120 protein-coding genes and 1 riboswitch (2 of these 121 running past the window's edge) are annotated in these 115,343 nt (G+C 40.3%); of the genes, 70 read left to right on the top strand and 50 right to left on the bottom strand.

The features are described 5' to 3' along the window. Together FN831_RS13235 and FN831_RS27710 are read right to left on the bottom strand one after the other, a co-directional pair. Positions 1–554, bottom strand: partial view of a recombinase family protein gene (locus FN831_RS13235; protein WP_142528839.1) — the beginning only. Its footprint begins 1,006 nt before the window's first position; the window shows 554 of its 1,560 coding nt (coding positions 1–554); it begins with the start codon at positions 552–554; its stop codon lies off the left edge, out of view. Positions 555–603: 49 nt separating this feature from the next. Continuing rightward, positions 604–768, bottom strand: coding sequence for a hypothetical protein (locus FN831_RS27710; RefSeq protein ID WP_185960473.1), 165 nt, complete (start codon positions 766–768; stop codon positions 604–606). Positions 769–1,020: 252 nt separating this feature from the next. Here FN831_RS27710 and FN831_RS13230 point away from each other — a divergent pair, with 252 nt between their 5' ends. Both FN831_RS13230 and FN831_RS13225 read left to right on the top strand, forming a co-directional pair. Then, entirely contained in the window at positions 1,021–1,284 is a 264-nt protein-coding gene (locus FN831_RS13230; protein WP_142528654.1) for a hypothetical protein, read from the top strand. Between the two features lie 193 nt (positions 1,285–1,477). Next, entirely contained in the window at positions 1,478–1,654 is a 177-nt protein-coding gene (locus FN831_RS13225) for a DUF3606 domain-containing protein (protein ID WP_142528653.1), read from the top strand. Between the two features lie 200 nt (positions 1,655–1,854). Here FN831_RS13225 and FN831_RS13220 read toward each other — a convergent pair whose 3' ends face one another. The 8 genes from FN831_RS13220 to FN831_RS13185 form a co-directional block, all read right to left on the bottom strand. Continuing rightward, positions 1,855–2,922: a PAS domain-containing sensor histidine kinase gene (locus FN831_RS13220; protein ID WP_142528652.1), complete on the bottom strand. Its 1,068-nt coding sequence runs from the start codon at positions 2,920–2,922 to the stop codon at positions 1,855–1,857. A gap of 1,509 nt (positions 2,923–4,431) precedes the next feature. Continuing rightward, positions 4,432–5,004, bottom strand: a complete 573-nt coding sequence (locus FN831_RS13215; protein WP_142528651.1) for a TetR/AcrR family transcriptional regulator — start codon at positions 5,002–5,004, stop codon at positions 4,432–4,434. A gap of 80 nt (positions 5,005–5,084) precedes the next feature. Next, a complete protein-coding gene (locus FN831_RS13210; protein WP_142528650.1) occupies positions 5,085–6,086 on the bottom strand; it encodes a saccharopine dehydrogenase family protein in 1,002 nt (333 codons plus the stop codon). A 3-nt stretch (positions 6,087–6,089) separates the two neighbouring features. Then, positions 6,090–6,416, bottom strand: a complete 327-nt coding sequence (locus tag FN831_RS13205) for a nucleoside triphosphate pyrophosphohydrolase family protein (protein WP_142528649.1) — start codon at positions 6,414–6,416, stop codon at positions 6,090–6,092. Positions 6,417–6,465: 49 nt separating this feature from the next. Continuing rightward, entirely contained in the window at positions 6,466–7,194 is a 729-nt protein-coding gene (locus tag FN831_RS13200; protein WP_142528648.1) for an SDR family oxidoreductase, read from the bottom strand. Continuing rightward, entirely contained in the window at positions 7,181–7,672 is a 492-nt protein-coding gene (locus FN831_RS13195; protein WP_142528647.1) for a nuclear transport factor 2 family protein, read from the bottom strand. The genes FN831_RS13200 and FN831_RS13195 overlap by 14 nt, the downstream gene beginning before the upstream one ends. 24 nt (positions 7,673–7,696) lie before the next feature. Beyond that, the gene (locus FN831_RS13190; RefSeq protein WP_142528646.1) at positions 7,697–8,491 is read right to left on the bottom strand and encodes an SDR family oxidoreductase; all 795 of its coding nucleotides are present in this window, start codon (positions 8,489–8,491) and stop codon (positions 7,697–7,699) included. A 280-nt stretch (positions 8,492–8,771) separates the two neighbouring features. After that, complete coding sequence (locus FN831_RS13185) at positions 8,772–9,350, bottom strand: TetR/AcrR family transcriptional regulator (protein ID WP_142528645.1); 579 nt, start codon at positions 9,348–9,350, stop codon at positions 8,772–8,774. Positions 9,351–9,714: 364 nt separating this feature from the next. Here FN831_RS13185 and FN831_RS13180 point away from each other — a divergent pair, with 364 nt between their 5' ends. The 27 genes from FN831_RS13180 to FN831_RS13050 all read left to right on the top strand — a co-directional run bounded on the left by FN831_RS13180 (position 9,715) and on the right by FN831_RS13050 (position 39,614). Then, positions 9,715–10,626 (top strand): helix-turn-helix domain-containing protein, encoded by a 912-nt coding sequence (locus tag FN831_RS13180; protein ID WP_221931341.1) that lies wholly within the window; start codon positions 9,715–9,717, stop codon positions 10,624–10,626. A gap of 112 nt (positions 10,627–10,738) precedes the next feature. After that, positions 10,739–11,383: a TetR/AcrR family transcriptional regulator gene (locus FN831_RS13175; RefSeq protein WP_142528643.1), complete on the top strand. Its 645-nt coding sequence runs from the start codon at positions 10,739–10,741 to the stop codon at positions 11,381–11,383. A 45-nt stretch (positions 11,384–11,428) separates the two neighbouring features. Then, the gene (locus tag FN831_RS13170) at positions 11,429–12,619 is read left to right on the top strand and encodes an efflux RND transporter periplasmic adaptor subunit (protein WP_142528642.1); all 1,191 of its coding nucleotides are present in this window, start codon (positions 11,429–11,431) and stop codon (positions 12,617–12,619) included. A gap of 6 nt (positions 12,620–12,625) precedes the next feature. Beyond that, positions 12,626–15,835, top strand: a complete 3,210-nt coding sequence (locus FN831_RS13165; RefSeq protein ID WP_142528641.1) for an efflux RND transporter permease subunit — start codon at positions 12,626–12,628, stop codon at positions 15,833–15,835. A 4-nt stretch (positions 15,836–15,839) separates the two neighbouring features. Continuing rightward, a complete protein-coding gene (locus FN831_RS13160; RefSeq protein WP_185960472.1) occupies positions 15,840–17,267 on the top strand; it encodes an efflux transporter outer membrane subunit in 1,428 nt (475 codons plus the stop codon). Between the two features lie 30 nt (positions 17,268–17,297). After that, entirely contained in the window at positions 17,298–18,089 is a 792-nt protein-coding gene (locus FN831_RS13155) for an SDR family oxidoreductase (protein ID WP_142528640.1), read from the top strand. Between the two features lie 227 nt (positions 18,090–18,316). Beyond that, the gene (locus FN831_RS13150) at positions 18,317–18,961 is read left to right on the top strand and encodes a DUF2652 domain-containing protein (protein ID WP_142528639.1); all 645 of its coding nucleotides are present in this window, start codon (positions 18,317–18,319) and stop codon (positions 18,959–18,961) included. A 126-nt stretch (positions 18,962–19,087) separates the two neighbouring features. After that, entirely contained in the window at positions 19,088–19,900 is an 813-nt protein-coding gene (locus FN831_RS13145; protein WP_142528638.1) for an SDR family oxidoreductase, read from the top strand. After that, positions 19,900–20,703, top strand: coding sequence for an SDR family oxidoreductase (locus tag FN831_RS13140; RefSeq protein ID WP_142528637.1), 804 nt, complete (start codon positions 19,900–19,902; stop codon positions 20,701–20,703). The genes FN831_RS13145 and FN831_RS13140 overlap by 1 nt, the downstream gene beginning before the upstream one ends. Before the next feature lie 75 nt (positions 20,704–20,778). Further along, positions 20,779–21,690: a helix-turn-helix domain-containing protein gene (locus FN831_RS13135; RefSeq protein ID WP_142528636.1), complete on the top strand. Its 912-nt coding sequence runs from the start codon at positions 20,779–20,781 to the stop codon at positions 21,688–21,690. A gap of 189 nt (positions 21,691–21,879) precedes the next feature. After that, on the top strand, positions 21,880–22,737 hold the full coding sequence (locus FN831_RS13130) for an alpha/beta fold hydrolase (RefSeq protein WP_142528635.1): 858 nt from the start codon (positions 21,880–21,882) through the stop codon (positions 22,735–22,737). Positions 22,738–22,741: 4 nt separating this feature from the next. Further along, positions 22,742–23,203 (top strand): peroxiredoxin, encoded by a 462-nt coding sequence (locus FN831_RS13125; RefSeq protein WP_142528837.1) that lies wholly within the window; start codon positions 22,742–22,744, stop codon positions 23,201–23,203. 2 nt (positions 23,204–23,205) lie between these two features. Then, a complete protein-coding gene (locus FN831_RS13120) occupies positions 23,206–23,808 on the top strand; it encodes a Crp/Fnr family transcriptional regulator (protein ID WP_142528634.1) in 603 nt (200 codons plus the stop codon). 146 nt (positions 23,809–23,954) lie between these two features. Beyond that, positions 23,955–24,572 (top strand): hypothetical protein, encoded by a 618-nt coding sequence (locus FN831_RS13115; protein WP_185960471.1) that lies wholly within the window; start codon positions 23,955–23,957, stop codon positions 24,570–24,572. A 56-nt stretch (positions 24,573–24,628) separates the two neighbouring features. Next, complete coding sequence (locus FN831_RS13110; RefSeq protein ID WP_142528632.1) at positions 24,629–25,414, top strand: SDR family oxidoreductase; 786 nt, start codon at positions 24,629–24,631, stop codon at positions 25,412–25,414. Positions 25,415–25,611: 197 nt separating this feature from the next. Next, positions 25,612–26,481, top strand: coding sequence for a DNA-3-methyladenine glycosylase I (locus FN831_RS28135; protein WP_246101509.1), 870 nt, complete (start codon positions 25,612–25,614; stop codon positions 26,479–26,481). A 156-nt stretch (positions 26,482–26,637) separates the two neighbouring features. Continuing rightward, on the top strand, positions 26,638–28,047 hold the full coding sequence (gene gndA, locus FN831_RS13100; protein WP_142528630.1) for an NADP-dependent phosphogluconate dehydrogenase: 1,410 nt from the start codon (positions 26,638–26,640) through the stop codon (positions 28,045–28,047). A gap of 29 nt (positions 28,048–28,076) precedes the next feature. Then, on the top strand, positions 28,077–29,585 hold the full coding sequence (gene zwf, locus FN831_RS13095; RefSeq protein WP_142528629.1) for a glucose-6-phosphate dehydrogenase: 1,509 nt from the start codon (positions 28,077–28,079) through the stop codon (positions 29,583–29,585). Positions 29,586–29,878: 293 nt separating this feature from the next. Beyond that, complete coding sequence (locus FN831_RS13090) at positions 29,879–31,255, top strand: MFS transporter (RefSeq protein ID WP_142528628.1); 1,377 nt, start codon at positions 29,879–29,881, stop codon at positions 31,253–31,255. 54 nt (positions 31,256–31,309) lie between these two features. Beyond that, positions 31,310–32,104: an SDR family oxidoreductase gene (locus FN831_RS13085; protein WP_142528627.1), complete on the top strand. Its 795-nt coding sequence runs from the start codon at positions 31,310–31,312 to the stop codon at positions 32,102–32,104. 53 nt (positions 32,105–32,157) lie between these two features. Then, positions 32,158–32,640 carry a nuclear transport factor 2 family protein gene (locus FN831_RS13080; protein WP_142528626.1) on the top strand — a complete coding sequence of 161 codons (483 nt, stop codon included), beginning with the start codon at positions 32,158–32,160 and terminating at the stop codon, positions 32,638–32,640. Continuing rightward, entirely contained in the window at positions 32,597–32,824 is a 228-nt protein-coding gene (locus tag FN831_RS13075; protein WP_142528625.1) for a hypothetical protein, read from the top strand. Before FN831_RS13080 ends, FN831_RS13075 begins: the two co-directional genes overlap by 44 nt. A gap of 133 nt (positions 32,825–32,957) precedes the next feature. Continuing rightward, positions 32,958–33,338 carry a hypothetical protein gene (locus tag FN831_RS13070; RefSeq protein WP_142528624.1) on the top strand — a complete coding sequence of 127 codons (381 nt, stop codon included), beginning with the start codon at positions 32,958–32,960 and terminating at the stop codon, positions 33,336–33,338. A gap of 80 nt (positions 33,339–33,418) precedes the next feature. Then, a complete protein-coding gene (locus tag FN831_RS13065; protein WP_142528623.1) occupies positions 33,419–34,807 on the top strand; it encodes a TolC family protein in 1,389 nt (462 codons plus the stop codon). 4 nt (positions 34,808–34,811) lie between these two features. After that, positions 34,812–38,039, top strand: a complete 3,228-nt coding sequence (locus tag FN831_RS13060; protein ID WP_142528622.1) for an efflux RND transporter permease subunit — start codon at positions 34,812–34,814, stop codon at positions 38,037–38,039. Next, a complete protein-coding gene (locus tag FN831_RS13055; RefSeq protein ID WP_142528621.1) occupies positions 38,023–39,132 on the top strand; it encodes an efflux RND transporter periplasmic adaptor subunit in 1,110 nt (369 codons plus the stop codon). Before FN831_RS13060 ends, FN831_RS13055 begins: the two co-directional genes overlap by 17 nt. Before the next feature lie 92 nt (positions 39,133–39,224). Beyond that, positions 39,225–39,614 carry a YidH family protein gene (locus FN831_RS13050; protein WP_142528620.1) on the top strand — a complete coding sequence of 130 codons (390 nt, stop codon included), beginning with the start codon at positions 39,225–39,227 and terminating at the stop codon, positions 39,612–39,614. 308 nt (positions 39,615–39,922) lie between these two features. On the opposite strand, the gene FN831_RS28425 is transcribed toward FN831_RS13050, so the two are convergent. The 9 genes from FN831_RS28425 to FN831_RS13005 all read right to left on the bottom strand — a co-directional run bounded on the left by FN831_RS28425 (position 39,923) and on the right by FN831_RS13005 (position 45,932). Beyond that, on the bottom strand, positions 39,923–40,078 hold the full coding sequence (locus FN831_RS28425; protein ID WP_394348309.1) for a hypothetical protein: 156 nt from the start codon (positions 40,076–40,078) through the stop codon (positions 39,923–39,925). 109 nt (positions 40,079–40,187) lie between these two features. Then, a complete protein-coding gene (locus FN831_RS13040) occupies positions 40,188–40,511 on the bottom strand; it encodes a nucleoside triphosphate pyrophosphohydrolase family protein (RefSeq protein ID WP_142528618.1) in 324 nt (107 codons plus the stop codon). 11 nt (positions 40,512–40,522) lie between these two features. Beyond that, the gene (locus FN831_RS13035) at positions 40,523–40,864 is read right to left on the bottom strand and encodes a Cif family virulence factor (protein ID WP_142528617.1); all 342 of its coding nucleotides are present in this window, start codon (positions 40,862–40,864) and stop codon (positions 40,523–40,525) included. 212 nt (positions 40,865–41,076) lie between these two features. Then, positions 41,077–42,078, bottom strand: coding sequence for a saccharopine dehydrogenase family protein (locus tag FN831_RS13030; protein WP_142528616.1), 1,002 nt, complete (start codon positions 42,076–42,078; stop codon positions 41,077–41,079). A 127-nt stretch (positions 42,079–42,205) separates the two neighbouring features. Then, positions 42,206–42,784 (bottom strand): TetR/AcrR family transcriptional regulator, encoded by a 579-nt coding sequence (locus tag FN831_RS13025; protein ID WP_142528615.1) that lies wholly within the window; start codon positions 42,782–42,784, stop codon positions 42,206–42,208. A gap of 289 nt (positions 42,785–43,073) precedes the next feature. Then, positions 43,074–43,985: a helix-turn-helix domain-containing protein gene (locus FN831_RS13020; RefSeq protein ID WP_142528614.1), complete on the bottom strand. Its 912-nt coding sequence runs from the start codon at positions 43,983–43,985 to the stop codon at positions 43,074–43,076. A gap of 288 nt (positions 43,986–44,273) precedes the next feature. Continuing rightward, positions 44,274–44,462: an SDR family NAD(P)-dependent oxidoreductase gene (locus FN831_RS28130; protein ID WP_246101507.1), complete on the bottom strand. Its 189-nt coding sequence runs from the start codon at positions 44,460–44,462 to the stop codon at positions 44,274–44,276. Between the two features lie 69 nt (positions 44,463–44,531). Continuing rightward, positions 44,532–45,341 carry an SDR family oxidoreductase gene (locus FN831_RS13010; protein ID WP_142528613.1) on the bottom strand — a complete coding sequence of 270 codons (810 nt, stop codon included), beginning with the start codon at positions 45,339–45,341 and terminating at the stop codon, positions 44,532–44,534. Between the two features lie 231 nt (positions 45,342–45,572). After that, positions 45,573–45,932: a winged helix-turn-helix transcriptional regulator gene (locus FN831_RS13005; RefSeq protein WP_142528612.1), complete on the bottom strand. Its 360-nt coding sequence runs from the start codon at positions 45,930–45,932 to the stop codon at positions 45,573–45,575. Between the two features lie 119 nt (positions 45,933–46,051). Here FN831_RS13005 and FN831_RS13000 point away from each other — a divergent pair, with 119 nt between their 5' ends. Genes FN831_RS13000 through FN831_RS12990 form a run of 3 tightly spaced genes read left to right on the top strand, consistent with a single transcriptional unit; the run spans position 46,052 to position 47,910 of the window. Beyond that, positions 46,052–46,447: a VOC family protein gene (locus FN831_RS13000; RefSeq protein ID WP_142528611.1), complete on the top strand. Its 396-nt coding sequence runs from the start codon at positions 46,052–46,054 to the stop codon at positions 46,445–46,447. A 60-nt stretch (positions 46,448–46,507) separates the two neighbouring features. Beyond that, entirely contained in the window at positions 46,508–47,407 is a 900-nt protein-coding gene (locus tag FN831_RS12995; RefSeq protein ID WP_142528610.1) for an SDR family oxidoreductase, read from the top strand. A gap of 44 nt (positions 47,408–47,451) precedes the next feature. Beyond that, on the top strand, positions 47,452–47,910 hold the full coding sequence (locus tag FN831_RS12990; protein WP_142528609.1) for a nuclear transport factor 2 family protein: 459 nt from the start codon (positions 47,452–47,454) through the stop codon (positions 47,908–47,910). A 549-nt stretch (positions 47,911–48,459) separates the two neighbouring features. Here FN831_RS12990 and FN831_RS12985 read toward each other — a convergent pair. The 5 genes from FN831_RS12985 to FN831_RS12965 all read right to left on the bottom strand — a co-directional run bounded on the left by FN831_RS12985 (position 48,460) and on the right by FN831_RS12965 (position 52,333). Next, a complete protein-coding gene (locus FN831_RS12985; protein ID WP_142528608.1) occupies positions 48,460–49,563 on the bottom strand; it encodes a DUF5700 domain-containing putative Zn-dependent protease in 1,104 nt (367 codons plus the stop codon). A gap of 224 nt (positions 49,564–49,787) precedes the next feature. Further along, positions 49,788–50,435 (bottom strand): HAD family hydrolase, encoded by a 648-nt coding sequence (locus tag FN831_RS12980; RefSeq protein WP_142528607.1) that lies wholly within the window; start codon positions 50,433–50,435, stop codon positions 49,788–49,790. Positions 50,436–50,453: 18 nt separating this feature from the next. Further along, on the bottom strand, positions 50,454–51,053 hold the full coding sequence (locus FN831_RS12975; protein ID WP_142528606.1) for a sugar O-acetyltransferase: 600 nt from the start codon (positions 51,051–51,053) through the stop codon (positions 50,454–50,456). Between the two features lie 57 nt (positions 51,054–51,110). Then, positions 51,111–51,695, bottom strand: a complete 585-nt coding sequence (locus FN831_RS12970; protein ID WP_142528605.1) for a Crp/Fnr family transcriptional regulator — start codon at positions 51,693–51,695, stop codon at positions 51,111–51,113. Positions 51,696–51,973: 278 nt separating this feature from the next. Beyond that, complete coding sequence (locus FN831_RS12965; protein ID WP_142528604.1) at positions 51,974–52,333, bottom strand: response regulator; 360 nt, start codon at positions 52,331–52,333, stop codon at positions 51,974–51,976. Positions 52,334–52,669: 336 nt separating this feature from the next. Here FN831_RS12965 and FN831_RS12960 point away from each other — a divergent pair, with 336 nt between their 5' ends. The 3 genes from FN831_RS12960 (at position 52,670) to FN831_RS12950 (ending at position 56,107) form a co-directional block, all read left to right on the top strand. After that, complete coding sequence (locus tag FN831_RS12960; RefSeq protein WP_221931339.1) at positions 52,670–54,127, top strand: glycoside hydrolase family 1 protein; 1,458 nt, start codon at positions 52,670–52,672, stop codon at positions 54,125–54,127. A 95-nt stretch (positions 54,128–54,222) separates the two neighbouring features. Continuing rightward, a complete protein-coding gene (locus tag FN831_RS12955; RefSeq protein ID WP_142528603.1) occupies positions 54,223–55,170 on the top strand; it encodes an NADP-dependent oxidoreductase in 948 nt (315 codons plus the stop codon). A 70-nt stretch (positions 55,171–55,240) separates the two neighbouring features. Continuing rightward, a complete protein-coding gene (locus FN831_RS12950) occupies positions 55,241–56,107 on the top strand; it encodes a DAPG hydrolase family protein (protein WP_142528602.1) in 867 nt (288 codons plus the stop codon). 67 nt (positions 56,108–56,174) lie between these two features. On the opposite strand, the gene FN831_RS12945 is transcribed toward FN831_RS12950, so the two are convergent. Beyond that, positions 56,175–56,996: a helix-turn-helix domain-containing protein gene (locus tag FN831_RS12945; RefSeq protein WP_142528601.1), complete on the bottom strand. Its 822-nt coding sequence runs from the start codon at positions 56,994–56,996 to the stop codon at positions 56,175–56,177. 67 nt (positions 56,997–57,063) lie between these two features. On the opposite strand from FN831_RS12945, the gene FN831_RS12940 reads away from it, so the two are divergent. Together FN831_RS12940 and FN831_RS12935 are read left to right on the top strand one after the other, a co-directional pair. Then, positions 57,064–58,221, top strand: coding sequence for an MFS transporter (locus FN831_RS12940; protein ID WP_142528600.1), 1,158 nt, complete (start codon positions 57,064–57,066; stop codon positions 58,219–58,221). A gap of 152 nt (positions 58,222–58,373) precedes the next feature. After that, entirely contained in the window at positions 58,374–59,141 is a 768-nt protein-coding gene (locus FN831_RS12935; protein ID WP_142528599.1) for a hypothetical protein, read from the top strand. 146 nt (positions 59,142–59,287) lie between these two features. Here the strand turns inward: FN831_RS12935 and FN831_RS12930 are convergent, their stop codons facing one another. The 11 genes from FN831_RS12930 to FN831_RS12880 form a co-directional block, all read right to left on the bottom strand. After that, positions 59,288–59,863 carry a recombinase family protein gene (locus tag FN831_RS12930; protein ID WP_142528598.1) on the bottom strand — a complete coding sequence of 192 codons (576 nt, stop codon included), beginning with the start codon at positions 59,861–59,863 and terminating at the stop codon, positions 59,288–59,290. 342 nt (positions 59,864–60,205) lie between these two features. Continuing rightward, positions 60,206–62,209, bottom strand: a complete 2,004-nt coding sequence (locus tag FN831_RS12925; RefSeq protein WP_231729838.1) for a heavy metal translocating P-type ATPase — start codon at positions 62,207–62,209, stop codon at positions 60,206–60,208. 174 nt (positions 62,210–62,383) lie between these two features. Then, positions 62,384–64,561, bottom strand: a complete 2,178-nt coding sequence (locus FN831_RS12920) for a TonB-dependent receptor (protein ID WP_142528597.1) — start codon at positions 64,559–64,561, stop codon at positions 62,384–62,386. A gap of 552 nt (positions 64,562–65,113) precedes the next feature. Further along, positions 65,114–65,329, bottom strand: coding sequence for a GDCCVxC domain-containing (seleno)protein (locus FN831_RS28345; RefSeq protein ID WP_082489586.1), 216 nt, complete (start codon positions 65,327–65,329; stop codon positions 65,114–65,116). A gap of 5 nt (positions 65,330–65,334) precedes the next feature. After that, positions 65,335–65,934, bottom strand: coding sequence for a mercuric transport protein MerTP (merTP, locus tag FN831_RS12910; RefSeq protein WP_056095322.1), 600 nt, complete (start codon positions 65,932–65,934; stop codon positions 65,335–65,337). Next, positions 65,931–66,311: an ArsR/SmtB family transcription factor gene (locus tag FN831_RS12905; RefSeq protein ID WP_056095325.1), complete on the bottom strand. Its 381-nt coding sequence runs from the start codon at positions 66,309–66,311 to the stop codon at positions 65,931–65,933. The genes merTP and FN831_RS12905 overlap by 4 nt, the downstream gene beginning before the upstream one ends. An 83-nt stretch (positions 66,312–66,394) precedes the next feature. Then, a complete protein-coding gene (locus FN831_RS12900; protein WP_185960470.1) occupies positions 66,395–68,938 on the bottom strand; it encodes a heavy metal translocating P-type ATPase in 2,544 nt (847 codons plus the stop codon). 11 nt (positions 68,939–68,949) lie between these two features. Further along, positions 68,950–71,706 (bottom strand): multicopper oxidase domain-containing protein, encoded by a 2,757-nt coding sequence (locus FN831_RS12895; RefSeq protein ID WP_185960469.1) that lies wholly within the window; start codon positions 71,704–71,706, stop codon positions 68,950–68,952. A gap of 5 nt (positions 71,707–71,711) precedes the next feature. Then, on the bottom strand, positions 71,712–72,173 hold the full coding sequence (locus tag FN831_RS12890) for a heme-binding domain-containing protein (protein WP_056095332.1): 462 nt from the start codon (positions 72,171–72,173) through the stop codon (positions 71,712–71,714). Between the two features lie 2 nt (positions 72,174–72,175). Further along, positions 72,176–72,748 carry a DUF3347 domain-containing protein gene (locus tag FN831_RS12885; RefSeq protein ID WP_056095334.1) on the bottom strand — a complete coding sequence of 191 codons (573 nt, stop codon included), beginning with the start codon at positions 72,746–72,748 and terminating at the stop codon, positions 72,176–72,178. A gap of 152 nt (positions 72,749–72,900) precedes the next feature. Then, positions 72,901–73,386: a DUF3347 domain-containing protein gene (locus FN831_RS12880; protein ID WP_231729840.1), complete on the bottom strand. Its 486-nt coding sequence runs from the start codon at positions 73,384–73,386 to the stop codon at positions 72,901–72,903. 323 nt (positions 73,387–73,709) lie between these two features. Between FN831_RS12880 and FN831_RS12875 the strand changes: the two genes are divergently transcribed. After that, entirely contained in the window at positions 73,710–73,895 is a 186-nt protein-coding gene (locus tag FN831_RS12875) for a hypothetical protein (RefSeq protein WP_142528596.1), read from the top strand. A 294-nt stretch (positions 73,896–74,189) separates the two neighbouring features. Here the strand turns inward: FN831_RS12875 and FN831_RS12870 are convergent, their stop codons facing one another. The 4 genes from FN831_RS12870 to FN831_RS12855 form a co-directional block, all read right to left on the bottom strand. Continuing rightward, positions 74,190–74,807: a DUF305 domain-containing protein gene (locus FN831_RS12870; RefSeq protein WP_056095340.1), complete on the bottom strand. Its 618-nt coding sequence runs from the start codon at positions 74,805–74,807 to the stop codon at positions 74,190–74,192. 54 nt (positions 74,808–74,861) lie between these two features. Continuing rightward, a complete protein-coding gene (locus FN831_RS12865; protein ID WP_056095342.1) occupies positions 74,862–75,239 on the bottom strand; it encodes a DUF305 domain-containing protein in 378 nt (125 codons plus the stop codon). Between the two features lie 24 nt (positions 75,240–75,263). After that, positions 75,264–75,824: a helix-turn-helix domain-containing protein gene (locus tag FN831_RS12860; RefSeq protein WP_056095345.1), complete on the bottom strand. Its 561-nt coding sequence runs from the start codon at positions 75,822–75,824 to the stop codon at positions 75,264–75,266. A 74-nt stretch (positions 75,825–75,898) separates the two neighbouring features. Next, positions 75,899–76,321 carry a hypothetical protein gene (locus FN831_RS12855; RefSeq protein ID WP_056095348.1) on the bottom strand — a complete coding sequence of 141 codons (423 nt, stop codon included), beginning with the start codon at positions 76,319–76,321 and terminating at the stop codon, positions 75,899–75,901. A 972-nt stretch (positions 76,322–77,293) separates the two neighbouring features. Between FN831_RS12855 and FN831_RS12850 the strand changes: the two genes are divergently transcribed. The 8 genes from FN831_RS12850 (at position 77,294) to FN831_RS12820 (ending at position 84,084) form a co-directional block, all read left to right on the top strand. After that, the gene (locus FN831_RS12850; RefSeq protein ID WP_056095350.1) at positions 77,294–77,623 is read left to right on the top strand and encodes an ArsR/SmtB family transcription factor; all 330 of its coding nucleotides are present in this window, start codon (positions 77,294–77,296) and stop codon (positions 77,621–77,623) included. A gap of 51 nt (positions 77,624–77,674) precedes the next feature. Next, complete coding sequence (locus FN831_RS12845) at positions 77,675–78,145, top strand: DUF6428 family protein (RefSeq protein WP_056095355.1); 471 nt, start codon at positions 77,675–77,677, stop codon at positions 78,143–78,145. Between the two features lie 9 nt (positions 78,146–78,154). Then, positions 78,155–78,313: a GNAT family N-acetyltransferase gene (locus FN831_RS28125; RefSeq protein ID WP_231729841.1), complete on the top strand. Its 159-nt coding sequence runs from the start codon at positions 78,155–78,157 to the stop codon at positions 78,311–78,313. Between the two features lie 9 nt (positions 78,314–78,322). Next, positions 78,323–78,640 (top strand): GNAT family N-acetyltransferase, encoded by a 318-nt coding sequence (locus FN831_RS12840; protein ID WP_231729843.1) that lies wholly within the window; start codon positions 78,323–78,325, stop codon positions 78,638–78,640. A gap of 6 nt (positions 78,641–78,646) precedes the next feature. Beyond that, a complete protein-coding gene (locus FN831_RS12835; RefSeq protein WP_056095358.1) occupies positions 78,647–79,072 on the top strand; it encodes an arsenate reductase ArsC in 426 nt (141 codons plus the stop codon). Beyond that, positions 79,072–80,157, top strand: a complete 1,086-nt coding sequence (arsB, locus tag FN831_RS12830; RefSeq protein WP_056095362.1) for an ACR3 family arsenite efflux transporter — start codon at positions 79,072–79,074, stop codon at positions 80,155–80,157. The genes FN831_RS12835 and arsB overlap by 1 nt, the downstream gene beginning before the upstream one ends. Next, the gene (locus tag FN831_RS12825; RefSeq protein ID WP_056095367.1) at positions 80,157–80,894 is read left to right on the top strand and encodes a metallophosphoesterase family protein; all 738 of its coding nucleotides are present in this window, start codon (positions 80,157–80,159) and stop codon (positions 80,892–80,894) included. The genes arsB and FN831_RS12825 overlap by 1 nt, the downstream gene beginning before the upstream one ends. A 385-nt stretch (positions 80,895–81,279) precedes the next feature. After that, the gene (locus tag FN831_RS12820; protein ID WP_056095370.1) at positions 81,280–84,084 is read left to right on the top strand and encodes a TrlF family AAA-like ATPase; all 2,805 of its coding nucleotides are present in this window, start codon (positions 81,280–81,282) and stop codon (positions 84,082–84,084) included. Positions 84,085–84,294: 210 nt separating this feature from the next. Here the strand turns inward: FN831_RS12820 and FN831_RS12815 are convergent, their stop codons facing one another. Further along, complete coding sequence (locus tag FN831_RS12815; protein ID WP_221931338.1) at positions 84,295–84,639, bottom strand: winged helix-turn-helix transcriptional regulator; 345 nt, start codon at positions 84,637–84,639, stop codon at positions 84,295–84,297. Positions 84,640–84,845: 206 nt separating this feature from the next. Here FN831_RS12815 and FN831_RS12810 point away from each other — a divergent pair, with 206 nt between their 5' ends. From FN831_RS12810 to FN831_RS12795, 4 genes are all read left to right on the top strand, one after another. Next, positions 84,846–85,706 (top strand): SDR family oxidoreductase, encoded by an 861-nt coding sequence (locus FN831_RS12810; protein WP_056095375.1) that lies wholly within the window; start codon positions 84,846–84,848, stop codon positions 85,704–85,706. Between the two features lie 176 nt (positions 85,707–85,882). After that, the gene (locus FN831_RS12805; RefSeq protein WP_142528595.1) at positions 85,883–86,398 is read left to right on the top strand and encodes a hypothetical protein; all 516 of its coding nucleotides are present in this window, start codon (positions 85,883–85,885) and stop codon (positions 86,396–86,398) included. Positions 86,399–86,471: 73 nt separating this feature from the next. After that, the gene (locus FN831_RS12800) at positions 86,472–87,332 is read left to right on the top strand and encodes a helix-turn-helix domain-containing protein (protein WP_056095381.1); all 861 of its coding nucleotides are present in this window, start codon (positions 86,472–86,474) and stop codon (positions 87,330–87,332) included. 100 nt (positions 87,333–87,432) lie between these two features. Next, entirely contained in the window at positions 87,433–87,726 is a 294-nt protein-coding gene (locus FN831_RS12795; protein WP_047096321.1) for a putative quinol monooxygenase, read from the top strand. A gap of 479 nt (positions 87,727–88,205) precedes the next feature. Here FN831_RS12795 and FN831_RS28120 read toward each other — a convergent pair whose 3' ends face one another. Then, the gene (locus FN831_RS28120; protein ID WP_235526111.1) at positions 88,206–88,370 is read right to left on the bottom strand and encodes a four-helix bundle copper-binding protein; all 165 of its coding nucleotides are present in this window, start codon (positions 88,368–88,370) and stop codon (positions 88,206–88,208) included. 401 nt (positions 88,371–88,771) lie between these two features. Beyond that, positions 88,772–88,840: riboswitch (Fluoride riboswitch) on the top strand. A 42-nt stretch (positions 88,841–88,882) separates the two neighbouring features. Here FN831_RS28120 and FN831_RS12785 point away from each other — a divergent pair. From FN831_RS12785 to FN831_RS12770, 4 genes are read left to right on the top strand one after another with little or no spacing between them, the layout of a single operon-like run. Beyond that, positions 88,883–89,437, top strand: a complete 555-nt coding sequence (locus FN831_RS12785) for a phosphatase PAP2 family protein (protein ID WP_124910972.1) — start codon at positions 88,883–88,885, stop codon at positions 89,435–89,437. A gap of 4 nt (positions 89,438–89,441) precedes the next feature. After that, entirely contained in the window at positions 89,442–89,855 is a 414-nt protein-coding gene (locus tag FN831_RS12780) for an EamA family transporter (protein ID WP_008245453.1), read from the top strand. A gap of 58 nt (positions 89,856–89,913) precedes the next feature. Further along, positions 89,914–91,194: a phosphopyruvate hydratase gene (eno, locus tag FN831_RS12775; RefSeq protein ID WP_008245454.1), complete on the top strand. Its 1,281-nt coding sequence runs from the start codon at positions 89,914–89,916 to the stop codon at positions 91,192–91,194. Positions 91,195–91,212: 18 nt separating this feature from the next. Next, entirely contained in the window at positions 91,213–92,505 is a 1,293-nt protein-coding gene (locus FN831_RS12770; RefSeq protein ID WP_008245455.1) for a voltage-gated chloride channel family protein, read from the top strand. A 160-nt stretch (positions 92,506–92,665) separates the two neighbouring features. Here the strand turns inward: FN831_RS12770 and FN831_RS12765 are convergent, their stop codons facing one another. From FN831_RS12765 to FN831_RS12755, 3 genes are all read right to left on the bottom strand, one after another. Continuing rightward, entirely contained in the window at positions 92,666–93,055 is a 390-nt protein-coding gene (locus FN831_RS12765) for a YidH family protein (protein ID WP_008245456.1), read from the bottom strand. 40 nt (positions 93,056–93,095) lie between these two features. Next, positions 93,096–93,263 carry a hypothetical protein gene (locus FN831_RS28115; RefSeq protein WP_246101505.1) on the bottom strand — a complete coding sequence of 56 codons (168 nt, stop codon included), beginning with the start codon at positions 93,261–93,263 and terminating at the stop codon, positions 93,096–93,098. Positions 93,264–93,594: 331 nt separating this feature from the next. Beyond that, entirely contained in the window at positions 93,595–94,494 is a 900-nt protein-coding gene (locus FN831_RS12755; protein ID WP_056095397.1) for a LysR family transcriptional regulator, read from the bottom strand. A gap of 144 nt (positions 94,495–94,638) precedes the next feature. On the opposite strand from FN831_RS12755, the gene FN831_RS12750 reads away from it, so the two are divergent. From FN831_RS12750 to FN831_RS12730, 5 genes are all read left to right on the top strand, one after another. Further along, on the top strand, positions 94,639–95,724 hold the full coding sequence (locus tag FN831_RS12750; RefSeq protein WP_142528594.1) for a c-type cytochrome: 1,086 nt from the start codon (positions 94,639–94,641) through the stop codon (positions 95,722–95,724). 19 nt (positions 95,725–95,743) lie between these two features. After that, positions 95,744–96,199 carry a DsrE family protein gene (locus FN831_RS12745; RefSeq protein ID WP_008245470.1) on the top strand — a complete coding sequence of 152 codons (456 nt, stop codon included), beginning with the start codon at positions 95,744–95,746 and terminating at the stop codon, positions 96,197–96,199. A 19-nt stretch (positions 96,200–96,218) separates the two neighbouring features. Then, positions 96,219–97,139, top strand: a complete 921-nt coding sequence (locus FN831_RS12740) for a molybdate ABC transporter substrate-binding protein (RefSeq protein WP_056870676.1) — start codon at positions 96,219–96,221, stop codon at positions 97,137–97,139. 11 nt (positions 97,140–97,150) lie between these two features. Next, positions 97,151–97,900, top strand: a complete 750-nt coding sequence (locus FN831_RS12735; protein WP_008245473.1) for a substrate-binding domain-containing protein — start codon at positions 97,151–97,153, stop codon at positions 97,898–97,900. Between the two features lie 117 nt (positions 97,901–98,017). Beyond that, a complete protein-coding gene (locus tag FN831_RS12730; protein WP_008245480.1) occupies positions 98,018–99,004 on the top strand; it encodes a YeiH family protein in 987 nt (328 codons plus the stop codon). A gap of 6 nt (positions 99,005–99,010) precedes the next feature. Here FN831_RS12730 and FN831_RS12725 read toward each other — a convergent pair whose 3' ends face one another. The 3 genes from FN831_RS12725 to FN831_RS12715 all read right to left on the bottom strand — a co-directional run bounded on the left by FN831_RS12725 (position 99,011) and on the right by FN831_RS12715 (position 102,291). Continuing rightward, the gene (locus tag FN831_RS12725; RefSeq protein ID WP_056095402.1) at positions 99,011–100,402 is read right to left on the bottom strand and encodes a beta-propeller fold lactonase family protein; all 1,392 of its coding nucleotides are present in this window, start codon (positions 100,400–100,402) and stop codon (positions 99,011–99,013) included. A gap of 3 nt (positions 100,403–100,405) precedes the next feature. Further along, positions 100,406–100,936 carry a DUF305 domain-containing protein gene (locus FN831_RS12720; protein WP_056095405.1) on the bottom strand — a complete coding sequence of 177 codons (531 nt, stop codon included), beginning with the start codon at positions 100,934–100,936 and terminating at the stop codon, positions 100,406–100,408. A gap of 158 nt (positions 100,937–101,094) precedes the next feature. Next, entirely contained in the window at positions 101,095–102,291 is a 1,197-nt protein-coding gene (locus tag FN831_RS12715) for a sulfite oxidase (RefSeq protein ID WP_008245487.1), read from the bottom strand. Positions 102,292–102,998: 707 nt separating this feature from the next. Between FN831_RS12715 and FN831_RS27705 the strand changes: the two genes are divergently transcribed. The 11 genes from FN831_RS27705 (at position 102,999) to FN831_RS12665 (ending at position 113,609) form a co-directional block, all read left to right on the top strand. Then, positions 102,999–103,172, top strand: a complete 174-nt coding sequence (locus FN831_RS27705; protein WP_185960468.1) for a hypothetical protein — start codon at positions 102,999–103,001, stop codon at positions 103,170–103,172. Beyond that, complete coding sequence (gene mobC, locus FN831_RS12710) at positions 103,165–103,575, top strand: plasmid mobilization relaxosome protein MobC (RefSeq protein ID WP_142528593.1); 411 nt, start codon at positions 103,165–103,167, stop codon at positions 103,573–103,575. The genes FN831_RS27705 and mobC (FN831_RS12710) overlap by 8 nt, the downstream gene beginning before the upstream one ends. After that, positions 103,557–104,819, top strand: coding sequence for a relaxase/mobilization nuclease domain-containing protein (locus FN831_RS12705; RefSeq protein WP_142528592.1), 1,263 nt, complete (start codon positions 103,557–103,559; stop codon positions 104,817–104,819). Before mobC (FN831_RS12710) ends, FN831_RS12705 begins: the two co-directional genes overlap by 19 nt. A gap of 11 nt (positions 104,820–104,830) precedes the next feature. Further along, positions 104,831–106,891 (top strand): conjugal transfer protein MobC, encoded by a 2,061-nt coding sequence (gene mobC, locus FN831_RS12700; RefSeq protein WP_142528591.1) that lies wholly within the window; start codon positions 104,831–104,833, stop codon positions 106,889–106,891. Positions 106,892–107,445: 554 nt separating this feature from the next. Beyond that, entirely contained in the window at positions 107,446–108,711 is a 1,266-nt protein-coding gene (locus FN831_RS12695; protein ID WP_142528590.1) for an aminotransferase class I/II-fold pyridoxal phosphate-dependent enzyme, read from the top strand. A 1-nt stretch (position 108,712) separates the two neighbouring features. Next, complete coding sequence (locus FN831_RS12690) at positions 108,713–109,405, top strand: TetR/AcrR family transcriptional regulator (protein ID WP_185960467.1); 693 nt, start codon at positions 108,713–108,715, stop codon at positions 109,403–109,405. A 40-nt stretch (positions 109,406–109,445) separates the two neighbouring features. Next, positions 109,446–110,018, top strand: coding sequence for a GNAT family N-acetyltransferase (locus tag FN831_RS12685; RefSeq protein WP_142528588.1), 573 nt, complete (start codon positions 109,446–109,448; stop codon positions 110,016–110,018). Between the two features lie 100 nt (positions 110,019–110,118). Next, a complete protein-coding gene (locus FN831_RS12680) occupies positions 110,119–111,012 on the top strand; it encodes a helix-turn-helix transcriptional regulator (protein ID WP_221931337.1) in 894 nt (297 codons plus the stop codon). Between the two features lie 475 nt (positions 111,013–111,487). After that, a complete protein-coding gene (locus tag FN831_RS12675; protein WP_185960466.1) occupies positions 111,488–112,477 on the top strand; it encodes a helix-turn-helix transcriptional regulator in 990 nt (329 codons plus the stop codon). Between the two features lie 214 nt (positions 112,478–112,691). Beyond that, positions 112,692–113,165, top strand: coding sequence for a MauE/DoxX family redox-associated membrane protein (locus tag FN831_RS12670; protein ID WP_142528585.1), 474 nt, complete (start codon positions 112,692–112,694; stop codon positions 113,163–113,165). A gap of 138 nt (positions 113,166–113,303) precedes the next feature. Then, on the top strand, positions 113,304–113,609 hold the full coding sequence (locus tag FN831_RS12665; RefSeq protein WP_142528584.1) for a hypothetical protein: 306 nt from the start codon (positions 113,304–113,306) through the stop codon (positions 113,607–113,609). A 58-nt stretch (positions 113,610–113,667) separates the two neighbouring features. Here FN831_RS12665 and FN831_RS12660 read toward each other — a convergent pair whose 3' ends face one another. Beyond that, a complete protein-coding gene (locus tag FN831_RS12660) occupies positions 113,668–115,056 on the bottom strand; it encodes a RagB/SusD family nutrient uptake outer membrane protein (protein ID WP_142528583.1) in 1,389 nt (462 codons plus the stop codon). Next, on the bottom strand, positions 115,057–115,343 hold the 3' portion of the coding sequence (locus FN831_RS12655; protein ID WP_142528582.1) for a SusC/RagA family TonB-linked outer membrane protein. 2,905 nt of this gene lie beyond the right edge of the window; 287 of the gene's 3,192 nt are visible here — the last part of the coding sequence; its start codon lies off the right edge, out of view; it ends in the stop codon at positions 115,057–115,059. It abuts the gene before it with no gap.

Here is a 115,343-nt window from a genome sequence, read left to right as displayed (position 1 = left end):
CATCTCATAATTCCTGCTTCAGGTTCAAATTGAGCTATGTATTTTCTTCCATCAGGAGTCGAAAGATTTTTGTAGCCCAACGGAGCAGTTCCCATAAACCGACCCTCCTTTTTTGCCCTTCGCATACCATAGAAGACATTTAGTGCTCTTCTATCATTGTCAACCTCCCCGGCAGCGAGGTATATAGCGAGCATCATTTTACTTTCAGGTATACTCATGTCTAGAGGCTGCTCAATAGATATCGGCTGTACGGCTAATTTTGATAATGTACTAATCATTTGATAGGACTCACTTACGTTCCTGCTGAACCTGTCCCATTTGGTAAAGAGGATAGCGTCCGGTCTAGATTTAACGCGTTTGAGATCTGTAAGCATACTACTCCATTGCGGGCGTATAAAAGTTTTAGCGGAATGATCTTCATAAACCGTTTTCAACACCTCTATTGAATTTTGTTGACAATAACGGTGCAGACGTTCGTTTTGATCACGTTGGGAATAGCCTTTGTCTGCTTGCTCATCTGTACTCACGCGGATGTATAGAAATACTTTTTTCATACTAATGAATTAATTAAAACTTGACTTTTACGACTTTATAGGCGGCTGCTTATTCTTGATCAAGGATTTGATCCATAGACAAGTTAACTAATAAAATTAGTAATTCCAAGATGTTTCTTGATTCATCAAGGGTCACCTCTATGCCATTTTGCTTTAAAATTTGTTGCGCTTTTTCCGGTCTGATGCCACCCACATCATAAAATTCATTCTCCATAAGGATACGATAATAGTTTCACGCAAATACAGCAGAGCTAATGAGGCTTCTTCCCAAGATGGGTAATAATTGGGAGGCTTATGACAATGCTCGATCATGCAATTGATATCAGCAGCCATACATTTTTAATATTGCAAAGATACAGAATCGTTAATCTGTAAAAGGACTTTCGCGGCATAAGCGCTTCGCTATTTATTCCACGTTCCTTGTACATTTTACCTTGATTCAGTCTGTATTAGCAAATAAAAAAATATGGAAACTACAGATCTAATAATTATAAACGAATATGGTGACATCTTCTGTAAATCATTAACTACACTTGATTACATATTCTTTACTGATGACAGTGATGGGATAATAATGTTCTACCTTAATGACCTGCAAAGGAAGCCACCTCAAGCCTATGGAGCAGAAGACATACTCGTTCAGACAATACTTAATAATAAGTGGACCTGGGCAAGCGATGATATGAAATACAACATGCAATGTATTTTAGAAGAGCCTAATTACTCTTAGATATATAAGAACTGCCCAAAATGGTAATGAGCCTACATTCAAACGAAGGTATTCATGTTAGTCATTATCATTATTCCACCGTTTAATAATAATTGACCATTTAGTGTAGCATTTGTTGCGCAACAGCTGTTTCTAAATTTTTAAAACTCTCACAACCAAAAGTTGTTTCTTATAAGAACCAATTATCTAAAATATGTCAGACGATAAAATGAACCAGGACGGTAGAGACGACAGCAAGATCGACAGTAATGATGCAAGCGAGGTCCAATATGCAGCTAAAAAGTTCGGAGTAACTCCGAAAGAGATTAAGGATGCAGTTGCCCAAGTTGGCAGTTCCCGTGCAGCAGTAGAAAAATATTTCAAGAAATAAACACACACTATCTACTTATGAAGCCTTGCAGAGATGCAAGGCTTTTTTGTTTAATTGAACTACATCACTAGATCTCTAAAAACCAGTTTATTATGCGCCTTAAGATTCTTAAGAATAACTAATTGCATATAGATTCCCAAATTTGAAAATGTTAAAACCTGGTAATTTGAGTTCAAAATTCCTTTAAATGTAAGATTCCATTATGCTTTTGGAATTTGAATATAAAATGTTGTCCCTTTATTCTCCTGGCTTTCAAACCAGATCTTACCCTCATGCCATTCAACAATAGTTTTAATAATGGACATACCCAGTCCAGTGGAGTGTTCACCTTTTAAACCGCTCCTGCGAGCCGCACTAAATTTATCAAAAAGAGTCGCGTGATATTTTTCCGGTATTCCTATTCCAGTGTCTGCGATTGATAGCAAAATTTCTTTTTTACTCTCTTTTACATAGATATCAATATTTCCGCCATCAGGTGTAAACTTCAATGCATTTGAGATTAGGTTATTAATAACCTGCATAAATTTATCCTCATCAATTTCTGCAAAGACTGTGTCTTTATTAGAATGACAGGAAAACTTGATTTTGAGCTCGTTTTGCATCTCGAAATAATGCTGCGTAGTCGACCTGATTTTATCAATCAATTCTGTCCTTACCTTTAATAGATGCACATCTGCACTTTCTAAAAACTCTTGGTCTAAAAAATCACGAATAAGTTTAATGCTACTTTTACTAATCTTATTGATAAAGTCAATATAGCGATCAACCGAAGGGCTTTTCAATTCCTTAGTATCCTTAGCCAGTAGTGTAGCGATATTACCAATAGCGCCAATGGGGCCTGCAAGGTCATGGGCGAGGATGTTTAATATAGAATTCTTTTTGTTATTATGCCTGTTTAGTATTTCGGTTTTTTCTTTAATGGATGTAATGTCTTCAGCTTGCCCAATAAGCAGGCTGTCTTCATTCTCATTAGCCAAAAAAGGAGTTATCATTAACCATCGTTGGTTCCCTTCCCTTTCAATTCTACACTCTACATCAGCAATAATACTTCCTTCAATACATGCTTTCAATTTTGACAGCACATACCTCTGGTCTTCAGGATTTATCATGTGTAAAAGTGATCTTGAGCTAATGTCAATGTGTTTTAACCCAAAAAATTCTAAACAGGAATTATTCATATAGGTGAATCGATCCTGCGCTAAATCAAAGATAAAAAAGAGTTCATTCGACCGATCGGCCAAATATAAATGAGGATTCGAAATTGCCATGGTAACGTAAAACGTATAAATCCCTTAGGCCGCTTCACTGGCAAGGTAGTTGGAAATAAGTCGACAACCTATTTATTATGTTATTAAATCTAGAAATCCTCCGGTGCGAATATTCAATTTAAAATTGGATTTTAGAGCCATGCATGAAGTCTTGTTTAAGAAACCCTTGCTGAGATCAATCAACAAGGGCAAAAAAGGTTTTAATCTTCCAATGTATTAAACACGTTCAATGTTTGTTTGTAAACCCATGACTGGTTACTTTGCATGATAAGCAGATCAAGGAAGAGATGTTTGGAGCTAACGTCCTCCAAGTGTGGCCGTAAAATTTTGATTAATGGAATAGCGCATATAACGAGAACAATCTTTTGCTTTTTACTGTTTGTTCGGAGAATTATTTGTTAAGGATATTAAAGTTATTTCGCCGATATGGCACATATTATTGATTCTGCGCTGGTAGGTGGATTATTGGTTCTGCCCCAGGGTGATGGTGTTGGCCAGACCTGCTAGGCTGGTTTATGTGGCTGAGGTCATGGTGCTGGTGCCATATGTAGCACCGACCAGTCAAGGTCCAAATCGCACAGCCGATGATTTTAGTGATGCAAATACACCGCTGCTGCGCACAGCTTTCAGCCATAATTTTAACAGATGCGTTCTACTGAATTGGGATAAGGTTATAAAGGAGACCGTGAGAAAGGAGATACCGACTATGAGCTCACTCATGAAAACAGGATCTATCAACAATATCTCTATCAAATTAATCTATCCAAAACGGAAATGCAACTGAGGGGGCGATTGGAACAAGGTGAGTTAAGGAAGCAACAGCAGACTTTTCTCAACATGCCCGACTATTTAAAGGTGCGCAAATTCTTTTACTTATTGATCCCGAATATATTAAGGGAGTAAATGCTGTTATACAAAATGATATTCTAGACCATTACGAATAAACACAACCTGAATGGTAGCTTTTTTTGTTAAAACCAGGCTTTTTCTTTGGGATACCGATGGAACAGGTCTGTTGATTCCGAGATTGGCTACATGTAGTAGTATCAAAAGGAAATAGAGGAAACGTTTAGACGAAGTTTAATTCAGTTGCAGATAACCACCGTTTTTGCAAGACAAAGCTTGGGTTTAAGCCTGAAAAGAACATTACACCATTATTTGAACGCCACTCCAATTCCCCATTCGGTTACACGAAGTTAACGCCTAAACCGAAGTTATATATAAAACTACTCTGAATTTTTACTTACTTTAATTTTCGAGTCTTCCGTTTTTTTAAACACTTCCATGATTTGGGTGGAAACTCCAGCCTTCCTAAATTCTGCAATTAAAGTACTGCTAATCTCTCTGGTACTTATTATACGCAGGACTTTATCTTCATCCTCCAAATCGCAATTCCATTGTTTAATACTCTTAAAACGTGACATGATTGTTTGGGTTTGATTTAAGTCATATGAGGTGTTGATCATTGTCGAGAGGATAATTACAAATAAAACCATTTAACATTATTTATTAATTTGAGATTTGGCCTATAAGTAACTGAGCCATTTTTTTTATTCTTTTGGGGTCGCGATGAAGGATATAAGATTCCTGCCAGCCGGTGAACGAACTGATAATAAAATTCGTTGTTGTTTCCGCCTCTATTTCTGCACTTATCTCCTTTAGTTCCTGCGCTCGGATAATAAGTTTTAATAGCATCTGATGAATGAAGTCACTCCTTTCCTTGATTAAAGCCTGGACTTCAGCATCACTGGAGGCTAGTTCAAATGTCGTTTGTATAGCCATACAGCTATTACCAGAAATAATTGTATTGACAGAATTGTTTATAAAACTACTAACTGCTTTTAGAGGAGATTCAAATTTAGAATATACACCTGCTGCAACCATCCCCTTCTTTGTGTAGTTATTGATGCATTTTACAAATAGCTGGTGTTTATCACCTATGGTATTGTACAAACTACTGCTGTTAATATCCATTGCCTCAGTAAGATCCCGTAAGGTGGTACCACCAAAGCCTTTCTTCCAAAAAACAGCCATGGCTTTTTGAATTGCCATATCTTCGTCGAATTCTATATTCCTTGCCATAATCTATTGTTATAATCACATGCATTATACATGCTGAAATCTAATGTTGCCATCTCCCTAGAAGAGATGGCAACTATGCTTTAAAGGTCAATAAGCTTTACATCGATCAGATCATTCAGTAATTCCTCACCATATGCAGATGCCGGGGATTGAAAACCGAGTTTAAACAAGCCGCGTAATGCGCGTGATACAATCTCCAAAGAGGAAGTTACTGTGGGCATATAGCCATCTGGCATTTCAATCATAGACTTGACTCTTGTTCCATCCGCATCGGTTACTTCGGCCACAATTTTACTTTTATTTTGTTCAGCATGCGCGACAATTTGTCCCTGCTGGAGTTTTAGCGTTTCAGCTTCTGATGTTTCTGCAGGAAGTGCCATCTGGAAATACTCTTCGATATTTGGAATGCCAGTAGATTTGTAACTTAATACAATGCCGCCAAGGGGAGTTGGGAAGCACATTTCAGGCCCGTTTCCAAAATCGAACGTTGCAGGCGAAGCCTCACTTAATTTCTGGATCTCGCCATTTATTCTAATAAGTAACCCTGCACTAATTATATTGGCACTGCTTGCTACAGAACCGGGGGTGAACCCGCCTATGTATTTAAATGCGGCACGCAGGGAAATAGGATTCTTAAGTCTTTTTGCAGTATGCAATACCAATGGATCGTAGGAGGCAAACAGGCCGGCACCGGAAAGAATCATAATGCCAGCTGCTTTTGCAGCTTCATCCTTAGATTGTGCTAGACGGTAAATATCGACTTCGGCTGTGATATCAAGGTAATGTACTTTAAAGATCAGACAGGCTTCCATTGCCATTTCTGCCGTTTCGCTAAACGGCCCCGCGATATTAAGTAAAGCTGTCTTGCCATCAAGGCTTTGCTGCCAGCCAGTGATATCGTTAACTTCAAATGCATGGAAAGGAACTTGCAGTTGCGCAGCAAGTATGGAAAGTTTCTCTGCATTTCTACCAGCAATCTCAAAATCGATCCCTCTGCGGGCAGCCTCATGGCAGATCATAGTACCAGTATAACCGGTTGCTCCATAAATCAGCAGTTTACCGGGAGTAGTTTCCTTATTCATAGATTATTTATTTAAAAGTTTTTCTGTCTTAGTCAGAAAACCATCAAGGGCAGCATTAATATCAAGCCCTGTGCGGTTAGCAATTATAATCAACCACCAGATACATTCCCCCAGTTTATGGGATAGCTCCTCCTCTGTATTTTCTTTTGGCCATCGGCCTTGTTGGGACATGGTTAACCTGGCAATCAATGCTGCGTCGGTAAGAAAGGCCAACACATCTTCTTCAACAGTCCATTCACTGCCGTGATGGGCAAGCTCCAGTTGATGATACAATTCTCTTATCTGTTCAGCTCTGGATATTACGTCATTAAGTTTCAATGTATTGCTCATATGGTATTTTAATATTTGTAAATCAATAAACTACAATTTGCTTAGTTGGTTAAAAAGGCAATATCCCTTCAGGTCCAAAAAAACCACCATTTGGAACATCAAGTTTCATTGTTGCATACCGCAAAGGCACGGCGGCACCGTCTTCGGTGCTGAGTGTTCCTGTATTATCGTTGAGGTCTGTCCTTATATGCCCCGGCTCAACTGCATAAACTTTTATTCCTGAAGGACCAAGTTCCTTAGCAAATGCAGTAGTAACTGCATTTAAGGCTGTTTTTGAACTTGAATAGCCCATGAAATTGACTTGTCCATAAATGGTGTCGGGATCAGAGCTGAGACTTATAGAGCCTACAATGCTGCTAACCATTACTATTTTTGCATGATCGGCAGCCTTTAGCAAAGGCAGTAAAGCCTGCGTTACGCGGATTGGTCCAAAAACATTAACCTCATAGGTTTCTCTGATAACATCCAAACTTTCAATACTAGGAGGGCTCTCCAGGCTCAACGCAATACCGGCATTATTGATTAGAACATCCAGGTGCCCGGTTTGGTCAGCCAGAACAATGGCAGCTTTCATCACACTACTATCCTCGGCAACGTCAAGCATGAGCAGATGCACATCCAGACCCTTGGTACGAAGTTTTTCAACGGCAGACTGACCGCGGGAAAAATCCCGCGATCCAAGCCATACCTTATACCCTTGTTTTGCCAATCCTTCTACGGTGGCCAGTCCGATGCCTTTGTTTGCCCCGGTGACCAGGGCGGTTTTAATTTGATTCATCTTCTTTTAGCTTTTTTGCAGAAGGTCCCTCAGGATTAGCGTGGTGTGATAGGTCGCCCGTAAGATTGAGCGACAAACTTCGTTCCCTGAAATGCCATTCACCTTCCAGATGATCAAACGTATCATCATACTGACCAACCATAATCGGCTGTAATGGGAAAGACCGATCTACATCTTGTTGAAATATAGTCACGTAAGATACTGCTGTAGCGGATGTTTCCTCTTCATTTATCCGGATCACCGTATTGGTTGTTACATGTGCCGTTTGTGGGGTGCCATCAGGATATACCTGCAAATTAGATTGAAGCATTTTTTCAATATCTGCACCTTCTGTAAATTCTCCTATGGAACCTATTCTGCCATGAGTAAACAGGGTGCCAATTCCGGCAAAGTCACCTTTATCAAGAAGATGGGTATATTGCCCGATTAGATTTTCAATAGCTCTTTCACTACTGATTTTATATTTTGACTGATCCATGTCTCAAGTTTTAAAGCTTTAATACTAAACAGTTGGGTTTGAGCCGCCGTCAATTATATAATTTGCTCCTGACAGGTATGATGCCCTTGGTGAAACCAGGTAACCAACCATTTCAGCGATATCTTGAGGATTTGCCATCCTGCCCATTGGAATGCCACCCAGCTTATCCATGACACTCTGCGTAATTTCTTCAACGCTTAACCCTGCTTCGATTGATAAAGATTTCAGGTAACCATCCATAGTATCGGTTTTCACCATCCCTGGAGATACGGTCAATACGCGGACACCCTTAGGCGTAACTTCCTTTGATAAACTTTTGCTGTAATTAATCAACGCGGCCTTTGCTACAGCATACGCGCCCAGAGATTCCCACAATGGAATAACACCACTCAGAGAGGATATATGAATAATGACCCCACTTTTCTTTTCCAGCATTGTTGGCAGTATAGCCCTGTCCACGCGTACTGGAGCCAGGAGATTTAAATGCAAATCATTTTCCCAGTGTTCGTCTGTTAAAGTGCTGAAGCCACCTGAAGGACTGCTTGATCCACCCATGTTATTAACCAGAATGTCTATTGTTCCGAATTCTTTCAGGATACCATTGATAACAGGTGCTGTTTCTTCTGCTTTTGCCAAGTCAGCTTTGATGAAATGATGTTCAATTTGATTATCTGCCGGCTCATTTCTTGCAGTAATAATCACTGTAGCTCCAGCTTGAGCCAGTCTGTCTGCGATTGCCTTTCCTATTCCTTTTGTGCCACCGGTTACCAAAGCGATTTTACCGGTTAATTCTGTGGAGATCAATTGTTTGTTATCCATTTTTTTGTTTTTTATTTTCTAATACTTTTGTTATAAAGCTTTTTTTGATATGCTAAATCTTGTTTCAGTTATTGGGGTAATATCGTTTTCTGCTTCTATCAGCAGAGGGATATCGCCATTTCGACGTATTAATGTTGTAGGCATTACAATGGGATATTTACAGTATAAATGAACTGTAACCTGCTTTTATGATTTTTTTTGAATCAATCGTTTTAAATAACGACATCATTAACGCGCAAATAAATTTGAATCATTTGTTTCAATATTAGTTAAAAAATTTTTAGTTTGAAATCTGGCTTATTAAATACTTAGCCATTTTCTTAATTTTTATAGGATTCTTATGCAAGATGTATGACTCGTGCCAGCCCGTAAACATCATGATGATAAAATCAGTAAGCGTCTCAGCGTCTGTATCAGCATCAATCTCTTTAGCCTGTATGGCCCTGTTAATTAGATCAAGGAGGAATTTATGGGTAAAATCATTATCTTCCTTAAGTACTGCTTGCACATCAGGGTCTGATGCAGCCACTTCAAAGGTTGTTTTTATGGCTAAACAGCTATCATTATTATAAAGAATAGTATTAACAGCATCATTAATGTAATTAATGATAGCCTTTAATGGTGATTTAATATTACCTGCATGAGCAAGTGCATCACGCATTCTCCCTTGAGTATAATTACGGATACATTTTACAAATAGCTGATGCTTATCCCCAACTGTATTATAAAGACTACTGCTATTAATATTCATGGCATCGGTCAAATTACGCACAGAGGCGCCGTTATAGCCTTTTTTCCAAAAGACCTCCATCGCTTTTTGAATTGCTTCATCCTCGTTAAATTCTACGTTCCTTGCCATAATTACCTGCAAATATAATTTAATTTTAAAACAGTTGTTTTATTTTAATGTCATTTTTAAATTACAATTTCTAGCATCGAGAACTTTCATGGCGGAAACATAAATTTTCTAAGGAGCTTACTTTTAATTGAGTATTAACATCGGGTTAATTGTCCCGGCAAAGTAATTTAAAAAAATTAAATCAGAAACAATCGTTTCAGAAATTACTTTTGTATAGATTTGATTATCATGCTAATCACTGGTTAAAACTAGGATTACTACTGATAAATAGTTTCCTACCATATTTGAGACTAAAAGATAGCGAATATATAAAAAATGTTCAATAGCATTAGGTATAATTTTGAAACAAACGACACAAAAAAAGATGGAGATTTTGAATACACAGCTTTCATTGCCCGAGCAGCATATCGACTTTGAGAATAAGTGGGTTTTGCATGAAGAATTGTTTCCTGGTGATTTTAAGGTGGTTCATGCACCTGTTGATCAACATCTGCTCTGTCAGCCTTATAACCGTAAAGGACTTTTTAAGATTAGTCTTCATCATGGGCATAATCGTATGTATTATGATGATAAGGTCATTGAATATAAAGAGTACGCTATTCTTTTTTCAAGACCTAACATGGTTTATCGCTTTGAGCCGATTGGTAAGCAATATCCAGGGTATTTTTGTGTTTTTAAGGAACACTTTTTTGACCAATTTGCTAAAATCAGCGACTATCCACTCTTTAAACCAGGCGTTTCCCCTCTGATAGAAATTACTGCTGCTCAGATGGAGTTGTTTACAAAAGTTTTTAAGCAAATGGAAAATGAAATGGCTATGGATTTCAGTTACAAATATGACGTGCTGAGAACGCAGGTACTACAATTAATCCTGGACACACTTAAGCTACAGCCTGCAGCACAATTATATCCTAGAGAATCTAGCAGTTCCATCCGCATTGCTAACTGCTTTAATGAACTTTTAGAAGGACAATTCCCGATTTTAACTACATCCAGTCGGATGCATCTTCGGCACCCTGTTGAGTTTGCAGATACATTGTCAGTTCATGTCAATCATTTAAACCGTTCTTTAAAAGAAGTGAACAATAAAACAACTTCACAACTAATTGCTGACCGAATTATGCAGGAAGCACGGATTTTGCTTCAAGATACAGACTGGAATGTTATGGAGATTGCCTGGTGCTTAGGGTTTGAAGATCTTGCCCACTTCTTCAAATTTTTTAAGAAAAATGGACATGCCACCCCGAGCGCCTTCCGTAAAACCTTAGTTGTTTGAAATTGCAATATATCCGTTTGATTATGCCCTATTTCATGAACTGAGTGCCTCCTACCTTTACACTGTTAATAAAGCTATCGCGATTAAGTGGTATGCTGGCAGGTAAATTACTATGGGAAGCAAAGAGAGAATCAACAGGCATAAAGAAAATATCAGGTGTAATATTTTGAGAGCTGCACTCGCTATAGGGAAAGGATCAGGCTGGAATTCGGTAAGCATGCGAAAGATTGCTGATTCTATAGAGTATAGCCCTCCCGCCATATATGAGTATTTCAATAGCAAGGAAGCCCTGCTTCAGGAATTAGCGCGGCTGGGTTTTCTACAGCTTTCGGAAAGAATTAATCAGGCACGGAATAACTCCGATAATGATCCTAAAGCACAACTATTGCTAATGTGGGCTGCCTACTGGGATTTTGCATTTGCAGAGCAACACTTATATCAAATTATGTTTGGCGTAGAAACTACATGCTGCGATATCAATGAGCCGCTAACAGATTCGCAGGTTCCCGCTGCACTTTTCTCCGAAGTAATCGGCCTGCTTGTAGGGCAGGTTGAGAAAGCAGGCGAGATCATTCAAAAATATTATTATGCGTGCTGGTCATTTGTGCATGGCCTTATATCAATCAACCTGATTGGCCGTCATCTTCCGCAGAAAATAAGCGAACAAATCTTAACCGAAGCCATCTCTGGCATTATCGATACGCTTATTGCTCCTGGCAACAACCTTTCGAAAGAGCCATACATCGAAGAAGTATAACCCTTTTTCAACTAGCAAACACTTAAACAAATAAAATACTTAATTATGTCAATTTTCAGATCTAACCTCGATAAACACCTTTTTCCTCTAGTTGGTAAACAACGAATCGCTCCCCTGATATTAGTTGCCCTATTCTGGGGATGCAGCGAGGGCCAACCACTTCAGCTCTCCGCTGTTAAAGAACTGCCGGTTACGACCGTCAGGGCCGATACAGTAACCACATTTAAGGAATATCCTGCAGCTATTGAGGGATTAATAAATGTTGAAGTACGCCCACAGGTGGACGGTAAAATTCAGCAGGTTTTTGTTGATGAAGGTACATATGTACAGAAAGGTCAGCTGCTGTTTCAACTTGATGACCGTCCATTCAAAGAACGATTAAACAGCGCGAAAGCCAGTCTTCATGCATCTGAAGGAGCGTTGTCCAATGCCAAACTGGAAATTGATAAACTTACCCCGCTTGTTCAAAATAAGGTCATATCAAGCTACCAGTTAAAAACAGCGTTTTCAGCAAGGGAGACGGCGGAAGGAAATATAGAACAGGCCCGTGCGAACGTCAGAACAGCGCAGATAGATCTGGAGTATACGAAGCTAAAGGCACCAGTAAGTGGCTATATCGGCAGGCTGAACAAAAGAATGGGTAGTCTGGTTACTTCGAATGATCCCGCGCCGCTTACTCTGCTTTCTGATATTCATGAAGTCCGTGTATATTTTTCACTGAGCGAAAGTGACTTCATTAGCTTTAAAAAGCTGTACAAAGGTGCAACGTTGGATGAAAAGTTAAAAAACCTGCCAGCGGCCAGGCTGGTTCTTGCCGACAACAGTGTCTATAATCTGCCAGGCCGGATTGATATGGTAGACGGGCAGTTCGATAAAAATACTGGTGCCGTGACTTTAAGGGCCACTTTTGGCAACCCTGATATGATGCTGCGATCAGGCAATACAGGAAAAGTTCGCCTAAGTCTGATCCATGAAAACACAACTTTAATTCCCCAGGAGTCTACCATTGAATTGCAGGATAAAACATTTGTCTTTGCAGTAGATGATAGTAATAAGGTTAGCAGGCAGCCAATTATTATAACCGGTAAAAGCGGGGATAAATATTTGGTCAGCAGCGGAATTAAGGCAGGTACCAAAATCGTGGCCTCCGGCATTGAACATTTGAAAGAAGGTGACCAAATCAAACCACAAAGCATAACGAATATTCCGTTAGCCGCTAACGAAAACAATAAATAAATTATCATGATTAAAAAATTCATACAGCGGCCGGTGCTCGCGACGGTCATATCCGTGCTACTAGTGATCCTGGGTATACTAGGGTTGACCCAGTTACCACTTGAGCAATTCCCTGATATCGCTCCTCCTGCAATCCAGGTAACGGCTACCTATCCGGGAGCAAATGCAGAAACTTTATTAAGATCGGTAGCGCCATCTCTGGAAGAATCTATCAATGGCGTGGAGAATATGATGTACATGAACTCTACGGCCAGTAATGATGGTATCCTTGTAATCAGCGTTTACTTCAAACTCGGTACTGATGCCGACCAGGCCGCAGTCAACGTACAAAACCGGGTATCACAGGCGCAAAGCCAGTTACCCCCCGAGGTTATCCAGCAAGGTATTACCACCACAAAGCAGCAGAATAGTAATATAATGTCAATCGATCTGATCACAGACGATACCAGTAAGTATGATTACACCTTCCTGGTCAATTACGCGCAGATTAACATCATTCCCGAAATTAAACGGATTGAAGGCGTAGGTGCTGTTTCTATGCTTGGAGGTAATAAAGATTATTCTATGCGGGTTTGGCTAAAGCCTCAGCAAATGGCCAGCTATAACGTAACACCTAAAGAGATTACGGCTGTCATTCAGGATAAAAATTTAGAGGCAGCACCAGGACGACTCGGAGAAAGCAGTTCAGAAGCATTCGAATATATCATCAAATATAAAGGGAAATTAAATAAGCCTGAAGATTACGAAAATATAGTGATCAGAGCAAATGCAGATGGTTCAGTGCTTCGCCTTAGAGATGTAGCACGGATTGAATTCGGCTCCTATACCTATGGAAGCAGTACATCCATTAATGGTAAGACCGGATTTATGATTGGCATTTTCCAGTTGTCCGGTTCAAACTCCAATGAAATTCAAATAAAAATTCTGGAGGTTATGGACAAGGCAGCAAAAGATTTCCCAAAAGGAATTAAATACATCGTTCTTTACAACACGAAAGATGCACTTGATGAATCTATTACCCAGGTAAAACATACACTGATTGAAGCATTTATTCTGGTATTTATTGTTGTTTACTTATTCCTTCAGGATTTCCGCTCTACCCTGATACCAGCAATTGCAGTACCGGTGGCAATACTTGGTACCTTCTTTTTCATGAATTTATTTGGTTTCACGGTTAACTTGCTGACGCTTTTTGCACTCGTGCTGGCTATAGGAATTGTAGTTGATGATGCGATTGTCGTCGTCGAGGCGGTTCATTCAAAAATGGAACATGACCACCTTCCTGCAAAGCAAGCTACTATCAAAGCCATGCATGAAATTTCAGGCGCGATCATAGCCATTACGCTTATCATGGCAGCGGTGTTCCTGCCGGTGGGATTTTTAAAGGGATCCACTGGCGTCTTTTACCGGCAATTCGCTTTTACCATGGCCATCGCTATCGTGATTTCAGCTGTAAACGCGCTTACCCTAAGTCCTGCCTTGGCTGCATTATTTCTCAAGAATGTCCACATGGAAGAGGAAGGCTCACACCGCAAAGGCTTTGCCGGAAGATTCTTTAAGGGGTTTAATACCAGCTTTGACAAGATGACTAACCGCTATAGTAATAGTTTGCGGTTCCTTATAGGCCATAAATGGATAAGCCTGGCAGGGCTGGCCATATTGATTTTAGCTACAGGTGTGCTGATGAACCGCACCAAAACCGGTTTTATCCCTTCAGAAGATCAGGGCTTTATCGCAGTGTCTGTATCACTTCCGCCAGGCGCATCGCTTGATAGAAATGTGAAGGTCGCTAAAGAGATCGAAAAGATCCTGCTCCATGAACCCTACCTGCGGGTGCTCAGTACGACCAGTGGTTTTGATTTACTGACCTTCACCGGCAGCCCTTCTGCCAATATTACCTTCGTGCTACTTAAGCCTCGAAAAGATCGTGGACCAGTAAAGGATATTAATGAGATTGTGGGCATTATCCAAAGTAAGCTTGCAGCCATCAAAACAGCAGATTGCTTTGTATTTACTTTTCCGACTGTACCTGGGTTCAGCAATATTGATGGACTTGATTTTGTTTTGCAGGATAAAACCGGCAGTGGTCAGTTGGCAAAATTTGGTACAGTTGGTAACCAGTTTATCACTGAATTGATGAAACGGCCAGAGATCGCTCTTGCTTTTACTACCTTCCGCGCTGACTATCCGCAATTAGAGCTAGAAGTTGATGATGTTAAAGCAGATCAGCTTGGCGTAAGTACCAAGGATATACTCCAAACTATGCAGACCTACTTCGGCTCTACTCAGGCATCCGACTTTAATCGCTTCGGGCGGTATTACAGAGTAATGGTACAGGCTGATAAAGCTGACAGAACGGATCAATCAGCCATAAATGGCGTATACGTCAAGAACAATACCGGTGAAAGTGTTCCGATAAGTACCCTGGTTAAACTTAAAAGGGTTTACGGTACAGAAACGGCTTCCAGGTATAACCTGTTCAATTCGATGAAGATCAATGCCATGCCAAAACCCGGCTTTAGCACCGGTGATGCGATTAATGCCGTAAAAGAGGTCGCCGCAAGCAAACTTCCAACCGGATACAGCTATGCGTTTAGTGGTATCACTAAGGAGGAAATCGCTTCCGGCGGACAGTCTACCATTATCTTTGTCCTGTGTCTGGTGTTCGTTTACTTCCTGCTCTCGGCCCAATACGAGAGTTATATCTTGCCATTTGCGGTGATGCTTTCTATCCCCACCGGTATTTTCGGTGTTTTTGCCACCATCGGGCTTGTGGGCATCGAAAACAATATTTATGTGCAGGTAGCGCTGATCATGCTGATTGGCCTGCTCGCTAAAAACGCAATTTTGATTGTAGAGTTTGCTTTACAGCGGCGAAAGAACGGAGAAAGCATTCTTGATGCTGCAATTGACGCTGCTAAGGCAAGGATCAGACCAATTATTATGACCTCGGCAGCGTTTGTTGCCGGTTTGATTCCGATGATGTTTGCATCCGGACCATCGGCTCAGGGTAACCACTCGATCAGTATCGGCGCTGCCGGCGGCATGGCTGCAGGCGTTCTGCTTGGCCTTTTAATTATTCCGGTGTTGTTCGTGATTTTCCAGGGATTGCAGGAACGGTTCACTGGGATCCCTACGGACCTGGATCCTGATGAAGAGGCATTATATGCCCTGCCAGCACCTGAAGTACATTTAAAGCACCAGACCAATCATTAGTAAAATGAAAACAAACGCATTTATAAAACAGCCAACTACCTATTTATTGACCGGCATTCTGATTGCGGTGAGTTCCTGTAAGGTCTCCCGGGATATTCCCAAGCCATCGGATATACTTCCTGCAAGTTATCGCGGTTCCCAATCAAGCGATACGACTTCAGTTGCATCGTTACCCTTAGGAGAATTTTTGCAGGAAAGTTATCTTAAAGTGCTGATTGATACCGCGCTAATAAGAAATAATGATCTCCAGATTGCGATCCGAAACATCGATGCCGCTCAAAAGTTATTGAAGCAGGCAAGGGTCGGCCAGTTGCCCACCATTAACCTGGCAGTAACGGGCACAACCAGCCGCCCTTCAGACAATAGTCTAAATGGCCTGACGCTAAGTCAGTTTTTAGATAATAAGCATATAGAAGATTATACAGCTGCTGCTACCCTCTCCTGGGAAGCTGATATCTGGGGTAAAGTCCGGAATCAAAAATCGGATGCGCTGGCGGTTTTTCTCCAAACAACCGAAGCAAGAAAAGCCATCCAGACACAGCTTGTTTCGGATATATCGCGGGGTTATTATAATTTGCTGATGCTAGATGCTCAGGTTAGAATTGCCAGGGAAAACGTTGCCCTTAATGACAGTACGCTACGGATTATACAGTTACAGTATGATGCCGGACAGGTAACCTCTTTAGCTGTCCAGCAAGCACAGGCGCAGCAATTAGCTGCTGCGCAGTTATTACCCCGCTTTGAACAGGATATCATCGTACAGGAAAATGCCGTCAGTCTCCTAGTGGGTAAAGTACCAGGACCGGTTCAGCGTGCGGCTTCACTGGATCAGTTTTTCCCCTTGAAACACATCAGTGCAGGAATTCCTGCTGCACTGTTGAATATGCGTCCTGATGTTAAAAGTGCGGAGCTGGAAATTGACAGAGCGAATGCACAGGTTGGTTTAAATAAGGCCAATATGTACCCTGCACTGACTATTACTGCCCAGGGAGGCGTTAATTCCTTCCGTGCAAGCAACTGGTTCACGCTCCCTGCATCACTGTTCGGAAATTCCATAGGTAATCTTACTCAGCCATTGTTTCAAAAACGGCGATTAAGAACTCAATATGAACTCGCTGTAATCGAGCGGAAAAAATCGGTGATCTTGTTCCGTCAGCAGGTTCTGACCGCCGTTGGAGAAGTGTCAGATGCATTGGTTAGGATTGATAAATTAGCACAACAGCGGTCTGTCGCTGATCAGCGAACAGAGACGCTAAAACAAGCCACAACAAACGCAGGGCTCCTTTTCAGGAATGGAATGGCCAATTACCTTGAAGTGATTACCGCACAATCGAATGTATTGCAAAGTCAGCTGCAATCAGCAGAACTAAAACGCGCGCAGCTGGACGCGTCAGTTGAATTGTACAGATCAGTTGGTGGCGGCTGGAAATAATTATAAGAAGATTAACTAACAAAAATTACCATGAGTACACTTAAAGAAAAAACAATTGTGATCACAGGGGCAGCAATGGGACTTGGACTAGCGGCTGCGAAGGAAGCTGCATCACAAGGAGCTCACCTTGCACTAGTAGACCTTAACGAAGCTGCCTTGCAGGAAGCAAAAGCTGCGATTGTTGAATCGTTTCCTGAGATAGAACTGATCACTATTATTGCTGATGTTTCAGATGAAGCAGCGGTAAAAAACTATGTCGGGGAAACAATTAACGCTTTCGGCCGGATCGATGGATTTTACAACAATGCAGGGATTGAAGGTGGGCAGACAAAATTAATTGATTACGATACTGAGCTGTTTAAAAAGGTAATTGACATCAATTTGCTGGGAATACATTACGGATTACGTTATGTGATTCCGGTTATGCAGAAGCAGGGTTATGGCAGGATTGTAAACGTATCTTCTGTAGCCGGATTACTAGGTGCAGTTGACAGAACCGCTTATGTGGCCACTAAACATGCAGTGGCAGGATTAACAAAAGTTGCTGCAATTGAATATGCCAAAGATGGGGTTGTTACCAATGCCATTGCGCCCGGGTTTATTTACACACCAATGGTAGAGGAGGCTTTTCTCATCATGAACCCCGATAATCCCAAAGCCGCGGAAATAGAAGCCTCACAAAAGAACCCCGCTAAACGACTGGGCCAGCCTGAAGAGGTTGCGAAAGTGGTTGCGTTTCTTTTAAGCGAAGACTGTTCATACGTAAACGGGCAGATTATCGCAATTGACGGTGGGCAGGCAAGCGCATACGGACCCGTATAAAAACATTTAAGCTAAAGAGTAAAAATAAATTTACCACCCTCATTCACCAGGAAATATGGCCAAATCGAGGGTGGTATTATGGCATACATCTTCCTAATTTATATCACTGATGCTCCATTTCGGCTACAGGGAACAGCATTTCGGCAACATGCGGCAGGCCGCTTCATTACACCTTTGTATTAATCCTATAAAGGAAATAAAAAGTAATACTACTTAATACGCACCTCATGAAATATCAGCAATACAACAACTTCCCAGGCATTGGAAGTGAAACTTCTAATTTTGCCAGTTTAAACCAAGGCAGTCTGCTCATTCCGGATATCAGTGGATTTACAAAATTTGTACACGACACTGATATCGGCACCGGCAAATATGTAATCTCCAGATTGCTAACGGTATTACTGGACTGCAACATTCTGGGGCTGAAAGTTTCAGAGATCGAAGGCGACGCTATTCTTTTCTACAAGCTGGGCAAAAGGTTATCTTCTGAAGAAGTTCTGGCACAATTTAGCACCATGCAGCATCGATTTAGCATTGAATTATCCAAATTGTCGCGTGAGACAGGCATTGAACTTAAGCTCAGCCTGAAAATGATCGCTCATTATGGGCCCCTTGCTGAGTACCACGTAGGCAGGTTCACAAAATTATACGGGACATCGGTTATTGAAGCCCATCGGCTATTGAAGAATTCTATTGACGGCGATGAATATTTAATCATAACAGATAATCTGCTGGATAGTGAGATGTTACCGGATGATCGTATAGGTTTTGCAAACAGGGTATGCGAGACTTACAACCATTTAGAACGTATTTGTTTTACCTGGCTCCGCTTCATTCCTGAGCTTCATTCGAAATCCTTGGTTGCTGTGTAAGATGTATTTATAAACTGCTGTTATAATACCATTATGGCTACAACATACGTCATTTCGGCTAATCAGTCAGGAAAATTGAACCAGACATTTGTATAAGCGAAAACAGAAGAATTAAAACTTAACAAAATGGAAAAGAAAACAATTTTTATTACCGGAGCTTCATCTGGGTTAGGCAAAGTAGCAGCTAAACTATTTCAAACAAATGGATGGAATGTGATTGCCACCATGCGTAACCCGGCCACCGAGAAAGAATTAAGTCAGCTTGATAATGTATTTCTATATGCTTTAGACGTTACCGACGCAACTCAGGTAAGATCTACAATTGATGAAGTATTAAATCAATTTGATGTGGATGTAGTGTTCAACAACGCAGGATATGGTATGGTTGGTGGCTTTGAAGCGTATTCGGATGAGGATATCCGCCGGCAAATTGAAACCAACTTTATCGGTGTTCTCAGAGTAGCACAGCCTTTTATTACCTATTTCAGAAAGCATCAAAAGAAAGGAATCCTGCTGACTACGACATCTGCAGCGGGGATAGCGGCCAATCCATTGGCTTCTGTTTATAGTGCTACCAAATTTGCGTTGGAAGGTTGGAGCGAAGCTGTTAATTATGAAGTAAATCAATTCGGTATTCGTTTAAAAACCATTGCTCCCGGAGGAATGGCTACTGATTATGCAGGGCGATCGTTAGCATACGTTGAAAGTGAACCCTATTCACCATTATGGAACAAGATGATTGCCGGATTTGAAGATGGTAGTACTGAAGTTCACTTTTCATCACCCGAAGATGTGGCTAAAGTGGTTTTTGAAGCTGCAACTGATAACAAATCTCAATTACGCTATATAGCAGGACCGGATGCTCAGAAAATAGCAAGTGACCGCGAAAAACTCGGACAACAGGAACAATTTCAACAAATTAGCAGACTATATTTCTAATGAAAACTATTTTTATTACCGGAGCCTCATCCGGACTGGGAAAAGCAACCGCTAAATTATTTCAGGCCTCTGGCTGGCATGTAATTGCCACCATGCGCAAACCCGAAAACGAAAAAGAATTAACGGAACTTCCAAATGTAACGGTGCTGCCACTGGATGTAACAGACGCAGCACAGATCAGAAGAACGGTGGCGGAAATCCTAAGCATGCATTCAATAGATGTAGTGGTGAACAATGCAGGCTATGGTTTAATCGGACCACTCGAAGCTTTCAGCGATGAACAGATCCAAATGCAAATAGATACCAATCTATTAGGTGTAATCAATGTTACCAGAGCATTCATCCCATATTTTAGAAAAAAGAAAAACGGAGTGTTCATCAATATTACTTCTACATTTGGGCTAATAGGATACCCAACATGTTCAATTTACAATGCAACCAAGTTTGCCGTGGATGGTCTTTCTGAAGGCCTTGCTTATGAGCTTGCCCAATTTGGAGTCAAAGTAAAAGTAGTAGCGCCCGGTGGTATGCAGACTGATTTTGCTGGAAGATCCATGGAAGGAGCAATACATGAAGCCTATCAAAACCTTGTAGCCAAAGTTAGTGAAGGTTACAGTGCCGAACAGATTGCTAATTACACCAAAGCAGAAGACGTAGCTCAAATAATTTATAATGCGGCGACGGACAAAAAAGATCAGCTAAGATATGTTGCCGGTAATAATGCTATTGCTTTATACGCCGATCATCTTGAATTAACACCGGAAGGACAATTCGAAAAAATACGTACCCAGTTTCTATTTTAGGTTAACTATCCCTGCCATAATCTGATTTAAATTCTGGCAGGGTTGCTTTTGATAGATTAATTAAATTCGCATACAATGAAAAAACAGCCAGTTATATTCAATTCCTTATCCCAGTTGCATAAAGCTATGGGGCAGCCAGCTCCATCACATCCGCTGATCAGTATAATGAATTACGGAGAAGCGCATTTTGATCCCAAAGATTTTGAACAGGGAATAATCCTAAACTTTTATAAAATCTCGTTCAAAACAAGTTTTTCCGGCAAGCTCAAATATGGTCAGGGATTCTACGATTTTGAAGAAGGCGGCATGTCTTTCATAGCTCCCGGGCAGCTGTTGAAAATGCAGGATGAGGAAGCTGATTATAGCGGTATGACACTTCATATTCATCCGGATTTTCTTCGGTCCTATTCACTAAATTCGATTATCAAACAATATGGCTATTTCAGTTATTCTGCTGCCGAGGCGTTATATCTGTCAGAGAAAGAAAAAACAACAATTCTAAGCATCTATAGGTTCATCCAGGATGAACTGAACGAGCGTATTGATAAATTCAGTCAGGATGTAATCATTTCACAAATTGAGTTGCTGCTCAATTATGCCAATCGATTTTATGACCGTCAGTTCCTAACTCGAAAGGCAGTGAACAATGATCTTCTTGCAAAACTGGAACAGCATCTGGAGGTTTATTTTAATGAAGAAAAGTCGTTAATAAAAGGATTGCCTTCTGTTAATGCGGTTGCAGAAAACCTGAATATCACACCCCGTTACCTAAGCGATCTGTTGAGAAATCTAATTGGTTTGAATACACAACAGTTCATCCATGAAAAAGTGATCGAAAAAGCTAAAGAATATCTTGCAAAAGATGAATTAACTACTGCCGAAATTGCCTATCAGTTAGGTTTTGAACATCCTCAGTCATTCAATAAGCTGTTTAAAAGTAAAACGTCATTGTCTCCTTCTGACTATAAAAAAAGCTTTCTGAACTAATGAGAATGACTTATCCGACCCCATTATGTATAGAATAGCAAGTAGGCAAAGGCTCTTGCTTCTATCAACTTTTACAACAATATGGAGGATTGATGCAAATCAATCATAAAATTTTTATAAAGTTAACTTAAGTGAAAAACTGTCTGCTGACTTATCCTGAATTTTGATCTTTATTAAAAAACATAAATAATGAATACAGTTAAAAACAAGACAAGAAATGTAATCGGGCTATTCTCAATGATAGGCCTAATCTTAATGAGTGTAATCATTTTTCCATCCTGCTCCAAAGATGATGATGCAAATATGGAAGATGGAAAGGCACCGGTTGTATTGGTACACGGAGCCTGGCAGGCATCTTACGCATGGGAAGAAGTAAAAACCAATTTAACCGCTCAAGGCTATCAGGTTATAGCAGTCAATCTGAAAGGACACGGGAATGATAATACTCCTGTTAGTGAACTAAGTTTTTCTGGATACGTAGATCAGGTAAAAGCTGCCATTGATTCATTTAATGAACCAGTGATCTTAATAGGACATAGTTTAGGAGGTGCTGTTATTACACAAGCGGCTACTCAAGTGCCTGCTAAAATTGCTAAGCTGGTTTATGTGGCTGGATTTATCCCTCAAACAGGAAAAAGCGTTTTGGACTACGCAGGTCTGGATAGAGCTTCGCTTTTAGGACCGGTATTGGAGTTTAATGCAGATCAAACATTAGCCGGGGTTGCTAATCCAGACATCAACTTCCTAAAAGTGTTTATTCAGGACGGCACTGACAAACAAAAGCAATTTGTTCTGGACCGTTACAGAGCCGAACCTGTTATTCCGCTTGCTACACCGCTAAACTACACGACCGAAAACTACACTGCTGCTGGAAAAAAATACTATGTGTTTACCACAGAAGACAATGCCATCAGCTATCCTTTTCAAAAGCAAATGGCAGCAGATGCAGGTATCACAAAGACATTCACTATTAATACGGGCCACAGTCCGTTCATTTCAAAACCAACCGAACTGACATCCCTCCTTGAAATCATTGCGAAAGATTAAAATGATGAGCACAAAAAGAAAAACAACAATAGACGTTGGCGATACAATTCCAGCGTTTGTACTAGAAAATCAAGACGGTAAGCAGATTAATATTCAAGATTACCGAGGTAAGAAGTTAGTTATCTATTTTTACCCGAAAGATGAAAGCGGGGTTTGTACCAAAGAGGCCTGTGCTTTCCGGGACAGTTACAAATATTTTGAAGATAAAGGTGCGATGGTCATCGGTATTAATTCTGGTAGCGTAAATAGCCATAAGCAATTCGCCGAGCACCATAGCCTGAATTTTACGTTGTTAAGTGATCCCGATAATAAAGTATTGAAGTCCTTCGGGATCAAAAATGTATTGTTCCTTACAGGTCGGGAAACTTTCGTAGTGGACGAACAGGGAAAAGTGGCTTTCAAATACCGGGGTTTTCTAAACGGCGATGCCCACGTCGATAAAACGTTAGAGTATTTAAACCGTTGAATATGAAAATAGATATAGCAAGCTACTTGCAAGATGTTGTAACGCCATTTGCAGGACTAACGGAAGCTGATGTTTCTGTTAGTCTCCCCCTTTGGCGGAAACGGGAAATTCCCAAAGGAAATTTTTACAACAAACAAAACGTTGTATGTAAAGACCTCGGAATTGTGGTCAAAGGTATTTTCCGTGTTTATTACTATGATCCGGAAAAAGACGAAGAAAAAAACATATTCTTTTTTTCTGAAGGTCAGTTTATTGTTTCCTTTCGGAGTTTCATTTATCAATATCCCTGTAACTATTATATCGAAGCCTTGGAGGATGCAGAGATTCTATATGTTCCCTACGTCGATTTACAAAATCTCTACCGGGACCATAAAGCCTGGGAACGATTTGGGAGAATTCTTGCCGAACATTTTTTTAATCACGCTCAGGGACGAGCGGAGGATCTGTTGTTTCTCTCCCACGAACAGCGTTACCTCAATCTGCTAAAAGATCACCCGAATATTGTGCAACGGGTAGCGTCCTTTCATATCGCTTCCTTTCTGGGAATCAAGAATCCCTCGTTGAGCAGAATGAAAAAGCGGATTTTCGAAAATGACTTAAAATAAATAATTCTGAAATGTATGTTTCAGATCTTTTTGTATCTTTACAATACATTCATTCATCTGGAAAAGATAAGAATTAAGAAAACAGTAGCGGTACTAATGGGGCAATAAAAATAATTTTTTACTAAAAAAACTTTCTTATTATGCATATGATAGACATTCCAAACGAATTAAGCGGTTATTACTCCGCCAAAACACAGCCAGAAATAGTAGAAATCGGAGAACACACCTATTTATCCATTCTTGGAAGCGGAAGTCCAGGAACAAACATTTTTTACCAAAAGAAAAAAGCAATACTTGAATTCATCATTCAACTTCAAGATCAGTTTAAAGGAACGCAGAAATCATTTAAAAATGATATTGTCGAGATTTTTTATTGGTTTGACGACAAAGAAGGATTCGTAGATATTGGAAATTTTTATACTACAGTAGATTTAGACTTGCTCCATTATAGGATCGTAGTACTTATTCCGGATTTTGTTACAGAAGACGACATTAAAACAACTGCTGCAAAAAGTAATGATATTTCTTTTGCCACTGAATTTAAGCGATTCACTTATACTGCGGGAAAATCTGTTCAGCTAATGCACTTAGGGCCTCTTGCAGGGGAATTGGAGACATTGCCTATTCTGCAAGACTTCGCAACTGAAAATAGTCTGGTCAAATCAGGAATGCACCATGAAATTCACTTGATCCATTTTGAAAGAGGACAAAGTCAACAACATTTAAAAACCATTCTAAGAGACCCCGTGAAATCAATTCAATAATAAATATTTTTTTTAAACAAATTTGAAACGTACGTTTCAGTTAAAACAATGTAAAAATGAACAGTACAGAAAAAGAATTAACAGGAAAAGTAGCATTGGTTACTGGAGGAACGAAAGGAATTGGAAAAGCAATTGCAGACCAATTAGCGGTATTAGGAGCTACCGTTATTGTATCAGCAAGAAGCAAACCGACAGAAGATATAAATCATGATTTTATAGCAGCAGATGTGACAAAAAGTTCAGATAACGAAAATCTAGCCTTAAAAATCACGGAACAATATGGCGGTTTGGATATTTTGGTCAACAATGTTGGAGGAACTTCTTCTCCAGCAGGCGGTTTCGGCGTCTTGTCTGATGAGGATTGGGAGAAAGATCTGCAATTAAATTTACTAGCAGCCATCAAGCTGGACAAAGCACTTGTTCCCTCGATGATCGAGCGTAATACAGGCGTGGTTATTCATATTTCCTCTCTTAATGGCAAGTTACCGCTTTATGCTTCTAATTTCTCCTATGGAGTAACCAAGGCAGCCCTTAATAATTATAGCAAGGCACTGGCTAATGAAGTTGCATCAAAAGGTGTCCGGGTCATAACCGTTTCACCTGGAATGGTAAAAACTACAGCCATGGAAGCCTTTCTTTCCAGCTACGGCAATTCTATAGGGAAAACCCTGGACGAAGCAGCTCAATTAGTCATGGACAGCCTGGGAGGTGTGCCTATGAACAGACTTGCTCAGCCCGAAGAAATAGCACATTTGGTAGGTTTTCTTGCTTCACCCAAAGCCTCCTATATTACAGGAGCCAATTATGTCATAGATGGGGGAACTATCCCGACTACTTTTTAGGCTCTTATTTTAAAACAAATGTTACGTAAAATTAAACTTCAGGAAAACTAGTTCTGTGGCGCAATTCAAACAGATAATGTTATTTCGTCAAAACGGCAACAATATGCTCCGTTTTGACGAATGCTGCCTTAATTATTCAGATCATCTTTGTGATATAAAGAAATAAAAATAAAATGAGCTATTGTAACTATATACCCATGATGAAAGAGCCTGGTCGTAGTTTGCACCAGAACTATCATGACCAGCATTACGGTTTTCCTATTCACGATGATAATGAATTGTTTGGACGGTTGCTCATGGAAATCAATCAGGCAGGTTTGAGTTGGGAAATCATCTTAAAAAAAGAAAAAAACATCAGGCAAGCTTATGATAATTTCAATATAGAAAAAGTAGCAAGTTACACCGATAAAGACCGTGAACGTCTTTTAAGCGATCCTGGAATAATCCGTAATAAGTTGAAAGTAAATGCAGCGATAGAAAATGCAAAATTCATTTTAGCTATTCAAAAAGAATACGGGAGCTTCGAAAAATGGATGGAACACCATCATCCAAAAAGCAAAGAGGAATGGGTAAAGCTTTTCAAGAAAACGTTTCGTTTTACCGGAGGTGAAATAGTGAACGAGTTTCTGATGAGTATTGGTTACTTGCCGGGAGCACATTCACAAACGTGTCCCATATATCAAGAAGTTTTAAAAGCAAAACCTATATTTTTGAAAAAATTAGAGCATATAAACATTCAAAAATTCATCAGTGACTGGATTGTTGCCAGCAACGCTTTCGATACGGAAAAATATCTGGACTTCTATTTACCCGATGCTGTATTGGATGATCCTTCAGTGGGAAGAAAATTTAGTGGACATAAAGGCGTCAAAGAATATTTTGAAAGCTACTTTATTGGCTATAATACGCACACGATCCAAGTGAATCTAGCGATCGCCGATGAAGAAAATGCGCATTTAGAAGTAGAATTTACCGGTGATTTTCCAGAAGGAAAAATCGGTGGAACTTTTGATTTCAAAATCAGGAATGGAAAAATAGCCTTCGTTAAAGCAGATCTCATTCACTGACTATAAGAAAATAGATAATACAAAATCAGGTCTTAGGAAGAAATGCGCTGGCTTAACTGACTGACGCTGGTTTAGTATATGAACAAATTTTACCAGAAGCTTCAAAAATAAATTATTAAGTAGTCGAATAAATATTAAAATCTAAAATTTAATATAATGAACAACCACGATTTTGGCATTGTAGGCCTGGGAGTAATGGGCAGAAATCTGCTCTTAAATATAGCAGATCACGGTTTTTCCGTGGTAGGCATGGCAAGAGATCCAAAAAAGGCATCCACATTGTTAAGTGAATCAGAAGATCATATGCAGGTAAGTGCGACAACGGATCCTGCATCTTTTGTGCGACAACTAAAAAGTCCAAGGGCAATAATGCTGCTTGTGCCTGCAGGAAAACCAGTAGATGAGACCATCGAAAGCCTTCTGCCCCATTTAGAAAAGGGTGACATAATAGTTGATGGCGGCAATTCATACTTCACCGATACCGACCGGAGATTTATCGAGCTTCAAGCAAAAGGAATACATTTTTTCGGAATGGGAGTTTCTGGTGGGGAAAATGGCGCCAGATTTGGGCCCAGCATGATGCCAGGCGGTGATAAAAAGGCTTATGAGCGGTTGCGGCCGATATTTGAAGCCATTGCCGCTAAAGTAAACGGAGAGCCTTGCGTTACGTATTTAGGGAACGGGTCTGCCGGTAACTACGTGAAAATGATACATAACGGGATTGAATACGGCATCATGCAGCTGATCGCTGAAACATATGACCTGATGAGAAAGGTACTGGGGATAAAGGATTCATTAATCCAGGAGACCTTCAGTAGCTGGAATAATACAAATCTCAAGTCCTTTTTGATCGAGATCACCGGAAAGGTGCTCAACAAATTTGATGGAGATACTGATGTAAGACTGATCAATGTGATTTCAGATGTTGCACGTGCAAAAGGTACTGGTAAATGGACATCACAGAACGCAATGGATCTTCAGGTTCCCGTTCCTACAATAGATGCCGCAGTTAACATCCGTGATCTTTCAAAATACAAGGACCAGAGGCGTCAGGCTTCATCAAAACTTATCTGGGAAAGCACTGCTCATTTCACTGATGATCAAACTGAGATCCTGAATACTTTGCATGATGCGCTGTACTTTTCTATCATAAATACGTATGCCCAGGGGATGGCCCAGTTACAGGTAGCCTCTGAGCACTATGACTATGGTCTAAACCTGGAAGATATCTCCAGGATATGGCGTGGCGGCTGCATCATCCGTTCTGTTAGCCTGGAAGACTTCAGACAGGCTTACATCAGAGATCCTCGACTGCCAAATCTATTGCTTGATGACAAGATTGGGTCTGACCTGTCCGACAAACAGAAGTCGGCAAGATCCACAATTAAGCTAGCCGTCGACGCTGGTGTGGCGGTTCCGGCCTTTATGTCTGCTCTTTCTTATTTTGATGCCTATAGGAGTGCAGAGCTCCCAACCAACCTAATACAGGCACAACGAGATTACTTTGGTGCCCATCTTTATGAAAGAACCGACAGCACGGGTACCTATCATAGTATCTGGGACTGATCCCGGTTCAATCATAAGTATTTTAAAAAATGGAAAAAAGAAAAAGAACCGTACCCGCCGTCATTGTCATCTTTGGCGGAACGGGTGATCTTGCTAAAAGGAAACTGATTCCGGCGCTATACAACCTTTATCTGGATGGACGCATGCCGCAGAATTTTCAGATCATTGGACTAGGAAGGACTGATCTTGAGAATTCGGCCTATAGGGAAAAATTATTTAATGACCTTTCTGTCTTCTCCAGGAGCGGAGTTCCTTCACTGGAAGAGTGGGAAGGTTTCGCCTGCCGCTTATATTATTTCAGGTCCTCGATCGAGAGCTTTGATTCCTATAGTGGACTAGAAGAGAAGATTGAGGCGGCCGAAATAGGCTTCGGGGAAAGGTCGGACCGCATATTTTACCTTTCGGTCGCCCCACGATTTATCGCCAAGGTTACAGAAAACATCAAACTGGCGGGTCTTGCAGACGGACTTGATCACGACAGGATTATAATAGAAAAACCCTTCGGGCATACTAAGACATCTGCAGTAGAACTAAATGAGCTTCTGACAAGCTCATTCAGCGAGAAACAAATCTACAGGATTGACCATTATCTGGGGAAGGAAACCGTTCAGAACATATTATCCCTCCGATTTGCCAATGCACTGTTCGAACCTTTATGGAATGCAGAGTACATTGAGTCGGTCGATATCACCGTTGCTGAAAAAATAGGCGTTGAGGGACGGGGAAGCTATTTTGAAGCTGCTGGTGCCTTAAAGGATATGATTCAAAACCATCTGCTGCAGATACTTTCAATGGTAGCCATGGAGTCTCCCGATATTATTGAGGCAGAACATATCAGGGATAGAAAGGTAGAACTCTTAAAGGCAATCAGGCGTATTCCCGTTGAAGAGGTTCGGGAATTTGTAGTTAGAGGCCGATATGGTTCAGGAACCATAGACGGAAAAGATGTTGTGGGATATCTTGAGGAGGATGGCGTACATCAAGACTCTATAACCGAGACCTATGTTGCTCTTAATTTTTTTATCGATAACCCACGCTGGGCAGGTGTCCCCTTCTTTCTGCGTACAGGAAAAAGGCTGCTTGAAAAGTCTTCATCGGTAAAGGTGAACTTTCGCAATCAGGCAGAGGGGCCGTTCAGAGATATCTATGGAGGCGATCAGTTACCCAACAGGCTTCTGATCAATCTGCAACCAGGTACCGATATCCGCCTTCGTTTGAACGCCAAGAAGCCAGGAGTTAACACCGGGCTAAGGACAGCTGAAATGATCTTTGATTTCGGCGCAGATAATCAGTATAGCCCGGAGGCATATGAAACGCTAATATCTGATATGCTTGCCGGCGATCCCTCGCTTTTTATGCGTGCAGACCAAGTGAATGAGGCTTGGGACGTAATCATGCCCGTATTGGATGCCTGGAGCCAAGGATCAGATGATCTTTTGGTCTATACGGCCGGGATTGCCCCGGAGGAACTGATTATTCCCCATACCTACAGAACAGATATAGATGAATTAACATCAAGATGTTTGCAAATAACATAGTTTGAACCTCCAACTGTTACAGAAATCACCGCTATTTTACAATGAAAAATCAGCATTAGTGTTTATCAATGCTTTTACCGGCTCGCATGAATTTCACATACTGCATCAGGGTCCCGTAAAAATCAAAAAGATGGTGCAGCGCGTGACTTCTCAACTATCCAAATAACTTATAATTATAGACTTTTTAATATTAACATAGTGAGGTCAAAACAGCAATAAATCTGGAACAATCAATACAGAATATAAGACCACCAATAAATTTGGAGCAATCAATTCTGAATAACAATAATACTATGCCAGCAACTTTAATTTATCGAAAAACCGCCTTAGCCGTTATACTTACAGTACAACTCATGCTGGCGATGGACTTTTTAATCGTCATTGTTTCTTTGAAGAATATTCAGATTGATCTGGGCTTTACTGCAGCGGATCTTTCCTGGATCCCAAATGCTTTTGCACTTGCTTTTGGAGGCCTGCTACTTTTAGGAGGCCGGTTAGGTGACATGATCGGACAAGTCAAAGCATTTAAGATCGGATTGGCGATCTTCGTTCTTGCTTCTCTAGCAGGAGGAATAGCGCCCTCACCTTCGGTATTGATTATCGCACGTGTTTTTCAAGGGGTTGGTTCTGCTTTAGCAGCCCCTAGTGTACTTGCACTAATTACCATTTTGGCCAGAAATGAAGAAGAAAAAAATCACGGCCTGTCCCTTTTTAATGCTATATCATCCATTGGCGCATCAGTTGGACTGATCTTAGGTGGTGCTTTGACAGCATTCATATCCTGGCGATGGTCATTGCTTATTAACGTTCCTGTTGGTGCAGTTACATTTGCAGCGATAGGCTTTCTAGTACCTGAAACGAGTAAAGTAAAAGGTAAAATAGATTTTAGCGGAGCACTAACTGCTATCTTCGGATCAACGGCGCTTGTGTATGGTTTTATCAGCGCTGCCGAAAATAGCTGGTTATCATTGCTTACAATCGGGAGTTTTATCGCTGCTGTACTCTTGTTTACCTTGTTTTTTTTGATCGAATCAAAAGTGGCAGACCCCTTATTGAGGCTCAGTATCCTTTGTCCTAAACCAAGACAGGGTGGACTGATTGTTATGGCAGCAGTTGTAGGAATGCATTTTGCATCATTATTCCTTATTCTGCAGTATTTTCAACAAGTATTAGGGTTAAATCCGCTTTTGGCAGGATTTGCTTATATGCCACTGACCATCACAGTCTTTTCGGTTACCCAGTTTGTGCCACGCATGGTGATCAGATTTGGTGTTCGCAACCTAATGGTGGTAGGCTGTATTCTTGTAGCAGCAGGTGTAATTGGTTTCTCAAGGCTTAATGCGAACAGCACTTATTGGGGAGATGTTCTTTTCCCAGTGATACTACATAGCGTAGGTGTTGCCTTGGTTTTCACACCAGGTAGTATTATAGTTCTTGAAGGAGTTGAAGATCAAGACGCAGGTATCGCGTCTGGCGTTTTACAAATCAGCCAGCAGATTGGTGGTGCTATTGGCATTGCAGCTATGGTTTCTATTTATACGGCCAATTTAAAACCCCATGACTTTTCTTCCGGGCTAAGTAGTGCATTCCTGGCTGCAGCAGGCATATCAGTATTAGCAGCAATCATTACTATAATTTATGTGCCACACAAGCCTGAAACCAACAAATAATTACATCATTCATAATAGATATATATCCAATTAACAATTTAAAAATAAAAACAAATGTCAAACTCACAAAAAACAAACACAAGATTAGACGGAAAAATAGCATTAGTAACAGGCGGTACTAAAGGCATTGGAAAAGCTATTGCAGACAGACTCGCAGATGCAGGTGCCACTATTATTGTAACGGCCAGAAGTCAGCCAGCTGATGCAAATCAATCCTATCATTTTATTGCGGCAGACCTAGCAAAAGTTGGGGAAAGCGATAAACTAGCTAATGAAATCAACGAAAAATTTGGAAAAGTTGATATTTTAATAAACAACATTGGTGGTACAAGCAGCCCGGCTGGCGGGTTCGGCACATTAACACACGAACACTGGAATAATGATTTACAATTAAATCTGATGGCACCAGTTAATTTGGACAGGGCATTATTACCAAAAATGCTGGAAGCTGGAGAAGGTGTAATTATTCACATTTCTTCTATTAACAGCCAGTTACCACTTTGGGAGGCGAATATGCCATATGGTGCAGCAAAAGCTGCATTGGATAATTATAGTAAAGGCTTATCCAATGAACTTGCCAGCAAAGGCGTACGCGTATTGACCGTTTCTCCAGGACCAGTTAAAACAGGGGCAATGCAAGCCTTTTTAGGTGATTTTGCTAATGCTTTAGGCAAAACAATTGATGAAGCTACACAAGTCATGATGGATAAGATAGGTGGTATCCCAATGGGCAAAATGGCCGCACCGGAAGACATTGCTGAACTTGTTGGCTTCCTGGTTTCACCTGCTGCTGCTTATATCACAGGCGTCAACTACATAGTCGATGGCGGTACGATACCAGTGGTATAAACATATAAAAAAGGAAATAAACATGATCACAACAATAAAAAATTAGTTTTGCTATGGAACAATCAAGCTATAAAATCAGCAGCGAAAGAGAAATTGAAAATCTTATCGCACAGTACACCCACTATTTAGACGCAGCTAACTTCGCCGGGGTAGCCAGATTATTTAAGTATGGAAAAATCATATCTGATGGGTTAGTCGCAGATGGCACAGCGCATATTGAACAACACCTGACTGAAAATTTACAGGTATACCCGAATGGGACACCTCATACGGCACATTTAACTACAAACACAGTTTTGAAAATTGATGCTGATGACCAGAGTGCAACGGCATCTTCCTATATGTCGATATTCCAGCAGGATCTTGAAAGGAAATTTCCACTTCAGCCGATCATTATCGGCCAGTATGAAGACACCTTTGCCCGTGTTGATGGCATATGGTGGTTCAAAGAGCGTAATTTGGTCATGAGCCTTTTAGGCGATTATACTCACCATGCAAGACCAGACGGACAGAGTTCAAAACACCTTCAAAAATGAGCAACGTAAAAACAGCCTTAGTTATGGGGCAAATAAAAGAATCGGTTTTGCCCGCGTCAAAGCGGTGGCAAAACTTGGCTATAAAGTATGGCATGGATCCTGCAACCAAGCAAGGGGTCAAATTGCTATTGTCAGTCCGATCATCAGCTTAACAGCAAAAAGAGAAATCCTCCTTATTTGTTAAAACGCATGGCAGTGCCTCAGTATTCCACCGTTTTTTGAAAAATTTGAGACACTATTTGATATCAATGTAATATTTTTAATACTACTATGCTATTAGGTACCTTATGTCCATCTTTGGAATAGTTAAAAGGATTATGAAAACTCTAAAGCTAATTAAAATACTATTTTTAATTGCAGGTTTAATGCTTAGCATAAAACCTTTAGTAGGTTTTGGCCTTATTCATAACGCTAACACCAATGACGGTGAGGTAAACATATGGCTACTTCAAAAGCTCTTTAGTAAACGGAAACAGGATTACCTTGAAGATGATCTTGCCCAGGTTATTGCAATCCAGCAAAGACTGAGCGATGGAGGTTTTGATCTGATCAGTAAGTTTTGCTACTTACTCATAGAAAGACTTTTTGCTCCAATTAGTTCATTACACCTTTTTAGCAATAGTTTTCTCACACAACTGTCTTTAAGGGTACTTCCAGAAAGAGATATCTACCTCCCCCTCGGAAAGTTAACAATTTAAGAAAAATACATTGAATCTCTAACGTGTGCCAATTTCATTTGGCAGGCGAGGTCTATGTTGTTCTCTTCAATTTTTAACACATGATTATCCTTAAAAAGTTATCAGGTGTCATTGGATTAGTCCTGCTCACACAAGTGTTATCTGCCCAGGTGCAGGATCACACCTTGTCTGTTGCCGATTTGGTTTCCAGTGTCACTTTAAAAGCACCATCATTAATTGCAGACTCTGCCGCAGTCAGTATTCGGCAATCACTTGCAAGAGAAACCAAATATAACTGGTTACCAAGTATTAAAGTCAATTACCAGGCCGACCTTGGTACGAATAATAATGTGCCTGGAGCATATTTTGGTTTCGGAATCGTTCCATCCAATACAGGCGGAGTAAGACCGGCAAATGATCCCTCTAATGCAATCTCAAATCTTGGTGTTGCCACACTAGACTGGGAAATTTACAATTTCGGTCTGTTTAACGCGCAGAATAAGGCGGCCGCGGCTGATGTGAATGTTGAAAAGCAGCAGTTCAAATTAACAAAATATCAATTGCAAACTTCTGCTATTGAAGGGTATTTGCAACTCTTCCAATACCAGAACCTGGTAGTCATCCAACAGGAAAATATTACCAGGAACCAGCAGATCCGTTCATCCATCCAGGCATTGGCTAAAAGTGGAATTATTGCCGGAGTGGATACAAGCATTGCTGAAGCTGAATTATCCAAGTCAAGATTAACCTTACTGGAGCTGAACAATAAATATACGCAACTGCAACTACAATTGGCTGCCATCAGTGGCATTGATGCGGTTAAAATTATAGCAGACAGCACAATTTCAGCACGGTTGATTTCATTGTCACTACAGATGCCTGCACAGGAGAATAACTCCGCCCATCCGCTGATCAGTTATTATCAGTCCCGCTACGAAAACAGCTTGCAGAAAGAAAAAGTGATCCGTAAATCTAATTTACCCAAACTCATGCTTGAAGGTGCTGTGTGGGGTAGGGGATCCTCTATAAATCAGGATAGCGAATTTGGCGCATTAAATAATGGCTGGGGTTTGAGCAGGACAAATTACCTGGTGGGTTTAGGTATCAGTTTTAATATCACAGATATCAAAAGACAGCAGTTGCGGCTCAATACGCAAAGGAGCACGTCCTCCTATGAGCAGAGCCGTTTAACAGAACAGGCAGTTAACCTGGATACACAAATCAAACAGGCAGATGCTGAGCTGCAAACCGCAGTTGCACGATTGAATGAAATCCCACACCAGCTTTCCGCATCGCGGGCTGCTTACCGACAAAAGTTCTCGCTGTATAAAAACGGACTGATCAATATCATTGAGCTCAACATAGCCCTAAATCTGCTGTACCGTGCAGAAGCAGATTTTGCCATTGCTAAATACACATTGTGCCGCGCTGTATTCCAAAAAGCGATTACACGCAATCAGGTAGGTCTGGTTTTAAATTCTTTAAAATAATTTTATGTCACTGGTCACCTCCGCATTAAAAAGGCCGATAACTATAGTAGTTGTCACCTTTAGTTTACTCATATTCTCTGTACTGAGTGTATTAAAAATTCCGATAGATATATTTCCACAATTAAACCAACCCACCATCTACGTCATAGAATCCTATGGGGGGATGTCTCCGAAACAGATGGAAGGGTTTTTCTCTACCCGCTTGCAGGATCAGTTTCTCTATGTAAATGGGGTGAAAAATATTACTACCAAAAACATACAGGGTTTAACGATGCTAAAACTGAGCTTTTACGAAAGTACCAATATGGCCGAAGCCTCTGCCCAGGTGGCATTACAGGTAAACCGAGCCATGAAATTTTTTCCTCCGGGGGCGCTGCCTCCGCAGGTGGTAAGGTTCGATGCTTCTTCGCTGCCCGTAGGCCAGCTGGTCTTATCTGGTAAAAGTCGTAGCCTAAAGGAAATCTATGATATGGCAGCTACCAGGATTCGCCCGATGTTCTCGGCAGTTGCAGGACTTTCCGCGCCGCCACCATTTGGTGCAAATTCACGCACGATCACTATAAGTGTAAACCCTGATAAATTGAGAAGTTATAGCATTACACCTGATGAAGTGGTAGAGGCATTGGCCAAGTACAATGTAATGTCGCCTTCAGGGAACTTACGTCTAGGTGATAATATGTTTGTGACCACCCTTAATTCATTGGTTCAAAAAGTTGAAGAATTTGGCAATATTCCTGTCACGATGAAAGATGGCGTGCCGGTATTGGTAAAGGACGTTGCCCGGGTAGCTGATGCCGCAGATATCACGGTAGATTATGCGCTGATCAATGGAAAAAGATCAGTATATATTCCGGTGGTAAAAACGGCTGATGCTTCGACCTGGGAAGTGGTAAAACAACTGAAAAGCAAAATTCCCGAAATGCAGAGCCTTTTGCCAGATGATGTTAAGATCTCTTATGAATTTGACCAGTCTGTTTTTGTGGTGAATGCTGTAGAGAGCTTAGTTACTGAGGGAACGCTAGGCGCCATTCTTACGGGGCTAATGGTGTTACTATTTTTAAGAGACTGGCGGAGTAGCCTGATCGTTGTCATCACAATTCCAGTATCGATTCTTATTGGGGTATTGCTGCTGGGTATGTTTGGTCAGACGATCAATATTATGACCCTGAGCGGGCTGGCATTAGCTATCGGAATTCTGGTAGACCAGGCCACGGTAACGATAGAGAATGTTCACCAGCATCTGGAAATGGGTAAAAGTAAAAAGGTAGCCATTTATGATGCATGTGAGGAGATCGCTTTTCCCCTGATGCTCATCCTGCTTTGTATCCTTGCGGTGTTTGCACCCTCATTTATGATGAATGGTATTCCTAAAGCGATGTTCCTGCCTTTATCACTGTCTATTGGATTTACCATGATTGTTTCCTTTGTGATTGCCCAAACATTGGTGCCTATACTTTGCAACTGGCTGATCAAAGCAGAACAATACCAGCATTATAACCATGCAGATGTGCATGCACATGCAGGTGAAGCATTAGACCCTGCTGAAATCGACCAGGTAAACAATCACCTGCGGGAGGAAAAGGAACATCCTGAGAAAAACGACCTCTTTGAACGTGTTAAACTTAGCTATATGCGAATCATTGAGAGATTGATGGGTGTCCGAAAGATTATGGTTCCAGTTTACCTCATAGGTGTAATAGCCCTTGCCGGATTTTGTTTTGTGATCATTGGAAAGGATATGATGCCTAAGGTGAACAACGGCCAGTTCCAGCTGAGAATTAAAATGCCCGATGGGACCAGACTGGAACGCACAGAGGATGCGATGAAAAAGGTATTGCAGATCATTGATAAAACGGTAGATCATAAGGTGGCCATCAGTTCTGCCTATGTGGGGATTATTCCAAGCAGCTACGGTACCAGTAACCTCTATATCTTTAACACAGGTACCCATGAAGCAGTAGTACAGGTTAACCTGGATGCAGAATATAAGGTGAATATGGATGAACTTAAAGATGCATTACGTAAGAACATCAAATATGCTATACCCGAGTTGAGGCTTAATTTTGAGCCAATTGACATGACCGAGAAAATCATGAGTCAGGGTGCAGCAACACCAATTGAGGTGCGTGTTGCGGGCAAAGACATGGATCAGATCACAGATTACGCAAAAAAAATAGTGGGGAAACTGAGTAAAATAAGTTACCTGAGAGATGTACAGATTGCGCAGCCACTAAAAATGCCGGTGGTATCAATCAAAATTGACCGTTTTAAGGCAGCTCAGTTTGGCTTAAATTTGGAAGATATTTCCCGATCGGTAACGGCAAGTACTTCCTCAAGCAGGTTTACCCAAAAAAACCAATGGCTGGATGAAAAGTCGGCCTATACCTACCAGGTGCAGGTACAGGTCCCTGAATACGTGATGAATACGATGGATGAGCTGCGTGAGATTCCGTTGGTCAGTGGAAGGACCAGTCCGGTATTGGGTGATATAGCTCAGTTTACTACCACTTATGCGCCCGGGGAGTATGACCGTACCGGGCCTAGAAGATTTTTGACAGTAAGTGCAAATATCAACAAAATGGATTTGGGCACAGCCACCAAAGACGTAACAGACGCGGTAAATAGTCTGGGTACACCAGCAAAAGGATTGCTTGTTGATATCAAAGGTATGTCTACCTTACTAACTGAAACATTAGCAAGTTTACAGAATGGCTTGTTGTATGCTATCCTGGTGATCTTCCTCCTGCTTGCTGCCAACTATCAATCTTTTAAACTTTCTTTAACAGTATTGTCTACCGTTCCGGCAGTTATTTTAGGTTCATTGACTGCCCTGCTGCTCACGGGTGCTACATTAAATTTGCAGTCGTATATGGGAATGATCATGTCAACAGGGGTATCCGTAGCCAATGCAATTCTGATTGTAACCAATGCCGAGAAATTACGGCTGGAATATCATGATGCTAAAAAATCGGCTATTGTCAGTGCTTCTGTACGTTTAAGACCTATTCTGATGACCAGTTTGGCAATGATTGCCGGTATGATCCCCATGGCCTCTGGAATGGGCGAAGCCGGAGAACAAACCGCCCCACTGGGTGTGGCCGTAATCGGTGGATTATTTGCCTCTACTTTAGCCGCTTTATTTATTCTACCACAGGTTTTTGCTGGGATACAGCGTAAAACGACTTATGAATCACCTTCTTTAATGCCTGATCACAATGAAAACACAAAATAAATTCACAAAAAATGGTATCCAAAAATGGGTCCCTTCAATAATTCTTATTGCCTGCATCAGTGCATGTACCAGTAAAGAATCTCCTAAAGATCTCTCTGGTAAGTCTGCTGCTTTAAATAGCGGGTATGATATTGGTACCATAACACAAAAAGGTCTGGCGTCAGAAGTGCGTTTACCAGGGCAGTTAAAACCTTTTGATGAGGTAGCCATTTATCCAAAAGCCAACGGTTTTGTTAAAAAGGTATATGTAGACCGTGGCAGTGAAGTTAAAAAAGGCCAGCTCCTGATAGAACTGGAAGCACCCGAGATTGAGTCGCAATTAAAAGCTGCACAGGCGCAATATTTACAGGCGCAGGAAGTAGCACGCGCCAGTGAAGATAAATACCGGCGTTTGAAAGATGCCGCCAAAGAAGCTGGGGCTGTCTCCTCCCTGGATCTGGATAATGCACTTTCTAAAATGCGTGGCGACCAGGCTGTGGCCGACTCTCAAAAGGCAAATGTAACCTCAGTTCGCAGTATGCAAGGTTATTTAACCATTAGGGCCCCTTTTGATGGTGTAGTTATACAGAGGAATGTGTCTGCGGGAGCATTATCTGGTGCCGCTAAGGCAAGCCAGCCGCTGTTGATCCTTCAGCACTTACAAAAACTTCGTTTGGAGGTTTACATACCCGAGGCGTATGTAGAAAAGGTGAATCTAAAGAAAGCGGTGTATGTCAATTTTACGGCCATTCCAGGGTTAAACCGGAAGGCGATGATCAGCCGTTCAGCTAATTCGCTGGGTGACGGCAGATCCGAAGCTATAGAAATTGATATTAACAATTCTGACTTAGTGCTTAAACCAGGTATGTACGGAGAAGTTAAAATTCCATTGATGACAGCTGCCCAATCACTTTTAGTGCCCAATCATACTATAGTTAGGTCTACAGAAAATCAATATGTGATTAAGGTCGTGAAAAATAAGGCAGTTTTAACACCCATCAAAGAGGGCTTAGTAGGGACAGACTCAACTGAGATTGTTGGGGATATTAAACCCGGAGATCATATCATATTGCATGCTACAGATGAAATTAAAGAAGGTACGGCTATAAAATAGGAGTAACCATCAGCGTTGTAATCCCTCAATCATTATATGTATGATTGAGGGATTTTTATATTGATGTGGTAATAGTTTTGCTATTTTTAAACATGGAAAGTTCAAATAACAGGAAAAGTGCAGCAGGCGCTAATGATCATCTGGCCAATGAACGAACTTTTTTAGCCTGGATTAGAACAGGAATCGGTATCATGGGTTTTGGATTTGTGGTAGTGAAGTTCTCGCTATTTATGAAACAGGTAACCGCAGTATTGGGCAATCAAATGCATATACATCAGACAGGTGATTCGCGGGTCATCGGCATATTCATTGTCGCATTAGGTACATGTGTAGTCATTTTTTCATACCTCAGTTATATGAATACTAAAAGACAATTAGATGAGGGCAGGTATTATCATTCCACCATGTTTGTCAAAATCATAACTATTATGATTTTCTTAGTAAGTGTGCTTTTATTAATTTATTTGATGAAAACCACATGATATTTGGTTTGTTTTTTTCAAGTGTAAATACATTTAAAATTTTACCATTTTATTATTCCTCAATTTTTGACGATACGATAGCCAGTATCTCAGTATCTCACCGTTAAATGATAATGATTTACTGAATTTCTTTGATCAAGTCTGTTACTACATTCTGGTAAATAGCTGGCTCCCTAATAATGCCTTTATCTTAAATAGTAAACCCACATACATGTATTACTGCCCCTGTTTAGAATTTTACTATACATGTTTAATGAGAGCACATTTTCGTTTCCTGATGGTTTTGTACTATTAATGTTCATCTCTTTCTACTTGTGGGGAAGTAAGCTAACACTACAGCACAGGTTCGGTTTCCTGCAGTCTTTTCCATTGGTGCGGTAAAGATCCTGTATTTTTGCCGCTGGATGCTTATTGATTTTTCTCAGCACATCTACCATCCAGACCATAGGATTAATGCCTTGCAATTTGCATGGTCACATGAAAGAGTATAGCTTGGCACTTCTTTGTGCTGCATCATGGGAAACGCAGAACAAACAGTTCTTTCTTTCTAGTGCGATTCCTCTTATACTGCCCTCAGCCAGGCATCATACCTTCTGTTTTGTCCAAAAAATTTCTAACGGCCTGTTTTATATCAATTTCCGACCGTTCCGCAAGGACAATCAACCACCAGATACTTTCACCAAGTTTATGTTCCAACTCCTTTTCAGAGTTGCTTTTAGGCCATCTATTCTGCTGTGACATGATATTTCTTCCCACTAGGGCGGCATCAGTTAAAAATGCCAGCGCATCTTCTTCTACAGTCCACTCGCTACCATGGTGTTCAACCTCAAGCGAATGATATTTTTCCCTCAAGGCCAGGGAGCGGGCGATTATGGTTTCAAAAGAATCATTTTTCATATTATTATTTTTTAGTGTATAAGATCAGCCTTTACAAAAGCTATTTTACCGTTCTTAAAAGCAACGTCGAAAAAGCCACCAATGTTTCCTTCAGAAAAATTGCCTGAAAATTTGACTTCAATATGGGCTTGACTGTTATTAATTAAATCTAATCTTACCAGTTCTGTCCACGTGTTGTACCCGATGAAATAGCTGTCAAAATATTTTTTTATCTCCTTGCGCCCTTTAAATACCTCCCCGACCGAGCGGTCGTCCAGTACAGCATCTTCTAAGTAAAAACCCAGGTACCGCTCTGTATCAAATGCATTGCCCACAGCAATCCATTCGTTGATAAAAGTCTGTATATTCATCATTTCCATTGTTTTAACCTCATCGCTTTTAGTTTTTATTTGTATAATACAAAGGTATTCCTAGCCCCGAAGGGAAAGTTCGCCAAAAAGGAGAGATATGTTGCCGTTTTGACGAACCCTTAACCCAAGCCTTGGTATTGAGACCGAACCTTTGGGTATTTTACATATTTTGTAATACCCAACAACTAATCTAATGCAGCGGTTTGAGAAAACACTTAGGATTGTATTGAATGCAAATGTATATCCGGTATGTCCCCAATAATACTTTCGCCATAAGCCGAGCCCGGGGATTGGTAACCAGTTTTGTAATCATCATTCATTATGCGGTTTGCCACAGCTACTACCGAAAGGGGTGTAAGGTTATAGCCTGAAGGCGCATCGATATAAGCTTTTACTACTTTGCCATCCTTACCTGTAACTTCTGCTGATATGCCGTTTCTACCTGCTGCACGTTCCGCTTCTGTAGGACCATCGGGCAAGTTTGCCTGGGTTAAATCCGGCAGTTGCGTAGCAGGAAGTTTAAGCGAAAAATATTCTTCTATATTTGGGATCCCTGTAGATTTATAGCTCAGGATAATACCACCCAAAGGTGTAGGCATGCACTCCACATCTTCACTTCCAAAGGCAAATAATTTGGAATCCAGGTTGTCACTCTGGATAAGTTTCCCGTCTTTGCGTACCAATGATCCCAGATCGGCAATGTTTTGACTGCTTAATACGGAGCCCCTTGAAAATCCGCCGAAATGACGAAAACCGGCTTTTAAACTGATTGGCTGACTAACCTGTTTCGCTAGATGAACTATGAGTGCGTCATAGCTTACGAAGAGCCCGGCACCCGATATTAATTGAATACCTGCATCTTTGGCCTCATTATCCAGCGATTCTGCCAATTGATAGGTTTCCAGTTCTGCACTGATATCAAGATAATGCACACCCGCCAGCAAACAGGCATCTATTGCCTGTTTTGCGGTATGCTGAAAGGGGCCAGCTGCATTGATCAGAACTTTTTTATCACCAAGTGCAAGCTGCCAGGCTTCTCGGTTGTCTACTGTAAATACATGATAGCGAACATTAAGTTCTGCTGCTAAGGCCATAATTTTATCGGCTTCTCTGCCTGCGATTTCGAAATCCAGGTTCAGTTCTTTTGCCCGGGCAGCAATAATCTTTCCAGTGTAACCTGCAGCTCCGTATAGGAGCATTTTTTTTGAATTGTTCATTTTTTTACGATTATTTTAATTTTTAAGACTATAAAATTGTAGGCATTTTTACTCCATCCATGATATTGTTTTCCGGCATGGAAATGCAATAATTCTATAACGAACGTTACAGAATTAGATAAAAAAATTATCTGCTCAATTGTTCAATCAGGAACTTAGCCATCTTTTTTATCCTTTTTTCATCCTTGTGAATAATAAAGGACTCATGCCAACCTGTAAAATGATTAATAATAAAGTCGGTCAGCATTTCCTTATCCTGCGAAATAGTAATCTCTTTCTGCTCCAATGCCTTTGTTACCAAGTCCAATATCAGACTGTAGGTAAAGTCGTTATCTTTTTTCAGTATCTTCTGAACCTGCTCATCGGAAACCGCCAATTCAAACGTAGTCTTAATTGCTAAGCAACTATCGGGCTCGTTTGTGATCGCATGAGCAGAGGCATTGATGAATTTTTCTATCGCTTTAAATGGCGAATCAATAAGCTTCAGCTGCTTTCTGGCAGCTTCCATCCTGGATTCTGTGTAATACTTAATACACCTTATGAAAAGCTGATGTTTATCTCCGATCGTATTGTAGATGCTGCTGGCATTTACGCCCATAACCTCACAAAGGTCTCGCATAGAAGTACCTGTATATCCCTTTTTCCAGAACAGGTCCATTGCCCTGGAAATAGCTAACTCTTCATCAAATTCTACGTTTCTTGCCATAATCTGTTTTGCAAATTTATATTTTTCTGTAACAACCGTTACAGAAAAATATAAATTTGACACTGATTTTATATTTGAAGTCTCAGGCACCCTGCGATGCTAGTCGCTTATGTCAACGATAAAAAGTGTACTTGTGTTTACATTTTGTTTAAATGGTTTTTTCATATTGCAAATGATGAATTGTTATATAAAATCAATAGCCAGCATTTCTGAACTGTAAACAACATAGTTTGATCCCCAGCTAGTTTTGAAGCGCTGATTTTATATTCGTCCAATGGACAATGTTACATTAGTTCAGCAACGTCTTTTTATAATCCAGCGGAGAGAGTGAAGTTTTGCTTTTGAATAATTTATTGAAGGATTGCGGATGTTCAAATCCCAGATGATAGGCAACCTCGGCAACGGTCAGTTCGTCCTTGGCAAGGTATTCCTTTGCTTTTTCAATAACCCTTTCATGGATAAACTGTTGGGTATTTAAACCTACGAGGCTACGTAGCAAATCACTAAGGTAACGAGGGGTGAGCTGTAGCTGATCTGCAACGGCATTCACCGATGGCAGACCGCTGATCAGAGACTCTTCGTTATTATAATAGTTGTCAAGCAAGGTTTCCAGGTTAGCCAGGATATCACTATTTACCACTTTCCTGGTGATAAACTGCCGGTTATAAAAGCGGTTGGAATAGTTCAGGAGCATTTCGATCTGAGAAATGATGACATCCTGGCTAAATTTATCTATCCGTTCCTGCAGCTCATCATATATAAACTGATAGATGCTCAAAATGGTTTTCTTTTCCTTTTCCGAAAGATATAATGCTTCAGCAGCAGAATAACTGAAAAACCCGTACTGTTTGATCGATTTGCCCAACTGATAGGACCTCAGGAAATCTGGGTGGATATGCAGCGTCATCCCACTGTAGTCGGCTTCTTCGTCCTGCATCCGCAATACCTGCCCGGGAGCGATGAAGGACATGCCGCCCTCTTCAAAATCATAATGGCCCTGTCCATATCTAAGTTTGCCCGAGAAAGCGGTCTTAAAGGATATTTTAAAAAAATTCAATATAATGCCCTGTTCAAAATCCTTGGGATCAAAATGGGCCTCGCCATAATTCATGATACTGATCAGCGGATGTGTCGGTGCTGGTTGCCCCATCGCCTTATGTAGCTGTGAGAGGGAGTTAAAAATAACCGGTTGCTTTTTCATGGAATACAAATCTAAGGAAAGTGAGACTGAAGTCCCTGCTCAGAGTCGATATTTCCCGGCAGGGATATTAGGCTGATTAAAATATAAAACTGGTTCTGATCTTTTGAGCTTGCGCTTCCGGATCAATCTCAAACCGATCCGAATATAGTCGAATGGCATCTTTACCTACAACATAACGAAGCTGATCTTTCCCGTCGGTTACTGCTGCGAAGACAGTGTCAGCTACATCTTCGAACTTTATATAGTTTGCGGTCTGCTCCTTCCTATAGCCTTCATTTACTTTGGAAGTTAACGGGCATACGCTGTGTGCATTGTGCCCTGTAAGGAACGTCCCGCGAAATCGGTCTGCATCCCGCCTGGCGCAACCACTTTAACCTTCATCCCAAACTGGGCAAGTTCATGCGGCAAACCTTCAGAGAAACCATCAACCCCGAAATTGCTTACATTATAGACCGAGCAGGTTGGGTACCCGAGCAATCCAAGAGTATAATTTTGCTGTTGCCTTCCCCAGACCGGAAGATGCCCCTGTAATAAATATTGTCCTCATTATTGGTATGATTTACTAATCAGCTCAAATTGCTTCTGTTGTCCCAGTTCCTTACGGTCATCTGCAATTTTTTGTGCATCCGGTCCCGCTACATAGCGTAATTGTGGCCTATTATCGGTTGCGGCTTCAAAAACCACTTCAGCCACGTCTTCGGCTGTTGAAAAGTGAACCCCGGTACTACCATCCTCAAATCCGGCGATCATTTTTTCCCATAGTGGGGTATATGCAGCGTTTTCGATATAGGCCAAAGAGCGCCCTGCATAATCGGTAGCCATTCCTCCTGGTGCGATTGTTTTTAAACGGATACCAAACTGGTTGACCTCGTAATTAACCGCCTCACTCCAGCCCTCAAGCGCAAATTTGGTGGCACTGTAAACTGATGCCAGTGGATTTGCTGCAATACCTGCAGCAGAGGTAGTTGTTAAAAGAATGCCTTGTTTTTTTTGTTTTCTGAAATAGGTGATAAAGGGCTGTGCAACCCGGAGCACGCCTATGAAATTGGTTTCAATCTGACGCTGAATATCGTTCTGGGAATAGGCTTCAAAACCACCGACCATTCCATAGCCCGCATTATTGAAGACCACATCAACCTTAAAATGTTTTAAGACTTCGTCAATTGTAGATCTTACCTGATCAGGATTCGTTACGTCCAGCGGATAAAGATGTACCCGCTCAAGGCTGCTTATTTCCTGTTCCTTTTTAGGATCACGCATTGTAGCGATCACGGTCCAGCCTTTGCTTTGAAAAAGTTTCGCAGCAGCTTTTCCAAGTCCTGAAGAAGCTCCTGTAATAAAAATTGTATTTTGCATAATCTCTCTGTTTTTGTACTATGCAAAAATCAATACTCTTTGGCCTGCAGAATTAACCGAATCGGTAAATATAGTAGCCGAAATGACCGGGATCATGCGGTTACAAATAAATTCACCATAAGAACATTATAAAAAGCCACCGGCGACTAAAAAAGGAAGACATTTAGCCTTGTATTATTTTTATATGGTTCTAGATTTTGGATTGATCCGGGACGACAATCCTGAATTTCTTTACCGGCCTATGATCTTTTGGCGGTGTTCCATTCCCCAATTAGCGAGGGACATGATGATAGGTTCCAATGTGTGCCCGTATGGCGTAAGTTCGTAGGTAACCGTAATCGGTTTGGTTGCGTTTACGGTGCGGGTCAGCAGTCCATTAATCTCCAGTTCCTGTAATTCTTTGGAAAGCATTTTAGCGCCAAGACCGTCGATGCGGTGCTGCAGATCGGTAAAATTCTTTTTGCCATAGAGAAGGACACCCACTACTTTGATCTTCCATTTACCACTGATAAGGTCTAATGTATCCTGTATGGCGAAGAGCATTTTTGAACAGTCGCCCTGCTCCTCATTTATTGATTTCGTTTTTTTCATGATGGCTTAAAATTTAGGTAAACCTACTTTACTTTGGGAAACCCATATCAAAAGTAAAGTTAACCCTTTTTACCTTTGTGATATCATTTATTCAAATTAAAAAATTTAAATCCAGTCAAATGAATTCGAAATTAAGGCCAGGCATAAACCACATCGAATTTTGGGTATCCGATCTGGAACAGTCCATAAAATTCTATTACAGCTTTCTAAGCTTGATCGGCTGGAAGAAGATAAGTGACCTATCTTTTTCGGATGGTATGATGATCATTTACTTTATTGAAATGAAGGGAGTTGAAAAAGTACGCTCACTTGGCATTAGGCACCTCTGCTTTCAGGCTACAGAAAAGGGACAGGTAGATCAGGTTTCTCAGGCTCTCGCAATTTTAGGGGCCGAGGTGATCCGTGGGCCGAAGATTATGCCCTACTCAAAAGATTACTATACCATCGATTTTTACGACCCTGACGGGCAGGTCATCGAGGTAGCCCATACACCTTTTTCAAATATGGGGTCATAGGGAACTAAGCCTGACCTTATAACTGTTAAACACAATGCGAAATTAATATAACGATAAGCTATGAAAATTCTCATTACTGGCGCCACTGGTAAACTCGGCGGACTTGTGCTTGATTCACTGTCCACAAAGACAGCAAAAGAAAATATTGCAGTCATGCTGCGAAACGATAAAGGAGCGGAAGCATTTTCCAACAGGGGGATAGAGGTGCGCATAGGAAATTACGACGATACAGTTTCTATGGTCAAAGCCTTTAAAGATATTGACAAACTGTACTTTATCTCCGGGCCCGACCTGGAAGGCAGGCTGACACAGCATAAAAATGTAGTGGCGGCGGCCATTGAGGCAAATGTAGGACACATTATTTATACTAGCTTTTCAAGAAAAGGGGGGCCGGAAGCCCATCCCTTGCTTACTTTGGCCGAAGGACACATCATCGCCGAAAATGCGATCAAGGATTCGGGAATACCCTTTACGCTTTTGCTTAACAACTATTATATGGAAGTGATTCCGCTATTTGTAGGTGAAAATATCCTGCAAAGCAAAACGATATACTTTCCTGCCGGGCATGGAAAAAATGGATTCATTGCCAGGCAAGATATAGCCGAGCTATCTGCTGTAATCCTGACAACAACAGGTCATGAACAAAAAAGCTATGAAGTAAGCGGTGAACAGGCTTATGATTTTGAAGAAGTTGCAAAGCTCATCTCGGAGGTAAGTGGTATCACCATTAACTATATATCACCATCTGAAGAGGATTTTGCAAAGGCATTAGATAATTACGGTGTACCGCCAGCTCTTATTGAACTTAGTTCATTATCTGCCAAGGCAATAGTCACAGGCGAATTCGATAAAATATCGAATACTTATGAGCGAATTACCGGACGTAAGCCAACAAGCTTGATCGAATTTCTACATCAACAGTACGGTCATAAAAATCATGATAAAAACATTGAGTCATGATTACACAATAATTTTATTCTTACATTATTAATTAACAAAATCAAATGAAAAATCTACAGGAAGCAGCAGACAAATTTGCTGTTATTGAAACTCTTTACAGGTTCGCAGCGGGCATTGACCTACGTGATCAGGAACTCCTTGCATCTGCTTTTGCAGTGGATGCTATATCTGACTTCAGACCAGCCGGAAAAAAAGCAGGTTTTGAATATCCGGTATTAGAAGGTCGTGAAACTATTGTTTCAGCACTTATGGGATCTTTGAACCAAATAGACACCACGCACTCTGTGAGTAATCCACGGGTGAAAATTCATGGAGATATAGCGATGATGGATGTGCTTGTAGAAGCACAACACGTACCTTCAAAAGATCATTCGCATTATTATCTTATGAAAAACCGTTATGATGTTGAATTAATCAGGGAGGATGATGTATGGGTTATCCAGCGCGTTACAATTGATAACATATGGCGTACTGGGAATCCAACAGTGCTTACCGGAATTTAGAAATCGCAACATTTTCAAAAAAATAAACAGGTTTTAGAAATGATCTAAAGGCCTGTTTGTTTTTCAAAGGGAGTAATGGCATTCTTACCTTATTTTGTTAAGCTTCTGGAAAATGGTGAGATCTACTTTTTAAAGGTTGGAAAGCACCGCAGACTCAAGTTTGAGGGGCTGGTAGGGTATAAACGACATGATAATTGATCAAAAAAAGGATGTTATTGACAACATGGTTTTTAATGAAGAATTAGGATTGTATGAATGATAGTGTCAGGTTTAGGGCAGTTCCTGATATTAATGTGATTTTCCGGTAGTAACCATGGATTTACTATTTTCGTTTGCACATTATGAGCGAGGTAAGTTCATCCAGAGTGTTAAAAGCAGCCTTTAAGGCATAATTTGGAGATAAATTTATGATCGTATAAGCGCCATACTAATTATTAATATTCCCTGGTTATTTAGGATCGTAACTCGATTCCACCGTTCCTTGATAAATTGTAAATAGAATATCGATAGGAGGTAACATCAGTAAAATGGATATAATTCTTACCTCAATTAAATTTTATTCCTCCAACTGCTTAATTTATCAACAATATCCTCAGTGCTTTTGTCAAAATGGTAGGGCACTTGCGTCGGATTTTGATGGTAAAGTTTAATGTAATGGGTAATGAAATCCAGAGGATCTTGGTCTACCATGCTAACAAGTACTTTTTTTCCTGAAAAGTGTTCAAGCTTTCTGGCTATCTCCGCGCCAACGGAGTAACCCGCCTCCTCGTAAACTGGACTAAAACCAATATCATATACGGAGGCATATCGCGCATTCGTGTCGGTATACATTTTATAAATCATGATATCAATCAATCGAAAGTTCACTAACAGTCTTTCTTCATTTTTTCTTTGATTCGCAATCTGTTTTTTTGAGTACGTGCCCGGATTGCTGATCAAGCTAAAGTCTCCTAAGTTTTCAGCCGTACCCTCTGACCAAAGATTATAGATTAGGAAATAAGTTGCTTTTGTACCATAGGGTGGTTTATCAGTTAAGACCTTCTTTCTCAAGCTTTGACCAGCTTGTTGGACTGCATGGTAAAGCTCGTGTACCATAATAGTTTTAAGCCCCTCAAAATCAGACCCAAAATATTGTAATGCGACGCAGAAAGTCCCATCATCTCCGCTGACAAATCCTGTAGCATTTCCCCCAAGCAATAAGCAAGCTCGCAGCTCTTGTGCGGGTAGTCCCGCAGGAGTGTAAGAACCGATCCGGTCTTCTATCTCTTCGATTAATGAACCATTTCTAAGCTTTAGTTGTGCAATCAATTTTTTTGTATTTGGGAGCTCCATTTTCACTTTCCCCCACTGGTAGGGGTCAGGCCCATTGACCCGGCCGGTAGTAATCATCTCTTTAAGTGTCTTTAGGAAAATTTGTTCACTACCGCCAGTAGATGTACTAACTTTTTGGATCAAGAGCTTGTTTCCGTAAATAGATGCGAACTTTGAAAGCTCCTCATCACTAACTTTCTTTAGTTTAGTTAATCTGATCAATTCCTCTGCGGCCTGGTAATCTATTGTTATTTTGTTTCTAGAATAACTGAAGGTTGGTGCTCCCGAACAATAATAAGATAGTAGTATAAGTATCACTGTGAAGAAAGTAGATTTGTTCATGGATATTTGAAGAATTGAAGGATAAATAATCGAAGATAACTTATTTTTTGGGATAGCATCGTTCTTCAGGTGATTGATGCTTAAGTGTCTTTATTAATATTCCCTCCTTATTTAGTAAGGGGCAAGCCAGCGTCTCTCTATTCCACCGTTTTTTGATAGATAACTTAGAAGAGTATTTGATAAGAATTTAGAAGAAGTACGATGCGTGCTTCACAAACCGCCGTTCATATTCTTAACGTTAACCAATGACTAAAATCGCGGATATTATCAAACAACATATCTGGACATAATTCTTTCAACTTATCAGGCTCTGCTGTTTCTGCCCAGGCTGCTGCCACTACCGGGATCCCAACTTTCCTGCTTGCTGTGATATCACTTGGAGCGTCACCAACGTATATGATTTCTTCCTTCCGTATATCTTCAAAAAGGTCTAAGATGTTTTGTATGCCCTCCGCTTTTCGTGGCCCTGCGGATACACCGGTTTCAATGGTTTCAAAATATTTACCAATGCCAAATTGTTCTAAAGAGATATCGGTACTGTACCTGCCTTTACCAGTTACCATGGCAATCTTTACTGATTTATCTTTCAAATTAATTAATAGATCTTCGATACCCTCAAAGGGTGTGGGACACATTGCATGAAGCTCTTTGTAAAACTTTAAATAACTGGAAACGCCTTTTTCGTAGTGTTCTGGTGCCAATGCCATAATAGTTCCTTCTTCCGATGGGCCAAAAGTCGCAATGATCTCTTCATCTGATAAGGAGCGATCTATAAGTGGTTCGATGGATCTTCTGAATGCGGCGATGCATAATGGCAATGTATTGGCTAATGTGCCATCAAGGTCAAATATAATTGCTTTAATTTTAGTCATGTGAATATAGATGTATAGCTAAACGGTTGGATTGTTCTCTCTGATGACTTTACATGGATTGCCGAAAGCCACAGAGTTTTCCGGAATCGAACGGGTTACAACGCTTCCGGCACCTATAACAGAGTTCTTTCCAATAATTACTCCGGGTAAAATGATTACTCCTCCTCCGATCCAAACGTTATCCTCAATTTTAACTGGAAGTGCGTAGGTTCGGAAAAACGGACCGCTATCTGATTCCGTCCAGTTCTCAATAAGCCGTTCATCAGTTCCGAGGGGATGCGTAGCGGTATAGATCTGGACATTTGAGGCGATCAATACATTGTTTCCAATATTTATTCTGTTACAGTCAACGAAGGTGCAGTTGATATTTATGATCACGTTGTCGCCAATTGTTATATTCCTTCCGTAATCACAGTAAAAAGGAGTGTCAATTGCAACGTTCTTGCCTATACGTCCCAATAGTTCTGTTAAAAGCGCTTCCTTTCTTATGGTATCGGTACTTGCCAGATAATTATATTCTTTAGTTAGTCGGCGGGCCCGTTTAATGATGTCTTGTATCTCTGGATCCAAGGTATTGAAATTTTCGCCATCGAGGCACTTTTGTATTTCAGTTTTCATACGCAATTGATAAAAGACAAAAATAACAAAGTCGGCGCTGATCGATCTTCATGTATCTTAAAATCGAACCTCAGCTCTAAGTGTGCTAAGATGTTGCTGTGTCATTCCTAAATAAGAAGCAATATAACCTAAATTTACCCGACCGGCCAAACCCGGGTTCTCTGTAATGAACTTTTCATATCTTTCTTTAGCTGATAGTGATAACCGATCTAATCGTAAGTTCTGCATTTTTAGAAGTGCTTCTTGGTGAATAACCCGCGACCAGTTAGCTATATCAATGTTGGTTTCATAAAGTTTGTTAAGCGTTTTAATAGGCATTTTATAGATCAGTGAATCTTCCAAAAGCTGTACATATTCTAATGCAGGTAGTGCATGATAAAATGAAGTGGACGAGAAGGTAATGTCGCCTTCCATACTAAACCAGTTTGTTACTTCTGTATTGCCGGCAAAAAAGAAGGTACGTGCACAACCCTCTTCTATGAAGTATATATGATTATCCTTTATCCCAGTTTGGGTCAAAAAATGATTTTTAGGATAGTGCCACTCATTCAAATGCAAGACGAGTTCCTCAATAGATGAATCTGATACCGGATAATAACGGCGAAGCCCCTTTACAATGTTTCCAAATTTTGGTAAATCCAATATTATATATTCTAGGTAGTTTATGTACTAAGTTACCTGCTTTAATTAACAATTTTAAATTATTAGTTATTGTCTCAAAACGACTAAAAGACCAGTTAGGATAAAAGTTACCTTCCCATTAAACCCTGGTTTTCTTATCAGGTATAATTGGTGTCTAAGAAAAAGACCCTTTTTTGATAACTAATTCACTACAAGCTGTTGGTTCTATACTTGACCAAATAGCTTAAATTAAGCGAAACCTTTGTCCGTCTCAATAATTTTAGTAACGCCCCAAATTTTTAAGAAATTAGAAATGTTTTCCTGATTAATTGCAAAAAATCGTCAATGTCAAATGGCTTCTGAATGTAAGCCTCAGCGCAGCTTTCCTCTGCTATTTGAGGTAAGTCATTACGAGTTGAACTCATGATAACTGGAATGAAATTGGTGTCTGGGTTGCCTTTGATTAATTTGCAGATTAGCGACCCTTCACTGTTTAGGCCATTATGCAACAAGATAAGTGCAGGTTTATAGTCCTTCACTTCTTCAATATTAAAAGGTTTTTGCGAAACCAAAAAATCATAGCCTTCATCTTTGAGCATAAAGGTAATTACATCAATAATTGCGGGGTCTTTATCTATTACTAATACCTTTTTCTTCATGAATGTGCTAAGTTACCTATAGAAAATGAAAAAAAAAATATGTAACAGGAACACTAGCATGTAGTCACGCAACTAGGCTGTACCTCAATTTGATGCCTTCCTTAATCTTTTATCAGATTCTATGATAATCGCTGTCTGATTTGCTCTTAAGGCCTATTTGCGTTATTATTCAATGCTTGTATCTATTTAATTTATAGATACATATAAATTTAACGTTTCCAAATAGTGCTATTAGTTTAGAAAATAACACCCGGCATTGCTTCACTATAGCTGTAATTTTGACTGATCAGTCCATCGGGCAATTACTGGTCATTTTAAGTGGACGGATCAATTACAATGAAGAAAATATTAATAATCATGTCGGTAATAGCTTCGGCAATTGGCGAGAGTTCACTTGCTCAATCAAATAATAGCTCCATAAATTCGGTTTCAAAAGGATTTTTATGGGGTATAGGTACTGCTGCTTATCAGGTTGAAGGTGCTTATAAAGAAGATGGAAAAGGGGAAAGTAATTGGGATTATTATGCCAATGAAGTAGGGCTTACAAAATATACTATAGGAGAAAAGCAGACAGGAAATATTGCTATCAATATGTATGACAGGAAACAATACCTGCAAGACATCAAATTAATGCAACAGCTTGGTGTCAATACATATCGTTTCTCTATTCCCTGGAGCCGCATCATTCCTCAAGGGATAGGTCGGGTAAATGAAAAGGCAGTAGCACATTATAAATTACTGATTAAGGATTTGAAAAATGCTGGAATTGAGCCATTTGTTACTATATATCATTTTGACATGCCACAAGCATTAGTTGTAAAAGGCGGATGGGCAAATCGAGCGTCCGTTGAATGGTACAGAGCCTATGCTCGTGTAATTTTTAAGGAATTTGGTGAAGAAGTCAAGCATTTTGCAACATTTAACGAAACAACAATCGAGTTTTTTGTAGCTGATTTTAACATCAATCCCGGACAGAGCAAGGAGTCCGTTAATGTTCGTTATGCGAAGGAAATCGATAAAGTTCACCACCAGCTGCTAGCTAGTGCTACTGCCATAAAAGATTATCATCAGTTAAATCTTGGCGGAAAAATTGGTATTACATTTAATCTCGCACCTTGTATACCCTTTGATCCCGCAAATCCGAAAGATGTAGCTGCAGTACAAATCGAAGATCAACTCCTAAATCAGATCGTTTTGAATCCCACCTTCAATGGAAGTTATCCGTCACAAGCTCTTGCAATGATACAGGAATATAATCCGGCATTTCAGCCATCCGTTGCTGATCTTAATTTGATGTTGGAAAATAAACCCGATTTTCTAGGTGTGAATTTTTATGCTCCTGCTCAGGTAAAACACGATGATAAGGCAGCGATGGGAGTTTCCTGGCTGGGAAATAATACAGATCAGGTAAAAATGAGTAATGGCCCGGTTCGTCCGGATTATCTATACGAACTATTAACGCGTTTGAAAAACGATTATGGGAATCCTGAAATCTACATTACCGAAAATGGCGCAAGTTTTCAGAATGGTGAGGACACCGTAATTAATGACCAGGTAAATGATGATTTACGTTCTGCATATGTTAAAGATCATATTGCAGCGGCTTTAAAGGCCAAAAGCGAGGGATCAAATCTTAATGGATACTTTGTATGGAGCGGATGGGACAATTTTGAGTGGACATTTGGATATTCTATCCGATTCGGAATTATTTATGTTGATTATGAAACCCAAAAACGCACACCAAAGAAAAGTTTTTATACCTATAGGGATATTATAAAACAACAAACGAAGTAATGCAGAGATTCAGTATTATTTCTAAATAGTACCAGTAAGTTAGATAATAGTGTTAGTCTTTGAACTGTACTGCTGGTAATTTTGTAAGAAAAATTATGAAAGCTATTGTCTTAAATGAATTTGGTGGTGTTGATCAGTTGTTAATGACAGAAGTACCTGTCCCTATTATTAGTGATGATGAGGTATTAGTTGAAGTTAAGGCAATCAGCATTAATCCTGTTGATGTAAGAACAAGACAGGGAAGTGCGATGGCTGATCATTTAAAGAATAACCATCCTTTAATATTAGGATGGGATATATCTGGTGTCATCAAAGAAACAGGAAAAAATGTTTCCAGATTTAGTAAAGGTGATGAAGTTTTTGGCCTGGTCAACTTTTTAGGACATGGACAGGGTTATGCAGAGTATGTAGCTGCTCCTGAAGCCCATCTGGCAAGAAAACCAACCAACATCAGTCATGAACAGGCAGCAGCTGCGACTTTATCTGCACTGACTGCATGGCAACTTCTAAACAATTATGCGAAGTTAAAGGCAGGGGAAAGCATTTTGATATTGGCTGCTTCTGGTGGTGTAGGTCACTTTGCCGTACAGATGGCAAGCTATGTGGGAGCTTCCGTCATTGGCGTTTCATCAGCAAAGAATAGAGAATTTGTACTTGGCCTTGGTGCTGACGAACACATTGCTTACGATGAAAAAGAATTTAAAGATATTATTTCAGAGGTAGATGTTGTACTGGATGCTTTCTCCGGTGATAGCTTGTTTAAGTCATTACAAGTAGTTAAACAGAAGGGCATAATTCTTAGTTTATTACCTTTCATCAGCGAAGAGGTTTTACAAAAAGCAAAATTAAAAGAAGTTGATGTTCATTATGAACTGGTTCATTCCAGTGGAGCGGATATGGATATTATTGCAGGGCTATTGGCAAAGGGAGCTATAAAACCATATGTTTCGGAATTGTTCCCTTTTGAAGAGATGGCAAAAGCGCATTTGTGTATGGAATCTAACAGAACGGTAGGAAAGATAATTGTGCAGGTTTCCAAATAATACCAGCTAACTGTATAAATACACCACTCCATAAAACGATGCAGAGGTAACTTTACAGAAAAATAGAAACATGAAAATTATAAGCATTTTGACAGGCATTGGTTACCTGTTTTTAATTCCTCTGGCTGGAAATGGTCAGGCCACTAAACCCATACTTTCTACTACCGAAAAAGTTACAGTAACTGGTGGTAAAATTGTAAATAAGCAGTATCTCTCTGCTGCCGAAAAGAAAAAGCCATATGCAAAATATTTTTATATGCCAATGGCACCTGTTGATCCGGCTATGGTGGATAGCGTGGGTAAAGGGCCTATTGATCCTTCAAGGGCGTTAAATTTCGAGCACTTAAATGATCTTTTAAAACCAGGCTATCTTGCTTCTGAAATCGGATACTGTACTTTATCTGATGGAACCGGATATGTTTCTTCCATTGTAAAAATGCCGGGAGTGACACCAGAAATGTTTGATTGGTGGTTTACCTGGCACCAACTAGATCCTCTTCGATATAAAATATGGGATCATTATGTTCATTATGATGTGTATGTTAATGATACGGCTAAAAAGCAGCTTTTATCCAAAAAGATTCCCTTGCACGAGAAGAACTGGGATATCACCCATCATGCCAACGAAGACCTAGGAATGGGTGCAATGGAAATACCAATAAGTTTCGTCTCACCAGAGAAATTTGGGTTTGATATGAACGTGTTTCCGGTACCCAATGAAGGTACAGCGGTTTGTGCAGTTGGAGGCTCTAAAATGGTACATATTGCAAGGCGTGTCGATGGAGGTATTGAATTGCGTACCCGCTTTTGGTTCCCAGCACAGGCAAATGTTCCTCTGGCATTACTTAAAGGTTTAAATTACCACGCTTTAGAAGAGTATACGAATCTGGCAAAGATCCTTCCCATGCTGTATGCGGAATATGGACCAAAAAAATAAATATCAGCATAAATGATTTTTAGTCTCAGAGTCTGAGTTTTAAAAAAGGGTAGCGGCTAACCTTCTGCTACTTTTTTTTAAAGTCTTCGGGGGACAAGCCTGCTTGTTTCCTAAAGAACCTGCTAAAGTAAGAATGGTCTTCGAAATTCAGATAGTAAGAAATTTCTTTGATGGTAAGCTCTCCTGTTGTTAGTTTCCTTTTTGCTTCCAGGATCAGCCTAGCGTGAATCAATTGTGTAATGGTCTTACCCATCTTTTCCTGGAGTATCTGGTTGAGTCTTTTTTCACTTATTCCAATTTGATCAGCATAGAAAAAAGCTTTACGTTCCGGAATATAATATCGGTCTAGCAGCATGCAGAACTCATACACTCTTTTTTGATTAACGTCCTGGTTCAAAAAAGCACTTTGGTTGATTCTGATCAAATGCAATAAAAACACCTTTAATAGGGCTTTAAGAACGAGATAGGTGCCTAATGGACTTTTGAGCTCATAAGCCATCAGGGCATAAAGATGCTGGAAATTCTCTTGTGTATCGGTATCGATAGTTAGCAGGGAGTGCTGCCCTTGAAGATTGAAGAGGTTAAAAACATCAAGAGCATATTCTTTATCATCTTCCTCGAGGTACTCCCGCTTAAAAGCGATTAAATAACCTTCCTTATTTGCCAGGGAGATGTCCAATGCCCTGAAAGGTGGGATGAGGTAAATAGAGGAGGTAGCTTGATCAAGCTGCGAGTCATGATCATCAGGATGCCAAAACCAGATCATCTCAAAGAATTCGTCACGCTCAACGCTTTTCAGGTAACTATCAGGGCACTCGTTAAGCTTATATAATAAAAATTTAGAATTGTCTATATGGTGCGTGAATTTGATGGTGACGTCTTTACTCATGGCAACAGAACGGACATTTAATAACAAGATTCAAAAATAGAATAAACATAATTTAAAGCTGTAAGCTATGAATAATTTATCGAAAATTGGCATTTTTACCTTGCTGCTCATCAGTAGCCTTACCATAATGGTAGGCACTGTAATAGCTCCTTCTTTAACCGAAATTTCTAAACACCTCGGCTTTGAAGATAACCCCGGCTGGTTGATAACGCTTCCTTCATTAGGTGTGGTATTATTTGCGCCGTTGATGGGCTGGCTCATTGATCGCAAAGGAGCATATACTATGATTTGCTGGGGGCTTATTCCTTATGCACTGTTTGGAGTGGCCGGAGCCGTGCTGCACGCTCCTTATTTGGTTATCGCAGACAGGATACTTTTAGGCGCTGCTACTGCTGCAATACAAACTGCTGGTACAACGCTTATAGCCGATCTCTTTGATGGTGAAAAACGAATGAAAATGATAGCCTGGCAGGGTATGTCTATAGAATTAGGTGGGGTAGTATTTTTGAGTATTGGGGGACTGCTGGGAGAACAAGGATGGTACTTCCCATTCTTTATTTATCTGATTGCGCTAATTTGCTTTATACTGGTTTTGGTGTCGATACCTAAATTGATCAAAGCGAATGTCAACATCGAAATATCTAAATCAAAGAAAGTATCTAAAGGTCTAATTACTATAGTTTGTAGTGCAGTGTTTGCTATGATATTGTTCTTCACGGCTTTTACGGTGCTACCAATTTATTTAACAGGGATATTTCAGTTTTCTGAATCCCAGACAGGTTACTTTATGGCTTTTATATCGCTGGTTGCCGTTGCTGCAGCAAGCCAAATGCCTAAAATAGCGGAACGCCTTGGCAATCTGAATACGGTAGCGTTGGGGTTTTTATTTTTTATGCTTGGCCTGCTCTTATTTTCACTAAGCAGCGTGGTCATTTTGCTGATCGTAGGAGCAATAGCCATGGGAATTGGTTTTGGATTTACCGTTCCTTTGTTAAACCATATGACTGTTGAAGAAAGCGATACTTCAAACCGAGGGAGTTATTTAGGTTATTTTTCAATAGGGATATTTGGGGGACAATTTTTATCTTCTTTCATCATCCTGCTATCCTCTGACAGTAAAACCTTATTCATGATTGCTGCACTATTTGCAACCATTGTAGCAATTGTAATTATATTAATAGCACTGATGAGCAAGCAGGGGAAACATAAATCAATGACAAATTGATTAGTTGCAATACCGAGGGATTACAAGAAGCTGTTAATAAGCAAAAGTGGTGACCCATTATATCAGGAAACCCTGGTTATTTTGTAGAGTGAAGCAAGTTTCTCAGGATTCCACCGTTTTTTTGATAATTTGCAGTTTACAATTAATGTAAAATGACGACAACGATAGAAAAATATAATGACCTTCAAAAGGAAATCCTAAGCAATTTTTCCATTCGTTGGGATGGGGAAAAGTGTAAAACGACGTTTCGTGATGATGTGAAAAAATTCTATGGCCTGGAAAAGGAATTTGGGTGGAATATAATATTGAATTCTTATTACATTATAGACGATACAGAACTAGCTAAAAAGTCATTTAAACAATTTGACCTTCAAGGTCCATCAAGACATCAGGACATTGGTGAAAGATATTTGCGACTTTATGGTTTCCTAAATTCTGTATATCAACAAAAGTTGGCAGTTGACAATTTGATGGAAGTTTTTAAACTAGCTAAACAGATAGACTTTGCAAAAAGACTTAATCAAAACGAACTTTTGATTTTGAGAAATAAAATTGGAGCTCACCCATCAAATTATAAGGTTGTTCAAGAAGATTCTGAACATAAATTTGATGTTTATGAAATTTCAAGACCCGACTTGCAAATGGACAGATTGAGGCTATTAAGAAATCAAAATCATTTTGAAAACTACGACCTAACCAAGGCGATTGTAATCTTCGACAAGCTTATCGAAGATATCCTTTGCGAATTAACAGGAAAAATCATTAAGAAACTATTCAACAATCAAGGGAAGATCTATTCAGACTATCAGAAAATCAACGAAATCAAAAAACGGAGCAATAATGGTCGGGGAAACGATAATAAGATTTCAAAACAACAAGGCATAACAGGCGCTTGGCAAAAAGGCGGGCTCAGTTCTTGATTGAAGCTTAAGCACTATCAGGACAATTGGTAGGTAAGAAGATCGTAGGAGTTTCGTATTGCAAACAAACCGACAAAGCCTCTTGACAGGGGCTTCTATTGTAAGAGAGCGTGCTTTCTCACTATTCCCTGTTTTTTTGAAGGTGTTTAGACCTTGCTCCCTTTTACAATTTTAATGTATCGATAGCAGGTGGCGATGGGTATTTGTAGCCTTTTGGATATTTCCAAAATGGAATATTTCCCCGTATCATGAAGATCCAAAGCAGTCATTGCCAACTGAAGCTTTTGAGGGGATAAGCCTGAAGGACGGCCTCCCTTTTTACCTCTAGCTCTTGCTGCAACGAGGCCCGCTTTAGTACGTTCCCGGATAATTTCCCTTTCAAACTCTGCTAATGAGGCAAAAATATTAAATGTAAATCTTCCTGTAGCTGTTGTAGTATCAATGTGATCATGTAGGCTAACAAAATTAACTCCTTTTTCATTGAACACAGCAACCAGATCTACCAGGTCACGAAGAGAACGACCAAGACGATCCAATTTCCAAACGACTATCTGATCACCCTTACGAAGAGTCGCCAAAAGATTTTTTAGTTCGGGTCTGTCTGTATTCTTGCCGGAAATCTTTTCCTGATATATTGTCGTGCATCCATAATCTGTCAGCGCATTGAATTGAAGATCTAAATTTTGGTCTGCAGTACTTACTCTTGCGTAGCCTATTTTCATGTTATTTTTATTATCAAAAACTCATTATCAAAAATAGAAAAATAATTTTGATTAATGGAATGGGTTTATGATAATCGGCAAAAAGAGAAAAGATATTTTAGGATTAATGAGGATAGGTTTTATTTGTTTAACGGCATCGGTTTATGCTCAAGATAGATTATTGAAAAAGGAGGGTTTAATGATAGACTAAGTAATACAATACTAATGGCCTGCTTGTAACTCTATGTCTTGGCTACTAAGCTTATAAAAACAGAAAGCGGAAACAATCATACTGATCATCCCGCTTTCATATTAACGCTCTCTATTAAGTTACGGCTAATTGCAGATTTTATTATACGAACCTTATAATTTCATCTTCTGTATCCTTACCGCATTGAGTATCGCCAAAAGCGCGACTCCAACATCTGCAATTACCGCTTCCCAAAGGTTCGCAATCCCTCCTGCTCCAAGGATCAAGACAATAACTTTGACAACCATTGCAATGGTTATATTCTGCCAGACTATCTGGCTCGTAATCTTACCAATTTTAATAGCCGTTGTGATCTTTGAAGGCTGATCATTTTGAATTACAATATCCGCAGTTTCAATGGTAGCATCGCTTCCAAGACCGCCCATCGCAATTCCTGCATCTGCCAAAGCTACTACCGGGGCATCATTAACCCCGTCACCCACAAAAGCGATCCTGTTACCTGCATCTTTAAGCCCCTGTACTTTTTCAACTTTCCCCTCTGGCAATAGATCTCCGAAAGCCTCATCAATGCCAAGGGTCTTAGCCACTTTATCCACGACCGCCTGCTTATCTCCAGACAACATTACCGTCTGGATCTTAAGATCATGCATCTGCTGGATGGCCTGTTTTGCATCTTCTTTTATTTCGTCAGCAATAGTGATGTAACCTGCATATTTATCATTAATCGCAATTACAACTATGGTATCTACTAGTGCATCTATTTCTGCAGGATAAGAGATATTAAATTTCTTAAGCAGTTTTGCATTACCTGCAAGGATTACTTTTCCTTCTACAGTTCCTTTTAAACCATGCCCTGATATTTCCTCTACATTTTCGGCTTTCAAACCTGCAGCTTTATCGGCAGCATATTCTACGATAGCCTTGGCAATAGGGTGGGTGGAATTGATTTCAATTGCAGAGGCAGCCCTGATTAGTTCATTTTGATCAATATCCCCGGTAACAATTTCCTGTACTTTAAATACCCCTTTAGTCAAAGTTCCGGTCTTGTCCATGATTACGGTATTGATTTTGGTCATTACATCCAAAAAGTTAGACCCTTTAAATAGTATTCCATTTCTTGATGCAAGGCCAATACCGCCAAAGTATCCCAGCGGTATAGATACCACAAGCGCACAAGGGCAGCTGATTACCAAGAAAACCAGCGCCCGGTAAAACCACTGTTGAAAGTTGTAAGTGTCCACAAAAAAATATGGTGCAAAGCAAACCAGCAGTGCCAGTGCAAACACAATGGGTGTATAGATCTTTGCAAACCGGCTAATAAATAACTGTGTCTGAGACTTCCTTGCTGTTGCATCCTGTACCATTTCAAGTATCTTACTCAGCTTGCTATCTTTAAATAAGGATTTGACTTGTATCTGAGATACTTTATCTAGGTTGATCATTCCGGCAAGTACCTGTTCCCCTTTTCGCTTGGTGTCAGGTTTACTTTCCCCGGTCAGCGCCGCAGTATTGAAGATTGCCGACTCAGAATCAAGAATGCCATCCAGAGCTACCTTTTCTCCGGACTTCACCTGGATCAGCTCATCTAAAACAATTTTTTTAGGATCGACAACAACCGGGCTGCCGTTCCTGAGTACAGTAACCTGGTCTGGGCGAATGTCCAGCAGGGCCTTAATGCTTTTTTTGGCTTTATTGACAGCTGCATCCTGGAACCACTCTCCGATTGAATAGAAGACCATTACGGCTACCCCCTCACTATAAGAGCCAATACTGAATGCACCAATGGTGGCTACGCTCATTAAAAAGAATTCATTAAAGAAATCAAAATGTCTGGCTTTACGAAACGCCATGCCCAGTACATTATACCCTGCCAGTAAAAAAGCAATGGCATAAATAATCAGGTTCAAAGGAAACGCTAGCTGGAACTTAAATCCAAATTCCAGGGTTAGCATCACTACTAAAATAAGCAAGGCAGTGAGTAGCGGCCAGTGGCTAAGAATGGTTTCTTCTTCCTGATTCTTGTTTAAATCCAGCACCTCATCATCTTCCTCTTCCTCCTCACTAAATGGATGCACTTCCTTGCTGCTTTTTAACAGGGGATCCATATTTTCTTCTGTTTCTACAATTTTATTTTCCAGGTTATTGATATCTTTCATTTTATTAGTCTTTTAATTCAGTAAACCATTCTTCTGCAATTTCCTTTTGCAGCGCGTCATTTGAATTAATCCATTATTTCGTACCAAGCTGTAAAAGTTAATGCCATCAAGCTAAATCCGAACTAGCTATACTTTGTCTTAAGCAACCATTTCGGACCATTAGAAGCTTGTCTTTCAAAGTCGAATTTTTACACCACCATTTATCACAAAGCCATCTAAAGGCGCATAAATATCCCGGAAAACAGGATTGGAAATACTGCCTGTATAAATAGTATCAAACTTTGTTTGACGGGTATCAGTTATATTTTCAAAGTTAATGAATACCGAAAACCGCTCCCATATCTTTTCGGCCATTAGCCCTGCTGTCCAGTAGCTTTTGCCTCTAACTCCATCATTTAGCTGCTGCGAACCAAAGTAGTAAGCCTCTGCACCAATTTTCCATTTGTCCTCTACCTCATACATCAACACATTATTGAGCCGATGGCGAGATACCAGAGGATAAGTTGTATTAACATCATTGGTATTTTGGGTTACATCTGCAAGGGTATAACCCAAGAATAATTTAAAATCGCTGTAGGTTAACTTCACATTTGTTTCGATGCCTTTAGTATTTAGATTCCCCAAGGGCTGCTGATATTGTAAATTAGCATTGGTTAATGCAGTAAGCAGGATAGGATTATCTATTCTTGTATAAAAAAACAACTGGTTCACACTTAATCCAACCTGACCATCAAACATTGAAGTACGATAGTTGATGTCATAATTGGCACCATATGACCGCTCGGCCTTTGTGTTTGCTACATCTAACGGCAGTACATTCCGGAACTGAATGCGTTCGGCATCTTCTGTAAATACAGTAGGCGCCTTATAGCCTAACCCACCACCCAACCGGGTAGAAAAGTGTTCAGTAATCTTCCATAAGCCCGATATCCTGGGTAAAAACAGAAAGCCATAATCATTATGGTAGTCACCCCTTATACCTGTTTCCAAAGTAACTTTCGGGCTAATGTTAAATGTGTTTTGTACAAAGCCACCAATGGTATTGTAAGTATAGCTTCGCAAAGGGAAGGTGTTATTCTTTTCCTCACCAAAGTGATCAGTTAAAAAATTCAGCCCTACCACCCAGTCTGCTTTCTCTCCGTTTCGGGTATAGTTGGCCTCAGTATACGATGCTACCTGAACTCCTGAGAAACGATAGTCTGGCAAAGTGATGGTGCGGTCAAAGTAGCTGACACTATTTTTAAATGTTAGCTTTTCTTGATCATTTAACTTATGATCAAGCTGTAACTGGCTACTGTATCTGCCAGTTTTGTTCTCTTCAAAATAAGAATTCTGATCGCTTCCATGGCCTTTAATAAAGTCCAGGTCACCTCCAATACGGTTTTCAACCGTGGCATTGATTCCGACATTCAGCGTGGTACGCTCATTCAAATAGATCCATAGTTTTGGATTAAGGGTATAGCGGTTAAACCTGGGAATGGCTGTTAAGCCAAGGCTTGATGGATCATAAGGTGAGCCATGATTGTAGGCTGCATAAATTGTAGTCCCTACCTTGTTAAACTTTTCACCATAAAATACACTGGCATCAATGCCTTTTGCCGAAGTGCCATTTAGCAAAAAGTCTAATTGCCGTTCATCGGTGGGTGTTTTGGAAACCAAATTAACCAATCCTGCAATCGCACCACCCCCATACAAGGTTGAAGAAGACCCTTTGATCACCTCTACCTGCTTTAAATCCAGGGGTGCAACCTGTAATAAGCCCAAACCACCTGAAAAGCCAGAATACAAAGGGAAGCCGTCACGTATGATCTGCGTGTACTTACCATCAAGACCCTGAATTCGAATAGCTGCATTACCACTGGTTGCTGATGTTTGCTGAGTTTGGATACCTGTACTTTCGGCAAGAAGCATGCGGATATCTCCTGGCTTCATATTGGCCTTTTCTCCTAGTTCCTCACCTGATATCACCTCCACGCGCGTAGGGATGTTGTCAATAGTTCGGCTGCTCCTGGTGGAGGTAACTACGACCTGTTCCAGCTCTTCACCTTCTGCCTGTTCTAGTAGAACGATTAGAGGCTCTGTATTAGACAGAGGAAATGCGAGGGTGTCAACTTTGGCGGCATATCCAACGTACCGGTACTCAATGGAATGAATGCCGTTTGGAATATCAGAAAAAGTGACTTGACCCTGGGCATTGGTAGACAAAGCTTTTTTAAGGTCATTTATGGTCACTGTAGCGCCAATTAAAGGCTCTTTAGATTCTGTATTTTTTAAAATTACAGTAAAATTATTTTGGGCAAAGGCAGTAATAGAACATGCCACTGCAACAAAAAGCATAATGAATCTTTTCATTGAAGAAATTAATATTTACCCTTATGGGTACTAATAAAATATTTTAAACTTTTAGAGAGCCGAGGGTAAACCGGGGTGGTTGCCACACGGAAGGGCTAATCCTGATTGGAGTGCCTGAATTAATAGTAATAATAAAAACACCTTTTACAGGACGATAAGTTAGCAAAAGAGGTGGTTGCTGTGGAAGTAAAATCGAAAATGGACACCGGGTGCAATTACAAAAAGGATTGCAAACACTTCTATCGGGTTTGTCTTTGCCAGCCTTACTCACTTCTATTTTAATGTAGCTATTTATAATATCCTTATCCTTACATGGATCAAAACCAGTAAAGATCATTAAGACAGTCATAAAAATAGCGAACAGCTTCATTGAGGCCAAAGATAATGTTATTATCAAAACAGTTTGTGATACTCGAACGGAAATAAATTTCCATTCCCCAAGGATTTTACATAAAGCTGGAATAATAGGATGGTAGCTCTTGAATTACCAAATAATGATGAGTTATTGATAGATGTTAAAGTATTGTATAATAACTTTTATATGCCAAATGACTAACTACAACAGCTACTACCTTCCTGAATAGGAGGACAGGGAACAGTACCAAAACTACAGAATACACAACAATCGCCTAAATTAGGTTTGATTTGTGCTTTACAGCTTTCACATTCGTAAAAGTACTGACAAGCATCCGTTGGCATTACCTCTTCTTTTTTATACCCACATGAAGGACAGGTAATGGTAGAATTTAATTGAATTTCTTTAGCCATTTTTATTAGGGTTTAATATTTGTTACTTGGTAACCAGTTCTGTTTATCTGAGATTTTAAACTATCAACTGAAATCTTTTTAGGGTCATAAGTCACCCTTGTTTCAGCTTTTTCGTAGGAGGTTAAGCTTTTCGCTACACCAGAAACCTTAGAAAGTGTCCCATCAATGTGTGCGGTACAACTGGCACAGGACATGCCTCTAACCGAAAAATTAACCGATTTCAAATTACTTTGTTGTTGAACATTAGTCAATTTTGCAGGCGCATCATATAGGGCTGATGAATAATAGGGAAAAGCAAGAAGTAGACCTGAAAAGAGTGTAATGAAAAGTAATGCTTTTTTAGATTTCATAAAAGATGAACTTTCACACTGGCAGTCTTCTTCTTTCTGCGATTTTTTAGATAACTGCTGATACCAGGCGAAAGCAAGAACAATTACGGTGACCCCTATTAAATAAGGGCGAGCAGGTTCTACCCAGGAAAAAAATGAGGCCATACCAAAAGTTCCTGTAATTAACGCAAGCAGCGGAGTTATACAGCATAATGATGCTGCAAATGCAGATAACAACCCCACACCTACTAATCCTGACCTTTCTCTTGTTTTCATATTTGTTTGATTTGATGATTTGGAGTAGTTATATGTGTAAATAAAGGCTTTAATAATTCTATATGACGAGGCTCAATGGAGTAATAGATCGTTTGAGCTACTTTGCGGGCTTTAATAATTCCCCCGTCCTTCATTTTACGTAGGTGCTGAGAAATAGCAGGAGTACTCATACCTAAAATATCTGCTAAATCACAGGGGCATAACTCAAATTCTGTTTCTAAAAGAAATAGAATTTGAAGCCTTACTTCATTTCCGGTGAGGGCAAGTATATTACTTAATTGAAAAAAGGATGACTTATTAGCTCGTAAAAGCTCTTTACAGCCCTTTATCTGATTCAAATCGGCTAATACCCTAATACAAGTTTCCAGTTTTTCCATTGATCAAATATAGTGACTATTACTATTTAAGCAAATACTTAAATACAAATCTTACCTCTACGTGTTCAACGTTCATTAAAGTATCAATCGAGTTTCACATTTTTTAGCCGTAGCGAGTTTAGAATTACAGATACTGAACTTAAGCTCATGGCTAATGCCGCAATCATTGGAGAAAGCAGGATTCCAAAAAATGGATACAAAACGCCTGCTGCAATTGGAATTCCCAGTACATTGTAGCCTAGGGCAAAAAACAGGTTCCCCCTGATGTTTCCCATAACCTTATGGCTCAGTAGCCTTGCTTTAGCGATCCCGTTCAGGTCGCCTTTCACCAAAGTGATAGCAGCGCTTTGGATGGCCACATCCGTTCCTGTACCCATTGCTATTCCAATATCTGCCTGCGACAATGCAGGGGCATCATTTATGCCATCGCCAGCCATAGCTACTTTTTTTCCTTTTTGCTGTAACCGTTTAATTTCGTTCAGTTTATCTTCGGGCAGCATTTGAGCTTTATATCCATCAAGGCTTAAAGTTTCACTCACTGCCTTTGCGGTATCTTCATTATCTCCGGTAAACATGAATACCTGTAAGCCTTCCTTTTGTAACTTACCAATGGCTTCTTTACTTGATTCCTTAATTTTATCAGAAATGACTACAAATCCAATAGCATGATCACCAACTGCTAAGTAGGAAACTGTTTTACCTTGTTTTTGCTCGTCCTTAACCTGTTCCATTAGTTCAGGCGAAATGGCTGCATGAACCTGTTCCATTAGTTTTTCGTTACCAAGAGCCAGGTTTTCCTTGTTAAAAATCCCAATGACCCCTTTTCCGGTAACAGCTTCAAAATGTTCAATAGGTAATTGTTTTATCTGCTTTTGTTCCCCGTAGCGTATGGTCGCCTGAGCAAGTGGATGCTCAGAACTGCTGTTTAAGGAGATGATCCTTTGAAGGATATCCTGCACTGTAAAAGCAGCATCTGCGCTGATCACCTTTTCAACCGATGGTTTGCCTTCGGTGACCGTACCTGTCTTATCAATCACAACGATGTCAATGGCATTCAACTTTTCCAGTGATTCCGCATTTTTTATGAGCACGCCTGACTTTGCTCCCTTTCCAACACCCACCATAACAGACATTGGGGTCGCAAGGCCAAGTGCGCATGGGCAGGCTATAATCAGCACCGCTATTGCGTTTACAAAAGCATATACATAAGAAGGCTCTGGCCCATATACTGCCCAAATGATAAAGGTCACTACGGCAATAAAAACAACAATAGGAACAAAGTAGCCGGAAATCTTATCAGCCAGCTTCTGGATGGGTGCCTTTGAGCGGCTTGCAGAATTGACCATGTCAATGATTTGGGATAGCAGGGTTTCCGATCCTACTTTCTCAGCCAGCATGGTAAAAGTTTTATTTCCGTTAATGGTTCCTGAACTCACCTTATCTCCCGGTTTTTTATCTACAGGAATGGGTTCCCCGGAAATCATCGATTCATCGATGGTAACCTCTCCTGTCTTAATACTTCCGTCAACAGGTACTTTCTCCCCTGGTTTTACCCGAAGCAGGTCCCCTTTTTGTATGTCATCAATAGCAACCGTTGTTTCTTTTTCGTCCACGATCCTGGTGGCCTGATTGGGTGCCAGTTTCAACAGTTCTTTGATGGCACTATTTGTCTTGCCATGCGCCCGTGCTTCTAAAAGTTGCCCAAGCAACACCAGCGTCAAAATCACAGCTGCAGCTTCAAAATATACATAGACGTTACCCGAATGGGTCTTAAACTGGTCTGGGAAAATACCGGGAAATAATAAAGCCAGTAAGCTAAATAACCAGGCCACTCCCGCCCCAATACCAATTAAGGTAAACATGTTCAGGTTCCAGGTCACCACCGACCTCCATGCACGCTCAAAGAACATCCAGGTTGCATAAAATACGACCGGAATTGAAAAAGCAAACTGCACCCAGTTCCAGTAACGAAGCTCCATCAAATTAAACAGCGGATTTCCGGGGATCATCTCCGACATGGAAATAATGAAGATCGGAACGGTAAACAGTGCCGCTATCTTAAATTTACGGAGCAACCGGTCATAGGTCTGGTCTTCTTCTTTATCAGAGCCACCGCCTCCAATTGGAACTAAATCCATTCCACATATCGGACAGGCTCCCGGCTGATCCCGGATAATCTCCGGATGCATAGGGCAGCTATATTGTGTAGCCAGCTTTTGAACGGGCTGTTGAACAAGATCCATTCCGCAAACCGGACAATCACCAGGCTTGTCGTAAGTTTTATCTCCCTGGCAATGCATGGGACAATAATACTTACCTGTTCCTGATTTAGTTATTGTTTTAGGATGATCTGCTTCAGGATGACCGGCATAGACAGGAGACGGCAATACCTTGTTATGGGGTAAATCTCCATGGTGATCCCCTGCCATCAGGATTTTATAATCACCAGCTTTAGATAAAGCTTCCTGTAATATCTCTGTTGGCACATGCTGTTCCATAGTAATGACCGCTACCGGGGGAACTAAGGTAACCCCTGCAGAAATCCCATGGATTCCATTTAAGGCAAACTCCACTTTTTTGCTGCATCCCTGGCAGCTCATTCCACTTATTTGATAGGTATGCTTCATGATGCTTATAATTAATAGGTGAGTGTAAGTCCGCCCCCATAACCCATATCGCTGTCGTAATGGGTGGAAAGAGAAAAGTATTTGGTCACAATGTATCTGAAACCGGCCATATATTCTTTATCGGTATTGGCCATAAAGTTAAACCGTAACCTGCTGGTCAAGGGAACATCTTCACGCATCAGCTGAAACCGTAATTTTCCTTTACTGTCTAGTCTTGCCTCGGCTGTGACCAGCATAGGAAGAATGTACTGCGCACCGATCACGGCTGCCTTTCTGTTCTTTTGATTGCTGAGCTGCCCAAAAAGGTTATTTTCCCTTTCATTGCTCATGCTGTTGTAATGGTAGTCAAAACCGACAAACGGCATTAGCCATTGCATTCTGCCAATGTAACGCCCAAAGTAAGTTTCACTCTCAATCCCATGTTCTGATTTTAAACCAACCCTCCACTCTGTAGATAATCTATAACGGGTATTGGCAAACATCAGCTCTCCATCACTACCATTACTTTCCAGTCCAATACTGGCCATTGGGTGATATTTCCTATCATCGGCAGATAACTTCTTCCAGGCAAGCTTTGTATCGGGCAGTTCAGGATTAGGCGGGGAGTTTTCATAACTAAAGACCCGGCCCATACCACTCATCATATGGTAAAGAATATGGCAGTGAAAAAACCAGTCGCCTCCCTTTTCACTGGCCGCAAACTCAATCGTATCTCTTTCCATTGGCATAATGTCAAGAACGTTTTTCATTGGCGCATTTTCACCCTGCCCGTTAATCACCCTGAAGTCATGGCCATGCAGGTGCATGGGATGTCGCATCATACTATTGTTATACATAATGATGCGTACATTTTCGCCTTTTTTGATCAGGATCTTATCAGTTTCTGAAACCGCCTTATTATCCAGCGTCCAGACATAACGGTTCATATTCCCGGTCAGATCGAATTTGAGTTCTTTCCATGGCCCTTTTGGTAGCGTTGTCCTTTTTGGATCCCGGAGCATATTGTAATTCAGGGTTACGATATCCAAACTTTCAGGAGCCATATTCATTCCTGCCATACTTTTGTCGTTAGGCATCTGCATGCCAGGAGCATCAGTTTTCTTGCTTTCGGACTCCGGACTTTCTTCACCTGTAATTTCGGGATACATCACCGTATTCATATCCATGATCTGGTTCTGCATCTTCATGCCATCCATTTCAATCATATTTCCCTGCATGTCCATCATGTCGTTCATCATTTTCATGCCGGCGAAATATTTAGGTCTCTTCAGTTTTACTGCAGAAACTTTTTCTCCGCTCCCCAGCCACAAGGATGCTGATTTGGTACGGTCCTCCGGTGTAACTAAAAATTCATAACTCTTGTTTTCAGGAATAGTCACCACCACATCGTAGGTTTCAGAAACAGCAATGATCAGCCTATCCACCTCTACAGGTTCAACATCATTTCCATCAGTGGCAACCACGGTAATCTTGCCTCCCGCATATTTCAGCCAGAAATAATCAGATGCGCCTCCATTTGCAATGCGCAGCCTGACCTTATCACCAGCTTTAAACTGGGGCTGTTCATTTTGGTTTTTGCCGTTGATCAGGAAGTTCTCATAATATACATCACTGACATCCATGGCCGTCATGCGTTTCCATTCATTGTTTACCTTAGTCTTGAAGTTTCCGCTTTTTATAGCCTCTCCATAGTTTTGTGTTGCCCCTTTTTGTATAGCAAACCAATCAGTCGCATTTTTTAAGCTGCGATGTACTTCTTCAGGTTTCATATCCGTCCACTCACTTAAAGTAATTGGTATTGTCGGAATATCCCACTCTTTTCTTTTATTCATGATAAAAGCGCCGTACATGCCAATCTGTTCCTGAAACATACTATGACTATGATACCAGTGGGTACCGTGCTGAACGATCGGAAATTTGTAGACGTAAGTAGTGTGGGGCATAATTGGCATCTGCGTTAAAAAAGGTACCCCATCCATTTTGTTAGGCAGGAAAAGGCCATGCCAGTGAAGGGAGGTTTCTTCATCAAGATTATTATGCACATAAATCAGAGCGGTGTCGCCTTCGGTAAATGTTAAGGTAGGCATTGGAATCTGGCCATTTACTGCAATTGCCCGCTTTGATTTTTTTCCATAGGTTACCGTAGTATCTGCGACGTATAGATCGTAGCGCACTGTACGGGGCGGCGTACTGCTGGTAATGGTTTTTATCGGGCCTAAATTCGCTTTTGCCTTTCTGATATTAGCCATAGTGGCGTCATCATCTCCCATCTGCATTCCTTTTATATATTCCATACTGCCCGGCTTTTTAGCTTCCTCTTTCATGGGCATATCCATTCCATCATGCTTTATTGGTGTTGTCTTAGGAACTTCTTTCACGAGTTTCATTCCACATTTAGGACAGTTGCCCGGTTTAGAAGCATGGATTTCCGTATGCATCGGGCAGGTATAGGACACTGCGTGCATAGACTTATCTGTAATCTTTTTTTGAGAAGGCGTTTTCATGCCGCCCATATCACCCATCTTTTCGGATTGACTTTTTTTGGCCGGTACGGCTTTTTTAACCGGAACGCTTTTTTTCTTTTCAGCGACCAGCTTCATCCCGCATTTCGGACAATTGCCAGGCTCGCTACTCTGAATTTCGGGATGCATGGGGCAGGTATAGACTACCGGCTGTTGTTTTTGCTGCAATGAGATGGTCTGTCCTTCGTGCGCAGAGGCGAACCCGTACAAACCCATCAGCAAAATGTATACTACTAGTTTTTTCATCTTTATTAATTTTTTAAAAGACTGTCTTTTGTTTTTTCTATCCAGTCCAGGATCAAGTCCTGTTCAGCTTTTGTAAGTCGGGCATTCCTATGTATCAGTGTATAGGAACTGATAGGCATCGTGCCATCTTCTATACTGCCTGTTATTGCTTTTAGCTTGCTTTGCTGTCTGCGTGAGGAGTACTTGCCAAACTCATTAAAATTGAGCTCTTGTTTTCCTTCTCTGATATGCCAGGCAAGCCACCATCCACCAGGCTGTATATTTGCGTACCAGGGATAACGGGTATTGTTACTATGACAGTCGTAACAGGAGGTTTTCAAAATTCCCTGCACTTTTTCTGGTACAGGATAAGTGCGGCTAATATCGGCAGGGTAAGCCTGAATGCTGATATTTCGTTCAGGCTGAATAAACTGGATAACTACCAGCAACCCTGATAAAAACAAAAGACTTTTTGTTACCCTGCCCATGATTAATTTAGTTCTTCCTTAACACTTCCACAGGTTGGCATTTCTTTGCCCAGGTATGGGTTTTGGATGTCTTTGGTATCACTAAGCCAGTTGCCACCCTTTCCATTATTGTACATCGGGCAATTATCATAATAAAGCTTTTGTCCTGCGCTACCACCCGCTTTAACCAGATCATAAATTTCCTGGCTTAAAGTTTCAAAGTGTTCCCGCTGGTGCTTGATGTTTCCTGCATTGGATCCAATGTGCTCAGCATGTTCTTTTGCATCATCAGCGATATCCGTAAAGACTTTAGATTGTTCTGTACTTAGCGAAGCTTTGTCTACTACGTTTATGGCTTCAACTAGGCTCTTAGCAGCCTGCGCAGCAGTCTTATCGTCATCTTTTGTTAATGCATTTTTCAGTTCCAGGTAAGCTGAAATAACCTCTTTAGTAGGGACTATACTTTCGGCAGTAACCCCCTTTTTAGGTAGCTGAGTTTCCTTTTTATTTTCAGCGCTATTTACTGACTTTGTTCCGCCCGTACAGGCGGCAAAAAGTAGGGTAAACATTACCCCGCTTATTATTAATCGTTTCATGTTGTTCTTGAATTATAGGTGACCTGCAACATTTCTTGTCTACAAAACCTAAGATCTTTTCTGGAAAATAGGTGAGCTTTTAAATGCTGAAAAAAATAAAAATAGATAAACAGCCCTATGCTTTTGCATAGGGCTTATTTAGATAATAACCTCTATTTTATAGTTTCTACCACATTTCCGCAGGTCAGCATGGCACTGCCGTAATACGGATTCTTAACTGCTTTTTCACTGCTTAGCCAATTGCTTTTTTTCATTGGGCAATACATTTGGTAAACAGGTTCAGCCGATAATTTTGATGTCTTAGCCAAGGTGATCATGCTGGTTGAAAGACCGGCAAAATGCTCACGCTCACTTTTAAGATCCTTGCTTTTAGCAAGTTTAACAGCATGTTCCAATAAGCCCTTCTTACTATTTTCATTAATTACTTTGGAATCAGTGCTGTTTACCCCTTTAACAAATTCCTGGGCTTTTGATGCTGCAAGTTTTGCATCGCCACTTACTAAGGCGTCTTTAATATTATAGTATAAAGGAAGGAGTGCAACAGGTTGCGTTTGATGATCAGCATGGTCAGTTTGTGCAAATCCATATTGCACAAAGGATGTTGCTATAATAGCAACAATTAGAAATATCTTTTTCATTTTCTTAATTTTAATAGAATAATTATTGAGCTGCAATGGTTAATACCATCGGGAAAAACGATTAAGCTTTAAAATCAAATTTGGAAACTTTGTATGGCAATACGTACGTCAGTAATTGGCGGACGGCAATGCCGGACAAAATAGGTATTGGGAACATTTACTGGAAAAGTAACCTCCTCGCCTATTCGATAAACTGCCGAAGGCAAAAGGAAAAATGAAGATGACAGCAAATTATAATTAAACCCTGGTTGGGTCAACTTATCTGCTTTTGTTAATTTGTCTACTTGTTCCTTGCAACAATTGTCTTTTTGACTTTTAGAGGCATGATCTGTTCCAGTACTTTTATCATGACTATGTTTGGAATGATCATGAGCCTGATTGTGTTTACGGGTATGTCCACTGGAATGAACCCTTCCCTGCTCCTGGTGATGCCCATTATTGAAGCCCATGTTAGTTCCAACAGCACAAGCGAAGCCTACTACCGTATTCAAAAGGAATACAAGAGTTAAAAAGGCAGCCTTAAACTGTATGGATGAACGGGATTTCATTTATATAAATATAGTAATATTCTTTAATTACGTACTACCAGTCAAAGATAAGCGGACTTCTATTGCTAAACTTATAAAGTTTTGTAAAAAATATACATAATTCTTACCTATCCATTTAGGACAGGTAAGATTATCAGACTGATCTAAGCAGCTGTCGCCATCTGCTCACAGATTTTTCGCATTGGCGGCAAGCCTCTGCATATTCCCTGCAATGCACCATGCCCAATTTGAGCATGTTTTCAGATTTTGAAACATTTATTTATTGTTATTTGCCAATAGCCATTCTTGTAACTCCTTGATTTCTTTTTCCTGGTCTTCAATAATATTAGAAGCCATTGTTTTCATCTCTGAATGGGTTCCGTAGTCCAGTTCCATTTTGGACATTTCGATAGCACTTTGGTGGTGCTGGGCCATCAGGATCGCAAAATCATGGTCTATTCTTCCATTTATAATTTGCAGGTCTGCATTACGCCCCATTTTCTCCATGCCCATCATCATTTGCGCATCAAATTCCGGTACGCTTAAATGTGCAGGATGAGCCTGTAAAAATGTGTTGAGTTGGGCAATTTCCTGGGTCTGCGCGCTGATCATCTTTTGTGCAATTGCTTTCATCGTGGCATCGGTTCCATCTTTAAGTTCTGCATTAGCCATATCAATCGCTCCCTGGTGGTGCATTGTCATCATCATGGCAAAATCATTATCAGGATCTTTGGTCATTTCCATGGCATCCATCTTATCCATCATCTGGTGCATGATGGTCATCATTTGGTTTTTATCGTGCTCCTGAATAGTGATTTGATTATCATCTTTACTGCATGCCTGCGCAAAAATTAATAGCGAGGCAAGAGATAGCATTTTTAGTCTATTTTTCATAGTTATAAGTATTAAATAGATTGGTTTATTGATACAATTAGTTGTGGATCAACTTTATTTATGCCCTGCCTGCCAGTTTTCGAACTCTTGGATTTCCTTTGTTTGGTCAGCAATCATTTTTGTTGCCATTGATTTAAACATTGGTTCGGCCTCTGCCATATCAACAGCTCCTTTATGATGTTCCTGGAGAGAAGCTGCAAGATCATGATCCGCATTTCCTGATTTCTCCATCTTATGCATATTTTCCATCATCTGGTTCATGGAAAACATAATGGACGAATCTGCCATATTACTTTTCGTGGTACTCATCGCATGGGCGGAACTGTCACCGTTCATTAGCGAATCATTCGTTTGACTACTGGATTGCTGGTTTTGGCAACTTACCACAATTGCCGCTATGGCAATTAATGGCATGATTAATTTGTTTTTCATTGTTTAGTTTTAATAAATAATTGATTATATTTTGTCCAGTGGCTTTCGGCTATTTAATTTCATGGTCTTAAACTCTCTTGGAGAGAGACCAGTAACTGATTTAAACTGATTTGAAAGGTGTGCACTGCTGCTGTACCCTATTTTCCATGCGATCTCATTTAGATTGAGTTCCCCATATTGAAGCAGCTCTTTTACCTTTTCGATCTTTTGCTGGATAATGAATTTTTCAATGGTCAGATCTCCGCTTTCAGAGAATAGGCGGCTTAGATAGCTATAATCTTTATGTAAGCGATCCGTTAATACCTGACTGAAGATAATATGTTGGGTTAAATCCGAATGATGTATAATTTCTATAACGGTGTTTCGGATGCTTTCAATCAACCTATCCTTTTCATTATCGATCAGCTCAAAGCCAAGCACTTTAAAAGACGCTGCTATTTCTCTCAGTTTATTTTCCGAAGGGTCAGGATAGACAAGAGCCGTCCCAAGAGAGATTTCTGAAACCTGCAAGTCCAGGTGTTCTAATTGTTGGCGTACAACCATTGTGCAACGGTCGCAAACCATATTTTTTATATGTAATAACATTTTAAAAGATCAAGCTAAATGAAAATATATAGGATACGGGATGTTCCATGGACTATTAAATAGTCCTAGCTTGATCAAATCAGGAAGGTACAGTTGGAAATATAAAGTGGAGTTTTTAAAAGGCCAGGTGGTGCATTACCCTTTGGCCAATCCATAGATTTTTTTTCTTTGCGAAAGATGAAGAGATCCTTAAAACCTGTTGGATAAGTTAAAATTGCAAAGGCAGTGAAAAATGGGCTGGACGAATTCTGGATATTTTCGCTGATGGCATACTGCCCATGCTGGTCACAGCACTCACAATCTTTCTCTTTAGAACACGGTTTTTCTTTATGGGTATGAGGTTTGGCCTCTTCATGGGATTTGGCTTTGTTATGATGATTATTGCTTGCCTGCGGTTCGAGTAAATATTCACCTGCACAATGAACAATACAGACAAACATGCCTGTTGTTAATAACAGGTAGAATACTGCAAAACTTATGGCATAGGCTTTTCTCATTATCAGGTAACTAACTTAATACAAATCATTTATAAGTTTTGTTCTAAAATTTAATATTTCATCTTAAAAAGCTGATATATGAGTTAGTTATGGATTGGCAAATCACAAAATGACATTGCCTTATTTACTTTAGTCTACTATTAACCAAATTTTGATAAATATTAGGTGACTCACGGAATTATGTAAAAATTTTTCAAAGTTATATAAGATCTATAAGTACTCTTTGTCGTAATTTCGCCTTATGAAGATCATGGTCTTGTTTCTGGCTTTATGTATTGTTGTTTTCCCATTTATGGAAGGAAATGCAAAAAGCATGCAAAGAAGTGCATCAGACAAGTGCTGTCATGAAATGACCAAGGAGTCATCATGCACCGATTTATCGAAAAACCGATGTAATCCGACCGCCTGTCAAACAATGACCATCTGTATAAATATTACTTTTCTGAAAAGTGAAGTTTTATCTCCTGCATCCTTGTTTCCTATCTTCATGAAGAAAGTATCCATCCCGAATTACCTTGGAGAGTTGTCTCGATACTCTTCGGTAAGCTGGCGTCCGCCTGCTGTTTAATAATTTATTGCTTGATTCAATTTTATCAGTTCATTAATTAATTAAACATTCAATCTTAAAACATGAAAAAGTTTTTATTTATCACCATGATAATGGTGATCACTATATTTTCCATTTCTTTCGCCAATACTCCATGCTGCAATACAAAATTGCATGACTGTACCAAATGTTCCAAAACTTGTACCAAACCGAACTGTATGGATAACTGCAGTAAAGCATGTAAGGGTTCTGGGAAGTGCGATAAAACCTGTAAGTATTAGGTTAGCTAGTTAGATTTAATAGATATGGTACAAAGGGTAGGACAAACCTGTCTTTGCGCCATATCTATTTTAAATAAAGAGTTACTCGGTTTCTAACAAAGTTGCATATTAAATTATTTAATCGTAACATTGCAATATACAATTATGGGACTTACAAGAACAGAAATATTCAGCGCCGAACAAAACCAATTGGCTACTTTACTAAAAGCATTGGCCCATCCTGCCCGTATCGCAATTTTACAAAGGATACTTGCTTCGAATACCTGCATCTGTGGGGACCTGGTCGAAGAACTTGGTCTTGCCCAGGCGACGATATCCCAACATTTAAAAGAATTAAAGACTGCTGGAATCATTCAGGGTACCATTGAAGGAGTCAGTGTTTGTTATTGTATCAATCCGGTAACCTGGAAATTAATAGAGACCCAGATGGGTGCTTTTTTAGGCGCTTACATACAAGAAGCTGACTGCTGTTAGTTTTTTTAAAGATTAAATCAATCGTTAAATTGCAATATTAAATATATCGTTATGAAATTATCAGAAATTAAAGAAATCCTGGCTAAAAGAGAAAGCGTTAATTTTAAACTAGAGAACGGTCAGGCTGTGCCTGAGCATTTTCATGTTACCGAAGTTGGTATAATCACTAAAGACTTTATCGACTGCGGAGGTACCGTACGACATGAGAAAGTAGCAAATTTCCAGCTTTGGGATGCCAATGATTTTGAGCACCGTTTGAAAGCAGGAAAATTATTGAACATCATTTCTTTGTCTGAGCAGGTTATCGGTATGGAAGATCTTGATATAGAAGTAGAATATCAGTCTGAAACCATAGGTAAATATGACCTAGCCTTTGACGGGGATAACTTTGTTTTGACCTCAAAAACGACTGCTTGCCTTGCCATGGACAAATGCGGCATTCCGGCAAAAAAAGAAAAACTTGAAATGGTAAACCTGGCAGGTGACGCAAATGCGTGTACTCCAGGTGGTGGCTGCTGCTAAATAAAAAACATGGGGATTAGAATTTTAGTTTTTTCAGATTGGGAGCAGGTTAAATCTATTTATGAAAAGGGAATTGCAACTGGCAATGCCACTTTTCAAACCACTGCCCCAACCTTTGAGGAATGGGACGATTCACATTTAAAAACTTGTCGCTTTGTCTATGATTAGAATGGTACTATCCGTGGATGGGCCGCATTAACCCCTGTTTCTTCCAGATGCGTTTATGCCGGGGTTGCAGAAGTGAGCGTGTACGTTGATCCAGAGTTTAGTGGAAAAGGTATTGGATCTGGTCTGCTTAATAAGCTAGTCAAGGCAAGTGAACAGGAAGGCATCTGGACTTTGCAGGCTGGAATTTTTCCGGAAAATGCATCAAGCTTAAAAATTCATGAGAAAGCGGGTTTTCGGATCCTTGGCATTAGAGAAAAGATTGGAAAACAACATGACACCTGGCGGGATACCGTCCTATTAGAAAGAAGAAGTAAAACCATAATTTAAACAAAATTGAAAAATATATTAGTCCTGTGTACAGGAAATAGCTGCAGAAGCCAGCTTGCTGAAGGTTACCTGCGTCATTATGCAGAAGGTAAAGCCAATATCTATAGTGCAGGAATAGAAACCCATGGGGTAAACCCAAAAGCGGTGCAGGTCATGGCAGAAGACCACATTGACATTTCATCTCATACCTCTAACCATGTAGATGAATACTTGTCTATTCCTTTTGATGCAGTGATCACCGTATGTGATAATGCAAACGAGGCCTGTCCTTATTTTCCTGGCAAGGTGGAGCGCTTTCATCAGAACTTTCCTGATCCTGCAAAAGCGACTGGAACTGCGGAAGAAGTCATGGACGAATTCAGAAGGGTCAGAGACTTGATTAAAGTTTACTCGGATGACTTTATCAGCGAACATATAAACCAAAAGACTTAATGAGCGCAAATAATTGTGCCCCTGTGGCCGAAAGAAAAAAACTTGGTTTCCTTGACCGGTATTTAACCTTATGGATATTTATTGCAATGGCTCTTGGGGTGAGCATAGGTTACTTCGTGCCTTCATCCTCTGGTTTTATAAATTCCTTTTCCAGTGGCACCACAAACATTCCTTTAGCCATTGGACTGATCCTGATGATGTACCCTCCGCTTGCAAAGGTGAGTTATGAAAAAATGGGTGAAGTATTCAAAGACACTAAAGTATTAAGCGTCTCGCTTATTCTAAATTGGGTAATTGGGCCATTACTAATGTTTTTTCTGGCCATTATTTTCCTAAGGGGCTATCCGGAATATATGGTGGGTCTGATCCTAATTGGCCTTGCCAGATGTATTGCCATGGTGGTAGTCTGGAATGAACTTGCCGAAGGAAACAGGGAATATGCAGCAGGTCTGATTGCATTGAACAGTATTTTCCAGGTATTATTATACAGTGTTTTTGCCTATATCTTTATTACGGTATTGCCTCCTTATTTTGGCTTGAAAGGCCTGGAGGTTAATATTACGATTAGTGAAATAGCTAAAAGTGTTGCGATTTATTTAGGGTTGCCTTTTGCGCTTGGAATTATTTCAAGATACGTGCTGATTAGTATAAAGGGAAAAGAATGGTTCAATAATGTCTTTGTACCTATGATTTCTCCCATTACCCTTATTGCTTTACTTTTCACCATTGTGATCATGTTCAGTTTAAAAGGAGAATTAATCGTACACATTCCCATGGATGTAGTTAGAATTGCCATTCCACTGGTCATATATTTCTCCATCATGTTCATCATGAGCTTTTTTGCAGGACGTTATTTTGGTGCAGACTATTCTAAGAGCGCTTCTATCGCATTTACGGCAACCGGGAACAATTTTGAACTCGCTATTGCTGTCGCCATTGGCGTATTTGGAATCAATTCAGGTCAAGCCTTTGCCGGAGTGATCGGCCCTTTAGTAGAAGTTCCTGCACTGATTGCCCTGGTGAACCTTGCTTTTTACTTCAGAAAAAAATACTATCCAGCTAAGACCTTAGAAACAATACAATAATGAAGATTGCACTTTTTTCGGATGTACATGCTAACCTTCCGGCTTTTAAGGCCATGTTGGAAGACCTGGACGAACAGACTGCTGATGCTATATACTGTCTTGGCGATTTGATAGGTTACAACGTGTGGCCAAATGAAGTCATTGCTGAAATTAGAAAGCGGGGTATAGCTACCCTTGCCGGAAACCATGACTTAAAAGTAGAAAACCTGATCACTACGCCCCAGAGCTTAAGCGAGCCTGGTAAAAAGTATGCTTACCACTTAGTTGAACAACATCATCGAGATTATTTGTTGACGCTCCCTGCGCACATCAGACTGGAATTTAAGCAAGGCAGTGAAAAATTAAACATCGTAATGGCTCATGGCAGTACCCGGAGTGTAGATGAATATACGTTGTTTGATACCGAAGAAAAACAGGTGCTGGAAATGATGGAAGAAGCAAATGCTGACCTATTATTTGTCGGCCATTCTCATAAACCCTATCACCGGATAATGGAAAGCAGTGCCGGTGTTTTTAAACATGTAATCAATTTAGGATCGGTTGGAAAACCAAAGGATGGCGATTCACGGGGATGTTACGTTATGCTAACAATAGATAAGAAGAGTTCTGTATCGGATCCGGAAAGTATTAAAGTAGAATTTAGAAGGGTCGCCTATGACCTTAACATGGCTTCTCAGGGAATACTGGAAAGTCCTTTACCAGATGAATTTGCACAAGGATTATTTGAAGCTAGGTAAAAGCAACCATTACATTTAATAGTGAGCCTATCGTTAATTGGTCGTTTTTTTTAAAATATTAAAAGGTAATATATCGTTAAAGAAATCGTGCACTCTATTATTTAAGTTCACAAATATTATCAAATACTCATCTCTTTTTCTATCAAAAAACGGTGGAATAATGGATACTACAAGATTTATCACACAAACCGAAATTTCTTTTTTCGCCGTAAGCTTTAATTAAAGTCAGATCAGCCAGGACCGTCTTTTTAAAGGAGGGAATTATGAAGTCTTTGGGTGATCGACGGATTGTTGGCGTAGTGCTATTTGGTTCTAATACGTGCAAAATCATGTTAACTTCAATATTGCAATTGTGTTTCTGTAGCTTTAAGGTCATCTTAATATTATGGCTTCTCAAATATATTTTAAAGGTACACGCTGGTTAAAATGCGACCTGCATTTACATACAACTGAAAGTGTTTGTTTCCGGGATCAGACCGTTTCTCCTGAACAATGGGTGCAAAAAGCCATTGATCAGGGCTTGAACTGTGTTGCCGTAACCGATCATAATTCTGGTAATGCTATTGATCAGATTAAAAATGCAGCCACTGGTACTGGCCTTGTAATTTTTCCTGGTGTGGAAATCACATGTGACACTTCTAAAATCCATCTGCTAATCCTCTTTGATGTCGAGAAAACCACTGCGGACGTTAATGACTTCCTAATCCGATGCGGAATTAGTCGTTCGGATTTTGCTAATGCGGAGGCTTTCACTTCTATGAATATTTTTGATGTCGCAGACATTGCCAATGAGGAAGGGGCGTTAATCATACCCGCACACGTTGATGAGTTTAATGGTTTGGGTGACGTAAGCGTTGCTAATCTAGAGAAGTTTTATGCATTGGGTTACATTAATGCAGTTCAGGTGGTTCACAAGGAGTTCTTAAATCAATCTTTATCTACAACAGAAAATACAGAACTAAGGGATAGCCTAAATGAGTATTATAGTCAACCAACTCCTCGTATTGATGACACTACCATTAAGAAATGGTTCACTGCGGCAAAATATGCAGTTTCATCTAAGTTGGCGGTTCTGACTTTCTCAGATAATCCTCATGATTCAGGGGATTCTAAGCATGGTTTGGATGGTATCGGTTCTAGATATACCTGGATTAAAATGGACGAACAGCCCACCTTGGAAGGCCTTAGGCAAGCCATATTGATGCCTAAGTTTAGGATACGTAATGACTTTAGCTATCAGCAACACCCATATGAAGCACCCGACCTGTGGATTAGATCTATTATGATTACGGGATCGCATGTGACGCATGCAAGCATTCCATTACATATTGAATTTAACCCTCAATTAACAACGATCATTGGTGGAAGAGGTAGCGGTAAATCAAGCATCCTCAGGTTTATCCGAGGCTTATTTAACCGCACCTTAGATATTTCAGGACTGAATGAAATAATATCGGACCATAATGGTTTCTATAAAAAGTTTGATTCAAAGACGGAGAAAGGCGTTATTAAAGAGGGAACAATAATAGTTGTCGAATTTGTCCGTAACCGTATTTTACACAAGATTACTGCTACTGACATAACTGATTCTAGTCGCCAAACGATTAGCATTAAGAAATACGACCAAGTTACTTCGGCATGGCTTCCTGAATCGGCTGAAGGGTATATTGATTTTCTAAAATATGAACATTATTCACAAAAGCAGATCTATGAAATTGCACAAAAGCCGAACTCTTTAAGAGAACGCATTGACCGATCTGTTGAAGGCTTGGAAGATATTAAAAATGAGCGTGATGTTTTACGCCTGTCATTCTTGGAAAAGTCTGCTGCAATTAGAACTAAACAGGAACAAATCGCGGGGAAAGGCAGGCTTCAGACAGAGATAACAGATCTGACAGATCAGATATCACTATACCAGCAAAGTGGAATAGCGACATTGCTCATTGATAAAGAAAAGTTCTCAACCCAGAAAAGGTTGATAAATGATTTTGTCAATGAAGCCCAAACGAAAGAGGGGCTATTAGAGGAAGCAGCTGAAGATATCGTTGTTGATAATATCCAGTTCGATAGTTTTGAGGCATCTGAATCAACTGAGCTGGAACAATTATCTCAAGCTGTTGTGAATGGATACAATGCTATCAAAGTTGAGTTGATAGCATTACAGCAAAGAGCTGTCCAACTTAAAAGTACTTTTGAAATCGCTTTAACTTCCAGTTCTTGGGCCAATAGTTTACGAGCAAATGAAAGTGATTTTGAAGCGAAAAAGGCAGAACTAGCGGAACAAGGTATGAACGATCTTACTAGATTTGAAGCGCTTACAGAAGCCAGAACGATCAAATCTGCTGAGCTAGAGCGCCTAACAGAGATTGAAACGTCGCTGAGTGTAGAAATGACTGAAAGGGAAGGTATCAAGACCGACTTCTTCGCCAAGACTCGCGAGATATTCCAAGCAAGGAAAGACCATGTAGAGAATTTAATGCAGGACGATAAAATTAATGTGACTATTATTCCTTTTAGGGATAAGGGCGATTTTGTTGTCAGACTAAGGGGGATTTTACAGAAGCCAACTGGTTTTGAAAGTGATATAGACCAATTAGTTAAGATAGCTTTTACAGGAGTTACAGAGCAAAAAATGGTGACCGTGAAACAAGCCATTGTAGATTCAAAAGCCGGGTTAGTAGTAACGGGCATAAGCGGATATTTCAGAAATCTTGCTGCAGATCTTACCGAATCGCAAATGGACGAAGTTGAACTGTTCTGGCCTGAGGATGAAATCTCAATCAAGTATAAGCCTTCAGGATCTTCAGCATTAAAGCCTCTGAGTACAGCCTCTGCTGGACAAAAAACAACAGCAATTTTAACTATTATTCTAAGTCAGGGAACAATGCCGCTATTATTGGATCAGCCAGAAGATGATCTGGACAATCGCCTTGTCTATGAACTGATTGTTGACCGCTTGAATCAGGCAAAGGAACATCGCCAAATCATTGTCGTCACCCATAACGCGAATATTCCGGTTAATGGTGATGCAGAATACATACACTCTATGGATTCTGAAAGTAAGAAACTTTCTGTGTTACAATCAGGGACTGTTGAAGACCGGGTTATTAAGAAAGAGATATGCGATGTAATGGAAGGAACTGAATATGCATTTAATATGCGTTCAAAGCGTTACAAATCAATAATATAGTTAGGCCAATGGTAATATTATAAGATAGCCTGATTTAGAAGCACATCAGGCTATCCTATTAGAATTCTGGGAGGATCTCAAATAACCAGCGTTTTTGTGTCGCAGGGCATCGGTACGTACGGCCCGCCGATGCGTGTAGGCACAAAGAGCGAGATCGTGGTGCTGAATTTGAAACCTCAGAATAGAAAGTAACCGGTTTTAAAAAACAGTTTACCCGGATATAATGACTTCATCAGCCTTTCTTTCCTCCATCCCATTAAGCGTAATCTCCCGATGTTGCAAGCCCCATTCCACCATTTTTTGGATGACCTCATAAAGCTGCTCACCTGAAGGTGTCAATTCATACTCGATCAAAACCGGTGTGGAGTTAATCACATTTCTCCTGACCACACCGTTGACTTCCAGCTCTTTCAGCTCCTTGGAAACCATTCGGGGCGTAATATCCGTAATTGCCCTTTGTATATCCGTAAAACGTTTTTTACCACTGAGCAAGGTGCATACCACCGCCAGTTTCCATTTGCCGCTCACCACATTCAGCGTGTCTGTTAGTGCCATGATTAAACCCCTGTCACACTTCATAATATCTGAATACCTGCTATCCATCATTCCAATTATTTTGTTCGTAAAATTCCTGTCAACAACTACTTTTATTTATATTAACTATACATCTGTATAGCACTATACAATCGTATAGTCATATAAATTGTATAGCAAATATAGGTAACTTTGTCACATTAGAAAATAGTAAACAAATAGAAAAAATGATTTTAGTAACAGGAGCCACAGGGCATTTGGGAACAGCGGTAATAGACCAGTTGTTAAAACATACCTCAACAGAGAACTTTGTTGCATTGGCGAGAAGCGAGGAAAAAGCAAAGGCATTGAAAGATAAGGGTGTACAGGTACGCATTGGCGATTTTGACGATCCCGCATCGCTGGAAAAAGCCTTTGCAGGAATAGACAAACTTTTACTGATTTCAACGGTAGCTCAGAACAGGGGCGAACAGCAAAAAGCCGTAGTAGAAGTTGCCAAAAAAGCGGGTGTACAACATATTGTTTACACTGGTGTTTCACTGAAAGATCTGAGCACATCCGCTATCAAATGGTTGATGGCAAGCCATTTCGAAACAGAAGATGCCATCAAGGACAGCGGCCTTGTCTATACGTTTCTCCGCAATGCGTTGTACACCGATGTGATACCGATGTATGTGGGAGAGCACGTTTTTGAAGCCGGAATTTACCTGCCTGCCGGTGATGGTAAAGCACCGTTTGCCCTCCGCAGGGAAATGGGAGAAGCTGTTGCCAATGTTTTGTTGCAGGACGGACACGAAAATAAAACCTATGAAATTACAGGCAGCGAACTGTATTCGTACACCGATGTAGCTCAGGCTCTTTCGGAATTATCAGGCAAATCGGTTTCTTACACCAATGCCGACCCAACAGAGTTTACCGAAAAACTAAAGCAGTTTGGCGTTCCCGAATTTGCCATTTTACTAACCGCCGGTTTTGCCGAAGATCAGAAAAACCACCAGTTTGAAGAGGTAACAAACGATCTGGAAAACCTTTTGGGAAGAAAACCTTTGGCATTGAAAGAAGCATTAAAAGAAATCTATAAGTTGTAACAGCCCATACGACCTCATTAATGTAAAATCTTACACCACCACACTCAGCATTTGCCGGGTGTGGTGGTGTATTTTAGACTGTTTTTTTATTTTGTTAGTTTTGCATATATGATTCATCTGACAGATTGATTAAGAATATCCAATATTTCTTCCCAGGTCAGATGCACATAAAAACGATGCAAGATTTTGAGTACATTAAAATTGTTCCTGACGAACGGCTCTCCGGTTTTGTGGAGAGTTTCCTGCTATGTGCCAATCATACCGATGAAGATAAAGAAGTCATTATTTTTCCCGATGGAAGAGTGGACATTATGTTTAGCTGTACAGATCAGGAACCATTGGTAGCCGAATTATTTAATCTGGATAAAAAAGCAAGGCGGTATATTTTCAAAAAGCAAACAAAGCTTTTTATGGTATGTCTTACCTTGCTCGGTGCCGAATACCTGCTCGGATACAACGGGACAGATTTTGGAAAAGATGAGATTCGGCTTCCCGCAGGTTTTTGGGATATTTCTAAAGAAGACCTTACAAGCTTAGATAGCTTTGCAGAAAAGGTTTCGGAAAAACTTTTGGAAATATTCCCGAAAAAGATGGATGAAAGAAAGCAACAGCTTTTTGAGCTTATCTATTCGTCAGGTGGTAAGGCGTTATCAAGTACCCTCCTTACAGCAAGAAAAAACTCAAATGGCTAAAATCGCTTTTGGAACAAATTTCTTAATGACACAACCAAAGAACACTCCGTAAAAAATCAATTTAATTTTGACGATGGACATTACAAACCTTCCCGAAGATCTATGGGAACATAACGAAACTCATACTTCGGATTTGCAAATTTTCAATTACGAAGTGTATAAGAACGGTTATAGAAACAAGATTGGCCTGAATAAAAATGTATTCAGTTTCTTATTGAATGGTCAAAAAAACATTCACTTTTCTAATGATATCATTTCAATCAATGAAACACAATCGCTACTTATCACATCTAATAATGTTTTGGTTACCGAACTGGTAGGTGTAAGTTCATACCGTTGTTTACTCTTCTTCTTTTCTCACAAAAACATCACCGATTTTTTATTGAAACATTCCCATTCTTTCAGTCAGAATGCCTCAGATAAAAAGATAACGGATATACCTTATTTCCTTTTAGAGAAAGACAATTTTATCATCCATTATATTCATTCGCTCCAACAGATTTTTGGTTTGCAACAATCTATCTCTCAAAAGATTTTGGAACTGAAATTTGAAGAAATAATGCTTTATCTGGCGGATAAATATGGGACGGTATTTTTAGATTACTTACATTATTTACTAATCAATGAAAGAGAATTATCATTTAAAATGGTAATTGAAAAGAACCTTTATACGAACTTGAATATTGACGAAATAGCCTTTCTGTGCAATATGAGTGCCTCTACTTTTAAGAGAAAATTTATAAGTATATACCAGGAATCTCCAGGGAAATGGTTTCAGCAAAAACGGCTTAACAAGGCCAAAGAATTGTTACATAATAACCAAGTCACACCTTCCGAAATTTTTATGGACTTTGGCTATGGCAGCTTGTCAAATTTTAGTGCAGCCTTTAAAAATGAATTTGGGTATAGCCCCAACCACATCCACTCAAATTGACCTCTTTTCATAACTTATCGAACCAAACTAATAAACGAAGCAGCGCTGGTTTTTCTAATTTTGTCTGATTGAAGAATTTTTTAACTAAAAAATAAAAACAATGAAAAAATTAGGATTGTTAGTTCGGTTGGAAGCAAAGGCCGGCCAAGAAAAAAACGTTGAAGATTTTATTACAGGAGCATTACCGCTTGCTCTTGAAGAAGCCGGTACCGTTACGTGGTATGCATTCCGTATTGATGCTTCTACCTTCGGTATTTACGATACTTTTTCAAACGAAGAAGGCAGAGAGGCACACCTTGGCGGTAAGATCGCAAAAGCATTAATGGAAAATGCACCAGACCTATTGGCAACACCTCCGTCTATAGAAAAATTGGACATTTTAGCTGCCAAATAGCCTAAGATAATACCATTATATTTAAGGGAGGATTTTGCAAAAACTCAGCAAAATCCTCCCTTAATTGTTCAAAAAAATATCTTCTCTTCTTCATTTTTTTAGATATCTAAAAATCAACCCAAAAAAGCTTACGTCCTTTGCATTATCAAATTTTAAAGAGATAAGGAGTTCTACACTAAAAGTGGGTTTGTCAAGATAAATATCACTTCTATTTATAAAAGGGTAAATTAATACCATAATTCTCAGAAAACGGTGGAATAATGGAGTGTATAACTTTTGGCCCAAGCCAGATTGGTCGAACAAACCATAATTCTCTCTTTTGCCGTAAAGATTCAATGGTGGCCACATCAGCAAGGCGGTCTTTTAAAAGGAGGGAATAATGAAAATAAAATGAATGGAATAAATTTGCCTATTTATAAAAATGAAAGGGCAACTAGAATGCTGCCCTTAATCAATTAATGCTCACGGTGATTGGCATCTTAAGCAGCTACTCCTGTCATTCTTCTGCATTCTTCCGCACAAGCCTTACAAGCATCTGCACATTCCTGACAATGCTGGGTATGATGATTACTACACTCATCTCCGCATTGCTGGCAAATATCTGCGCAAATACGGCAAATGTCTTGAGCAAAAGAGCTACCCATACTCATCAATTGAGCGGCAGAGTAGCAGATGGCTGCACATTGCATATCAAGCTCAATACACCGCGCCATCATTTTCACGTCTTCTTCCTGAGTGCATGAACTTGCACAATGATTGCAAATTGAAGCACACTTTAAGCATGCATCAATACAGTTTTTCCATTCATGGTATCCCATAACTTTAATTTTTTAGGGTTATAAAAAAAATTCCTATATAGATAACATGGTTATTTCCAGGCGGTTTCATTTTGTTTAAGAAAAGCTTTAATCCCGTGATATGATGCTTGTTTAAACGGTAGAAGAATAAGAAACTGGTTCTCGTATTCAAATAAGGAGGAATAGTGATAAATTAAATTCTCAACACCTACTTTAAGATTTTGCACATCATTTTATTAGTATTATATTTGCAATACGGAAATGGTGTCCTTCCGATTCAACCGCTTTTTTCAAAAGCTGATGGCGCCTACAATAGAAATTCCAGCAGGTAATAAAATCTGCCGGTCAAAGTATTGTAGGTGAAAAAATTAAAAATAAATTCTCAACTCTTATTGCTGGCAGCTATCTTAATTGCGCTTGTCTTACTTTGTCTGTCTGCCAAAGTGAGATCAGTGTTAGCAATGGTCCTGCCGGTTGAAACTGAATGGTTCTTGTGGATAAATCAGCACCATAATGCATTCTGGGATACGATCATGTACTGGGCCAGTGATAAGCGTTTTTGGCTTCCTTTTTATGCCTTCATTATTTATTGCCTCTTCCAGAATTTCTGCAAAAAAATTTGGCAGGTTCTTATTACCATTGCGCTACTAGTTGCTAGTGCAGATCAGATTGCTTCAGGACTGATTAAAAACACCGTTAAGCGTCTACGCCCTTCCCATGAACCGAATCTAACTACGATCATTCATTTAAGTAAAGCAGGTGCGGGTGGGATGTATGGATGGCCATCCGCTCTTTCATCACCTATCTTCAAAAGCATTCTTTCCGCTGGTTCGGCATTTACCGGATCATTGCCGGAGCAACGGTTCTTGTACTCATTTACTTTGGAATTATTCAATAACGGAAAATTAACATAAAACTATGTGGTGGATCTACGCGCTATTATCAGCTTTCTTTGCTTCCCTTACGGCCATCTTTGCAAAAGTCGGCGTAACCAATGTCAATTCTGATTTGGCTACTGCCATACGAACGGTGGTAATACTGATTGTAGCCTGGGGGATCGTAATGGCCAGAGGCGAACTTAAAGGAATTACGGAACTGTCAAAGCATAACCTGCTATTTCTTTTTTTATCTGGCCTTGCCACCGGCTTGTCCTGGATATTCTACTACAAGGCTTTGCAGATCGGGAAAGTGTCCCAGGTCGCCCCTGTTGATAAGTTGAGTGTTGCCCTAACTATTATACTTGCAATGGTGTTCCTGAAAGAAGCTCTTACCCTGAAAGTATTCTTTGGTGCCCTGCTGATCATTGGGGGAACACTGGTTTTGATCTTTTGAGAAACTCAATTATTTGTAAGCAACCGAAATACTAAAAATCAATATAAAACAAAAAACTATGAAATTAACTAAAATTCATGCCCGTGAAATTTTGGATTCCAGGGGCAATCCGACAGTAGAAGTAGAAGTCACTCTTAACGGAACAACAGCAAGGGGTATTTCTCCATCCGGGGCAAGTACGGGTGAAAAAGAAGCCGTAGAGCTTAGAGATGGTGATCCAGAGCGCTATAATGGTAAAGGCGTGGAAAAAGCAGTAAAAGGGATTAACGTCGAAGTCGGCAAATCAGTCACCGGCTTATCCTTTGAGGGTCAGCAGGCCTTCGATGATCATATAATTGGTCTGGATGGAACCGAGAATAAATCAAGGCTCGGCGCAAATGCGATGCTTGCGGCCTCAATCGCCTTCGCCCGGGCTTCGGCCGTTGCAAAAGGGATTCCCTTGTATAGGCAGCTAGTGGAAAGGGAAGGTTACGTAATGCCCGTACCGTGCATGAATGTCATTAATGGGGGAAGGCATTCTGATAACAACATCGATTTTCAGGAATTTATGATTGCCCCTCATAACGCCCCCTCGTTTAAGGAAAGTATCCGTATGGGCGAAGCTGTTTTTCATTCCCTGAGAAGTCTGCTAAAAGCGAAAGGCTATTATACCGGAGTTGGTGACGAAGGTGGGTTTGCGCCAAATCTAAGTTCTAATGAGGAAGCCGTCCAAATCATCATGGAAGCGATACATATTGCCGGTTTTGCTCCAGGCAAGGATATTTCCCTTTGTCTTGACCCAGCGACCAGCGAAATGTGGAATAATGGAAAATATGAATTTTATAAAAGTTCTAAAGAACGGATCACAACAGATGAAATGATTGGCTTTTGGGAAGGATGGTTAAAAGAGTACCCAATTATCCTGTTGGAAGACGGGTTGGGCGAAAACGATTGGGAGGGATGGAAAAAGCTGACCAGCCTTTTGGGAGACAAAGTGGAATTGGTTGGAGATGATATATTCTGCACCAACCCGAGTATTATCCAGCAGGGAATCGACCAGGGCATTGCAAACAGCGTACTGATTAAATTGAACCAGATCGGTACAGTTTCCGAAACGCTAAAGGCCGTAGAACTAGCCCAAAAAAACGGTTACAATTGCTTTATTTCTCACCGCAGTGGTGAAACTGAAGACACGACAATTGCGGATCTGGTTGTCGCTACCGGTGCGGGGCACATCAAAACAGGAAGTGGCTGCCGCTCTGAAAGGGTATCTAAATTTAACCAGTTGCTTCGGATAGAAGAAGAACTTGGTGATAGGGCATCATTTGCAGGAATCAATACTTTTTATAAAAAATTATAAATCAGCCGCTAACCTACAATGAAACATAATAAATTTTTATTTGAACACCTTTCGGTTTTTAAATATGCGGTTCGATGGACGCTGCTTATACTTCCTGTTGCCATTGCAATAGGAAGTATGGTTGCCTTGTTCCTTTGGCTGCTAGGCTGGGCCATTCACTTTCGCTTTCAGCATACCTGTCTCATTTTTCTGCTACCTTTAGCAGGTATTGTGATCCACCTGATTTATCAGTCAGTTGGTAGGTCCTCAGAAAAAGGAAATAACCTGATCATGGATGAAATCCATAGGCCGGGTGGTGGAGTGCCCAGGCAGATGGCGCCAGTAATCTTAATAACTACAGTGATTACCCATTTGTTTGGCGGATCGGCTGGAAGAGAGGGAACCGCGGTACAAATCGGAGGAAGCATCGCAGGAATGTTTAGCCGCTGGTTTAAGCTAAATGAGGTAGACACCAAGATGCTCCTTACCGCGGGAATTGCAGCCGGGTTTGGGGCGGTGTTCGGAACACCGCTCACCGGTGCCATATTTGCAATGGAAGTTCTGGCCATTGGAAGAATAGAGTACAAGGCTTTACTTCCCGCATTAATTGCCAGCGTGCTTGGTGATCTTACTGTCTCTGCCTGGGGCATCCATCATACCGCTTATCACATCGATCTCATAGAGAAAAGTGCCTACTTTCTATCTGAATACCTGCCGGTAAACCTACTCCTGCTTAGTAAGGTTATTCTAGCATCCACATTGTTTGGTCTGGCCAGCTACCTGTTTGCTGTAATGGTGCATGAGATCAAGGCCTTTTTTTCTAAAGTATGTAAGATCCAGTGGCTTATTCCTGTTATCGGTGGTCTGATTATTATAGGCTTGACTTACGCCATCGGGAAACCGGATTACTTAAGTTTGGGCGTGGATAGCGAATACCAAGGAGCCGTTACAATTCCCTCTGCTTTTCAGCCTGGTGGAGCAGATACTTGGAGCTGGTTATGGAAGACCATTTACACAACTTTAACATTAGGAACTGGATTTAAAGGTGGTGAGGTAACGCCTTTGTTTTATATTGGCGCAACATTAGGCAATGCACTTTCGACCTTATTAAATGCTCCAGTTAGTTTGTTTGCTGCCCTTGGATTTATTGCTGTTTTTGCTGGTGCAACGAATACACCCCTTGCCTGTACGATTATGGGTATAGAACTTTTTGGTAGTGAATACACCATGTTTTTTGCGGTAGCCTGTTTTACAGCCTATTTTTTCAGTGGCCATTCAGGTATATATTCTTCACAGCGTATTGCGGTACCCAAAATATTTACGGGAACATAAAATATTGACTTATCCTGTTCCTGTGGATTATCATAAAGAGGTGAAATTTTTATAAGATCCTTGACCAATGCAATCAGCAATTTATATCAAAAAACAACGCTATATCGACCGCTTTCCTTCCTCTCTTTTCTAAAGCATCAAGTACAGATGATTTAACTGCCTATGTTGTTTTAATAAGGTAGAGCAGTAAAAGTATACTAGCTATGAAAACTAAAGCGGTTAAAACTTTAACAAAAAGTGTTGAATGGTAATACACCCCCTGATTCAATTGTTCTTTCGTTGAATTATATCTTAAGTAAGAACAAATGATAGTAATTGCTCCCAGGGCAACTAGAAAAATCCCGATAATGCGGGAATCTCCGGTTTGGTGCAGGGGCACTTTACTCCCCAGTGCGGCACTGATCTGCTTGATAAATAGCGAGAATTTCATCACCACGAAGCCAAATCCCATGATACCAATACTGGTTCTGATCCAGGCCAAAAATGTTCTTTCATTAGCCAAATGGTCTCCTGCATGCTGTTTGGTGTTTTCCTGATCTTGAATTTTCATCTTGTTCTGTATCGGTATATTACAGCAATATATTTGCATGTTATGTCAATATCGATGCCAGTTTGGAGATGATAACCCTGGTATCCCGGATGCAAGTAAGCCTGTTTGATTCAGTGCCGGCAGGATAGCAGGTAACTGCAATTTCTTCGATAAACGATAAGCCTGATAGGTCAATAGATTCTTTAACCTCTTGTTCAATGCTTTTCATTAGGATCATGATTAATCGGGGTTGATATGTTCTGATTTTATGAGCTAATTGCTCTATTCCCCCCTGCCTCTGGTTTTTTCTGATTTTAACTGACGATTTATCAATAGGTGTACAAGTTAGATGTTCCAAAAAGCATCCCGTGCCTTTAAAGAACTGCAAAAAATCTTCTACAGATTTAAAATCGCCAAATACCTCACTAAATGCAAGATAAATTGTTCGAAACAGATTAGTATTTCCCAGGTAAAAATGTTTATCGTCACCTCCAGGAGCTTCAGAAACAAAGAGCAGCAGCACTTTAGCTGGCTGATATTGCCTCGAAATTTCGGTAACACTATACATTATAGTTGTAGCTTTTAGCGAAGCGCATAAATAGTTCCGCCAGAGCGTCCTGCTGACCATGAAGCTGAATGAAATGAAACGGCCTTTCGATAACCATATCCTTGATATCTATGATGCGGCATTCATTATTCTTGAGCTCTTTCAATATGGAGTGGATAGATAAAAAAGCCAGGCATTTGCTGTGAATCAAATAGGATTTAATGCTTTCGGTACTACCTAACTGCATTTCTATATTTAAGTCCCCCACCTTTATCTGGTGTGCTTTTAAAGCATATGCAATAACATCTAGTGTACCAGAACCAGGTTCACGAAGTAATAAATCATAATCCTTCAACTCATTCGGTTTGATCATTTCCTTTTTCATGGCATAATTGTGACCAGAACACACCAGCACCAGCTCGTCTTTTAGATATTGTTCGTATTTAATCTGTGGGTTCCGGGAGATGCCTTCAATGATTCCAAAATCTATTTCCTTAGCAATCAAACGCTGCTCTACATCTTCTGTGTTTCCGGTAACCAGTTGAATTTGTATATCCTTAAACTTATTGTGAAACTGTGCCAATACAGGTGGAATGATATATTGTGCCACAGTACTGCTGGCACCAATCCTCAATATTCCTTTATGCTGTTTAGTAAGTAGATTCATATCATATTCCAGTTCCCGGTAAGTTCCAAAAATCTGTTCTGCGTAATGCAACAATAATTCGCCGGCTGGGGTGAGGCTGATTTTTTTGTTTCCACTGCGTTCAAATAATGACATTTTGAACTCCTGCTCTAATTCTTTAATGTGTTTGGTTACAGCAGGCTGACTGATAAATAACTCTGCCGAGGCCTTTGTAAAATTCAGCCTTTTAGCGACAGCATAAAATACTTGCAAACGGAAATCTATCATACACGGTTTTAGTAGATAACCTAAGATACAAACAATTTGTTTCAACGGGTACTGACATCATAACCTTACGTTATCATCAATAACTTTTTATGCTTTTTCTGATGCGTAGAATAAATGCACATTTGTAACAGAAAAATATTGGTTATGAATAAGGAATCAACAGAAAAAGAAATCAGACAAGCACTTATATATACAGCCAGGACAACGGCTATCATTGCGTTTCTATTTGTTGCTTGTGGAACCATTTTCATCTGCACTTTATTTTTTAATGGGCAGCCAGATGTAGTGACAGCAAAAACCAAACAGGATGTGGAAACCGGTATAGCTGCTGTTAACGTCAAAAGCCAGGTTGTACCTGCTGATGCCTGGAAAGCGCCTGATGAAAATACGATTCCGGCGGACACCAAGTACGGCCAGATGATCAGGTATGGCAAAGAATTAATAGCACATACGAGCAAATATTTTGGGCCAAATGGATCCATAGCCCGTATTACAAATGGTATGAATTGTCAGAATTGTCACCTCGAGGGTGGAACCAAACTGTTCGGAAATAATTATGCTGGTTTTATTTCCAGTTTTCCTAAAATGAGTGGCAGATCAGGAAAGGTTGAACCTGCATCGGCACGTATTGCAGAGTGCTTCAATCGAAGTCTTGCAGGCAAAGTACCAGACGAATCTAGTAAAGAGATACAGGCAATGCTGGCTTATATGAAATGGCTTGGAACAGGTGTAAAAAAAGGGGAGAAAGTGTTTGGAACGGGAACCGAAAAATTAAAATACCTGGATAGGGCAGCGAATGTCAAACATGGAGCGATTTTATATACCAGTAAATGTCAAAGTTGTCATGGTGCAAATGGTGAGGGAATACTCGATGAAGACAAACTAACTTATGTTTATCCGCCATTATGGGGCAAACACAGCTACAATGATGGCGCAGGGATGTATAGACTCAGTAACTTTGCGGGGTTCGTAAAGAACAATATGCCATATGGTGCCAGATATGGAGATGCGCAGTTAAGTGATGAGGAGGCCTGGGATCTCGCTGCTTTTGTGAACTCACAGCCAAGACCACATAAAGATCAGGGAAAAGATTACCCTGATTTGTTAAAAAAACCTTTTGATGCGCCATACGGACCATATGCCGACAAATTTTCTGAAAATCAACATAAGTATGGTCCATTTGCACCAATTGTAACCTCCGAAAAACAAGTAAAACTAACAACTAAATAAATCATCAAAATCTAAAATCATGAAAAAAATAACCTTAATCTGTACATTATTTTTGCTGATCGCAGCAACCTCGGCCACTTTTGCCCAAGCTACACCTGCTAATTTTACAGGGGCAAAAGCCACCCTGAAAAATTATAAGGCACTGTATGTAATCAATAACGGTGATGAGAAAAAGATTGCAGGAACACTTCGAAACCTAAAAAATGCACTCGACGATCCCAGGTTAAAAGGGAAAATCAATGCAGAACTTATTGCCTTTGGAGATGGCGTAGCTGTTTACCAGAAGAACGGATCTTTTGAAAAAACATTGTTAGAACTGCAATCCAGAGGAGTAATTCTTGCACAATGTGAAAATACCGTCAGAGAAAGGAAAATCGAAAAAAATACCTTATTTGATTTTATCAGTTATGTACCCAGCGGCAATGGTGAAATCATCATCCGTCAATATCAGGGATGGGCAGTTGTACATCCTTAAACCAAATAATTAGAAAATCATGAAATATATAAATCACACCTTTTTAGCCACAGTTGCATTTTTATTGCTTTGTGGAAATGTTAAGGCCCAGGATCATCGCTTTGATCCGCCCTGGAATACTCCACCTGAAAGTAAAGTTCAGTTCACAGTACCTGGAGTAGACAATGTGCCTGATCTTTTTGGAGACATTAATGATCCCCAACTGGTGGTTTTCTTTGCCGGTAACCAGTTTATGTGCATTGACGAATTAATTGCAGCCTTTAAAAAGTCATATCCACATTATCAGCGGGTATTTGCCGAAACGCTTCCCCCAGGCATTTTAGCCCAACAAATAAAAACCGGTAGCATTGTGGTGGGCAACATGAGAATTACCTTAAAGCCGGATGTTTATACAGCTGGTAAGAACCGGATAGACATGACCCCTGAATGGTTTAGCAAAACGACTTTATATGCTAGAAACAGGTTGGCAATCATGGTCCAAAAGGGAAATCCGAAGGCATTGAAGTCACTCAAAGATTTAGCAAATAAAGAGCTGAGGATCAGTATGCCCAATCCAGAGAATGAAGGGATCGGTAAACGTATTGAAGAAGCCTATGTGAAAGCTGGAGGGGAAACATTAAAATCTACCATCATGGAAGATAAAGTTAAAGATAAGACTACTTATCTTACCATGATCCATCATCGCCAATCACCAATGAGGATCCTATACAACGAAAGTGACGCCGCTCCAGTATGGTATACTGAGGCCTACTATCAGAAAATGATTGGCCATCCTGTTGAGCTCATTGAAATTCCTGAAAAAGAGAATATCCATGCGCAATATATAGCGGGACAGTTAAAAGATGCGCCACATCCGGCCGCTGCAAAAGATTTTATGGATTTTTTGATCAGTCCGCAGGCTGCTGCCATCTACAAAAAGTTTGGTTTTGATTTACCTTAAACATAAACACAATGAAAAATATATTTTTAACCATATTGTCAGTCGTTGCTGTAGTGACCATTGGGAATGCACAAATCCCAAACGATACTTTATATGTCTATGGTCCCGGTGGGCCGCTCGGACCGATCAATGAATGTGCGAAGGTTTTTGGAAAGCAGCATGATATCGTAATTAAAGTCACTGCCGGGCCAGATAATGAATGGATGCCGGATGCAATGAAACATGCAGATCTGTTCTTTGGAGGAGCAGAATACATGCTTTCAAAATTCATGTCTGACCACCCAAACATGATAGTGGCGAACTCTCGGACAGAGTTATATAAACGTGCGGCAGCGATCCTGGTACGGCCCGGCAATCCTAAAAACATCAAAAATCTGGGCGATCTCTGTAAACCAGGTGTGAAAATTCTTGATGTGAATGGGGCTGGGCAAATGGGGCTTTGGGAAGATTTGGCAGGTCGACAAGATCTGATTGCAAACATACAGCAGCGTATAGCAGGTACATTTGCAAATTCGGCATTGGGTATTGCTGCATGGAAAAATGATCCTCAATATGATGCCTGGATAACATTTGGCTCCTGGCATAACCGTTTACCAGACCTCACCTCAATGGTTAGGATTCCTGTTACACAAACAGTCTATAGAGGTACACCTGTAGTGAGGGGTAGCACTGGTACGCATAAGTCGGAAACTGAGGATTTTATCAAGTTTATGCAATCCGATAAAGGACATCTCATTTTCAAAAAATGGGGTTGGGAATAAATAATGTCTAAAAACTTATCTTCTATAACATGAAGTTATGGAAGATAAGTTTTAATGATTTGATCGGGGTTTATTAGTTATGGATCTTTGAATTAGAAAATAAAGACAATCAAAATTATGACACAAATCAAAGACAATTCAAATTCTTCTAAAATAAAGGCGGGTAACCTGCTAAACTTAAATTTAAACACCCGTAAAATTATCTTCATCCTGGCAGTTTTGCTGTGCCTCTTTCCATTTATGTCGCCTCCTTTAGCCTTATTGCTAGGATTAGTATTGGCGCAACTAATGGAACATCCCTATCTGCATTTAAATCACAAGGCCACAAACCTGCTGCTAAAAATTTCTGTTGTCGGGCTAGGATTTGGAATGAATGTATTCAGTGCAATGAAAGCAGGAAAAGAAGGCGTACTGTTTACCGTAGTTTCTATTTTCGGAGTGCTTATCATTGGTTTTATCCTGGGAAAAGTATTTAAAATAGAACGTAAAACATCTTTTTTGATATCAGCTGGAACGGCGATCTGTGGTGGAAGTGCTATTGCTGCATTGTCGCCTGTAATGAACGCAGAAGAAAAACAGATCTCCGTTGCAATGGGTACTGTTTTTATACTCAACTCGGTGGCCTTATTTCTTTTCCCCGCTATCGGACATGCGCTTAACTTGTCACAGTCACAATTTGGTATGTGGTGTGCCATTGCTATTCACGATACCAGTTCTGTTGTTGGGGCAGCCAGTAAATATGGTGAACAAGCACTACAGATAGCCACAACTGTTAAGTTAGCCAGAGCACTATGGATTGTTCCCGTAGCGTTTGGTACATCTTTCCTGTTCAAAAGCAACAATAGCAAAGTTAGTATACCCTATTTTATAGGGCTATTTATCCTGGCAATGATCGCCAACACCTACTTACCTTTTATTAAGCCTTTTGCGCCCTACTTTGTAGCATTAGCAAAAGCAGGCTTAACTTTAACCTTGTTCCTGATAGGAAGCGGACTCTCATTTACTATCTTGAAAGCAGTGGGGATAATGCCACTGTTACAAGGCGTAATTTTATGGATAGTAATTTCAAGTGCTGCATTATGGGCAGTTATATCTTTGGTTTAAAATACATTAGTTACTGATCATCACCAGCTTTTTTGAAAGATCATCAATAAGAACCACATGTTTATAATCGGCGCCACCTGTTCCTACACTCTTAATTATCCCCGAGGATTGACCGCTAAAAGCTCCTTTTTCATCGGTCTTAAAAGAATTGATGACATAATCTGCGTTAAACGTATCATTTGAGGAGTTGGTTAACGCTAAAGTATACGAAGTATTTGGCTCGAGTTTTTTAAAGTCCTGTTGGACAAGATCAGTCAAGCCTACGCTTCTTACGTTTAGCATGCCTGATGACATTGAATTATCCTTATTCATCAATTTAATCACCTGACTTTTGTCTGCAAGATTAAGCGGGGTTAAATTTTCTTTTGAGGCATTTGCAGGGCTGGCATTAGCGGCGTACAACAATGCTTGCGGACATTGTCCAATAGCAATGGTTTTTACAACGGCCATTTTTACCAGATCAACCACTTGTACCTGGTCATCATTTTCTAATCCGACATATGCAAATTTACCATCTGCCGAAGTCCAGACGCCATGTGGCAATGATCCTGTCGCAACGCTATCAGTAAGCTTGAAATCTTGTGAAACACTAAATACTTTTAAGCTGTTTTCTCCGCCAATGGTTGCCAGCATCACAGGTGAATCATTAACTAAAGTAAAAGTGACATGGTTGGTAATTGGACCTGTATTTAGTACTGTATGTATCGTATTTGTCTCCGTGCTGATGACAGTGATCTTCCCTACATCCTTATGTGTCAATGCAATCCATTTCCCATCAGGACTACAGAATATATTTGGAGAAAATGGACTAACTACTGGAATACGCTTTACAATAGCATAAGAAGTTGCATTCACTACATCCACTTCTGCAGTAAAGCTGGAACAAATATAAGCCCATTTTCCATCTGGAGTAAAAGCAACCATTCCCGGGCCGTCGGCTACTGGAATTTGCTTGATTTCAATCAGTTTATTTGCATCAATTACGCTGATATACGATTCTCCTCTTACCGATATCCATGCCTGTGATCCTGAAGGGTTAAAGGTTGCCTCATGCGGTGAACGTCCGATATAAACAGTTTTTAAAACTTTATTTTTTGCTGTTGAAATAAAGGTTACTGAATTTGATCCAATGGAAACCGCTGCTAGTAATTGCCTTTTAGGGGAATAACCCAGGCCATGAACCAGGGCCTGTCCCTTATATAGAGGACTTAAGATATCAGGTTGGGGTTTACCAAGAACAATATTTCCTAATAGCGTTTGTGTTGAGGGATCTAAGACAGAAACCGTATTAGATATCTGATTGCCTGTATAAACCCTGTCTTGGGCATAGATTGATTGTGCTTTTGATTGTAGGGCAAAACTGAATATTAATAGCGTAAACAAGGATATCTTTTTCATATGTTAATGGGAGTTTGTAAATGTCTTCATTTGTTGGATTTCTATCTGTTCATCTGAGATAATATTCTCGGCCAGTCTTTTTACATTTTTATTTTTTCCATACCGCAACTCAACTTTAGCCATGTCGATGGCAGCCTGATGGTGAGGAAGCATTATCCTTGCAAAGGACAGATCAGTATCAGACAATTGTTTTTCTTCAGGCATTTGTTCCATCATCACTTTCATCATCTTCTGGTTGGCGTTTTGATGTTGGTTGCCTGTAGCGATAAATCCTTCAGGATGGCTGAGCAGGAGTCGCATTTGCTGAATCTGGGTTTGTTGCTCAGCTTTGATACTTTTAGCTAGCTGAATCATTTCTTTATTTTTTCCGGTCTTAATCTCTTCTTCTGCCATATCAATAGCACCCTGGTGATGTGGGATCATCATTTGTATGAAATCTCTGTCTGCAGATGTGGTAGCTGATATTTCATCCATCTTCATCATCATATGAGCCATTTGCCCAAGGAAGACATTTTTTTTAGTTGCCATTTGCATGTGTTCATGTTGTGCTCGTGCAGAGAAACTAGCAAATAGTAGAAGTATAGACGTGAATCTGATCATGGTTTGATGTAGAATATTAATTGTGATAAACTGTTTATGCCAAACAAGCCTTATGCGATAACCGCAAGATCCTGAAATTTGTTCTTATTGAGCTATATTACATCTACATCAATTGGCGAGATAAAATTAACCATGTAAGTTCTTCTGTCTAAATCATGCTCCATGGGTTGCGTTTTGCCATTTTGATCTGTCGCTCTAGCCATTAAACTATATCTTCCAGTCTTAGCAGGAACCACCCATTCAAATTCAAATAGCTGCCAGGCGAAAGGGATAGCAGGACCAATTAATTTTGCTGGTTGCCATGAATTTCCTTTATCCGTGCTTATTTCTACTTTCGATAGGTTACTATCACCTGACCATCCTGCACCCCTTACTTGATAAGGTTTTCCAGCCGGCACCGCTTCAAACAATACCGGCCTTGATATTTCAGACTTAACCAATGTAGTGGTTACGGGCGTCAAGGTAGGTAGTCCTTCAACACGCTTCCAGTAAGCATATTCAATCGTCTGCCAATAGCCATCAAACGGCTTTTCAGATGCAGTAATTTTCATCAGCCATTTCACAGATGCCATACCATACCATCCTGGAATAATTGCCCTTGCCGGGAAACCATGTTCAGCACTCAATGGTTTTCCATTCATTTCATAGGCGATGATGATGTGATCCTGCATTGCTATATTTAACGGAATGCTTCGGGCGAATTTGATTTTTCCTGGTGATTTCGGCTCTTCTGTAATCATCCCCTCATCATTCCCTTCCAAAATAATGTCTACCGTACCCACCTTTATGCCAGCCTTCTTTAACAATACGGATAAAGGTACTCCTGTCCATTCAGCATTGCTGATCCCACCTTGTTCCCATCCTAAACCCTTCACTTTTGGGGCGAGGTTAGCACGTCCGTTTCCGGCACATTCTATAGTAGCCATTACCTTTTTTGCAGGAAGCTTTTTAAGTTCGCTCAGATTGATCTTTATGACATGATTGGTGTTGCCGCCAATCTCTAATTCCCAATTTGTAGCATCAATATTGGGAATATTAAAATGACTCCTGATGAAGAACTGGTTATTTGGAGTAATCCTGTTTTTTAACGTAGGAAATGGAAACTCCATATTTAATGGCTTTTTCTCTCGCGTAATAAGTCCTGGAAAGTCATTGTCTTCTCTGGTTTGTTGAATCTCCTTCGCCGAAGCCCAGGATGGTATTGTTGCGCCAGCTATCACCGGGATAATTCCAGTAACAAAATTACGTCTGTTTAACGTGTAGTTTTGTGATGTTTTGTCGTTTTTCATTTCAATAAATGTAGGTGATTACAATATAGCCAAAAATCTCTCATAGGATAACTTGTATTCTTCCTTTTTCTTGATGGTTGAAAGGAAACAACTGTAGACTTTACTTCATCGCTGGCCTGCTAGAAAAGACACAATAGTTCTATAACTGTTTATCAAATACTCATCTCAATTTCTATCAAAAAACGGTGGAATAATGATAATGAGTTCAAGTTTGGTTGCAAGATAACTGGCGGGACACGCTATCTAAAAAAGCAAAATACCTATAAAATTCACATCTTAGTCGAAAAATGCTATTGTTACTTTACAGATTTATAATTACACAAACTGCTAGTATATATAGTCTTTCTTCAAAATCGCGGTGAGTTCACTTAACCGATTCAGTTCTTTAAGAAGTAGAGCTTCAAATGCATCATGGCTTTAATTTTCCCCCATCTTTCCCATGGTGGGAAATCCTAAAAATTTCAGTCTTAATCTTTGGCAATATAAATAATTGCCATGAAACACAGATTGAAAACCACTGCTGAAAACACAGCCGATAAGCTAACCCATAGGCAGAAATTGCCAAGAAGAAAGATCGTTCCGGCACGAAAGAAAATCCGACAGTTGCTTCGTTCCTTCCTCCCGATGGAACAAGAACAACGGCAATACCAAGAGGAGAACAACGTCTACCACAACCGCTTGTTGACTCAATAAAGCAAATCAATATTATGAATACAATCAACAGGATTTCCAAGCCGAAGCCTAGGATAAATTCGGTCTCGCTTGAGTCCAGCAAAGATGTATTTCCGTCTACGGAAACCTCTTTGCCCGCTACCGCAGGAAAGGAAGGGGCTGCGGAACTTGCCCCTTCAAGACAGACAAAAAGATCAAAATATGCCTAGAAATAAATCAGCTCACCCCGAAAATATACTAACCCGCGTGTTAAGGATTAGGTTAACTGATGCCGCTTACAAAAGGTTGGAAAAGATCAGTAAAAGCAGTGACTGTCAGACCATCGGTGAAGCTGCCAGAAAAATTCTTAGCAAAGAAAAAATCACCTTGTTCTATAAGGATATGACTCTTAATTCGACAATGGAAGAGCTAGCTGTAATCCGTAAGGAGCTACGGGCAATAGGAATAAACATTAACCAGATCACTAAAGCATTTCACAGTGATAAAAGAGAAAATATGCAACTTTTGCAGGTAAGCAAGGTGGTCCGGCTTTATGAAAAGGTTGATGGCAAAACAGACACACTATTGGTTATGATTAATAGTTTAGCAGAGAGATGGTTGCCAAGATCATAACCGGAAAAAGTTTGCGTGGCGCACTGCGGTATAATGAAAATAAAGTGCTGGAAGGAAAGGCCGAATTAATCCTTGCCAGTGGATTTGCGGGAGACATAGAGCGGATGAATTTCCACCAGAAAATGCACCGGTTTCAAAATCTGCTGATGCTTAAACCAAAGGTCAGGACCAATACCCTGCACATTTCCTTAAATTTTGACGCCAGCGAAAAACTGTCGAATGAAACCCTGCAGCGAATTGCATTGACCTACATGGACAAGATTGGTTTTGGTGACCAGCCATTTATTGCCTACCGGCACAATGACGCAGGCCACGATCATATCCATGTCGTGACTACCAATATCAAGGCGGACGGAAACCGGATAGACCTGCATAACATTGGAGCTAATCAATCAGAAAAAGCAAGGAAGGAGATTGAAGAGGACTTTAGACTGGTCAAAGCGCAGGGAAAAAAGCACAAGCCAGAACCTAGCATAAAATCTATTGATATAGAGAAGGTAATTTATGGAAAGCTGCCTACCAAACGAGCCATTAGTAATACTGTAAATGCAGTCATTGCTTCCTATACATTCACCTCACTCGCCGAACTGAACGCAGTGTTAAAACAGTTTAATGTGTGTGCTGATCGGGGGCGTGAGGAAAGCCAAATGTTTCAGAAAAAAGGATTGATGTATAGCCTTTTGGATGAAAGCGGCAACAAAGTTGGCGTCCCCATCAAATCGAGCTCGCTCTATACCAAACCAATGTTACCCTGGCTGGAAAAGCAGTTCGCAAAACACGAGCAGCACCGTTTGCAGTTTAAACTTCTCTTGAAACGGACAATAGATCAAGTGCTTTCAATAAAACCAGCGGATCAGACTGCTTTCCGCGCGGCATTAAAAGTACAGGGTGTGGCTGCAATTTTCAGGATTGGTGTGAATGGGCAGCCCTTTGGGATCACATACGTAGATCACAAAAACAAAACAGTCTTCAATGGCAGTGATCTTGGCAAAGCGTACAGCGCCAAGGGCATATTGAGTACTCTGAATACAAAAGATACTGCACAAAAAGCAAGTAATGCTTTACCCCTGTCAACTCAAAACATGCAAACGCCAACCAAACCAATTAACAGCAAGGCGCTGGACTTGGAGTCTATTCAATCCGCTCACCTTGGGCCGGGGTTACTAGACTTCCTGCTAAAAGAGCAGTATGATCAATCCGGACAGCCAGCCAGGAAAAAGAAAAGAAAAAAAATAAGAATTTAATTCCATTGAATATGCAAACAGGAGAAAACATACAGGCCTTGCGCAAGATCGCCGACTTTACAAGATTACTAAGCCTGGTTATACTTAGTCTACATTTTTATATTTTTTGTTATCGTGCCTTTCAAAATTGGGCTTTAACTGCAACACTCACCGATCACATCTTAGAAATAATCAGCTCGCTCGCCGTATTTAAAACCGTGTTGTTTTCTAAATCGGCTGCCATACTTTTGCTAGTGATTTCCCTTATAGGTGCCAAAGGCAAAAAGGATGAAAAAATCAGGAAGCAAACCATCATCACCTATATCATCACAGGCTTATTGCTGTATGGGATCAGCCATTTCTTTTTAGCACTGCAGGCTAACGCTGAGACCGTTGCCCTGTTGTACATGGGAGCCACCAGCTTTGGTTACCTGCTGATGTTGTCCGGGGGGAATTTGCTGTCGCGTTTATTGCAGGTCAATTTAAGTGGCGATCCCTTCAACAAGGACAATGAAACCTTCCCGCAGGAAGAAAGGCTGTTGGAAAATGAATACAGCATCAACCTGCCCACCAGGTACTGGCTCAAAGGAAAACTTAGGAATGGATGGATCAATGTAATCAATCCCTTTAGAAGTACTTTGCTCTCAGGTTCAGCTGGTTCTGGCAAAACCTATTTTTATATCCGGCACGTGATAGAGCAGCATTTAAAAAAGGGATTTTCCATGCTGCTCTACGATTTCAAGTACAGCGATTTAACTACAATGGCTTACAACAAGCTACTAAAGTACAGTGGCAATTTTAAAGTCAAACCCTCTTTCTGGGTAATTAGCCTCGATGATATTATGCACCGCTGTAATCCTCTGGAACCTGGGGGCATGGCAGACATTACTGATGCAACAGAATCGGCAAGGACAATGATGCTGGGATTAAACCGTGAATGGATTAAAAAGCAGGGAGATTTTTTTGTGGAATCTGCCATTAGCTTTGTAACCGCGCTGATCTGGTATCTGCGCAAATATAAGGACGGGAAATATTGTACATTACCACATACTATTGAATTGATGATGGTGGATTACAAACGTCTTTTTACCGTGCTAAATGAAGAGCCGGAAATAAACGCTTTAATCAATCCATTTATTTCAGCATGGGAAAAAGAGGAGTGGGGGCAATTGGAAGGACAGATAGGAAGTGCAAAAATTAGTATGGCAAGGCTGGTTTCGCCAAAACTGTATTATGTTTTGAGTGGGAATGATTTCAGTTTGGACATCAATAATCCCGATGCGCCAAAAATAGTTTGTCTGGGCAATAATCCGCAGAAATTACAGACTTATGGCGCAGTACTGTCTCTTTATGTCAGCCGGATTTTAAAACTAGTGAACCAGAAGGATAAACTCAAGTGCAGCCTAATTTTTGATGAATACCCGACACTATTCGCTGATCTGGTACCAACAATTACTACAGCCAGAAGTAATTTGGTCAGTTGTACCATTGGAATTCAAAGTATAGAGCAGGTGAAAAAAGAATACGGCGCGGAACAGGCAAATATAATCGCTGGAATATCCGGAAACATCATCAGTGGACAGGTTACTGGAGATAGTGCAAAAAAGCTTTCAGAGTCCTTCGGCAAGATTGTCCAGGATAGGCAGAGCCTAAGCATAAACAGTAATGATACCTCGCTAAGTAAATCTACCCAATTGGATAGTGCAATTCCCGCCAGTAAGATTGCATCACTATCATCCGGACAATTTGTAGGCATGGTGGCGGATAATCCCGACCAGAAAATTGAATTGAAAATGTTTCATGCAGAAGTTATTAATGATCATAAAGCTATCAAAGCAGAAGAAGAGCAGTATCAACCACTGCCAAAGATTAGAGAAGTTACCGATGAAGAAATTCAGCAGAACTACAAGAAGATCAAAGCGGATATTTATGAGCTCATAGAAGATGAATATATAAAGGCGGTTCCCTCTGCAATTGCAAATAAAGTAGCAAGTGTGAACACTGCTGAAAAAGAAGGTCATTTGAACAAGCCAGAAAAAAGGGCAGTTCGTAAGAAGTCTATAATAGCTGAGAAAAAAAGCCTATCGTTATAAGCCAGTATGGTCTGATTTAAAACTGAAATAGATGCGTAGTATTGATGCGGTCGATTAAATATTTGGGACTGCTCAACTTTTTTTCGATCTTTTCCGATCGATTTCCTTCTTCTTCAAGAGTATATAAGTTTGTATAAACCACTTTCACGACTGTCTTATCATTAATATTATAGGAAAACATTTGGTGGAAAACCACCTGTAAAGTGCTAATAACCTAGATTGGAGCTACTAAATAAAATATTGGGTAAGTTCGATTCAATTAAGGCTATTGAATGGGCGCAATGGCGGCTATTGTTTTGGTTTTATGGGGAAATTTGAAGAGAATACAGGTGTATTTAGTAAATAAAACATTTAAATATAATATTTTCTATATTTTTTTTCAGATAATGATCTTTTCGGTGATTGTAAAGTCATATTAGGGCAATTTTAGTGTAATGATCGCTCTCTGGGTGTTGTTAGATGCTGCTTTTATTTAGTTTATTGAAAAAAGTGGATTTATGCACCACTAATAGGAAACTCATACTTTACTTTAGCAACAACTTATAAGAGTAAATATGAATTTAGACTTTAAAAAGGCATCCTTTAAGGATTTTGAAGACCCTGCAGGTTTAGATGCATACCAGCGGGCGGTGTATTTCAACCAGTATCTTAATTTCTTGGAAGATGAGGGGCGTTTGAATTATCGATTCGAGACCAGTTCGGCTGGCGGCCCTGAAATTGAGTTGAACATACCGGCTCTGGGAGGTGTTGGCAAATACATTAGTTTGGTTTCCAATGATTACCTTGGATTCTCTCAGCATCCACTTGTGAAGAAAGCTGCGATATTTGGGATTCAGTATTTAGGTACAGGAACGGGTGCTTCTCCTGCCATCGGTGGTCATTTCACTTTCCATCGCGAGCTGGAAGAAAAGATCGCGGCATTCTTTCAACGCGACGCAGCGATAATATATACGACAGGTTATACGGCCAATTCTTCGAGCTTAATGGCTTTAATCGGAAAGGAAGATCTGGTAGTTACGGACATGAAGATCCACGCCAGCATGTTTGAGGGTTGCAAAGGCAAGAATCAAAAAACTTTTCGACATAATGATCTGGAGCATTTGGAGCTTATTTTAAAAGACGCCAAAGATAGATACAGGACACGGTTTGTGGTGGTAGATGGTGTGTATTCTCAGGATGGGGACTTGGCAAGACTTAATGAACTAGTTAACTTAGTGCACCGCTATGATGGATACGTAATTATGGATGATGCACATGGTGTTGGTGTGATTGGAGAGACGGGACGTGGTGTGATTGAGCCGAATGGACTCTATCAAGATGTGGATATCATAACGGGTACTTTCAGCAAGACATTCGGCCATTTAGGTGGCTACGTAGTCGCGTCACCTGAACTCATTCGATTTTTCAAGTTTCAAAGTCGCCAGCATTTATTTTCTGTTACTGCTACACCGGCATCCATGGGGATACTAAAAGCGATTGATTTAATTGATGAAGAGCCAGAATGGAAAGATCTCCTTTGGGAAAATGTAAATCATTTTACTTCTGGCCTGAAAAGTATTGGCTTGGATATCGGCAATACGCAATCGGCGATTATCCCTGTAAAGATTGGGGATATGGCCTTAACGGCCGAAGTTTCTGGAAAACTGTTGCGTGCAGGTGTGTATGCCAATCCGATCATGTACCCGGCTGTGTCGAAAAAGGATACCAGAATACGCATGAGTTTAATGGCAACTCATACGACGCAGCAGATAGACAGGGTGTTGAATGTTTTTAATGACTTGGCCCGGGAGTTGCCTATTAGAAAAGGGGGAGAAGTTTAGTATGGAGAAAAGCGATGTAAGAAAAAAAAAACGTGGCCCATATGCAAAGTATCCAAGAGAGGTGACCATGAAAAGGTTGCTGGATGCGGTTGGCGATATCTTGAAGGAAAACGGCTGGGCTGGACTAGGGGTTAATAAGATAGAGGCTCGGGCAGGTGTGAGCAAAAAAATGATCTATCACTATTTTACTACCTATAATAACCTGGTGAAGACCTATATTAAAAGCATAGATTTTTGGATGCCCGTATTTGAGCAGTTTCAAAATTCTGATGCAATTCTTGAACAGGGTCTTCAAGAATTTATCACTACAATTTTCCAGAACCAATTTAAGATTTTTTCTAGTGATCCAATTATGCAAACCATAATTCACTGGCAGGTTTCTGAAGTTAATCCCTTACTCAGGGAAATTTCCGAAGAGCGGGAAGTAGAGGGCGCAAGGATTGCGGCAATGACAGATCCTCATTTTTTGAACTCTGGATTAAAGTTTCGCCCGATCCTTGCACTGATGCTGTTTGGAATATATGGTATAGTTTGGCATGCGAAAACAAACAAGAGCACAGTATGCGGAGTAGATATTAATAATGAAAGCGACAGAGAGGATTTGATTGTGGCCATTGGACAGATTATCGATCTGTTTTGGAAGGCTGCAGAAATTAAAACGCTGAATCAGAAAGAGGTGATCACAGATTCATAGCGATGTAAATAAGCAACTTTCGTTTAATTAATTTTAATGAATGATGAGAAAAGCTAAGCGATCAGATAAAGAGAGGATTGTGGAACTCCTTCGGCTCTCTTTTATAGACAATTTGAGTGTAGGATTTTTGGTGGGGTCAAGCTCTGGACGGAACACTCGGATACGGCGGCTGATGGAATATGCCTTTGATGTCTGTTATGAGTTTGGAGAAGTTGTTGTTAACGAAGAAGGATCTGCCTGTGCGCTTTTGTTTTATCGGCATCTAAAGCAGTTTTCATTATCTGCGGTGTGGCTGGACATCAAGTTGTTGTTTGGGGTCATTGGTTTTGCTCGTCTGAAAAAAGTGCTTCACCGTGAGAAGCTGATCGAAAATCAGCATCCAAAGGGTCCGTTTTGTTACCTGTGGTTTATCGGTGTAGACCCTGCCGTACAGGGAAAGGGTATCGGTTCCGGTTTGATGGCTGCACTGCTTTCCAAAATGGATGCACAGGATTTACCGGTTTACCTGGAAACTTCTGTTGCACGCAACATTTCGTTTTATCAAAAGTTTGGCTTTCAAGTATTTCACCAAACTGAGCTGAGTTATTCGCTGCTTTTTTTGAAACGTAGCTGATACTTTCAAACCACTTACCTATTATTAACCTATTTTTTCTATGCTGATCCCAGGTACTGAGCTGCATATGCTGACCCTTGTTATTGTATTGCTGGAACTGATGATGCTTCCGTTTGTACTTTGGTATTATTATGCATGGCCAAAAGATAAAAGCAGGCTCCTGTATTTCGTACTCCTGTCGCTGTTGATCATTTATAACCTGACTGGTGGGCTGTTCCCTGATCCACAAATTAAGGGGATTCCTGTCACCGTACAGAATATCATTGCCTACGGCTCCGGTTTTCTGATGGCCAGTTATTTTCCTTTCTATTTTTATAAGGCTTACCATCTGGAAGGTTTGCGTTGGCATGCTGTTTATGGAGTGCCCGCTTTTCTACTTTTGCCTTACTTGATTTTTTTTGGTGTGGTTTATCCGCTCACTGGAGACCTGGAGTTTGTCATTGACTACGGGATGATTATTCCCTTTTTGTATGTGCCTGTATTGCTGTGGGCCATTTTGAGATCAATGCAGTTGCAGTTCAAATGTAACGACCAATCCTTGTATCCTTCCCGTAAGGGAGAGATGTTGGCTGGCTACTGGGCGGTGTTTCCATGGGGGCTGATGACTGTGTTTTCCTATCTGCATGTGGCGCAGTGGATTGAAGTGTTATCGACCAATATGGGGTTTTTAATCATTACAACTTTGTTTATGATCCGTTCGGGAAGAATGGAGCGGATGGAAAAAGAGCGTCAGCTGGCGATGAATGTGCTGGATGATAAGCAAAAAGCCGACTTTACGGAAACTTGTCTCAAAAACCGGCTCAGCAAAAGGGAGGCTGAGGTGGCTGAATTACATTGCCAGGGATTGACCTATGAACAGATTGCGGAAAATCTGTTTATCGGCAAGCGTACGGTGGATACGCATGTGCAGCGGATTTATTTCAAGACTGAAGTTAATCGTAAAATAGATTTGCAGAGGAAATTGGGTTATTGGTTTAATATGGTTAAAAGCTAATTAGGATAGCCTTGGAACGTATTTCAGATCAGTCCTTTTATGTCCAGATTGAGGTCATGGAGCGCTTTTTTAAACTTAGTCCAAAGTTTAAGCTGTGTTCAAGCTGTGATTTTTGAAACGACTGATAAAAAGATCAAAGAATTGTTAATATGGGCGCGAAGCAGAAAGTGATGTGGTTTATGATCGAGGGGCTGGCAAGAGAATCAGTGTAAATAGAGAAACTTTTGATAGACTTTCATAACATAACGAAAAAGAGGGTTAGCTGCGCAACCCTCAGTGAGGTAGACATGAAATACCAGAATTGAGTGATGGAAGTAATTTGTCTTGTATGATAAATTGAAGCTGTAGGAAGAGCTATTTGGATATAAGATTTGGCTCTATGCATTTCATGATACCGTTTTTTAACCGAGCAGATTTGCAACTAAACCGCCGTCAATTTAGATATATGTGCTGATGAACTAAAGGAATGCGACCCATGGACAGACCAATTAAATTTCTTTTTGGCGAACCTGAACCGAATCCCGTCAATGTTACGGGGCACAGACCTGAGAATGCTGAATATACCTTAGGCTATGCAGAGGCAGAGCTCTATACCATTCCCGAAGGCACTGTGCTTTCGCAGTTTTACAGTAATTTTCTGATCTTTCTTGAATTGATCCAGTTCGACGTCACCGATGAGCTTTCGGGAATGTTTGAGGTGCAATACCCCGCCATGTTCCTCTTTTTTGATCTTAACGGGCATATACAGTTCTCGGATCAAGATGACCAGCTGATTTATGAAGCCACTAAAGGCACTTATTATGCTACCCATAATACGGCGGGCACGTATAAATTTAAGGTTCCCAAGGGATCGCATCTGGTGCTTTGTATTACGCCGCGGCTGGAATGGTTCAGGAAAGGTATAGATGACTATCCTAAATTTCGGGATTTTGTCAACAACATTGAAAGTGGCAGAGGGGACTACAGCCATTTACAACGCTGCATCATAGATGATACTGTGCTCAAAACTTTACGCCAGTTATTTGCGCTAAGCGCAAAATCTACTAAAGGGCTGCGTTCAAAAGTTGTTACTTTGACTATCCGGCTTTTTGATCTTTATCACGAAGCCTTGGATTTTACAACGCATTTAAAAGGTAAAACCCCACAAGAGAAGGCGCTTGAGATCAGGGCATACCTGGATTCTAATTATACAGATCCCTACATTGATAATCTTACCCAATTGGCGAACCGATTTGAAATTCCCGAGTGGACACTTGTGCGCATTTTTTCAAAAGTAGTTAAGAGCACAGTCCATGCCTACATCGATGAATTACGGATGGCATTTGGCTGGAAATTATTGCAGGAAAGCTCCTTAACCATCAAGGAGATTTCCCATAAGATCGGTTACCATTATCCGCCTTACTTTACACGTGTATTTAAAAAGTATTTCGGCAAAACTCCCCAGGAAATCCGAAAAAGTAGCTAAGTGTTTTCTTCGAAAAAGTACGATACAAAAGATACAGGTTTCAGGTAATTTATCTGAAACCTGTATCTTTTGTATAAGCGCATGAAACGATATTTGTTATATACTATTGGTAGAGATAGACATACAAGTGAAGAGACTTTGATTTAGAATACCTTTCAAACTTTCGCTCGCTACCAAGCCCAATTAAATTAATTACAAAATAAGCTGGGAACATATGAAAAAGGAAAAGTCATTGAAGATCATTACCGGATCTATAGCTGTAATGTTTGGGTATGCTGCCGCCGTTAAAGTAGCAGATTATTCCAAGGCACGGGTTGAAATGCTAAATCAGGTATTTCCTGTAGCTCTGGCTGAAATGCTAACATGGGTTATTCCTGCGTTGGAAATTCTGCTGGTAGTTTGCCTGTTATTACCTGCAACCAGAAAAAAAGCATTGTGGGCTTCGTTATCTCTATTAGTTGCTTTTAGTGTGTATATTATCCTGGCGACAAATGATGTTTTTAGCCGGACACCCTGTTCTTGCGGCGGTATTCTGGGAGATGGAGCATCTTACTTGACTCAACTGATTTTCAACATTTTCTTCATAGCCCTTTCCCTGATAGCCTTTACTATTGAATACAATTGGAATAAAAAAATATCATGGTTTCACTTTAAAAACAAAAAACAACTCTTCTCAAACAGTGCCTGAACCGCAATGGCAGGGAAAAGAGCCAGCCCTGCATAGGAAATAGAAAATTGAATGTGAAATGATCGCGGCTTCAAGGGGTCAAATCACTAAATCGGGCCTGTTCTCTAAATCAAAGAGCGGGAACACAACACTACTGTCATGATTAAGAAAATCATCACACAAATCAAAAGCGTTAACAAATACGGGGTCGTAGCCGTATTAATCGCCACAAGTTTAGTGGCATTTAAAGCAGAAGTCAAACAAAGTACGGTTAAGTGGCGCCCCAATTACAACACATCCGGCGCGATAACAGGCTGGACCAATGTCAATTCGCTGGTACAGGGCAGCAATTATGATTGTGATGCATCGGTCGCACAGACATGCACCGCGCAATTTCAATCGGGTACAACGCCAACTGCTACTACACCGATTCCTACAAACCGTGTAGATGGTGAATTTAACTAAATAAAATAGGAACGACTTGGTTAAGTATTTAACTAAGTCGTTCCTTAATCTAAATTTATTATCTCGGGTTCTGAGGAAGGCCATTAGCGGCAATCTCATCATCAGGAATCGGAAAAACGTACCGATTACTATTAGGAAGCAGGGTGTGATTTTGTCCTCGAAGTGAACGGGAAAGTGTCACAGCAGTAGAAGCTTCTCTATTCAATCGTTTTAAATCATACCACCTCACTCCCCGGCTAATTAATTCTTTTCTTCTTTCCAGCAAAATTTTAATAAGTGCCTGATTGGGATCTGTGGTCGTATAATTCGTGTAAGTACCATTAACAAATCTAAGCGCCATTACGGTGTTTAAATCTGTCAACGCTTCTGTCAAATTATTTAATCGCGCTTCGCATTCAGCCCTGATAAAATATATTTCATCGGTTGCCAGACCGGCAAAGAAAGATACATTACCTGTATAGGTTCCCTTAAAATTGTATCCAGTACCCCTCATATTAAAATAAGCTGTTTTTCGCAGGTCATTGCTATTATAAGCATTATACAAATCAGCATTTACATAAGTGGTTGCCGCCCTATTAAAAGAATAGGAATTTAAAGTGGCGTAAAAGATCACTTCTTTATTGTCAGCCGTTAGCGGTGGTGGAAAAGGCCTAGATGCTGAAGTCAAAATAGTGTTGTAGTCGATCAATGAACTATTAAGATTCAGGCAAGCCGTAGCAAATGCCTGTGCCTGACTATAATTTCGCATACTTAAATAGATCTTCGAAAGTAAAGCATATACTGCCGTTTTACAGGGCCTGGATTTAAAGGCTGCAGTATTACTGAGCAATAGTGCTGCATTATTCAGATCCGCAACAATTGCTTCATAAGTTTCTTTTATACTTCCCCTGGTTGACTTGATGTTCACATCCGACGAAGAGCGAACCGGGATTCCAGGAAGTTGAGAAGCTGTAGCTGGGTCGTAATCTGCTGCAAACATCTGAATAAGATTATATTCCGCGAATGCCCTGTAAAAAAGCGCACTGCCTTTAATCTGATTATAGGTGTTTTGTGATGTATTGCCAGGACCTATCTGATTCAGTCCATCCAGTACGACATTGGCATAAAATACCTGCTTATAAGGTATATTCCAGTCTTGGTTAGTCTGATTTTCATAAATATCGCTGAGCCATATATAACTATTTTTTTCCGCAGGAGATGACAATGCACTCCAACCATTATCAGTCGTGTAATAATCGTCCGTTGCAACGTTCTGTAAAGACGGAGTAACATTCATAATATTTAAATTGTCGAGTAATGCCTGGAAATCAGATAGACTCTCCGGTACTAATAATGCTTGGTCAGGTTTCTCATTTAAAAAACTCTTTTGACACGAACTAAAAAGGTACAACAATAAAAATGTAGCTAAGAGGTAATTATATCTTTTCATATTTTCTTTAAAAATCAATTAAAAATCTGTTTTGATTCCAAAGGCCATCGCTTTGGGTGGTGGTCCGGTTTGATAATCCGGGTCAATTCCTGCCTTATTCGTTTTCCATAACAAGCCAAGATTATTGGCATAAACGTAGAACTGGATGTGCCTAAACGGAAGTTGCTTTATTCCTTGTCGGTACAGATCATAACTGAAGTTGACATCTTGAAGCCTAATATTATCTGCTTTTTGAACAAGTACACTTGAAAAACTGTAAAACATATCCCTGTTATTATTTGGAACATTCGGAATAGACGGAACGT

This window comes from Pedobacter westerhofensis, assembly GCF_900182595.1.
GTDB lineage: Bacteria > Bacteroidota > Bacteroidia > Sphingobacteriales > Sphingobacteriaceae > Pedobacter > Pedobacter westerhofensis.
This window is presented reverse-complemented; position numbering and strand designations above follow the sequence as displayed.

Excerpts from the sequence above, each read along its gene's own strand:
- FN831_RS27710 (WP_185960473.1), bottom strand. The coding sequence starts at position 768 with ATGGAGAATGAATTTTATGATGTGGGTGGCATCAGACCGGAAAAAGCG.
- FN831_RS13230 (WP_142528654.1), top strand. The coding sequence starts at position 1,021 with ATGGAAACTACAGATCTAATAATTATAAACGAATATGGTGACATCTTC.
- FN831_RS13225 (WP_142528653.1), top strand. The coding sequence starts at position 1,478 with ATGTCAGACGATAAAATGAACCAGGACGGTAGAGACGACAGCAAGATC.
- FN831_RS13220 (WP_142528652.1), bottom strand. The coding sequence starts at position 2,922 with ATGGCAATTTCGAATCCTCATTTATATTTGGCCGATCGGTCGAATGAA.
- FN831_RS13215 (WP_142528651.1), bottom strand. The coding sequence starts at position 5,004 with ATGGCAAGGAATATAGAATTCGACGAAGATATGGCAATTCAAAAAGCC.
- FN831_RS13210 (WP_142528650.1), bottom strand. The coding sequence starts at position 6,086 with ATGAATAAGGAAACTACTCCCGGTAAACTGCTGATTTATGGAGCAACC.
- FN831_RS13205 (WP_142528649.1), bottom strand. The coding sequence starts at position 6,416 with ATGAGCAATACATTGAAACTTAATGACGTAATATCCAGAGCTGAACAG.
- FN831_RS13200 (WP_142528648.1), bottom strand. The coding sequence starts at position 7,194 with ATGAATCAAATTAAAACCGCCCTGGTCACCGGGGCAAACAAAGGCATC.
- FN831_RS13195 (WP_142528647.1), bottom strand. The coding sequence starts at position 7,672 with ATGGATCAGTCAAAATATAAAATCAGTAGTGAAAGAGCTATTGAAAAT.
- FN831_RS13190 (WP_142528646.1), bottom strand. The coding sequence starts at position 8,491 with ATGGATAACAAACAATTGATCTCCACAGAATTAACCGGTAAAATCGCT.
- FN831_RS13185 (WP_142528645.1), bottom strand. The coding sequence starts at position 9,350 with ATGGCAAGGAACGTAGAATTTAACGAGGATGAAGCAATTCAAAAAGCG.
- FN831_RS13180 (WP_221931341.1), top strand. The coding sequence starts at position 9,715 with ATGGAGATTTTGAATACACAGCTTTCATTGCCCGAGCAGCATATCGAC.
- FN831_RS13175 (WP_142528643.1), top strand. The coding sequence starts at position 10,739 with ATGGGAAGCAAAGAGAGAATCAACAGGCATAAAGAAAATATCAGGTGT.
- FN831_RS13170 (WP_142528642.1), top strand. The coding sequence starts at position 11,429 with ATGTCAATTTTCAGATCTAACCTCGATAAACACCTTTTTCCTCTAGTT.
- FN831_RS13165 (WP_142528641.1), top strand. The coding sequence starts at position 12,626 with ATGATTAAAAAATTCATACAGCGGCCGGTGCTCGCGACGGTCATATCC.
- FN831_RS13160 (WP_185960472.1), top strand. The coding sequence starts at position 15,840 with ATGAAAACAAACGCATTTATAAAACAGCCAACTACCTATTTATTGACC.
- FN831_RS13155 (WP_142528640.1), top strand. The coding sequence starts at position 17,298 with ATGAGTACACTTAAAGAAAAAACAATTGTGATCACAGGGGCAGCAATG.
- FN831_RS13150 (WP_142528639.1), top strand. The coding sequence starts at position 18,317 with ATGAAATATCAGCAATACAACAACTTCCCAGGCATTGGAAGTGAAACT.
- FN831_RS13145 (WP_142528638.1), top strand. The coding sequence starts at position 19,088 with ATGGAAAAGAAAACAATTTTTATTACCGGAGCTTCATCTGGGTTAGGC.
- FN831_RS13140 (WP_142528637.1), top strand. The coding sequence starts at position 19,900 with ATGAAAACTATTTTTATTACCGGAGCCTCATCCGGACTGGGAAAAGCA.
- FN831_RS13135 (WP_142528636.1), top strand. The coding sequence starts at position 20,779 with ATGAAAAAACAGCCAGTTATATTCAATTCCTTATCCCAGTTGCATAAA.
- FN831_RS13130 (WP_142528635.1), top strand. The coding sequence starts at position 21,880 with ATGAATACAGTTAAAAACAAGACAAGAAATGTAATCGGGCTATTCTCA.
- FN831_RS13125 (WP_142528837.1), top strand. The coding sequence starts at position 22,742 with ATGAGCACAAAAAGAAAAACAACAATAGACGTTGGCGATACAATTCCA.
- FN831_RS13120 (WP_142528634.1), top strand. The coding sequence starts at position 23,206 with ATGAAAATAGATATAGCAAGCTACTTGCAAGATGTTGTAACGCCATTT.
- FN831_RS13115 (WP_185960471.1), top strand. The coding sequence starts at position 23,955 with ATGATAGACATTCCAAACGAATTAAGCGGTTATTACTCCGCCAAAACA.
- FN831_RS13110 (WP_142528632.1), top strand. The coding sequence starts at position 24,629 with ATGAACAGTACAGAAAAAGAATTAACAGGAAAAGTAGCATTGGTTACT.
- FN831_RS28135 (WP_246101509.1), top strand. The coding sequence starts at position 25,612 with ATGATGAAAGAGCCTGGTCGTAGTTTGCACCAGAACTATCATGACCAG.
- gndA (WP_142528630.1), top strand. The coding sequence starts at position 26,638 with ATGAACAACCACGATTTTGGCATTGTAGGCCTGGGAGTAATGGGCAGA.
- zwf (WP_142528629.1), top strand. The coding sequence starts at position 28,077 with ATGGAAAAAAGAAAAAGAACCGTACCCGCCGTCATTGTCATCTTTGGC.
- FN831_RS13090 (WP_142528628.1), top strand. The coding sequence starts at position 29,879 with ATGCCAGCAACTTTAATTTATCGAAAAACCGCCTTAGCCGTTATACTT.
- FN831_RS13085 (WP_142528627.1), top strand. The coding sequence starts at position 31,310 with ATGTCAAACTCACAAAAAACAAACACAAGATTAGACGGAAAAATAGCA.
- FN831_RS13080 (WP_142528626.1), top strand. The coding sequence starts at position 32,158 with ATGGAACAATCAAGCTATAAAATCAGCAGCGAAAGAGAAATTGAAAAT.
- FN831_RS13075 (WP_142528625.1), top strand. The coding sequence starts at position 32,597 with ATGCAAGACCAGACGGACAGAGTTCAAAACACCTTCAAAAATGAGCAA.
- FN831_RS13070 (WP_142528624.1), top strand. The coding sequence starts at position 32,958 with ATGAAAACTCTAAAGCTAATTAAAATACTATTTTTAATTGCAGGTTTA.
- FN831_RS13065 (WP_142528623.1), top strand. The coding sequence starts at position 33,419 with ATGATTATCCTTAAAAAGTTATCAGGTGTCATTGGATTAGTCCTGCTC.
- FN831_RS13060 (WP_142528622.1), top strand. The coding sequence starts at position 34,812 with ATGTCACTGGTCACCTCCGCATTAAAAAGGCCGATAACTATAGTAGTT.
- FN831_RS13055 (WP_142528621.1), top strand. The coding sequence starts at position 38,023 with ATGAAAACACAAAATAAATTCACAAAAAATGGTATCCAAAAATGGGTC.
- FN831_RS13050 (WP_142528620.1), top strand. The coding sequence starts at position 39,225 with ATGGAAAGTTCAAATAACAGGAAAAGTGCAGCAGGCGCTAATGATCAT.
- FN831_RS13040 (WP_142528618.1), bottom strand. The coding sequence starts at position 40,511 with ATGAAAAATGATTCTTTTGAAACCATAATCGCCCGCTCCCTGGCCTTG.
- FN831_RS13035 (WP_142528617.1), bottom strand. The coding sequence starts at position 40,864 with ATGATGAATATACAGACTTTTATCAACGAATGGATTGCTGTGGGCAAT.
- FN831_RS13030 (WP_142528616.1), bottom strand. The coding sequence starts at position 42,078 with ATGAACAATTCAAAAAAAATGCTCCTATACGGAGCTGCAGGTTACACT.
- FN831_RS13025 (WP_142528615.1), bottom strand. The coding sequence starts at position 42,784 with ATGGCAAGAAACGTAGAATTTGATGAAGAGTTAGCTATTTCCAGGGCA.
- FN831_RS13020 (WP_142528614.1), bottom strand. The coding sequence starts at position 43,985 with ATGAAAAAGCAACCGGTTATTTTTAACTCCCTCTCACAGCTACATAAG.
- FN831_RS13010 (WP_142528613.1), bottom strand. The coding sequence starts at position 45,341 with ATGCAAAATACAATTTTTATTACAGGAGCTTCTTCAGGACTTGGAAAA.
- FN831_RS13005 (WP_142528612.1), bottom strand. The coding sequence starts at position 45,932 with ATGAAAAAAACGAAATCAATAAATGAGGAGCAGGGCGACTGTTCAAAA.
- FN831_RS13000 (WP_142528611.1), top strand. The coding sequence starts at position 46,052 with ATGAATTCGAAATTAAGGCCAGGCATAAACCACATCGAATTTTGGGTA.
- FN831_RS12995 (WP_142528610.1), top strand. The coding sequence starts at position 46,508 with ATGAAAATTCTCATTACTGGCGCCACTGGTAAACTCGGCGGACTTGTG.
- FN831_RS12990 (WP_142528609.1), top strand. The coding sequence starts at position 47,452 with ATGAAAAATCTACAGGAAGCAGCAGACAAATTTGCTGTTATTGAAACT.
- FN831_RS12985 (WP_142528608.1), bottom strand. The coding sequence starts at position 49,563 with ATGAACAAATCTACTTTCTTCACAGTGATACTTATACTACTATCTTAT.
- FN831_RS12980 (WP_142528607.1), bottom strand. The coding sequence starts at position 50,435 with ATGACTAAAATTAAAGCAATTATATTTGACCTTGATGGCACATTAGCC.
- FN831_RS12975 (WP_142528606.1), bottom strand. The coding sequence starts at position 51,053 with ATGAAAACTGAAATACAAAAGTGCCTCGATGGCGAAAATTTCAATACC.
- FN831_RS12965 (WP_142528604.1), bottom strand. The coding sequence starts at position 52,333 with ATGAAGAAAAAGGTATTAGTAATAGATAAAGACCCCGCAATTATTGAT.
- FN831_RS12960 (WP_221931339.1), top strand. The coding sequence starts at position 52,670 with ATGAAGAAAATATTAATAATCATGTCGGTAATAGCTTCGGCAATTGGC.
- FN831_RS12955 (WP_142528603.1), top strand. The coding sequence starts at position 54,223 with ATGAAAGCTATTGTCTTAAATGAATTTGGTGGTGTTGATCAGTTGTTA.
- FN831_RS12950 (WP_142528602.1), top strand. The coding sequence starts at position 55,241 with ATGAAAATTATAAGCATTTTGACAGGCATTGGTTACCTGTTTTTAATT.
- FN831_RS12945 (WP_142528601.1), bottom strand. The coding sequence starts at position 56,996 with ATGAGTAAAGACGTCACCATCAAATTCACGCACCATATAGACAATTCT.
- FN831_RS12940 (WP_142528600.1), top strand. The coding sequence starts at position 57,064 with ATGAATAATTTATCGAAAATTGGCATTTTTACCTTGCTGCTCATCAGT.
- FN831_RS12935 (WP_142528599.1), top strand. The coding sequence starts at position 58,374 with ATGACGACAACGATAGAAAAATATAATGACCTTCAAAAGGAAATCCTA.
- FN831_RS12930 (WP_142528598.1), bottom strand. The coding sequence starts at position 59,863 with ATGAAAATAGGCTACGCAAGAGTAAGTACTGCAGACCAAAATTTAGAT.
- FN831_RS12925 (WP_231729838.1), bottom strand. The coding sequence starts at position 62,209 with ATGAAAGATATCAATAACCTGGAAAATAAAATTGTAGAAACAGAAGAA.
- FN831_RS12920 (WP_142528597.1), bottom strand. The coding sequence starts at position 64,561 with ATGAAAAGATTCATTATGCTTTTTGTTGCAGTGGCATGTTCTATTACT.
- FN831_RS28345 (WP_082489586.1), bottom strand. The coding sequence starts at position 65,329 with ATGGCTAAAGAAATTCAATTAAATTCTACCATTACCTGTCCTTCATGT.
- merTP (WP_056095322.1), bottom strand. The coding sequence starts at position 65,934 with ATGAAAACAAGAGAAAGGTCAGGATTAGTAGGTGTGGGGTTGTTATCT.
- FN831_RS12905 (WP_056095325.1), bottom strand. The coding sequence starts at position 66,311 with ATGGAAAAACTGGAAACTTGTATTAGGGTATTAGCCGATTTGAATCAG.
- FN831_RS12900 (WP_185960470.1), bottom strand. The coding sequence starts at position 68,938 with ATGAAGCATACCTATCAAATAAGTGGAATGAGCTGCCAGGGATGCAGC.
- FN831_RS12895 (WP_185960469.1), bottom strand. The coding sequence starts at position 71,706 with ATGAAAAAACTAGTAGTATACATTTTGCTGATGGGTTTGTACGGGTTC.
- FN831_RS12890 (WP_056095332.1), bottom strand. The coding sequence starts at position 72,173 with ATGGGCAGGGTAACAAAAAGTCTTTTGTTTTTATCAGGGTTGCTGGTA.
- FN831_RS12885 (WP_056095334.1), bottom strand. The coding sequence starts at position 72,748 with ATGAAACGATTAATAATAAGCGGGGTAATGTTTACCCTACTTTTTGCC.
- FN831_RS12880 (WP_231729840.1), bottom strand. The coding sequence starts at position 73,386 with ATGAAAAAGATATTTCTAATTGTTGCTATTATAGCAACATCCTTTGTG.
- FN831_RS12875 (WP_142528596.1), top strand. The coding sequence starts at position 73,710 with ATGATCTGTTCCAGTACTTTTATCATGACTATGTTTGGAATGATCATG.
- FN831_RS12870 (WP_056095340.1), bottom strand. The coding sequence starts at position 74,807 with ATGAAAAATAGACTAAAAATGCTATCTCTTGCCTCGCTATTAATTTTT.
- FN831_RS12865 (WP_056095342.1), bottom strand. The coding sequence starts at position 75,239 with ATGAAAAACAAATTAATCATGCCATTAATTGCCATAGCGGCAATTGTG.
- FN831_RS12860 (WP_056095345.1), bottom strand. The coding sequence starts at position 75,824 with ATGTTATTACATATAAAAAATATGGTTTGCGACCGTTGCACAATGGTT.
- FN831_RS12855 (WP_056095348.1), bottom strand. The coding sequence starts at position 76,321 with ATGAGAAAAGCCTATGCCATAAGTTTTGCAGTATTCTACCTGTTATTA.
- FN831_RS12850 (WP_056095350.1), top strand. The coding sequence starts at position 77,294 with ATGGGACTTACAAGAACAGAAATATTCAGCGCCGAACAAAACCAATTG.
- FN831_RS12845 (WP_056095355.1), top strand. The coding sequence starts at position 77,675 with ATGAAATTATCAGAAATTAAAGAAATCCTGGCTAAAAGAGAAAGCGTT.
- FN831_RS28125 (WP_231729841.1), top strand. The coding sequence starts at position 78,155 with ATGGGGATTAGAATTTTAGTTTTTTCAGATTGGGAGCAGGTTAAATCT.
- arsB (WP_056095362.1), top strand. The coding sequence starts at position 79,072 with ATGAGCGCAAATAATTGTGCCCCTGTGGCCGAAAGAAAAAAACTTGGT.
- FN831_RS12825 (WP_056095367.1), top strand. The coding sequence starts at position 80,157 with ATGAAGATTGCACTTTTTTCGGATGTACATGCTAACCTTCCGGCTTTT.
- FN831_RS12820 (WP_056095370.1), top strand. The coding sequence starts at position 81,280 with ATGGCTTCTCAAATATATTTTAAAGGTACACGCTGGTTAAAATGCGAC.
- FN831_RS12815 (WP_221931338.1), bottom strand. The coding sequence starts at position 84,639 with ATGGCACTAACAGACACGCTGAATGTGGTGAGCGGCAAATGGAAACTG.
- FN831_RS12810 (WP_056095375.1), top strand. The coding sequence starts at position 84,846 with ATGATTTTAGTAACAGGAGCCACAGGGCATTTGGGAACAGCGGTAATA.
- FN831_RS12805 (WP_142528595.1), top strand. The coding sequence starts at position 85,883 with ATGCAAGATTTTGAGTACATTAAAATTGTTCCTGACGAACGGCTCTCC.
- FN831_RS12800 (WP_056095381.1), top strand. The coding sequence starts at position 86,472 with ATGGACATTACAAACCTTCCCGAAGATCTATGGGAACATAACGAAACT.
- FN831_RS12795 (WP_047096321.1), top strand. The coding sequence starts at position 87,433 with ATGAAAAAATTAGGATTGTTAGTTCGGTTGGAAGCAAAGGCCGGCCAA.
- FN831_RS28120 (WP_235526111.1), bottom strand. The coding sequence starts at position 88,370 with ATGGGTAGCTCTTTTGCTCAAGACATTTGCCGTATTTGCGCAGATATT.
- FN831_RS12780 (WP_008245453.1), top strand. The coding sequence starts at position 89,442 with ATGTGGTGGATCTACGCGCTATTATCAGCTTTCTTTGCTTCCCTTACG.
- eno (WP_008245454.1), top strand. The coding sequence starts at position 89,914 with ATGAAATTAACTAAAATTCATGCCCGTGAAATTTTGGATTCCAGGGGC.
- FN831_RS12770 (WP_008245455.1), top strand. The coding sequence starts at position 91,213 with ATGAAACATAATAAATTTTTATTTGAACACCTTTCGGTTTTTAAATAT.
- FN831_RS12765 (WP_008245456.1), bottom strand. The coding sequence starts at position 93,055 with ATGAAAATTCAAGATCAGGAAAACACCAAACAGCATGCAGGAGACCAT.
- FN831_RS28115 (WP_246101505.1), bottom strand. The coding sequence starts at position 93,263 with ATGAAAAGCATTGAACAAGAGGTTAAAGAATCTATTGACCTATCAGGC.
- FN831_RS12755 (WP_056095397.1), bottom strand. The coding sequence starts at position 94,494 with ATGATAGATTTCCGTTTGCAAGTATTTTATGCTGTCGCTAAAAGGCTG.
- FN831_RS12750 (WP_142528594.1), top strand. The coding sequence starts at position 94,639 with ATGAATAAGGAATCAACAGAAAAAGAAATCAGACAAGCACTTATATAT.
- FN831_RS12745 (WP_008245470.1), top strand. The coding sequence starts at position 95,744 with ATGAAAAAAATAACCTTAATCTGTACATTATTTTTGCTGATCGCAGCA.
- FN831_RS12740 (WP_056870676.1), top strand. The coding sequence starts at position 96,219 with ATGAAATATATAAATCACACCTTTTTAGCCACAGTTGCATTTTTATTG.
- FN831_RS12735 (WP_008245473.1), top strand. The coding sequence starts at position 97,151 with ATGAAAAATATATTTTTAACCATATTGTCAGTCGTTGCTGTAGTGACC.
- FN831_RS12730 (WP_008245480.1), top strand. The coding sequence starts at position 98,018 with ATGACACAAATCAAAGACAATTCAAATTCTTCTAAAATAAAGGCGGGT.
- FN831_RS12725 (WP_056095402.1), bottom strand. The coding sequence starts at position 100,402 with ATGAAAAAGATATCCTTGTTTACGCTATTAATATTCAGTTTTGCCCTA.
- FN831_RS12720 (WP_056095405.1), bottom strand. The coding sequence starts at position 100,936 with ATGCAAATGGCAACTAAAAAAAATGTCTTCCTTGGGCAAATGGCTCAT.
- FN831_RS12715 (WP_008245487.1), bottom strand. The coding sequence starts at position 102,291 with ATGAAAAACGACAAAACATCACAAAACTACACGTTAAACAGACGTAAT.
- FN831_RS27705 (WP_185960468.1), top strand. The coding sequence starts at position 102,999 with ATGAATACAATCAACAGGATTTCCAAGCCGAAGCCTAGGATAAATTCG.
- mobC (WP_142528593.1), top strand. The coding sequence starts at position 103,165 with ATGCCTAGAAATAAATCAGCTCACCCCGAAAATATACTAACCCGCGTG.
- FN831_RS12705 (WP_142528592.1), top strand. The coding sequence starts at position 103,557 with ATGGTTGCCAAGATCATAACCGGAAAAAGTTTGCGTGGCGCACTGCGG.
- mobC (WP_142528591.1), top strand. The coding sequence starts at position 104,831 with ATGCAAACAGGAGAAAACATACAGGCCTTGCGCAAGATCGCCGACTTT.
- FN831_RS12695 (WP_142528590.1), top strand. The coding sequence starts at position 107,446 with ATGAATTTAGACTTTAAAAAGGCATCCTTTAAGGATTTTGAAGACCCT.
- FN831_RS12690 (WP_185960467.1), top strand. The coding sequence starts at position 108,713 with ATGGAGAAAAGCGATGTAAGAAAAAAAAAACGTGGCCCATATGCAAAG.
- FN831_RS12685 (WP_142528588.1), top strand. The coding sequence starts at position 109,446 with ATGATGAGAAAAGCTAAGCGATCAGATAAAGAGAGGATTGTGGAACTC.
- FN831_RS12680 (WP_221931337.1), top strand. The coding sequence starts at position 110,119 with ATGATGCTTCCGTTTGTACTTTGGTATTATTATGCATGGCCAAAAGAT.
- FN831_RS12675 (WP_185960466.1), top strand. The coding sequence starts at position 111,488 with ATGGACAGACCAATTAAATTTCTTTTTGGCGAACCTGAACCGAATCCC.
- FN831_RS12670 (WP_142528585.1), top strand. The coding sequence starts at position 112,692 with ATGAAAAAGGAAAAGTCATTGAAGATCATTACCGGATCTATAGCTGTA.
- FN831_RS12665 (WP_142528584.1), top strand. The coding sequence starts at position 113,304 with ATGATTAAGAAAATCATCACACAAATCAAAAGCGTTAACAAATACGGG.